Raw genomic sequence first — 111249 nt, 5'->3', positions numbered from 1 at the left:
ACGCCCGCCGCGCGCAGCCCTTCGACGGCCTGCTCGACGGGGACGCCCACGGCCACCGGCAGGTGGAAGAGGGAGCCCACGGAGGCCCGTACGGACTTGGGGTTGTAGAGGTCCACGGAGGCGTCGGTGAGGACCACCGCGTCCGCTCCGGCGGCGTCGGCGCAGCGCAGTACGGTGCCCGCGTTCCCGGGGTCGCGGACGTGCGCGAGGACGGCGACCAGCCTGGGACCCGCCTTGAGGACCTCTTCGAAGGAGGTGTCCAGGAAGTGGCAGACCCCGACCAGGCCCTGCGGGGTGACGGTCTGGGAGACCTCGGCGAGCGTCTCGTCGGAGGCGTAGTGCACGCGCGCCCCGGCGGCGAGCGCCGCCTCGACGATGTCGTCGTAGCGCTCGGCGGCCTCGACGGTCACGAACAGCTCGATCAGGGTCGCGCCCGCCGCGCCGCGGTGCTCGGCGGCCTCACGGACGGCCTGCGGGCCCTCGGCGATGAAGCGGCGCTCCTTGGTACGGAAGTTGCGGCGCGCCAGGCGCCGTGCGGCGGCCACCCGGGGGGATCGCGGGGAGATCAGCTCGGCGGGGGCGGGAGTACCCATGGCGGTCGGCTCACTTCCGTACGTACTGCGGGTCGAAACAGATCGAAACAGCTGGTCAACGCACCGGACCCGCAGGCACGTACGGCCTGCGGGTCCGGGCGGTAGCCAGTGAAGGCTGGGGAGCCGGTGAGGGCTCGTGAGGGTCGGACTGCTTAGGCAGCGACCTTCGGGGCGTTGACGTCGGCCGGAAGCGCCTTCTGGGCGACCTCGACCAGCGCGGCGAACGCGTTGGCGTCGTTGACGGCCAGCTCGGCGAGGATCTTGCGGTCCACCTCGATGTTGGCGGCGTTCAGACCCTGGATGAGGCGGTTGTACGTCATGCCGTTCTGGCGGGCAGCGGCGTTGATGCGCTGGATCCACAGCCGACGGAAGTCGCCCTTGCGCTTCTTGCGGTCGTTGAAGTTGTAGACCAGGGAGTGGGTGACCTGCTCCTTGGCCTTGCGGTACAGGCGCGAGCGCTGACCGCGGTAACCCTTGGCGGCCTCGAGGATCGCCCGGCGCTTCTTGTGAGCGTTTACTGCCCGCTTGACGCGTGCCACTGTGTACTCCTTGTAACAGGGCCGTGGTTGTCTTCACACGGCCCGAATTCGATGGGGTCCCGGTCCTGACGTCCCGCTCCCACGGACGGGGAGCGGGAGAACGTCACTTGCCGAGAAGCTTCTTGATCTTCGCGGCGTCGCCGGGGGCCATCTCCGCGGTGCCGGTGAGGCGGCGGGTGACACGGGACGACTTGTGCTCGAGCAGGTGACGCTTGCCGGCGCGCTCACGGAGCACCTTGCCGGTGCCGGTGATCTTGAAGCGCTTCTTGGAACCGCTGTGCGTCTTGTTCTTCGGCATAGCGCCGTTATCTCCTCGTCGGTGGCGCTCCCACCGGTCCGGCTGGCCGGGCTGGCGGGAGCGTCAATAGTGTCGGTTGAGTCCGGAGCGGGCTGCTCCGGACTCAGGCCTCGGCAGGAGCCTCGGTGGAGGCGGCCTTGGCAGGAGCCTCGGCGGGGGCCTCGGCTTCGGCGGCCTCGGCTTCGGCGGCCTCGGCTTCGGCGACCTCGGCTTCGGGGACCTCGTCGGCCGCGGTCTCGTCCGCGAGGAACTCGTCCTCGGAACCGTCGTCCGTGGCGGAAAGGCCCTGACGCTCGGCCTTGCGGGCGGCCTGCGCCTCACGGGCCTCGGCCATCGCCTCGGTCTTCTTCTTGTGCGGACCGAGAACCATGATCATGTTTCGGCCGTCCTGCTTCGGGTTCGACTCGATGAACCCGAGGTCCTCGACGTCCGAGGCCAGACGCTGCAGCAGTCGGTAGCCCAGTTCCGGGCGGGACTGCTCACGACCACGGAACATGATCGTGATCTTGACCTTGTCGCCCTGCTTGAGGAACCGGACGACGTGACCCTTCTTGGTGTCATAGTCGTGCGGGTCGATCTTCGGCCGGAGCTTCATCTCCTTGATGACCGTGTGCGCCTGGTTCTTGCGCGCCTCACGGGCCTTCATGGCCGACTCGTACTTGAACTTGCCGTAGTCCATGAGCTTGCAGACCGGCGGCCTGGCGGACGCCGCTACCTCGACCAGGTCGAGGTCGTACTCCTGTGCGAGTTCAAGCGCCTTCGCGAGCGGCACGATGCCGACCTGCTCGCCACTCGGACCGACAAGTCGTACCTCGGGAACGCGAATCCGGTCGTTGATGCGGGGCTCGGTGCTGATGGATCCTCCTCGGTTGCACCACCACACGGCCGCCTGGCAGACAGCCGCGTAACGTCTCTGACGTGAGACCAACCGAACCGGAACATGAAAAATGCCCCGGGACGGGACACAGGCGGGGCTCCATGGAAATACCGGAACACCACCGCATCACAACATCGCGGGGCGCAGCATCAGGCGAATTCCCATCGTCCGTACGGAACGATGGATACCGCCCTGACCGGTGACCTACCGTCCTGGGGGACGATCAGGTGGGAGTACGGAGCCTCCACTTGTGGGCCGGGCACATGCGTGCTCAGCCGGTCTGGTGACCCCAATATAGCAAGGGGTCTTCCCAGACGCTAACCCGGCCGGGAACACCCCGGGCGGGGGCCCGGTCCGTACCCCCTGCGGCCTCGGCTTATCGTGAAGGCATGACTGACGCGACGCCCCCCGAGACCACCGGAGCCGACCAGGCTCCCGACTACGACGCCATGACCCGCGACATCGCGGACGTGCCCGCGGTCGAGGTGATCACCACGGTGGCCGTGCACCTGCTCAGCGCCGCCGCGGTCAACCTGGGCCTGGACAAGCCGGACTCCGAGCACAAGGACCTCGACGAGGCCCGCAAGCTGATCACGGCCCTGGCCGGGCTGGTCACCGCCAGCGCCACCGAGATCAGCTCCTTCCACGCCGCCCCGCTGCGGGACGGCCTGAAGTCGCTCCAGCTCGCCTTCCGCGAGGCCTCGCTGGTCCCGGACGAGCCGGGCCAGGGGCCGGGCGAGAAGTTCACGGGTCCCGTCTTCGGCTGAGCCGCGCGGCACGAGGCCCCGGTGCCATCACCCCTGAGCGTTCAGGGGTGATGGCACCGGGGCCTTCTCGTTCTACCGGCGTACGAAGAGGGGCTCGCCCGGGGCCGGCGCGTCCGGCGGCAGCAGCGCCAGGTCCAGTCCGCGCACCAGCCGGGCCCGCAGGGTCTCGTCCGCCGCCAGGGCCTCGGCGAGGGCGCGCGCGCTCCGCGCCGGGTCCGCGCCCTCGGCCAGGACGACGGCCAGGGTGCCGTCCGCGTCGGCGCCGCCCGGGCCCAGGTAGGACCGCAGCACCGCCGGGGTCCCGGCCACCGCCGCCCGTACCGCCTCGGTGACCGAGGGGTCGGCGAGCGGACCCGCGTCGGTGCGGCCCTCGGCCGCCGCGAGCAGCGCCGAGCCGGTCAGCTGGTAGGTCACCGGGCCCGCCACGTCGAGCAGGAGCGTGTCGGCCTTCTCGTGCGCGAGCGCCGCGAGCGCCTGGTGCAGCGGTACGGCCACGGGCCGGGCCGTCGGGTCCCACCGGGCGAGGGCCGCGATCGAGGTGAAGGCGGGCAGCGCCCGCCGGTCCCCCGCCTTGAGGGTGGGGACGGCCATGTCGCTGGTCTTCTCGCGCTTCAGCCCGGTCTGCGGGTCGGTCTCCACCTCGCCGAGGACGGCGACGACGGGGACGAGGAGGCGGGCGCCCTTGAGGGCCGCCAGCACCTGCGGCTCCCGCGTTCTGTCCTCGGCCCACGCGGCGAGGGCCGCGCTCAGCCGGGGGTCGGCGGTGCCGTCGTCGTCGGAGAAACCGGGGTCTGGAATGTTCTTCTGGGCCACAGTTACCCGACCTTATATCCCGCCCGGGGCCTCGGCGTCCGGCGCCCGCCGGGGGCGGCGGCGCCGGAGCAGTACGCCGGACAGCACGAGCAGCAGCACCCCGGCCCCCGCCGCGGCGGGGGCGGCGTAGCGGGTGCGGCTCGTGGGGGGACGTACCGGCGCGGGACCGGGGCCGAAGTAGCGGCCGGCGGCCGGGACCGGGGTCGGCGCGGCCGGCTGCGCCCGCAGCGCGTCCGCCGCCTGGAGGGCCGCGACCGGGTCGACCAGCCCGTGCCCGCGCGCGTCGTCCCGGCCGCCGCGCGGGGCGTCCGAGGCGGTGTCCTCCAGCAGCTTCTTGATCTGGGCCGGGGACAGCGTGGGGTGCGCGGAGCGTACGAGCGCCACCACACCGGAGACGGAGGCCGCGGCGGCGCTGGTGCCCCAGCCCTCGTAGTAGCCGCGATCGGGGTCGGCGATGACGATGTCGACGCCGGGGGCGGCGACGGTGGCGTACCAGTTGCGGGTGGAGAAGGAGGCCTTGGCGCCCTTGCGGTCGACGGCGGTGACCGCGATCACGCCGGGGTAGGCCGCAGGGTACGAGGTGTGGTCGCCCTGCTCGCCGCCGTTGCCCGCCGAGGCGACCACGACGACGCCCTTGGCCAGCGCGTACTGGACGGCCTCGTCCTCGGCGGCCTCGTGGTGGGCGGACTGGCTGTCGTCGCCGAGGGACATGTTGATCACGTCGGCGCCGTGGTCGGCGGCCCAGCGGATGCCGTCGGCGAGGGCGCCGCCCTTGCTCTCGCGGGCCTTCGCCCGGCCGGGGTCGCCCTCCTCCAGGATCACCCGGACCGGCAGGATCCTGGCCTGTGGTGCGATGCCGAGGACGCCCTGTCCGCCGTTGGCGCCGTGGCCGTGCCCGGCGATCACCCCGGCCATGGCGGTGCCGTGGCGGGCCCAGGCCCGGTCGCCGCGTGAGGCGCCCATGCCGATGAGGTCGGTGCCCTCCAGGACCTGGCCCGCCAGGTCGGGGTGGGTGGCGTCGACCCCGGTGTCCAGGACGGCCACGGTGATCCCCGCGCCCCGGGTGGTGCCCCAGGCCTCCTCGGCGCGCAGCGCGGTCAGACCCCACTGGCGGTCGCGGATGGCGTCGGCGGCGGCGGGCGGGGCGGTGAGGGCGGCGCAGCCGAGGGCGAGGGCGAAGACGGCGGTGACCGAGGCCGCGCGGGCGGGCAGGGTCATCGGGGCGGCTCCGTGCGGGTGGCGGTGGCGAGGGCGGTGGGGGCGGGCCGCGGGGCGGCCAGGGCGCGGACGGCGCGCTCTATCCGGTCGGCGACGCCCTTCGCCTCGTGGCCGAGGCCCGCCCGGGCCACGGCGCCGGTGTCCTCCTTCTTGACCGCGTCCTCGGCGGGGCGCGGCTCGGGCACCGGGCGGCCGTCCGCGAAGGCGGAGACGGCGTAGAGGAGTACGGGCGCCTCGGGGAGGACGGACACCGTCCAGGCGGCGCGCTGCGCGTCGGCGAAGCCGTAGCCGGGCGGGACCGGTGGCCGCTCGCGCAGGGCCGCCATCGCGGTCGGGTCGGCGGGGGTGAAGACCATGCCGACGGTGATCAGGGAGCTGCGGGTGGCGTCGGTGTAGGTGGCGCGCAGCACGCGGGTGCAGCCGGTCGCGGCGAACCGGGCCTGCCAGTCGGGGGGCAGGGCGGCGGCGCAGGTGGCGTCGGGGGCGAGGGCGACGCGGGTCCACGTCCGGTCGGACCCGCCGGGTCCGGCGCCGCGGCCGTCGAGGGCGGGCGGCAGGAGGGTGTCGACCGGGGTCTCCCGCCAGAGGGAGCCGGCCGTGCGGTACGCCTCGGCGGGGGTCGGGGGGCGGGAGCGTTCCCGGTGCTCGGACCAGAGCCCGGAGGCGGCGCCCGCGATCAGGGCCAGCCCGGCGGCGGCGCAGAGCGCGGCGGTGACGCGGCGCGCGCATCCGTGACGGGCCGCGGGGAGTTCGGGTGCGAGAGGGTCCCAGCTCATCGCGCGCGGGTCGCCGGGGCCGCCCGGCTCCGAGGGCGGGGCGGTCTCGGTCTCTCGGTCGGACATGGTCATCCGGCGGCTCCGCCCCCGTTCCGTACCGTGCCGTGCCTGCGGGTGCCTGCCCGTACTCTACGGCGCCGCGACAGTGCCTCCTGCGGCCGACCGACCTCCCGGGGAGCGGGCGCCGGGATCGGTCGGCCGGGCCCGACCGGCCCCGTCAGGCGGGGGCGCCCCCGTGCGAGACGGAGGGGGCGGAGGTACTACCCACCGGTAAACGCCCGTGGCAAGCTGCGCCCATGACTTCCCCCGCCGCCGATCGGGCCCGTTACGACCGGGCCACCGCCCACCTCGACGCGCCGCTGGCCCTCGTGGATCTCGACGCGTTCGATGCCAACGCCGACGACCTCGTGCGCCGCGCGGGCGGGAAGCCGGTCCGGGTCGCGAGCAAGTCGGTACGGTGCCGGGCGCTGCTCGAACGGGTCCTGGCCCGGCCCGGGTTCGCCGGGATCATGTCCTACACGCTCGCCGAGTCGCTCTGGCTGGCCCGGTCCGGCTTCGAGGACGTACTCCTCGCCTACCCCAGCGCCGACCGCGCCGGGTTCGCCGAGCTGGCCGCCGATCCGAAGCTGGCCGCCACCGTCACCGTGATGGTCGACGACCCCGGGCAGCTCGACCTGATCGACCGCTCCCGCGACGGCGGGGCCGAGCAGATCCGGGTCTGCCTCGAACTGGACACCGCCCTGCACCTGTTGGGCGGCCGGATACGGGTCGGCGCGCGCCGCTCCCCGCTGCGCGAACCCGCCCAGCTGGCGGAGCTGGCCCGCACGGTGGCCGCGCGCCCCGGCTTCCGGGTGGTCGGCCTGATGGGGTACGAGGGCCATGTGGCCGGGGTCGGTGACGCCTTGGCGGGGCGCCCGCTGCGCTCGCGGGCGATCCGGTTGATGCAGGCCACGGCCCGCAAGGAGCTGGCGGTGCGCCGCGCGGCGGCGGTACGGGCGGTGCGCGCGGTCGTCGGTGAGCTGGAGTTCGTCAACGGCGGCGGCACGGGCAGTGTGCAGCAGACGGCCGCCGAGGACGCGGTGACGGAGATCGCCGCCGGGTCGGGTCTGTACGTACCGCGGCTGTTCGACAACTACACGTCGTTCCGGGGCCGTCCGGCGGCCCTGTTCGCCCAGCCGGTGGTGCGGCGGCCCGGAGTGGGCGTGATCACCGTACTGGGCGGCGGCTATCCGGCGTCGGGGGCGGCGGGCGCCGACCGGCTGCCGGAGCCGTACCTGCCGCAGGGTCTGCGCTACGACCCGCAGGAGGGCGCGGGCGAGGTGCAGACCCCGCTGCTCGGCGCCCCGGCGGACGACCTGCTGATCGGTGACCGGGTGTGGTTCCGGCACGCGAAGGCCGGGGAGCTGTGCGAGCGGTTCGAGGAGCTGCACCTCGTCGAGGGCGACCGGGTGACGGCCACCGTCCCGACGTACCGGGGCGAGGGCCGCACCTTCCTCTGATCCGGACCCGGTCAGTAGACGGAGTCCGTCTGGTCCGGGACGACGCTGGTGTCACCGCGGCGCACCGGGCCGGCCGTTCCGTCGTGCCCGGTGTAGCCGGTGGTGGAGCAGGGGTACTGGGTGGTCTTCTGCTTCTTGGGCTCGATGAACATCGGGTTGACGATCCAGCGGCCGTCGCTGTTGTCGTAGGCCCGGCACATGAGCTCGTTCTTGTTGCGGTTCAGGACCAGTCGCAGGGCGGTCGCGTCGCGCAGGAACGAGACGTCGGTGTCGGAGTCACCGGCGGCGAAGACCTGGCGGCGGGCCGCGGGCTGGACCTTCTCGGCCGCCGGGCCGCGCACGCCGAAGATCTCCTTGTTGATCCAGCAGCGCTTGCCGTCGACGTACGTGATCATCGAGTCGTCGCCGTCGCGCACGGAGCCGCAGCCCTGGAGGTGCGCGGTGAACTTCCCGTCGTACGTCGTGGTGTTGCGGATGCCGATGACGTGGTCGGCGGCGACGCCGACGCCCGCGGCCCAGGTCTCGACCACCGGCTGCGGTGAGGCCGAGCTGATCCAGACGTCGAATCCGGCCTTCCTGAGAGCGCTGATGAGGTCCTTCTGCTGGTCGTAGTAGCGCACCCAGCCGGTGGCGGTGGCGCTGCCGACGCGCTGGGTGGCGCCGATGGACGCGGCGAGGTTCTCGGTGCGCGCGGCGGCGGCGAAGGAGCGGACCTCGCGGGCGGTGTAGCCCTGGGTCAGCTGGGGCAGCCAGGCGTAGGCGGGCTCGATGGTGCGGCGGTCCCAGCCGGCGAAGGCGGCGGCTCCGGCCGTGGTGGTGGCGCTGCCGTAGACGGAGTTGATCTCGTCGGCGCAGCGGACGGCCCCGGGGGCGCCGGTGCCGGTGGGCAGCGGGGCGCCGGGGCGGGCGAGCGGGCCGCAGGCGGCGGCGAGCGCCGAGGCGGCGGCCGGGGTGAGGTAGCGGCTGGTGGTGCGCCAGTCGCCGCGGGCGGGCTGGCGGATCTTGCCGTGGCGCAGCAGCCAGAACATGGTCGCGTCGCCGACGTCGTTCTTGACGACGGTGTTGTCCCAGTCGAAGACGGCGACGGGCTTGTCGCGGCTGGGGCGGTACGGGTTGCAGGTGCCGTACTGGTCGATCAGCTGCTGGAGCCGGGCCTGGTTGTCCCCGTACCAGCCCGCGCCGATGGCGGGGGTGGTGCAGTGGGCGCCGGGCCGTGCGGCCTGGGCGGCGGGCGCGGCGGCGACGAGGGCGCCCGCGGCGATCGCGGCGGCGGCTCCGACGGCCTGGAGCCGTCGGGCGGTGAGGTGGGTCACTGAGGTGAACGCTCCTGTTTCTGACGAAGATCGTCGCGGCCGTTGGTGCTCGGCAGCGGGGGGTGGTGCGACGCCCGGCTGCCGGGGTGGTGCGGTCCAGGTGAACGCTCGGGGCGGACCCGGGGGGCCGCGCTCTACAGGGGGGTGACGTACGCGCCCGCGATGCCGCCGTCGACCAGGAAGTCGGTGGCGTTGACGAAGGAGGAGTCGTCGCTGGCGAGGAAGGCGACGGCGGCGGCGATCTCGGTGGGCTCGGCGAAGCGGCCGACCGGGATGTGCACGAGGCGGCGCGCGGCGCGCTCGGGGTCCTTGGCGAACAGTTCCTGGAGCAGCGGGGTGTTGACGGGTCCCGGGCACAGGGCGTTGACGCGGATGCCCTCGCGGGCGAACTGGACGCCCAGTTCGCGGGACATGGCCAGGACCCCGCCCTTGGAGGCGGTGTAGGAGATCTGGGAGGTGGCGGCGCCCATGATCGCGACGAAGGAGGCGGTGTTGATGATGGAGCCCCGGCCCTGGCGCTGCATGTAGGGCAGGGCGGCCTTGCAGCACAGGTAGACGGAGGTGAGGTTGACGTCCTGGACCCGCTTCCAGGCCTCCAGGCCGGTGGTGAGGATCGAGTCGTCGTCCGGGGGCGAGATGCCCGCGTTGTTGAAGGCGATGTCGACGGAGCCGTAGGTGTCGAAGGCGGTCTTGAAGAGGGCCTCGACCTGCTCGGGGCTGGTGACGTCGACCTTCACGAAGGTGCCGCCGACCTCTTCGGCGGCGGCCTTGCCCGCCGTTTCGTCGATGTCGCCGCAGACGACGTTGGCGCCTTCGGAGGCGAGGCGGCGGGCGGTGGCGAGGCCGATGCCGCTTCCGGCTCCGGTGATGACGGCGGTACGGCCGACCAGTCGGCGGCAGACGGACTCTTCGGTGTGCTGGGCGGTCATGTGGTTCAGGCCTCCGTGCTGATGAAGACGTTCTTGGTCTCGGTGAACGCGGTGAGGGCGTCGGGTCCCAGTTCCCGGCCGAGGCCGGACTGCTTGTATCCGCCGAAGGGGGTCCAGTAGCGCACGCTGCTGTGGGAGTTGACGGAGAGGTTGCCCGCGGCGACGGCGCGCGAGACGCGCAGCGCGCGGCCCACGTCGCGGGTCCACAGGGAGCCGGAGAGCCCGTACTCGGTGGCGTTGGCCAGCCGTACGGCGTCCTCCTCGTTTTCGAAGGGCAGGACGACGGCGACCGGGCCGAAGACCTCCTCGGCGGCGACGGGGGCGGTGGGACCGGCCCCGGTGACGAGGGTGGGCGGGTACCAGAACCCGGGGCCCTCGGGGGCGGAGCCGCGGACCGCGGTGAGGTCGTCGGTGACGTAGGACCGTACGCGTTCCAGCTGGGCGCGCGAGATCAGCGGGCCCATCTGGGTCTTCTCGTCGGCCGGGTCGCCGACGACCACGCCCTCGATCCCGGGGGTGATCAGGTCGAGGAAGCGGTCGTAGACGGAGCGCTGGACCAGGATCCGGGTGCGGGCACAGCAGTCCTGGCCGGTGTTGTCGAGGAAGGCCATCGGGGCGGCGGCCGCGGCGGCTTCGAGGTCGGCGTCGGCGAAGACGATGTTGGGGCTCTTGCCGCCGAGTTCGAGGGTGACGCGCTTCACCCGTTCGGCGCACTTGGCCATGATCTGCTTGCCGACTCCGGTGGAGCCGGTGAAGACGATCTTCGCGACTCCGGGGTGTTCGACGAGCGCGTCGCCCGCGACCGGGCCGCGTCCCGGCAGCACTTGGAAGAGGTGCTCGGGCAGGCCCGCCTCCAGGGCGATTTCGGCGAGCCGGAGCGCGGTGAGGGGGGTGGTCTCGGCGGGTTTGAGGATGACGGCGTTGCCCGCGGCGAGGGCGGGCGCCAGGCCCCAGGCGGCGATCGGCATGGGGAAGTTCCAGGGGGCGATCACGCCGATGACGCCGAGGGGTTCGAGGAAGGTGATGTCGATGCCGCCGGAGACGGGGATCTGGCGGCCGGAGAGCCGTTCCACTCCCCCGGCGGCGAATTCGAGCAGGTCGCGGACGTTGCCCGCCTCCCAGCGGGCGTTGCCGATGGTGTGGCCCGCCTCGCGGACCTCCAGCAGGGCGAGCTCCTCGCGGTGCCCGTCCACGGCGGCCGCGAAGCGGCGCAGCAGCCGGGCCCGGTCGGCGGGGGCGGCTGCGGCCCAGCCGCGCTGGGCCGCGGTGGCCCGTACGACGGCGGCGTCGACATCGTCCCGTGTGGCGGCCGGGACGGTGGCGACGATCTCCTCGGTGGCCGGATTCAGTACGTCCAGCGCATCGGATGACACGTGGTGCCCTCTCAGTGGTTCGCTCGGTTCCAACGGGACGGTGGGTGGGCGGGGTTACAGCCGTTCGAAGGAACGGCGCAGCTCCCAGTCGGTCACGGCGGAGTCGTAGGCGTCGAGTTCGACACGGGCCATGTTCCGGTAGTGGGCGACCACTTCGGGGCCGAAGGCGGCCTTGGCGATCTCGCTGTTCTCCCACAGCTCGGCGGCCTCGCGCAGGGTGGCGGGGACGTGCGCGTAGTCGGCGGTGTAGGCGTTGCCCGTACAGGACTCGGGCAGCTCCAGGCGGTTCTCGATGCCGTAGAGGCCGGCCGCGACCAGGCCCGCGACGGCCAGGTACGGGTTGACGTCACCGCCGGGGAGGCGGTTCTCGAAGCGCATCGAGCGGCCGTGGCCGACCACGCGCAGGGCGCAGGTGCGGTTGTCCACACCCCAGGCGACGGCGGTCGGCGCGAAGGATCCCGGGCGGAAACGCTTGTACGAGTTGATGTTCGGGGCGTAGAGAAGGGAGAAGTCCCGCAGCGCGGCCAGCTGGCCCGCCAGGAAGTGGCGCATCACCGGTGACATTCCGCCGGGAGCGTCGTCGCCCTCGGCCGCCATCGCGTTGCGTCCGTCGGCGTCGTTGAGCGAGAGGTGGATGTGGCAGGAGTTGCCCTCGCGCTCGTCGTACTTGGCCATGAAGGTGAGCGAGACGCCTTCCTGGGAGGCGATCTCCTTGGCGCCCGTCTTGTACACGGAGTGCTGGTCGCAGGTGACGACGGCCTCGTCGTAGCGGAAGGCGATCTCGTGCTGCCCGAGGTTGCACTCGCCCTTGGCCGACTCGACGATCAGGCCCGCGGCCTGCATCTCGTTGCGGATCCGGCGCAGCAGCGGTTCGATCCGGCCGGTGCCGAGGACGGAATAGTCGATGTTGTACTGGTTGGCCGGGGTCAGGCCGCGGTAGTTGGCGTCCCAGGCCTGCTCGTAGGTGTCCTGGAACACCATGAACTCCAGCTCGGTGCCGACCATCGCGGTGTAACCGTGCTCGGCGAGGCGCGCCAGCTGGCGCCGCAGGATCTGGCGGGGCGCGGCGACGACGGGCGAGCCGTCGTTCCAGGCGAGGTCGGCCATGACCAGTGCGCTGCCGGGGTTCCAGGGGATGGGGCGCAGGGTGGACAGGTCGGGGTGCATGGCGAAGTCGCCGTAGCCCCGGTCCCAGGAGGACATCTCGTAGCCGTCGACGGTGTTCATGTCGGTGTCGACGGCGAGCAGGTAGTTGCAGCCCTCGGTGCCGTGGGACATGACCTCGTCGAGGAAGAACTGTGCGGCGAACCGCTTGCCCTGGAGCCGCCCCTGCATGTCGGGGAAGGCCAGGACCACTGTGTCGATATCACCGGCGGCGACGAGGGCGCGGAGCTCCTCGGGCGCGAGCGGCGGCATGCGGTCTACCACGGGAATCTCTCCTTCGGTGAGCCGAGGGGGCCTAAGGTATTGAATAGAACCATTGCTTGGGAAGGGGAGGGGCCGACATGGCGAACAACGGGGCGAACACGGCGGGCGGTGACGGCGCGGTCGCGCGGCTGAATCCCGTGCTGCGTCAGGTGCGGGCGGGCAACGGTTTCGAGGAGGCGCTGGAGCAGATCCTCCAGGTGGTCCGGCTGGGCCTGGTGCCCGGCGGCGAACGGCTGCCGCCGGAGCGCGAGTTGGCCGAGCGGATGGGGATCAGCCGGGTCACCCTGCGCGAGGTGCTGAAGGTACTCCAGGACCAGGGCCTGGTGGAGGCACGGCGCGGGCGCTACGGCGGGACCTTCGTCCTCCCGCGCCCCGACACTCCGGCGGGCGGCGCCGAGGAGGAGCTGCGGCGACGGGTCGCGGGCGTGGACATCGAGGACGCGCTGCGCTTCCGCGAGGTGCTGGAGACCGGCGCGGCCGGACTGTGCGCCGCTCAGGGCCTGACCGGCGGCCAGGCGGACCGGCTGCGCGGGGCGCTCGCCGCGACCCACGACGCCCCGCTCGCCGACTACCGGCGCCAGGACACCCTCTTCCACCTGACCCTGTGCGAACTGGCGGGCTCGGCCACCCTGACGGCCCAGTACGCGGCCGTCCGGGCCACGGTCAACGACCTGCTGGACTGCATCCCGCTGCTGGTGCGCAACCTGGAGCACTCGCAGCACCAGCACACCGCGGTCGTGGAGTCGGTCCTGGAGGGGGACGCGGAGGCGGCGCGCGAGGTAATGCGGGAGCACTGCGGCGGGACGGCGGCGCTGCTGCGCGGGTTCCTGGCGTGAAGGCGCCCGCGCGGGCCCGGATCCCCGTCACCCGCCCGGGGAGGTCTTCGTAACCGGCGTTTAACGCAGGGGTCTTGCGCGCTCCACCTCCTTGCGGCAAAGGTACGCCCCACAACCATTGCCCTAGGCAGGAGCGCACATGGCCGACGACATCGAGGCACGGCTGTCAGCCGTGCCCGGACCCACCCCGTCCCCCGAAGGCGGAACCGCGGCCGGAGCGGCGGCCGGAGCCGGAACCGGGGACGACTACCTGGAACGCCGCACCCTGCGCCGCGGCAGCGCGGGCTGGCTGCTGCTGACCGGTCTCGGCGTCGCCTACGTCGTCTCCGGGGACTTCTCCGGCTGGAACGTCGGCCTGAGCAAGGGCGGCTTCGGCGGCCTCGCCATCGCCACCGTCCTGATGGGCGCGATGTACGCCTGCCTGGTCTTCTCGCTGGCCGAACTCTCCACCATCCTGCCCACCGCGGGCGGCGGCTACGGCTTCGCCCGGCGCGCGCTCGGCCCCTGGGGCGGCTTCCTCACCGGTACCGCCATCCTGATCGAGTACATCCTGGCCCCGGCCGCCATCGTCATCTTCATCGGCGACTACGTCGAGTCCCTCGGCCTCTTCGGCCTCACCTCCAGCTGGCCCGTCTACCTCGGCTGCTTCGTCGTCTTCATCGGCGTACACCTGTGGGGCGTGGGCGAGGCGCTGCGCTTCAGCCTCGTCGTCACCGCCATCGCCGTCGCCGCCCTGCTGATCTTCGCCGTCGGCGCGCTCACCGACTTCTCCGTCAGCGGCCTCGACGACATCGCCGTCGACGCGGGCGCGGCGGGGTCCAGCTCCTGGCTGCCGTACGGAGTCCTCGGCATCTGGGCGGCGTTCCCCTTCGGCATGTGGTTCTTCCTCGGTGTGGAAGGTGTGCCGCTGGCCGCCGAGGAGGCCAAGGACCCGGTCCGCTCGATGCCGAGGGCGCTCGCCATCTCCATGGGCGTCCTGGCGCTCCTCGCCCTGATCACCTTCGTCGCCGCGACCGGAGCGCAGGGCGCGGACGCGGTCAAGGACGCGGGCAACCCCCTCGTGGTGGCCCTGGAGGGCGCGGGCGAGCCGACCACGCTGAGCCGGTTCGTCAACTACGCGGGCCTGGCCGGTCTGGTGGCCTCCTTCTTCTCCCTCATCTACGCCGGTTCGCGCCAGCTCTTCGCCCTCTCCCGCGCGGGCTACCTGCCCCGCTTCCTGTCCCTGACCAGCAGCCGCAAGGCCCCCTACCTCGGGCTGGTCATCCCCGGCGCGATCGGCTTCGCGCTCGCCGCGGCCACCGGCGACGGGGCCCGGATGCTCAACATCGCCGTCTTCGGCGCGACCATCTCGTACGCCCTGATGGCCCTCTCGCACATCGTGCTGCGGCGCCGGGAGCCGAACCTGGAGCGGCCGTACCGCACTCCGGGCGGGGTGGTCACCTCGACGGTGGCGTTCGTACTCGCCCTGTCGGCCCTGGTCGCCACCTTCCTGGTGGACAAGGACGCGGCATTCATCGCACTGGCGGTGTACGCCGTCGCCCTCGCCTACTTCGCCTTCTACAGTCGGCACCACCTGGTGGCCTCGGCGCCCGAGGAGGAGTTCGCGGCTCTGGCGGCAGCCGAGGCGGAACTGACCCGGGACTGACAAGCTGCTCGCGCCCGCCGCTTTCCCGTTCGTCCCCGCTGGAGGTATGCACCGTGCCCAGGCCGCTCATCGGCATCACCACCTACGTGGAGGCGTCCACGCGCTACGGCGCGTGGGACCTCCCGACCGCCCTCGTCCCCTCGGGGTACTACGAGCTGGTCCAGGCCTCGGGCGGGGCGGCGGTGCTGCTGCCGCCGGACGAGCCGGAGCAGGCCGCCTCGGTACTGGGCCGACTGGACGGCCTGGTCGTGGCGGGCGGCCCGGATCTGGACCCGGTCCACTACGGCGCCCCCCGCGACTCCCGTACGGGCGCCCCCGCGACCGTGCGCGACGCCTGGGAGCTGGCCCTGATCGGGGCCGCGCTCGCGAACGGCACCCCGGTGCTGGGGATCTGCCGGGGCATGCAGGCCCTCAACGTGGCGCTGGGCGGCACCCTCGTCCAGCACATCGACGGGCACGCGGGGGTGCCGGGGCCGGTGGCCTGGCACCCGGTGCGGCCGGTCGCGGGCACCCTGTACGCGGCCCTCGTGCCGGAGGAGGCGCAGGTGCCGACGTACCACCACCAGTGCGTGGACCGGCTCGGGCACGGCCTGATCGCCTCGGCGCACGCGCTGGACGGGACGGTGGAGGCCGTCGAACTCCCGGCGGACGGTGCGAACTGGGCCCTGGGCGTCCAATGGCACCCCGAACGGGACAAGGACACCCGCGTGATGGACGCCCTCATCACGGCCACCGCCCGCATCCCGGCCACGGTCTCCTGACCCCCGGGCGGAGCGGGCCGAATCCAGCCCCGCCGGCGTTTGAGGCGCCCCCGGAGGGCACACCGGCCGCACGCGCACTCGCACCGCCGCGCGTACAACCGATCAGGCCGGACGGCCCCGCGTCAGGGCGAGGAGGTCGCGGGCCGGCCCGGCGGGCCGCGTCCCTCCGGGCCACACGGCCCGCAGCGACCGCCCCAGCCCCGCCCCCGCCACCGCGACCGCCACCAGCCGCCGCCCCGCCAACTCCTCCCGCAGCGCCAGCTCGGACAGCACGCACGGCCCCGCCCCGCTCACCGCCGCCGCCTTGACCGCCGTCGTGGACGCGAGTTCGAGCAGCGGCTCCGCCAGCCCCCCGCTCCCGGCCAGCGCGGCGTCCAGTACCTGCCGGGTCCCCGACCCCCGTTCCCGCAGGATCAGCGGGGTCGCGGCCAGTTCGGCGGCCGAGACCTCCCCCGACCGGCGCCGCGCCCACACGTGGCCCGGGGCCACCGCCACCACCAGCCGGTCCCGCGCGATGACCACCGCGTCCAGCCCCTCCGGCACCGTCAGCCCCTCCACGAACCCGAGGTCCGCCTCCCGCGCGAGCACCCGCTCCGCGACCAGCGCCGAGTTGTCCGCCTGGAGGGACACCGCCGTGCCCGGCCGGGCCGCGCGCAGCGCGATCAGCCACCCCGGCAGCAGGTACTCCGCGATGGTCATGCTGGCCGCCACCCGCAGCCGCGAGTCCCGCGCCCCCCGCAACGCCTGCGCCCCCGCGTCGAACGCCTCGGCGGCCTCCACCACCCGCCGCGCCCAGTCCGTGACCAGCGCGCCCTGCGCGGTCAGCGTGGAGCCGCGCGGCGTACGGTCCACCAGCGCCACCCCCAGCCGGGTCTCCATCGCCCGGATCCGGGCGCTCGCGGCGGGCTGGCTGATGCCGAGTTCCCGCGCGGCGGCGCCCAGGCTGCCGAGCCGCGCCACCGCGATCAGCAGCTCCATGGCCCCCAGCTCCGGCACCCGGTGCGACAGCGGGGCCGACACGGGGGCCGACCCCGGAGCGGTACGTTCCACAGCGGCGTCACTCATCACATCAGTTTATGACCCCATAGGCAGATGACCTCTGCCGTCCGGCCCTCCCCGGGCGCACGCTTTCCCCATGGCCACCATCGCGCACCCCCGCCAGACCCACGAGGTCCACCAGGCCGACCGGGCCCACCGGCCCGCCACCACCCCCCGGCGCTCCTTCCCGGCCCTGCGCCACCTCGGTCCGAACTGGTACGCCTCCGTCATGGGCACCGCGATCATCGCCAACGCCGGGGCCACCCTCCCCTACCAGCTCCCCGGCCAGCGCGTGGCCTGCCAGGCCTTCTGGGCCCTGTCCGCCGCGGCCCTGCTGGTCCTGCTCACCGCCCGGGCGGGCCACTGGCTGCACCACCGCGACCAGGCCCGCGCCCATCTCCTCGACCCCGCCGTGGCCCCCTTCTACGGCTGTCTGTCGATGGCCCTGCTCGCGGTCGGCGGCGGCACCCTGATCGTCGGCAAGGACCTCATCGGCCTCCGGGCGGCGATCGCCGCGGACACCGTGCTGTTCGCCGCCGGTACCGCGATCGGCCTGGCCATGGCGGTGGTCGTGCCCTACCTGATGGTGGTCCGGCACAAGGTGGAGCACGCCCAGGCCAGCCCCGTCTGGCTGCTCCCCCTGGTCGCCCCGATGGTGTCCGCCGCGCTCGGCCCGCTGCTGATCCCCCACCTGCCCGAGGGGCAGCCCCGCGAGGCGATGCTGCTGGCCTGCTACGCCATGTTCGGGGTGAGCCTGCTGGCCACCCTGCTGATGCTCCCGCTGATCTTCGGCCGACTGGTCCTGGGCGGCCCGCTGCCCCTCGCGCTCACCCCGACCCTGTTCCTGGTCCTCGGCCCCCTCGGGCAGTCCACCACCGCCGTGAACCAGCTCGCCGACATGGCACCCCGCTCCATCGGAGCGCCGTACGCCGACGGGCTCAGCGCCTTCGCCGTGGTCTACGGGGTACCGGTCATGGGGTTCGCGCTGCTCTGGCTCGCGCTCGCCGTGGCCATGCTGGTCCGGGCGGCCCGCCGCGGCATGGGCTTCGCGATGACCTGGTGGGCCCTGACCTTCCCCGTGGGCACCTGCGTCACCGGAGCCGCGGGCCTGGCCCGGCACACCGGTCTGGACGCCTTCGCCTGGCTGGCCGCCGCGCTGTTCGTGCTGCTGGTCGCGGCGTGGCTGACCGCCGCGTTCCACACCCTGCGCGGACTCGCCGCGGGCCGCCTGCTCGCCGCGCCCCGCTGAGGGCCGTCACTGCAGAGGGAGCTTCACGCCCCGCGCAGCGCTTCGGCCAGCAGCCGGGGCGCTTCGGCCAGGGAGGGCCCGTACCACGTCAGGTGGCGGCCGCTGACGAGCGCCGCGGGCAGCCCCGGAAAGGCCTCGGGGCCGTCCTCGACGGTGAACCGGTACGGCTCGTCCGGCAGCACCACCAGATCGCAGCCCGCCGCCCGCAGCTCCTCGGCGGGCACCCGCGGGTACCGCTCGGCATGGTCGGCGTACGCGTTCTCCACGCCCAGGCGCGCCAGCAGGTCCCCCGCGAAGGTGTCCCGGCCCAGCACCATCCAGGGCCGCCGCCACACCGGTACGAACGCTCGCCGCCGGTCCACCGGTTCCACCCGCGCCCACGCGGCCCCGGCGTCCGCCAGCCAGCCGGGGCGGGCCAGCCCGAGGGCGTCCACGAGAAGCAGTTCCAGCTCGCTCAGCGCCTGCGGAAGGTCCCGGATCACGGTGACGAGCACCTCCAGTCCGGCCGCGCGCAGGGCTTGGACGTCCGGGGCCCGGTTCTCCTCCTCGTTGGCGATGACGAGGTCCGGGCGCAGTGCCACGACGGCCGCCACGTCCGGGTTCTTCGTACCGCCGATCCGGGTCGCGCCGCGCAGGTCCGCCGGGTGCGTGCACCAGTCGGTGGCCCCGACGATCAGCCCGGGCGAGGACACCGCCACCGCCTCGGTCAGCGAGGGCACCAACGAGACGGCCCGCACCCCGGTCAGTGCTCCGGCGAGGGCGGCTCGGAGGTGGCGTGGATGTGGTCGCCGACCGCGACGACGAGAAGTCTGGTGTCCTCGGTCATGGCCCGCCAACGGTGGTGCACCCCGCCCGAGAGGAACAGCGCGTCGCCGCTCTCCAGCCGGTACGCCCGCCCCTCGGCCTCGACCTGGCAGGACCCCGAGACGACGTACATCATCTCGTCGTTGCGGTGCTGGTACTCGCGGCCCGCGTCCTGGTCCCCGGTGAACTCCATGGCGTGCAGCTGGTGGTGTCCGCGCACCAGGGGCCGTACGCCCGCGGCCGGTTCGAGACCGTCGGCGTCGGCGGCGCGCACGAGGTCCACGGTGCGCGCGGTGTCGGACGCGGCCAGCAGCTCGACGGCGGTGGTCTCCAGCGCGTCCGCGACCCGTTCCAGGGAGCGCATGCTGGGGCGGGCCCGTTCGTTCTCTATCTGGCTCAGAAAAGGCACCGAAAGACCGCTGCGCCCCGAGACCGCGGCGAGGGTGAGCCGCAGCGCGCGGCGCCGCTTGCGCACGGCCACGCCCACCCGGAGCGGTTCCTTGGTGTCTCTTTCCTTTTCCTTGTCGTCCATGGCGGGGCTGCCCTCCCCTTGTCCGTCGCACATAGGTGTGCTGTATGTACCTTACGCAGCATCGGCCCCCCGCACCGCTCGCACGGCCCGACCGTACCGAGCCGCCGCCGCATTCCGAGTGGAATTCGAGTGACCGGTGATCGCCGTCCGCTACCCCGGTGTGGCTGGAGGTGACCGCGATGCCGGGCGGTGTCAGTGGGGTACGGCATCATCGTCAAGGTGACCCGACGCCTGATGCTCCTCGACACCGCTTCCCTTTACTACCGCGCCTACTTCGGGGTGCCGGACTCGGTCCGGGCCCCCGACGGGACTCCGGTCAACGCCGTGCGCGGGCTGCTCGACTTCATCGGACGGCTGGTCCAGGACCACCGGCCGGACGATCTGGTGGCCTGCATGGACGCCGACTGGCGCCCGCACTGGCGGGTGGAGCTGATCCCCTCATACAAGGCACACCGCGTCGCGGTGGAGACGGAGACCGGGCCCGACGAGGAGGAGACCCCGGACACCCTGGCCCCGCAGGTCCCGATCATCGAGGCCGCGCTCGACGCGTTCGGGATCGCCCGGGTGGGCGTGGCGGGGTACGAGGCGGACGACGTGATCGGCACGCTCACCGCGCGGGCCACCGGCCCCGTGGACATCGTCACCGGCGACCGGGACCTCTACCAGCTGGTGGACGACGCCAAGGCGCGCCGCGTGCTCTACCCGCTCAAGGGCGTCGGCTCCCTCCAGGTCACCGACGAGGCGTGGCTGCGCGAGAAGTACGGGGTGGACGGGCCGGGGTACGCGGAACTGGCGCTGCTGCGCGGCGACCCGAGCGACGGCCTGCCGGGCGTGCCGGGGGTCGGCGAGAAGACGGCGGCGAAGTTGCTCGACGCGTACGGGAACCTGGCCGGGATCCTGGCCGCGGTGGACGACCCGAAGTCGAGACTGACGCCTACGCAGCGCAAGCGGCTGGACGAGGCCCGGCCCTACCTGGCGGTAGCCCCGAAGGTGGTCCAGGTGGCCCTTGACGTGCCACTTCCCGCGTTCGACCCGGCACTGCCGGCGGTGCCCGCGCACCAGGACGTGGTGGACGCGCTGGGTCACCGGTGGGGACTGGGCGGAGCGGTATCTCGCCTCACCAGCGCGCTTCGACCCTGAGGTGGTAACTTAGGTAATCCTAAGTTTCAGGGGAAGCAGCACGGGACACCGGGGAGACGCCGTGGCAGAAGGACGTGGCCGAAGGATCGCTACCGCTGAGGTGGTTCGGACCGAGCGACTGAGCGCCCACATGGTGCGCGTCGTGCTGGGCGGGGAGGGGCTCGCCGCCCGGTTCACGGTCGGCGAATTCACCGACCACTACGTGAAAGTGCTCTTCGCCCCCGAGGGCGCCGTCTACTCCGAACCCTGGGACCTGGAAGAGATCAGAGCCTCCCAGCCCCGCGAACTGTGGCCGCGACAGCGCGCCTACACGGTGCGGGCCTGGGACCCGGCGCACGAAGAGCTGACCATCGACTTCGTCGTCCACGGCGACGAGGGCGTCGCGGGCCCCTGGGCGATGCGCGCCCAGCCCGGCGAAACGGTCCGCTTCCTGGGCCCGGGCGGCGCCTATGGTCCCGACCCGGCGGCCGACTGGCACCTGCTCGTGGGTGACGAGAGCGCGCTTCCGGCGATCGGCACCACGATGGAGCAGATGCCGGTGGGGGCCGAGGTGATCGCCCTGGTGGAGGTCGCCGGCCCCGACGAGGAGCAGAAGATCGCCACTCCGGACGGGATCGTGCCGATCTGGATCCACCGCGGCGACCGCCCGGTCGGCGAGGCGCTGGTGCAGGCCGTGACCTCGCTGCAGTTCCCGGAGGGCGAGGTCCACGCCTTCGTCCACGGCGAGGCGGGCTTCGTGAAGGAACTCCGCCGCCACCTGCGCAACGAGCGCGGCATCCCGGCCAAGCGGCTGTCGATCTCGGGCTACTGGCGCCTGGGCGAGACGGACGAGGGCTGGCGCGCCATAAAGCGCGACTGGAACGCCCAGGTCGAAGCGGAGCAGGGCTGAGACCCGGGGGCCCCGCCCCCAACCCCCCGCGCCTCAACCGCCGGCGGAGCTGAAACGTTCAGCCCCGTCGGCGTCGAGGCGCCCAGCCCAGCCGGTGCGCAAGGCCGCCCCCTCCAGCCCCGCCGGCGTTTGAGGCGCCCCCGGAGGGCTCGCGACCGGCGCCCGCGACCCGCACCGGCCCCCGCCGCCCCGCGCGCGGCGAACCCCTCCCCGCGGGACAATGACCGCATGCGCAGCTCACGCACCCGCGCCCGAGCCCTCGGCGCCGCAGGGGCCGCCCTGCTCCTGGCGTCGGTCGCCACCGCCGCCCCGACGGCCACGGCCACGACCGGCCCCCCGCCACCGAAGCCCCGGCTCACCGACGCCCAGGTCGACAAGGCCGTCGCCCGCCTCGACTCGAACATCGCCGACGTGATGCGCCGCACCGGCGTCCCCGGCCTCTCCGTGGCCGTGGTCCACAACGACAAGGTGATCTACCTCAAGGGCTTCGGCGTCCGGAAGGTCGGCGAGCCCGCCAGGGTGGACCCGGACACCGTCTTCCAGGTCGCCTCGCTCTCCAAGCCGCTCTCCTCCACCGTGATCGCCGGTACCCTCGCCGACCCCGCCGACTGGGACCGTCACGTGGACCTGCCCGGCTTCGCCCTCAAGGACCCGTGGGTGACCGCCCACGTCAGTACCGCCGACCTCTTCTCGCACCGCAGCGGCCTGCCCGACCACTCCGGCGACCTCCTCGAAGACCTCGGCTACGACCAGTCGTACATCCTCGGCCACCTCCGCGAGGAACCCCTGTCCCCCTTCCGCGCGAGCTACGCCTACACCAACTACGGGCCGACCGCCGCCGGTGAGGCCGTCGCCCGGGCCAAGGGCGTCAGCTGGGAGAAGCTGAGCCAGGACACCCTCTTCAAGCCCGCCGGGATGACCCGCACCTCCACCACCTTCAAGGCCTTCGTGAACGCCCCGGACCACGCCGCCACCCACGTCAAGAACGCCGACGGCACCTGGAGCGCCCGCTTCGTCCGCGATCCCGACGCGCAGGCCCCGGCGGGCGGGGCCAGTTCCACCGCCCGTGACATGAGCCGGTGGATGCGGCTCCAGCTCTCCGGCGGCACCCTGGACGGCCACCGGATCATCCCCGAGGCCACCCTGGCCCGGACCCACCTGGCCGAGATCGTGTCCCAGGCCCCCACCACCCGCTACGGGCCCACCGGCTTCTACGGGCTGGGCTGGAACGTCTCCTACGACGACGCGGGCAGGCTGCGCCTGAGCCACTCCGGGGCCTTCGAACTCGGCGCCAACACCACCGTGACGATGCTGCCGCTCGAACAGCTGGCCATCGTCGTCCTGACCAACGGCGCACCGATCGGCCAGGCCGACGCCGTCTCCCTCGACTTCTTCGACACCGCCGAGCACGGCAAGCCCACCACCGACTGGCTGGACGTGGCCGAAGCGCTCTACGCGGCGCAGCTGGACCAGCCCGGCCGGTCCGGCACCGACTACGCCCACCCGCCCGCCGGGGCGAAGCCCGCCCGCGCGGACTCGACGTACACCGGCACCTACGACAGCCCGTACTTCGGCAAGCTCACCGTGACCGCCGACCCCGGCAAGCCCGCCGGTCAGGGCCTCGTCCTCGGCCTCGGCCCGAAGCCGGAGCGGTACGCGCTCACCCACTACGACGGCGGCACCTTCAGCTTCGAGACCAGGGGCGAGAACGCCGTCGGCCGCACCGGGGTCACCTTCACCGACGGCAAGGTCCGCATCGAGTACCTGGACACCGAGCACCTGGGCACCTTCAGCCGGAGCGGATGAGCACCGCCCGGCCGCATACCCTGGCCCCGATGAGACGCCGAGCCCCCGCACCCCCCTCGCCCCTGCCCCAGCTGGACGGCATCGACCCGGTGCGGCTGCGGCTGCCCGGGGACGGACCGTACGCCGACATCGGCGGCTTCCTCGACGCCCGTTACGCGGGCAGCTCCGGAGCGGAGCCGATGGCCCGCCTGCTGCGCGCGGGCCGCGTGTTCGGCGCCGACGGGCGGCCCCGGCGGGCGGCGGACCCCTACGAGCCGGGCGGGTTCCTGTGGTTCCACCGGGAGCTGCCGCCGGAGGCGTCCGTACCGTTCGCGCCGCGCGTCGTGTACCGGGACGCGCACCTGCTCGTGGCGGACAAGCCGCACTTCCTCGCCACCACCCCGCGCGGCAGCCACGTCACCCAGACCGCCCTCGCCCGGCTGCGCCACGCCCTGGACCTGCCCGAGCTGAGCCCCGCGCACCGGCTGGACCGGCTCACCGCGGGGCTGGTCCTGTTCACGGTCCGACCCGAGGACCGCGGGGCTTATCAACTGCTGTTCCAGAAAAGGCTGGTGAGCAAGGAGTACGAGGCCGTCGCGCCCTACGATCCGGCGCTCGCCCTGCCCCGCACGCTGCGCAGCCGGATCGAGAAGACCCGCGGGGTGATCGCCGCCGCCGAGATCCCGGGCGGGGTACCCAATGCCGAGACCCGGGTGGAACTCCTGGAGCGGCGGGGCGGGTTGGGGCGCTACCGGCTGACCCCGCACACCGGCCGCACCCATCAGCTGCGCGTCCACATGAACAGCCTCGGCGTGCCCCTGCTCGGGGACCCGGTGTACCCGGAGGTCGGCGATCCGGCCCCGGACGACTACCGGCGGCCGCTGCAACTCCTGGCCCGCGTGCTGTCGTTCACCGATCCGGTGACCGGCCTGGCCCACCGCTTCGAGAGCATCCGCACCCTCGGTGCCTGGACGGACTACGAGGCCTGGGCCGCCGGAACCCCGCCGGAGCCGGAACCCGAGCCGGATCCCGAGCCGGCGCCTGAACCGGAACCCGCACCCGAGCGCGGCCTCTGAGGGCTCTGCGGTACGCCCGCGATCCGCAGGGCCGCGTCCGCCGTGGCCGCCGCGAAGGCCTCCACGGGTCTGCCGGGATCCGAGCGGTGGATGAGCATCACGCCCTCTATCAGGCCGAAGACCAGGTCGTTGCGCAGGGCCAGTGCGGCCTGGTCACGCGCCAGTTCGGCACCGGCGGCGGTGGCGCGCAGCAACGTGCGGTAGGCGTCGCGCAGTTCGGCCCGCATCCGGCGGAACTGCGCGAACCGCTCACCGCCGACCTCGGGCAGCAGGTAGAGCGCTCCCAGGTTGTACGGTCCGCCGCACAGCTGCTTGACGTCGGAGCGGCACAGCTCCCACAGCCTGCGCTCGGCGCTGCGGCCGGGGGTGACCAGCAGCCGCCGCGCCAGGACCAGGGAGGGAGCCACGGTGGACTCCAGCAGTTCGGCGAGGAGTTCCTCCTTGCCGCCGAAGTAGTGGTACATCGTCGCCTGGCGCATACCGGCCAGTTCGGCCACCGCCCGGGTGGTGGTGGCCGCGTATCCGCGGACCGTGAAGAGTTCCGCCGCCGCGCAGAGGAGTTCCTCGCGCGGCGGCCGCCCACTGTCCGGTCTTCGCTGGTCGGCGCGTGGCCGCCCGACCCGTCTCGCTCCCTCGCCCGCTGGCCCAGTCATGGCCAGATCGTCCCACAGAGCACCCCTAAAGCTTCATGGCAAGAGATCAGATCGCGCCATCCCCACTGTAGGAGGAAGCCCCAAAAGCGGCTAGCCGACGGAGCTGTAGGCCACTACACCCCGCAACAGGGCGTCCACGGCCTTACGGGCATTTCGCGCCACCGTGCTGCCCCCGTCACCCGACGTGGACGGCGCGGCCGCCGCGACCTGGCCGAGCACGTCGATGACCTGCTTGCACCAGCGCACGAAGTCACCGGCGGGCATGCCCGCTTCGCGGAGCACCTCGTCGAGGCTCTTGTCGGAGGCCCATTGGTAGACCGCCCACGCGAAGCCGAGGTCCGGCTCGCGCTGGCCCACACCCTCCGCCTGGTTGATCCCGTGCGACTCCTCCAGCGCGTCGAGCCTGCCCCAGATACGGACCATCTCGCCCAGCGCGACCGTCGCCGCACCGGCGGGCACCTTGGGCGCCACCGCGTCGTCGGACTGGCGCGCCTCGAAGACCAACGCCGAGACACAGGACGCGAGTTCGGCGGGGCTGAGCCCCTCCCAGATCCTGGCCCGCAGGCATTCCGAGGCCAGCAGGTCCAGCTCGCCGTACAGCCGGGCCAGCCGCCTGCCGTGCTGGGTGACCTCGTCCTCGCGCAGGTAGTCCAGCTCGGTCAGCAGCGCGTGGATCCGGTCGAAGGTGCGGGCGATGGTGTTCGTCCGGCCCTCGATCCGGCGCTCCAGCTGCTGGGTGTCCCGCTTGAGCCGGTGGTAGCGCTCGGCCCAGCGCGCGTGGTCCTCGCGCTCGTCGCAGCCGTGGCACGGGTGCGCGCGCAGCGCGGCGCGCAGCCGGGCGATCTCCCGGTCGTCGGCGGCCTCGGCCCGGCCGCGCCTGCTGTGCTCGGGCGCGATGTGCCCGGCCTTGGTACGCAGTTGCGAGGCGAGGTCCCGGCGCGACTGCGGGGAGCGCGCGTTGAAGGACTTGGGGATGCGCATCCGCTCGATGGCCTCGACCGGGACCGGGAAGTCGATCGCGGCGAGCCGCTTGACCTGCCGCTCGGCGGTGAGCACCAGCGGGCGCGGGCCCTCGGTGTACTCCTGGCCGCGGTGCCCGTTGGAGCGTCCGGCGGGCATGCCCGGGTCCAGGACCAGCGCGAGCCCGGCGAACTTGCCGGTCGGCACGTGGATGATGTCGCCCGGCTTGAGCTTCTCCAGCGAGCCGGCCGCCTGCGCGCGGCGCTGGGCCGCGCCCTGCTTGGCCAGGTCCGTCTCGCGGTCCTTGAGGTCGCGGCGCAGCTGCGCGTACTCCTCGAAGTCCCCGAGGTGGCAGGTCATGCCCTCGGTGTAGCCCGACAGGCCCTCTTCGTTGCGCTGCACCTGCTTGGAGATGCCGACGACGGAGCGGTCCGCCTGGAACTGGGCGAAGGAGGTCTCCAGCAGTTCGCGCGAGCGGTGCCGCCCGAACATCTGGACCAGGTTGACGGCCATGTTGTACGAGGGCTTGAAGCTGGAGCGCAGCGGATACGTCCGGGTGCCGGCCAGGCCCGCGAGGGCCGCCGGGTCCATCGCGCGCTGCCACAGCACCACCGCGTGGCCCTCGACGTCGATGCCGCGGCGCCCGGCCCGGCCGGTGAGCTGCGTGTACTCGCCGGGGGTGATGTCGGCGTGCTGCTCGCCGTTCCACTTGACCAGCTTCTCCAGGATCACCGTGCGCGCGGGCATGTTGATGCCCAGCGCCAGGGTCTCGGTGGCGAAGACGGCCTTGACCAGGCCGCGTACGAAGAGTTCCTCGACGACCTCCTTGAAGGTCGGCAGCATTCCGGCGTGGTGCGCGGCGATGCCCCGCTCCAGGCCCTCCAGCCATTCGTAGTAGCCGAGGACGTGCAGGTCTTCGGTGGGGATCGAGGCGGTGCGCTCCTCGACGATCTCCCGGACCCGGGCCCGCTTGGCGTCGTCGTTGAGCCGCAGCCCGGCGTACAGGCACTGCTGGACGGCGGCCTCGCAGCCCGCGCGGCTGAAGATGAAGGTGATGGCCGGGAGCAGGCCCTCGTTGTCGAGGCGCTCGATGACCTCGGGGCGGCCCGGGGTCCAGATCCGGTTGCGGGAGCGCCGTTCGCGCTCGCGGTCGGCCTCGCGGACCATCTTGCCGCGCCGCCGGTCCTTCGGGATGTAGGTGCGGGTGTTCTCCTCCCGCGCCATGCGCAGCAGGTCGGGGTTGACCTCCCGGCGTCCGCTGCCGCGGCCGCCGTGGTCGGTCTCCTCCTCGAAGAGGTCGTAGATCCGGCGTCCGGCCATGACGTGCTGCCACAGCGGAACGGGCCGCTCCTCGGAGACGATCACATCGGTGTCGCCGCGGACGGTGTCCAGCCAGTCGCCGAACTCCTCCGCGTTGGACACGGTGGCCGAGAGGGAGACCAGGGTGACCGACTCGGGGAGGTGGATGATCACTTCCTCCCAGACGGCGCCGCGGAACCGGTCGGAGAGGTAGTGCACCTCGTCCATGACGACGTAGCCGAGACCGGTCAGCGCGGGGGACTTCGCGTACAGCATGTTGCGCAGTACCTCGGTGGTCATCACGACTACCGGAGCATCGGCGTTGACGCTGTTGTCACCCGTCAGAAGGCCGACCTTGGCCGCGCCGTAGCGCTTGACGAGGTCGGCGTACTTCTGGTTCGACAGGGCCTTGATCGGCGTGGTGTAGAAGCACTTGCGGCCCTGGAGCAGCGCCAGGTGCACGGCGAACTCGCCGACGATGGTCTTGCCCGAGCCCGTGGGGGCGGCGACGAGCACGCCCTTTCCGGCCTCCAGGGCCTTGCAGGCCTCGATCTGGAAGGGGTCCAGGCCGAATGCGTACATCTCCCGGAAGGGGTGCAGGGCCGTGGCTTCTTCGGCGGCGCGGCGGCGGAACGCGGCGTACGCGTCGGCGGGTGAGAGTTCCTCGGTCATCTTGTGGTCGAGCCTACCCGCCACCCCTGACAACAAGCGCGATCTTTACGACAGGACCCGCACGGCCGCGGGCACGCACAGGGCGGTGACGGGCAGCGGGCCCATCGGGCCGCCGTCCGCGCAGGCGGTGATCCCGGCGGCCTCCAGGGTGCCCTCACGGACGGCGGCGCGCAGCCGGGCCGGGGCGGCGTCGGCGCCGACGACCGTCCGGAGGGAGAAGCCTGCCCCGCGGAGCGCGGAAGCGGCCGGCTGCGCCGCGTGGGCGCCCCGGCCGCGTCCGGCGGTGGGACTGACGAAGAGGGTGATCTCCGCACTCACCCCCGGAATCTTCCGGAGGGCGCGTACCGGTCAGGTGGCGTCGTCGTAGCCGTTGATCCGCTGGCGTCCGCCGTCGTCCTGGCCGGGCAGCGCGGTGGGCGGGGTGACGGGCTCGATCGCCCCGACGGGCGCCGGGGTCAGGTCCAGCGCGGCGGCCTCGTCGTCGTCGAGGTCGGCGTCGGGGTTTTTGCGCTTGCGCCTGCGGTCGTTGAGGTAGCAGACGCCGAGGGCGATGAAATAGAGCCCGATGATCGGCGAGGCGAGCGACATCATGGTGAGCGGGTCACCGGTGGGCGTCGCGAACGCCGCGAAGACCGTGATGCCGAGGACCATGATCCGCCACCAGCTCGCCAGCCGCTTGGCGGTGAGCACCCCGGTGACGTTCAGCAGGATCAGCAGCAGCGGCAGCTCGAAGGCCAGGCCGAAGACGACCACCATGCGCGTGACCAGGTCGAGGTAGTCGTCGACGGGCAGCAGGTTGCGCGCGTTGTCGGGGGTGAATTCGAGCAGGATCTGCGCGGTCTGCGGCAGGATCTTGTACGCGAGGACCGCGCCGGTGCCGAACAGGGGGGCGCCGACCACGACGAACCCGACGGCGTAGCGCTTCTCGTGGTTGTGCAGGCCCGGGGCGATGAAGGCCCAGAGCTGGTACAGCCAGACCGGGGCGGAAAGCACCACGCCCGCGGTGAGCGACACCTTCAAAGCGATCGAGAAGGGCGCGATGAGGCCGTTCACGGTCATGTCGGCGCAGGGACGCCCGTTGCGCTGGGAGACCACGCCATTGGTACAGCCCACGGAATCCAGCATCGGCTTCAGCATGAAGTCGATGAGGTTCTTGTAGTAGAAGGCGGCCACGATGGTGATCACGAGGATCGCCACGACCGCCTTCAGCAGGCGGTTTCTCAGCTCACGCAGGTGCTCGATGAGAGGCATGCGCCCTTCGGCGTCCTTCTCCCGCTTCCCCTGCTTTCGGGCAGACTTGAGCAACCCAGGTCCCTTGGCTCGTTGCAGTTGACTGGCGCGACCGGTGGGGGTCAGGCCTGGGTGGTGCGGTTCGGCTCGTTGACCGGACGTGCGCTGGTGACGTCACCGGGCGCGGCCTGGATGGTGCGCGGAGCGGTCTGCGGGGCCTGGTCGGCGGGCGCGGGCGCGGCTGCGGCCGCGGCTGCGTCCTCCGCCTCGCCTTCCTTCTTCATCGCCTTGGCCTCGCTCTTGAGGATGCGGGCCGACTTGCCCAGCGAGCGCGCCATGTCCGGCAGCTTCTTCGCGCCGAACAGCAGGAAGATCACGGCGATGATCAGGAGGATCTCAAGAGGCTTCAGATTGCCCATAGTGTCTGACTTCCTTCTCACCGAAGCGGCTGGTCTTACGGACGCGGCAGCCCGGGCAGAAAACCGGAAACCGCTCTGACAAGGATCGTAACCCCCGGGGGTAAACGCCCGGCAATCCCCCGGCGCCCCCGTGATGACGCGCGTCTAGTGGACCACACGCCCCGCGCGGGCCAGATCGGTGGTCGCGCGCTCCAGTTCTCCGGACGCGTCGGCGATCTTGCGACTGGCCTCGGCGACCTGTCCGGAGAGCCTGCGCACCTCGACGAACACCCGCACGGCGAGCACGGCGAGGACGGCGACCCCGAGGAATCCCAGGGCAATTGCGAGCATCGGCCACAGCATGGGGCCGAGCCTAGCGCCTGCCCGGCCCCCGCGGCCGGGCGGGGCCGCGGGCGCCCGCCGGGCCCCCGCGGCCCTCCAGCGGGGGGGGCCAGGGGCTCTCAGACGCTGCGCAGGGTGCTGACGCCGCCGCCGGTCAGCAGCTCGATGATCCGCTCCCCGGCGTGCTTGCGCACCGCCGCCCCGCACGCGGGGCAGGTGAAGGAGTAGAAGGTGGTGCGGCGGCTGGCCCCGATGGCCAGGCGCAGGGCGTCCGCGGTCAGCTCGAAGCGGGCCTTGCAGTCGGGGCAGGCCGCCTTGAAGCTGACCGGGCCGCCGCCGTCCCGCGGACCGGCGGACGGCCCCGCCGACCCGGCGGCCGGAGTGGTGGAGGCGGTGGTGGAGGCGGTGGTGGAAGCGGTGGTGGGCGCGGTGGTACCGGGCCCCGGGGTGACTGACATCGTGCGGCGATCCCCCTCGGTCGCGGTCCTCAGAACTCTTCCCCGTACCCGGCCAGCGCCTCGCGCGCCGCCCGGCGCGCGCTGTCCGACAGTGCGGTGGGCGCCACGATCCGGCCGTCCCCGCCCAGCCGCAGGGCCAGCCTGCGCAGCGACGTCGGCTCGGGGGTGCGCAGGGTGATCCGCAGCCCTCCGTCCGCCAGCTCCTCGGCGCTGTCGTGGGGGTAGTACTCGGCGACCCAGCGGCCGCCCGGCCCCACCTCGATGATCACTTCCGGGTCCCCGGCGGCGGGCTGTACGAGGCCCACCGACAGGTCGCGCGGTTCGATCACCGGCGGCTCGGCCCGCTCGTCCAGCAGCCTGATCTCGGCGACCCGGTCGAGCCGGAAGGTGCGCCGGGCCTCGGAGAGGTGGCACCACCCCTCCATGTAGGTGTGTCCCACCGCGAACAGCCGGATCGGGTCCACGGTGCGCTCGGTCAGCTCGTCGCGGGCCGGGGAGTAGTAGCGCAGCCACACCCGGCGCCGTTCGGCGATCGCCCGGTCGACGTCCGCGAAGACCCCGCCCTCCGATTCGAAGGTCACCGACAGCCGGGAGCTGGCCCCGGCCGCCTCGCCCGCCGCGGCCTCCAGCTTGGCGGTGGCGCGCAGCAGCGCGTCCCGGTCGCTCGCCCGCAGCCCCGGCAGGGTGGCGACGGCCCGCGCGGCCACCAGCAGGGCGGTGGCCTCGTCGGCGGCGAGCCGCAGCGGTTCGGCGGTGGACTCCCCCGACGCGTCGGGGTTGCGCCACCAGATGCGCTCGCCGTCGGTGTCGATGTCGAGCAGGTCCCCGCCGCGGAAGCTCGTACCGCACATGGGCAGTACGTCGAGGTCCGAGATCAGCTCGTCCTCGGTGATCCCGAAGGCGCGGGCGACGTCGGCGACGTGCGCCCCGGGGCGCTCGCGCAGATAGGTCACCAGCGACAGCATCCGTCGGGTCTGGTCAATGGCGTTGGCAGCCATGCTGGTACGTGTCCCCCCTCAGCCCTTGGCCACGGCGCGCAGCCGGTCCACCACATCGGCCCGCAGATCCGCGGGTTCCACCACCACCACGTCCGGCCCGAACTCCACGAGCCAGGCGTCCAGTCCGTGCCCGTACGGGATCTCCAGCTCGTCCCAGCCATCCGCGCCCTCGCGCACGGCGGTCGCCCTGGCCCGCAGCGGGTAGCCCGCGCCCGCGCGCAGCCGGATCAGCGCCGAGCGGTCCGCGGTGTCCCCGGCCCAGCTCGCCACGGTCTCCCGCACGGTCACCACGTCCGGCACCGCGGCCGTGTACTGCCCGGCCCGCGAGCGCACCTTGCCGGTGATCCGGGACAGCCGGAACACCCGCTCCGCGCCGCGGTCCCGGTCGTAGCCCGCGAGGTACCAGTGGCCGCGCCAGCACTCCAGGGCCCAGGGCTCCACCTGACGGGAGGCCGGGCGCGCCGCGTTGGACTTGCGGTAGTCGAAGACCACCGGGCGCCGGTCCCGGCAGGCCAGCATCAGCGGCTCGAAGGCCGCCTCGTGGACCGGGATGCGCGGCTCGATGGCACTGTGCTGGCCGTCGTACGGGTCCCCCGCCTCCGGCATGCCCCCGGCGCGCAGCTTCTGCAGGGCGCCGCTGGCCGCGCCCGCGAGGCGGGCCTGCTGCCAGACCTTGGCGGCCAGGCCCAGCGCGGCGGCCTCCTCGGCGTCCAGGGACACGGCGGGAAGACGGTTGCTGTCGCGGCGGGCCAGGTAGCCGATGTCCCCGTCGAGGCTCTCCACGGTCTCGATGACCAGGCCCAGCTCGCGCAGATCGTCCTTGTCCCGCTCGAACATGCGGTTGAAGGACTCGTCGTTGCCCGCCTCCAGGTAGGCCTCGATGGAACCGCGCAACTCGCGCTTGCTGAGCGGCCGGCGCGTCCCCAGCAGACACAACGCCAGGTTCATCAGCCGCTCGGCCTTGGCAATCGCCATCGACGCCCCTCCCCCGATCTCCGTGCAACACCCTCGTGACCGCTGACCGTACCGTCCCGGTGGTCCGGGGCAAAAGCGAGGGCGGGCCCGGGACAAGAGCGAGGGGCCCCCGCCGTACGGCAGGGGCCCCTCGCTCCGGACAACCGGTGGATCAGGCCGCCATCAGGTCGCAGACGAAGATCAGCGTCTCGCCCGGGGCGATCGCGCGGCCCGCGCCGCGGTCGCCGTAGGCGAGGTGGGCGGGGATCGTCAGCTTGCGACGGCCGCCGACCTTCATGCCCTGGACGCCCTGGTCCCAGCCCTTGATGACCTGGCCGACACCGAGGGTGAACGGGAGCGGCTCATTGCGGGCCCACGAGGAGTCGAACTCCTCGCCGGTGGAGAACGCGACGCCCACGTAGTGGACCCGGATGTTGGAGCCCGCCTTGGCCTCGGCCCCGTCGCCCAGCCAGACGTCCTCGATCACGAGGTCGGTGGGGACGTCGCCTTCGGGGAAATCGATCTCGGGCTTCTCGAGCTTGTCGCTCACGGAACTGCTCCTCATACGTACGAACGAAAGGGGGTCCCTCCCGCCAGAGGCCGGAGGGGGCAACCGGAACAGTCTTACATCACGGTGAGGATGTCGAGGCTGAAGACCAGCGTCGAGTTCGCCGGGATGGTGCCCTGCTCCTTGTCACCGAAGCCGTCGGCGGGCGGGATCACCAGGAGGACGCGGCTGCCCGCCTTCTTCCCGACGATGCCTTCCTTGAGGCCCTTGACCGACAGCTGGGACAGCGGCCACGTCACCGTGGTGTCACTGGTGTACGTGGATTCGAACGTCTTGTCGTCCTTCCACGTCTTGCCGTTGAACTTGACCACGACGCTGTCGGTGTCCTTCACGACCGGGCCGTCGCCCTCCAGCACGTACTCCGAGACCAGCTTGGCCGGCGCGGCGGAGTCCTTGGGGACCGCGACCGACACCTCCTTGCCGTCCGTGTTGGTGCCGACCTTGGGCAGGTCCTTGTTCTCCTGCGGGATCTCCTTGCCCTTGGCCGAGGCCGGGACGGAGGTGCCCTTGACGATGTCGACGACGAAGACCAGCGTGGCGTTCGGCTTGATCTTGTCGCCCGAGCCCTGTGCGCCGTAGCCGAGGGCCGGGGGGATCACCAGCTCGACGCGGCTGCCGACCTTCTGGCCTTCGAGGCCCTGGTCCCAGCCCTTGATGACCGCACCCGCACCGAGGGTGAGGTCGAAGGGGGCGGGGCGGCCGAAGCTCTTGTCGAACGGCTCGGCGCCGTCCCAGACCTGACCCAGGTAGTTCACCTGAGCCACGTCACCCTTCTTCAGCGCCGGGCCCTTGCCCTCGCTGAGCACCTCCACCTTCAGCCCCTTGGGGGGCTCACCCTTCCCCTTCGCGAGGGTGGGGTCCTCCCCGAACTTGGCGCCCTTCGTGATCGCGGGCACCCCGTTCTTCATCTGGACGGAGTCGGAGCCCTTGTCGCTACCACCGCAGGCCGCTGTCGACAGCAGCAGAAGGGGGACGACAAGCAGGCCGGCAATTCGGCGCACGTGTTCCTCAGATCTCAGACGGCACATCGGTCGCCGCCAACTCTAAGGCGTGTGGCGGGCCCCGTACGAGAGACGTACGGGGCCCGTGAGATGTCACATACCAGCGATCAGCTTCTCCACCCGGTCGTCCACCGACCGGAAGGGGTCCTTGCACAGCACGGTGCGCTGCGCCTGGTCATTGAGCTTCAGGTGCACCCAGTCGACCGTGAAGTCCCGCCGCTGCTCCTGCGCCCGGCGGATGAAGTCGCCGCGCAGCCGCGCCCTGGTGGTCTGCGGGGGCACCGACTTGCCCTCGAAGATCTTGAGGTCGTTGCAGATCCGCGCCGCCTGCCCCTTGCGCTCCAGCAGGTAGTACAGACCGCGCCGCCGGTGGATGTCGTGGTAGGCGAGGTCTATCTGCGCCACCCGGGGGTTGGACATGGTCATGTTGTGCTTGGCCCGGTAGCGCTCGATCAGCTGGTACTTCATGACCCAGTCGATCTCGGTACCGATCCGGTCCAGGTCCTCCGCGTCGATCGCGTCGAGCGTACGGCCCCACAGCTCCAGGACCTGGTCGACGACCCCGGTGCGGATGCCCCGGCGCTCGGCGAAGTCCACGGCCTTGTCGTAGTACTCGCGCTGGATCTCCAGGGCGGAGGCCTCGCGGCCGCTCGCGAGGCGGACCTTGCGCTGACCCGTGATGTCGTGGCTGACCTCTCGGATCGCCCGGATCGGGTTCTCCAGGGTCAGGTCGCGCATCACCGTGCCCGCCTCGATCATGCGCAGCACCAGGTCGGTCGCGCCGACCTTGAGCAGCATGGTCGTCTCGGACATGTTCGAGTCGCCGACGATGACGTGCAGGCGCCGGTAGCGCTCGGCGTCCGCGTGCGGCTCGTCCCGGGTGTTGATGATGGGCCGGGAGCGGGTCGTGGCGGAGCTGACGCCCTCCCAGATGTGCTCGGCCCGCTGGCTCACGCAGTAGACCGCGCCCCGGGGGGTCTGCAGGACCTTGCCCGCGCCGCAGATCAGCTGACGCGTGACCAGGAACGGAATGAGGATGTCCGCCAGGCGGGAGAATTCTCCGTGCCGGGCCACGAGGTAGTTCTCGTGGCAGCCGTACGAATTGCCCGCCGAGTCGGTGTTGTTCTTGAAGAGGTAGACGTCGCCCGCGATTCCCTCCTCGTGCAGGCGGCGTTCGGCGTCGACGAGCAGACCTTCGAGAATGCGCTCGCCGGCCTTGTCGTGGGTGACCAGTTCGGTCAGGTTGTCGCATTCGGGAGTTGCATATTCCGGATGCGAACCCACATCGAGGTACAGACGGGCGCCGTTCCGCAGGAAGACATTGCTGCTGCGGCCCCATGACACAACACGGCGGAAGAGGTAGCGCGCCACTTCGTCAGGAGACAGTCGGCGCTGTCCCCTGAACGTGCACGTGACGCCGTACTCGTTCTCCAGCCCGAAAATGCGGCGGTCCATGACTGAACATTACGCCTTCTGCCCTGTTCTGAAACCGGGTTCGAGAGCGCCGTTGCGATCATTTTCCTCCGGGGCCGTACCGAAGGCCCCGTCAACGTGCTCTTCAGCGGCCCCGTCAGCGTCCGAGGAGCCGGAAACCGGTGCCGCCAGCACCCGCTGAGTGAGCATCAGCACCAGCAGCGCCGCCGCGCCCGCGACGCTCGCCACCGCGAAGCCGCTCGCCGTGGCGCCCAGCTCCACCGCCGGACCCGCCACCGCCGTACCGATCGCCGCACCCACTCCGAAGAAGGTGACCAGCCAGGAGAACGCCTCGGTGACCGTGCCCCTCGGCGCGTGCCGGTCGACCACGATGAACGCGCAGGCGATGGCGGGCGCGAGGAACACCCCGGCCAGCGCGGCGAGCGCGGTCATCGCCACCGGACCCGGGACCAGCATCAGCGGCAGGTAGCAGACCGCCAGCAGCGCCACCAGCACCCGCAGCCGCCGCTCGGGCGCGCCGGGCCAGTGCCGGGACCCGTAGGCCACGCCGCCGATCAGCGCGCCCAGCCCGAGCGCCGCCATCAGCCAGCCGTACACCGCCTGCCCGCCGTGGCCGTCGGCGTACGCGACCCCCGAGACCGTGATGGACCCGAGCGCGGTGCCCACGAAGAAGAAGGCGCCGAGCAGCGCCAGCAGCCCGCGCGAGCGCAGCGCGCCCAGCCAGTGCGCCTCGCGCGGCGCGGAGCGCCAGGCGCGGGAGGGCTCGGACAGGACGACGGACAGCGCGCCCAGCACCCCGATGCCGTTGATCACCAGCAGCGCGACCGCCGGGTCCCACAGCGCGACGAAGAGGGTCACCAGCAGCGGGCCGACCGTGAACATGACCTCCTGGGCCACCGCGTCCATGGCGTACGCGGCGTGCACCCGCTCCTCCTTGCCGCCCAGCACCCCCGGCCACAGGGCCCGCAGCCCGCCCTCCAGCGGCGGGGTGAAGAGCCCGGCGACCACCACGGCGGCGTAGGCGGCGAAGGCCGATCCGGTGCCCGCCAGCGCCAGCCACACCATGCCGAGCGCGGAGACCAGCGCGGCGGGCAGCTGGATCCGGGGCTGGCCGAAGAGGTCCACGGCCCGCCCCAGCAGCGGCTGGCCGACCGCGTTGGCCACGCCGTACACCGCCGCGAGGGCGCCCGCGAGGCTGTAGCTGCCGCCCTCGGCCCGGGTGAAGAGCACGATGGCGATCGGGGCGGTGCCGTTGGGCAGCCGGCCCACGAGCGTGCCCACGAGCAGCCTCGCCGCGTGCCGGGTCCTGAGCAGCTCCGCGTATCCCGCGGCCATGTCCGCCCCTTTCCGCCCGGATCCAGCCGGGGTAATACGTATAACCTGACGGGTAATACGTACCATGGCGACAGTCCGGGGGTCCACCCCGCGGACACCGGCCCACCCCGGCCACCCCCCGATCCCCGCACCGCAGGAGCCCCGTGTGACGAGACCCACCAGCCGCGACGTCGCCCACGCCGCCGGGGTCTCGCAGGCCACCGTCTCCCTCGTCCTCGGCGACAAGTGGCGCGGCCGGGTCTCCGAACGCACCGCCGGCCTCGTCCGCGAAGCCGCCGCGGGCCTCGGCTACCGACCCAACCTCGCCGCCCGCAACCTCCGCCTGGGCAGCACCCGCACCGCCCTCCTCGTCGTCCCCGCCCTCACCAACGAGTTCTTCGCCCGCGTCTACGCCGGAGCGGCCCGCGTCGCCGCCGAACACGGCTTCGGCGTGGTCCTCTACCCCTCCCCCGACGGCACCGGACCCGCCCGCGACCCCTTCGCCTCCGCCCGCGCCGCCCTCGACGGAGTCATCGCCTCCTCCATGGCCGCCCACGCCCTCGAAGCCATCGGCGGCGACGGCCTCCCCCTCGTCATGCTCGACAGCGACCCCGCCTCCGGCCGCGCCGCCGCCCACGTCAACCTCGACATGGCCGACGGCATGCGCCAGGTCACCGAACACCTCCTGGCCCTCGGCCACCGCCGCCTCCTGCACCTCGCCTCAGCCGTGGACTCCTGGACCTTCACCATCCGCGCCGAGGCCCTGAACGGCCTCCTGGGCCCCTCCGCCGAGCTGCGCACCGTACGGGCCGCCCTCAGCGTGGACGCCGCCCGGGCAGCCATGGAGAGCGCCCTGACGGCCCCCGGGGAGCGCCCCACCGCCGTCATCTGCGACGACGACATCCTCGCCGCGGGCGCCTGCAAGGCCGCGCGGCGCCTGGGCCTGCGCGTCCCCGACGACCTCTCGGTCACCGGCTTCGACGACCTGGCCCTCGCCACCGCCGTCGAACCCGAGCTGACGACCGTACGCCTGCCCGCCGAGCAGGTCGGCGAACGCGGCATGAGCGCCCTGCTCGCCGTCCTGGAGGGCACCGCCTGGAGCGCGCCCGACCTGCCCGTCGAGCTGGTCGTACGGGGCTCCACCGCACCCCCGCCCCCCGGCCGGACCACCGCCCCCTGAACGCGACGGCGCCCCGGCCCGCCTCCACAGAGGCCGACCGGGGCACCACACCCTCGGAACCGGAACTACTCCGAATCCTCCGGCTCCTCGTCGTTGGACACCGCATCGGCCTGTGCCGCCGCCGGAACGTCCGCTTCCAGCAGTCGCGCCAGCTGCCTGCCGCGGATCCGCTTGAACTTGCGCTGCTGCGCCCGGGTCCGGTCCAGGACCGCGACCTCCAGCCGGTCCGCCGGGATCTCCCGGTCGGTGCCGTTGGCCTGGCTGGACAGCGCCTGCACGGCCAGCTTGAGGGCCTCCGCCAGGGTCATCCCGTCCTGGTGGCGCTGGTCCAGGAAGGTGCTGATCTGCTCGGCGTTGCCGCCGACCGCGACCGAGCCGTGCTCGTCCACGATCGAACCGTCGTGCGGCAGCCGGTAGATCTGGTCGCCCGAGGCGGTCGCGCCGACCTCGGCGACCACCAGCTCCACCTCGTACGGCTTCTCACCGGCGCTGGAGAAGATGGTGCCCAGCGTCTGCGCGTAGACGTTGGCCAGCCCACGGGCCGTCACGTCCTCGCGGTCGTAGGTGTATCCGCGCAGATCCGCGTAGCGCACACCGCCGATCCGCAGGTTCTCGTACTCGTTGTACTTACCGGCGGCCGCGAAGCCGATGCGGTCGTAGATCTCGCTGAACTTGTGCAGCGCGCGGGACGGGTTCTCGCCGACGAACACAATGCCGTCGGCGTACTGCAGCACGACGAGGCTGCGACCGCGGGCGATGCCCTTGCGCGCGTATTCCGCGCGGTCCGCCATGGCCTGCTGGGGTGAGACGTAGAACGGAGTAGACACCGGCTGTCCGTCCCTTTCTTCTGGGCTGCTACAGGGCTAGGGGCGGATGGTCAGAGCAGCGAGGCGCGCGGCCCGTCGGGCTGCGTCAGGCGCTGCTCGGTGATCACGCGGGCCAGCTCGGCCGACTCGTCGTCGGTGAGCCTGCGGAAGCCCTCGTCGGTCATGACGGTGACGATCGGGAAGATCCGGCGGGCCATGTCCGGGCCACCGGTCGCCGAGTCGTCGTCGGCGGCGTCGTAGAGCGCCTGCACGACCAGGGTCGTGGCCTGGTGCTCCGTCAGGTCGTCGCGGTACAGCTTCTTCATGGAGCCCCGGGCGAAGATCGAGCCCGAGCCGGTGGCGGCGTAGCCGTGCTCCTCGGAGCGGCCGCCGGTCACGTCGTAGGAGAAGATCCGGCCCCGCTCCTTGGCCTCGTCCCAGCCCGCGAAGAGCGGGACGACGGCGAGGCCCTGCATGGCCATGCCGAGGTTGTTGCGGATCATGGTGGAGAGGCGGTTGGCCTTGCCCTCGAGGGAGAGGGTGGCGCCCTCGACCTTCTCGAAGTGCTCCAGCTCCAGCTGGAACAGCTTGACCATCTCGACCGCCAGACCCGCCGTGCCCGCGATGCCCACCGCGGAGTACTCGTCGGCCGGGAACACCTTCTCGATGTCCCGCTGGGCGATCATGTTCCCCATGGTCGCCCGCCGGTCACCGGCGAGCACGACCCCGCCGGGGAAGGTGGCGGCGACGATGGTCGTACCGTGCGGCGCCTGCACGGCCCCCTCCGGCAGCGTCCGGTTCCCGGGCAGCATCTCGGGCGAGTGCGCGCCCAGGAAGTCCATGAAGGAGGAGGACCCCGGCGTCAGGAAGGCTGCCGGTAGACGCCCTGTGCTACGAGTGTTGGGTTCCACAGGTTTCCTTCCACATATGCGGCTGCACGCCTTATGACGTCCGGCCGATCCTTGAACTGCCCCAGGGCTGCGTTACAGCTGAAGCACAGTACGCCTCGGACACTACCCGTCTGATGATCGTGATCAACATGCTCTGCCGGAGCCTTTCGGCAGAGCACGCAGACCCCGCCCTGGGCGGCGATCATCGCGTCCCGATCGGCCTCGGTGATCCCGTGGGCCCGCTTGAAATGGCCTGCCCGGCCCTCGACGGCACGGCAGGCCTCGCACCGAGTCGACAGTCCGTCAGAAGCGCTTGCGTTCTTGTGCCGTTCGGCGTGCGGCTTGACCTCACCGCACTGTCGGCAGAGCTTGCGGCCCGCCGGTACCTCCACGTGGTCCCTGACGGCCTTGCCGTCGGCTGCCTGGCGGCGCCGGTAGTGCCCGGCACCGTACGCCGCCACGCATGCGCGGCATCGGGGCCGCAGCCCGTCGCTACGATTCCGATCCGCAGCGAACCCGCTCAGTGGTATGTCGCGAGCACATCCGCGACACGCTTTCGTTCCATTGGACATGGAGCAAACACTGGCGGGTTCGCCTTAGATTCGAAGGCTATTCGCCGCCCTTTTGTACGAAACTCCGAACGAAATCCTCGGCGTTCTCCTCGAGTACATCGTCAATCTCGTCAAGTACCGAGTCGACATCGTCGGAGAGCTTTTCGTGCCGTTCCTGAACGTCCGAAGTCGCTTCGGCGGTCGTCTCCTCGACCTCCTCGGTCGAATGCGTCGCCTTCTGCTGTCCGCCGCCGGTGTCCTTGGTCGCCATGTCTACCTCACCCCGCTCGGTTCGCACGCCCATACAGGGGGACCCCGGGTCCGGGATCCCTCAAGATCAGACTCTATGTCGGACCCTACAAGGAGGGTCCGACATTCGTCCCCGCACTTTCATAACGTCCGGGTGTCTTCATGATTCCCGCGCCGGGACCATTTCAGCCCCGGCTCGGTGACCGGAATACGGCTCAGCGGCCGGAAAGGACCCGGACCAGGTCCTCCGCCGTGCGACAGCGGTCCAGGAGCTCCTTGACGTGGGCCCGGGTGCCGCGCAGCGGTTCCAGCGTCGGGACCCGCTGGAGCGAGTCGTGGCCGGGCAGGTCGAAGATCACCGAGTCCCAGGAGGCGGCGGCCACGTCGTCGGCGTACTGCTCCAGGCAGCGGCCCCGGAAGTAGGCCCGGGTGTCCTCCGGCGGCTTGGTCTCGGCGCGTTCCACGCCCGGCTCGTCCAGCAGCCGCTTGATCTTGCCGCGGGCCACCAGACGGTTGTACAGGCCCTTGTCGGGGCGTACGTCCGAGTACTGGAGGTCCACCAGCTGGAGGCGCGCCGCGTCCCACTCGAGTCCGTCGCGCCTGCGGTAGCCCTCCAGGATCTCTCGTTTGGCGATCCAGTCCAGCTCCCCGGCGAGGCTCATCGGGTCCGTCTCCAGACGGCCCAGGACGTCCTCCCAGCGGTTCAGTACGTCCTTGGTCTGCTCGTCCGCTTCCGAGCCGAATCGCTCGTCGACGTACTTGCGCGCCAGCTCGAAGTACTCCATCTGAAGCTGTACGGCGGTCAGCGTGCGGCCGCTGCGCAGGGTGATCAGCTGGCGCAGGTCCGGGTCGTGGGAGACCTGGTGCAGGGTGCGCACCGGCTGGTCCACGGCCAGGTCGACATTGATGAACCCGTCCTCGATCATGGACAGGACCAGGGCGGTGGTGCCCAGCTTCAGATAGGTGGAGATCTCCGAGAGGTTCGCGTCGCCGATGATCACGTGCAGCCGGCGGTACTTCTCGGCGTCCGAGTGCGGCTCGTCGCGGGTGTTGATGATGGGGCGCTTGAGCGTGGTCTCCAGGCCGACCTCGACCTCGAAGTAGTCCGCGCGCTGGCTGATCTGGAAGCCGTGCTCCCGGCCGTCCTGCCCGATGCCGACCCGGCCCGCGCCGGTGACGACCTGGCGGGAGACGAAGAAGGGCGTCAGGTGCCGCACGATGTCCGAGAAGGGGGTCTCCCGCTTCATCAGGTAGTTCTCGTGCGTGCCGTAGGACGCGCCCTTGTTGTCGGTGTTGTTCTTGTAGAGGTGGATCGGCTGGGCGCCGGGCAGCTGCGCCGCCCGCTCGGCCGCCTCGGCCATGATCCGTTCGCCCGCCTTGTCCCAGAGGACGGCGTCGAGCGGGTTGGTGATCTCCGGCGAGCTGTACTCGGGGTGCGCGTGGTCGACGTAGAGGCGTGCCCCGTTGGTGAGGATCACATTGGCGAGGCCGATGTCCTCGTCGGTGAGCTGGCTGTTGTCGGCGGCCTCGCGGGCGAGGTCGAAGCCGCGGGCGTCCCGCAGCGGGTTCTCCTCCTCGAAGTCCCAGCGGGCGCGTCGCGCCCGGTGCATCGCCGCCGCGTAGGCGTTGACGATCTGGGACGAGGTGAGCATGGCATTGGCGTTCGGGTGCCCGGGGACGGAGATCCCGTACTCCGTCTCGATCCCCATTACTCGCCGTACGGTCATGCGGCCCTCCTTGCCCGGCGGCGCTTCCGATCGGAAGCGGCGCTCAAGTACCGCTGGTGCTCCGGTGCGTGTGCGGTGCCCGTCCCCGCACTGCGGATGCGGCGGTACGGAAGAGCCTAGAGCGGCTCCGCTCTGGTGGGGAGATCATTTCAATCATTGCCTTTACCCCGCCGCGGCTGAAAAGCAGTCGGCTGCGGGTGCCCCGGTAAAGGGCACCCGCAGCCGCCCCGCTCAATCAGAGGTACTGACCGGTATTGGCCACCGTGTCGATGGAGCGTCCGGTGTCCGCGCCCTGCTTTCCGGTGACGAGCGTGCGGATGAATACGATCCGCTCGCCCTTCTTTCCGGAGATACGGGCCCAGTCGTCCGGGTTCGTGGTGTTGGGCAGGTCCTCGTTCTCCTTGAACTCGTCCACGCAAGCCTGGAGGAGGTGGGAGACCCGGAGGCCCTTCTGGTTGTGCTCGAGGAAGGCCTTGATCGCCATCTTCTTCGCACGGTCCACGATGTTCTGGATCATCGCGCCCGAGTTGAAGTCCTTGAAGTAGAGGACTTCCTTGTCGCCGTTGGCGTACGTGACCTCGAGGAAGCGGTTCTCCTCGGACTCGGCGTACATCTGCTCGACGACGGTCTGGATCATGCTGTGGACGGTGTCGGCCCGCGAGTCCTGGTGTTCGGACAGGTCGTCCGTGTGCAGGGGCAGCGTGGCCTTGAGGTACTTGGCGAAGATGTCCTTCGCGGCCTCGGCGCCCGGACGCTCGATCTTGATCTTCACATCGAGACGGCCGGGCCGCAGGATGGCCGGGTCGATCATGTCCTCGCGGTTGGAGGCGCCGATGACGATGACGTTCTCCAGGCCCTCCACACCGTCGATCTCGGCGAGCAGCTGCGGGACGATGGTGTTCTCCACGTCCGAGCTGACACCGGATCCGCGGGTGCGGAAGAGGGATTCCATCTCGTCGAAGAAGACGATGACGGGGGTGCCCTCGCTCGCCTTCTCCCGGGCACGCTGGAAGACGAGGCGGATGTGCCGCTCGGTCTCGCCGACGTACTTGTTGAGGAGCTCGGGGCCCTTGATGTTGAGGAAGTAGGACTTCCCCGCGGGCTGACCGGTCACCTCGGCGACCTTCTTGGCCAGGGAATTGGCGACCGCCTTCGCGATCAGCGTCTTTCCGCAGCCGGGCGGACCGTAGAGCAGGATGCCCTTCGGCGGGCGCAGTTCGTGTTCCTTGAAGAGGTCCGGGTGGAGGTAGGGGAGCTCGACCGCGTCGCGGATCAGCTCGATCTGGTCGCCCAGGCCGCCGATCTTGTCGTAGTCGATGTCCGGGACCTCTTCGAGGACGAGTTCCTCGACCTCGCTCTTGGGCACCACTTCGTAGACGTAGCCGGACCGGGGTTCGAGCAGGAGGGAATCGCCGGGGCGGATGATGATGTCCAGGAGCGGCTCGGCGAGCCTCACCACCCTTTCCTCGTCGGTGTGCCCGACCACCAGGGCGCGCTCGCCGTCCTCAAGGATCTCCTTGAGGGTGACGATGTCCCCGGCCCTTTCGAACTGCATGGCCTCGACCACGTTGAGGGCCTCGTTGAGCATGACCTCCTGGCCACGCCTGAGGTCCCCGGGTTCGACGCTGGGGCTGACGTTCACGCGGAGCTTGCGGCCCCCCGTGAAGATGTCGACCGTGCCGTCCTCGTTCGTCTGAAGGAAGACTCCGAAGCCGGCCGGCGGCTGCGCGAGCCGGTCGACTTCTTCCTTGAGGGCCACGATCTGGTCGCGGGCCTCACGGAGCGTATTGGCGAGCCGCTCGTTCTGCGCGGATACACCGGCGAGATTCGTCTGGAGCTCGACGATCCGCTCTTCGAGAATCCTCGAGTGCCGCGGAGAGTCGGCGAGCTTACGTCGCAGGACGGCGATTTCCTGCTCGAGATAGGCAACCTGACCGGCGGGGTCATCAGACCCTCGCCCCGGCCGGATGCCGCGGGTGATGTCATCGTCGTGGGCTGCCACGGTCCTCACCTCCTCCAAGGGGAGCTGGACGCTTCCTGACCCTACCTGGGCTGGTGGTGATTGAAACCCCTAGATCACAAAGACGGTAGGGGTGTGTCCGATCTTCACCCTTGCGTACTCCCTCACCCCAAGGAAATACCCACCCTTCAACATCGGAAAGCAGCCGGTTGTAAGCTCGAACTGTTCAACACCCGTCACCGCTCGCGCGACTTGCCGCGACGTGTGACCGCAGTGGATCACCGAAGACAGGGAACGGCAGGAGATATGACCGTGCAGCACGAGGCTCACACTGGCGGTGCCGGCGAGGGCGGGGAGCTGTTGGAGGTCTGGATCGACCAGGACCTCTGCACCGGCGACGGCATCTGCGTTCAGTACGCGCCCGAGGTCTTCGAGCTGGACATCGATGGTCTGGCGTACGTGAAGGGCGGCGACGACGAACTGCTCCAGAGTGCGGGGGCGACCACTCCGGTTCCTCTCCCGCTGTTGCTGGACGTGGTCGATTCGGCCAAGGAATGTCCGGGCGATTGCATCCACGTGCGTCGGGTTTCGGACAGGGTCGAGGTCTACGGTCCCGACGCGGAATAGCGGCCGCTCGCGGATCAAACTCGTTTCGCGGCCGAGTCCGTAAGCTCCTGGCTGAATTTTCCGCCGGTCCAGCGCCACTTGGAGCGCTGGTGCAGATCGGGTGCGGAGCGCGGGACGGCGGGCGAGGAATATCCGAGCAGGGTCGCGGTCACCGTGTGGTCACGGATCGCGAGATCGGTGACGGACTTGCGTAGTCCGCTTTCCAGCAGGGTGGCGACGACGCGGGGCGGTCCGCCCGGCGCCGGGTCCGCCGTCAGGACGTACACGGCGTGGGGCGGGGTCCCGGAGGCCGCGTCGCAGCGGACGGCGACGACCGTCTCGGGGCGTCCGTCGCCGTCCAGGTCGCCCTGGGCGGTGGCGGTGACGAGCTGACCCACTCCCGGGCACGTCAGCGGGAAGGCCACTCCGGCCGGGTCCGGCGCGGAGGCGGGAGCCGCGGGCGAGGGGGCCGCGGGCGCCGCGGGGGCGCCCATGGTCGGGGTACCGGAGGCGCGTTCCGGCTGGACGAGGGCCGCGGCGGTCACGACGGCGGCCAGCGCCACCGCGGTGGCCGCCCAGTGCACCGGCCGGGTGCGGGTGTGGGCCAGGTCCGGGGCGGCGGGGGTGTGCGGCACGCGGGGCGTCTCCTGAAGGGCGGCGCTGACGGGGAGCCAGCATCGTGCCACACCTCGCACCGGGGCGGAACGGGCGGGTCCGCCGAACCGGTCGGCGGGCGGGTATCGGGTATCGGGTACAACGAAACGGCGCCGGTGCGCAGTTCCCGTGAGGTACGGGGAACTGCACACCGGCGCCTGTGCGTTGCGCGCGTGGTCCGGCGGACCGGGTCAGCCCTGGTCGGCGGCGGAGCTGTCGCCGGAGGGGTCGGCGGAGGGGTCGGCGGAGGGGTCGGCGGAGCGGGCGGCGGAGCGCCCGCCGCTCTGGCTGCCCGGGCCGTCGTAGTCCTCGCCGTAGGCGCCCTTGGAGGGGCGGCGGCGGCGCAGCGGGGCCTCGACGCCGTCCGCGAGGCGGCGGGCGGTGACGAGGAAGCCGGTGTGGCCGATCATCCGGTGGTCCGGACGGACCGCGAGGCCTTCGACGTGCCAGTTGCGGATCATAGATTCCCACGGCTGCGGTTCGGCGTAGCAGCCGAACTCGCGGATGGATTCGACGGTGCGCGAGAGCTGGGTGGTGGTGGCGACGTAGCAGCAGAGGATGCCGCCGGGGACCAGCGCCTTGGAGACGGCCTCCAGGCACTCCCAGGGGGCGAGCATGTCGAGGATCACGCGGTCGACGTCCGTGTCGGACAGGTTGTCCTGGAGGTCGCCCACGGTGAGCTGCCACGCGGGGTGGGGGCCGCCGAAGTAGCGCTCCACGTTCGCGGTGGCGATCTCGGCGAAGTCCTGGCGTCGCTCGTAGCTGTGGAGCATGCCCTGGTCGCCGATCGCGCGGAGCAGGAAGCTGCTCAGCGATCCGGAGCCCACACCCGCTTCGACGACGCGTGCGCCGGGGAAGATGTCGGCGAAGGCCAGGATCTGGCCCGCGTCCTTGGGGTAGACCACGGCGGCGCCGCGGGGCATGGACAGGACGTAGTCGGGGAGCAGGGGGCGCAGCGCGAGGTACGCGACGTTCCCCGTGGTGCGGACAACACTGCCCTCGGGAGCACCGATCAGCTCGTCGTGCGGGAAGGAACCCTTGTGGGTGTGGAAATTCTTCCCGGCTTCGAGCGTGAACGTGTAGTGGCGGCCCTTGGGGTCGGTGAGCTGAACCTGGTCCCCGACCTTGAAGGGCCCGCGTCGGCGGGCGGCACCGGTCGGTTCGGACATGTGACCAGTGTATTGGACCTAGGACTGGGGCCGCGCCATGGCCTTCACGAAGGCCTTCTCCACGTCGAGGGTGGAGAGCACTCCGTAGATCTCGCCTCCGGGTTCGAGGACGAGGTACTCGCTGGCGGGGTGGGCGCGCAGCCGGTCGAGGAGTTCCTCGCCGGAGAGTTCCGCGGAAACCTTCATGCCGTCGGTGAGGTCCTGGGCGAGTCCGCTGACGGCGACCCAGGGGCGGCGGTGTTCGGGGACGGAGGCGATGGCGCTCTCGCGGACGACGGCGGTGGGGTCGCCCTGGCCGTCGACGACGACGAGGGCGCGGGCTCCGGCGTCGTTGGCGCGGCGCAGCGCTTCGGAGAGCGGGGTGGCGGATTCGACGGGGATGGCGCGGCGGGCGAGGGTGCGGGCGCGCAGTTCGGGGAGGTGTTCGCGCAGCCGGGCCATGCGCAGGCTGTTGCCCGCGCCGGTCCACATGATCGCGGCGAGGATCGCGGCGAGCAGGGCGTTCATGATGGTGTCCATGCCGCCGAGGTCCTGGGTGCCCGTTCCGGTGATGACCCCGGTTCCGGTGAGGAGCGGGAGGCCGAAGAGGACGGCGACGGCGATGGCGCGGCCGACCCAGGCGGCGGCGACGGTGCCGGTCATGGCGTTCTTGGTGATGCCCCAGATGACGGCGCGCAGCATCCGGCCGCCGTCGAGGGGGAGGCCGGGGAGCAGGTTGAAGGCGGCGACGAGGAGGTTGGAGATCATCAGTCCGGCGAGGAGCACGCCGGGGACGGTGGAGGGCTCGACGGCCTTCATGCCGAGGTAGAAGACGCCGGTGAGGACCAGCGAGAGGAGGGGGCCGACGAAGGCGAGGACGAATTCGCGGCCGGGGCTCTCGGATTCCTTCTCGATCTCGGAGACGCCGCCGAAGAACTGGAGCTGGATGCGGCGAACCGGGAGTTTGAAGCGGAGGGCGGCGACGGTGTGGGCGAGCTCGTGGACGAGTACGGAGGCGTAGAAGGCGACGGCGAAAAACAGCGCGACGAGGTAGCGGACCGGGCCGAGGTCGGGGAGTACGCGTTCGAGCTGGTTGCCGAAGATCCAGGTGATGAGGGCGGCGACCAGGAACCAGCTGGGCGAGACGTAGACGGGCACGCCGAAGGGGCGGCCCATGAGGATCCCGCCGCCCGGTCCGGGGCGGCGGCCCGTGGGCTCGCCGGTGTCGTCGGTGTCTGCCACGGCTGTCCTTCGGTCGGTCGATCGGGGCTGTCCGTGCCGTCCGGGCGGGGTCCGTGCGGTCCGGCCGGGTGGGTGGGGCCGCGCCCCGTCGCGCGGTGTGATGCTCCGATCATGCAGTGCGAGGGGGCTCGACGTCGATGGTATGCCCGTGCTGTCGGTGGCGGGTCGTAGGGTCTTGGTATGACGACGAGCCCCGGTACCGGTCCGGCCGAAGCAGCCCGGCCCACTTCGCTGTCCCCTTCGCGGGCGAGCGATTTCATGCGGTGCCCGCTGCTGTACCGCTTCCGGGTGATCGACAAGCTGCCGGAGAAGCCGAGTGCGGCGGCGACGCGGGGGACGCTGGTGCACGCGGTGCTGGAGCGGTTGTTCGACCACCCGGCCGAGGAGCGGACGGCGCCGCGGGCGAAGGCGCTGATCCCGGGGCAGTGGGACCGGCTGCTGGAGTCGAAGCCGGAGCTGACGGAGCTGTTCCCGGGGGATGACGGGGGCGCGCTGGCGGGCTGGCTGACGGAGGCGGAGTCGCTGGTGGACCGCTGGTTCACGCTGGAGGACCCGACGCGGCTGGAGCCGGTGGAGCGGGAGTTCTTCGTGGAGACGGAGCTGGATTCGGGGCTGCGGCTGCGCGGGATCATCGACCGGGTGGACGTGGCGCCGACGGGTGAGGTGCGGATCGTCGACTACAAGACGGGCAAGGCGCCGCGGCCGGAGTACGCGGAGGGCGCGCTGTTCCAGATGAAGTTCTACGCGCTGGTGGTGTGGCGGCTCAAGGGGGTGGTGCCGCGGCGGCTCCAGCTGGTGTACCTGGGCAGCGGTGACGTGATCACGTACGACCCGGTGATCGAGGACCTGGAGCGGATGGAGCGCAAGCTGCTGGCGCTGTGGGACGCGATCAAGGAGGCGACGGAGACGGGTGACTGGCGGCCGCGGCCGACGAAGCTGTGCGGCTGGTGCGACCACCAGGCGGTGTGTCCCGAGTTCGGTGGTACTCCCCCGGTGTATCCGCTGGTCATCACTCCTCGGATGGACGGGGAGCGCCCGGCCGACGTCTGATCGGCGGGCCAGGGCAGAATGGGCGGGGCCTTTCCCGCCGGGTCTGTCCGCCGGGCGTCCGAGTTTCACGCGATTACGAGGGAGACCCTGTGGCGATCCGCGTCCTGCTGGTCGACGACCAGCCACTGCTGCGCACCGGTTTCCGGATGATCCTGGAGGCCGAGGGGGACCTCGCCGTCGTGGGTGAGGCCGGGGACGGTCTCCAGGCGATCGACCAGGTCCGGGCGTTGCAGCCCGATGTGGTGCTGATGGACATCCGGATGCCGCGGATGGACGGGGTCGAGGCGACCCGGCAGATCACCGGTCCGGGGCGGGACGGTCCGGCGAAGGTGCTGGTGCTGACCACTTTCGACCTGGACGAGTACGTGGTGGAGGCGCTGCGCGCGGGGGCCAGCGGCTTCCTGCTGAAGGACGCGCCCGCGGTGGAGCTGGTGCAGGCGATCCGGGTGGTCGCGGCGGGTGAGGCGATGCTGGCGCCGAGCATCACCCGGCGGCTGCTGGACAAGTACGCGGGGCACCTGCCGTCCGGTGAGGCGTCCGCGCCGAACACGCTGGGCACGCTCACCGAGCGCGAGGTGGAGGTGCTGAAGCTGGTGTCGCGGGGGCTGTCGAACGCGGAGATCGCGGCGGACCTGTTCGTGAGCGAGACCACGGTCAAGACGCATGTGGGGCACGTGCTGACGAAGCTGGGCCTGCGCGACCGGGTCCAGGCCGCGGTGTGGGCGTACGAGAGCGGCGTGGTCCGGCCCGGGGCGCAGTAGCGGCCCCGGACCGGGCGGCCGGTCAGCCCTTGCTGATCTCCCAGAAGCGGAAGACCGTGGAGGCGTCCAGGGACCACTGGAGGCCGGTGATGTTGGGGCGGGCGGCCGCGTACTGCTTGCCCTGCCACAGCGGGATGACCGGCACCTCGTCGGCGACGATGTCCTGGAGGCGCGCGAAGTCGGCGGCGGCGGCGGTGCGGTCGGACTTCGCGGAGGTCGCCGGGATGATCGTCCCGGTGATCTCCTTGTTGTCGTAGTTGTTGGCGAGGACGCTGTCCGGGCCGAAGAACGGCTGGGTGAAGTTGTCGGCGTCCGGGTAGTCCGGTACCCAGCCCTTCACGTAGACGCCGTACTTGCCCGCCTGGATGTCCTTCTCGTACTGCCCGAACTCGACGGACTTGACCTCCGTGTCGAACAGCCCGCTGTCGTTGAGCTGCTTGGCGATCGCGTGGAACTCCTGGTCGGTGGTGGGCCCGTAGCGCGACGGGGTGGACCACAGGGTCAGCTTGATCTTGTCCTTGTAGCCGGCCGCCTTCAGGACGCCCCGGGCCTTGTCGGGCTGCGGGCTGCCGCCGTAGCGGTCGAAGAACGCCGTGTTGTGGGAGGCGATGCCCGCGGGGACGATCGAGTAGAGCGGGGTCACGGTGTCGTCGTAGACGTTCTTGGCCACGGTGTCGCGGTCCACGAGGTAGGCGATGGCCTTGCGGACCGGGAGCTTGCCGGCGACCGGGTCGTTCATGTTGAAGACGAGGTGCTCGACCTCGGCGCCGGCGCCTTCGACGACGGAGACCTTCTGGTTGCCGGTCTTGGCGGCCATACCGGCGATGTCCTTGGCGGCGAGGCCGCGGAAGGCGAAGTCGACGTCGCCCGCTTCGAGGGCCTGCTTGAGGGCGCCCTCGTCCTCGTGGAAGAACGTCATGGTGACGCCGGTGTTCTTCGCCTTGGCCTGGCCCGAGTAGGAGCCGTTCACGGAGAAGGAGGCGCTCTTGGTGGAGAAGGAGTCCAGCTTGTAGACGCCGGAGCCGATGGCCTTGCCGTCGGTGCGGAGCTTGTCGGCCGGGTACTCGCGGTGGTCGACGATGGACCCCGCGCCCGATGCGATCTTGCTCGGGAAGGTCGCGTCGGGTGCCTTGAGGTGGAAGACGACGGTCTTGTCGTCGGGGGTGTCGATGCGGGAGACCGACGACAGCATGACGGCGGGGCCGTTCGGGTCGTTGATCTTCAGCGTCCGCTCGAAGGAGTACTTGACGTCCTTGGCGGTGAGGCTGTCGCCGTTGCTGAACGTGAGCCCGCCGCGCAGGGTGCACTTGTACACCGTGCTGTCGCTGCCCTGGAAGCCGCAGGACTGTGCGGCGTCCGGCTCGGGGGACGTACCGCCCTTGGGGAAGGCCAGCAGGGACTGGAAGACGTTGTTGAAGAGGAGCCAGGAGCCCGGGTCGTAGCCCGCCGCCGGGTCCGTCGTGCGCACATCGGCGGATATGCCCATGACCACGCCCTTGGCGCCGCCCGCGGTGGCCCCGCCGTCCTGGGCACCGCAGCCGCTGAGCAGCGCGGCGGCGGCGGCCGCCCCGAGCGGGGCCACCAGCCACTGGTTACGTGTCATCACGCGAAAGTCCTTCACAGTCGACCTGCTTGGTCCATGCCCGGCCCGCGCCATCCGCTGCCGGTCGCCGTCGGTCTCAGCCGCGGTGGGTCTCAGCCGCTGACGCCGCGGCCGAGTTCCCAGAGCTGGAGGTCCGAGATGGAGTTGACGGCCCACTCCACACCGGTGATCCCGTCGCGCGCGGCGACGTACTGCTTGCCCTGCCACAGGGGCAGGACGGGGACGTCGTCGGCGACGATGTCCTGCATCTCCGCGATCGCGGGGGCGGCGACACTGCGGTCGACGGCGCGGCGCGATTCGGGGATGAGCTTGGAGCGCACCGTGTTGTTCGCGTACGGCGTGCCGAGGAAGTTGTCCTGGTCCAGGAACGGGGCGAGGAAGTTGTCGGCGTCCGGGTAGTCGGGGAACCAGCCGAGGCCGTAGGCGGCGAAGTCGCCCTTCTTCTGCGCGGGGCGGAAGTCGGCCCAGTCGCTGCCCTGGACGCTGACGTCGAAGAGCTGGGTCGCGTTGAGCTGGGCCTTGAGGGCCGCGAACTCGGCGGCCGTGCCGTCGCCGTAGTGGTCGTTGGTGTAGTTCAGCGTGAGCTTGACCGGGGTCTTGATCCCGGCGTCCTTCAGCAGGCTCGCGGCCTTGGCCGTGTTCGCCTCGCCGTACTTGTTGAAGAACGAGTTGACGTGGCCGTTCACCGTGGTGGGCACCAGCGAGTACAGGGGCTGCGCGGCCTTCCCGTACACCTTGGAGATGAGCGCGTTGCGGTCGACGGCGGCGGCGAGCGCCTGGCGCACGGCCTTGTCCTTGACGACCGGCGCCTCGGTGTTGAAGGCGAGGTAGCGGATTTCCAGGCCGGGCATCGGGACCAGTCGGACGCCCTTGGGCGCCTTGGCCGCGAAGCCCCGGATCTGCTCGGGCGACAGGGTGCGCGAGACCATCTGGACGGAGCCGTCGGTGAGGGCCTTGCCCATGGCGGCGGAGTCGGTGAAGGTGCGCAGCTCGACCTTGTCGTTCTGCGGCTTGATGTCGCCGATGTAGTTCGGGTTCTTCGTGAAGACGGCGCGGACCAGGTGGTTGTCCTTGACCTCGGCCTTCATCGTGTACGGACCGGAGCCGTCCACGGCGAAGCCCGGGCGGAGCTTCTTGGCGTCGTACGTCTTCTGGCTGACGATGCCCGCGGCGGGCGTCGACAGCTTGTACGGGAAGGTCGCGTCCGGGGTCTTCAGGTGGAAGACGACGGTGTCCGCGCCCTTGGCCTCGACCGTGTCGAGGGTGGAGAGCAGGGAGACCGGGCCGTTCTCGTCCTTGATGGTGAGGACGCGGTCGATGGAGAACTTGACGTCCTTGGCGGTGAGCGGGTCACCGTTGGCGAACTTCAGACCGGGGCGCAGGGTGCAGCGGTAGCTCTCGTTGCCCGCGTCGGTGAAGCGGCAGTCGGAGGCCGCTTCGGGGACGGGCTGGCCGCCGCCGCGCGGGGTGCGCATCAGGGTCTGGACGGTCTGGCGCAGTACGTTCCAGGTCCCGGCGTCGTAGGCGTAGGCCGGGTCGAACGGGGCGGGGACGAAGTCGGCGGCCTCGAACCGGTCGGTGGTACCGACGACGATCGCTCCTGTGCCCGCTCCGGTTCCGCTGGTGCTGCCGCATGCGGTCAGCGCGGGGGTGAGCAGGCCGGCCGCGGCCGTCAGCACCATGGTCTTGCGGTTCATCCTCGAAAAACTCCCTCAACCCGGCACTTGCTCACAGCGGTGAAAAGGGCACTGCGTGGCGGTCGCCCGTTCAGGGCGGAACGATCGGGCCGGTGGTGTGACGATCGGTCCACGCGACCCCGGCACAAGGGTGTGTGCACGGGGTTGCAGAGGTGCGGCGCAATGCCCGCGTCGACACTAGTGGCCCCGGACGGGATGGCTGGAACTGGCCGGACGGGGGGCGTCACCGCACCGTGATGGGAGGAGCACACCCGCGTACACCGGCGTCCGCGGGGATTCGGGCAGGAGCAGATGAATCGGGACACAAGGGAAGCCGCTGGGCCCTCGGGACATGCCGAGGGGCAGCCGCCCCGGTGACGAAGGTCACCCCTGGCAACTACCCCGGCAAGGATGGAATTTCGGCCTCCGGGGCGCCGTACCGGAGGGTCTGCGGCAGGACCGGGATCCCACCCCCATTCCGTTCGGCGTCCGGCCCGGCGTCCGTGGGGTGCGCGCTCGGCGCGCTCCGGCACCCTGAGTGCGCGGTCAGTTCATCGGAGTGATGAGGGACCGCAGGAATTCCAGGTCCACGTCCTCCAGCGAGCCGACGACGGTACGGCCCGGGGCCGCCGGGATCAGGCCGACGGAGGGCACGGCGACGACCCGGCAGCCCGCGGCCTCGGCGGACGCGACCCCGGTGGCGGTGTCCTCGATCACCGCGCACCGCGAGGGATGGGCGCCGAGGGCCCGGGCGGCGATCAGGTAGGGGTCGGGGTGGGGCTTCGTACGCGGTACTTCGTCACCGGCGACGCTGATCGCGAACCGCTCGGGGCCGAGCGAGCGCATGACGCGGTCGATGACGCGGCGGTGCGAGGCGGACACGAGGGCGGTGGGGACGTTGTGCCGGGCCAGCTCCGACAGCAGCCGCTCGGCGCCCGGCATCATGGGCACCGCGTCGGCGATCCGGGCCTCGAAGCGCTCGTTGAGGAGCACGCTCAGCTCGGCGATGCCGATGGCCGCGCCGGTCGACTCGATGAGGAAGCCCGCGCTGCGGCTCATGGGGCCGCCGACGACGACGTCCCGCCAGGATTCGTCCAGCCGGTGGCCCAGCTCGCCGAAGATGTCGACCTCGACGTCCCACCAGAAACCCTCGGTGTCGACGAGTGTGCCGTCCATGTCGAGCAGCACCGCCTGGAGGGCATGTCCGTCGGCCGTACGGGTGACGGGCGTGGGAACGGTGCTGGTCATCCGGCACACCTCTCTGAAGGGACGCGAAGGCCGGTCACCTCTTCCCCGCGGGGCATCCCCGGGGGAACAGGCGACCGGCCTGTATGGGACCGACAAGTGTACGTCGGTCCGCGTCAGCGTGCGTTGAAATACTTCGCTTCGGGGTGGTGGATGACGATCGCGTCGGTGGACTGCTCGGGGTGGAGCTGGAACTCCTCGGAGAGGTGGACCCCGATCCGTTCCGGCTGGAGCAGGTCGGCGATCTTCGCCCGGTCCTCCAGGTCGGGGCAGGCGCCGTAGCCCAGGGAGAAGCGCGCGCCGCGGTACTTGAGGTCGAACATGTCGTTCATGAATGTCGCGGTCTCGGCCTGGTCCGGGTCCTCTCCCGCGTAGCCGAGTTCGGCGCGGACCCGGGCGTGCCAGTACTCGGCCATGGCCTCGGCGAGCTGGACGGACAGGCCGTGGAGTTCGAGGTAGTCGCGGTAGGCGTCGGCCTTGAACAGCTTCGCGGTGGCCTCGCCGATCTTCGAGCCGACGGTGACGACCTGGAGTCCGATGACGTCGGTCTCCCCGGAGTCCTCGGGCCGGAAGAAGTCCGCCAGGCACAGGCGGCGGCCCCGGCGCTGGCGCGGGAAGGTGAACCGGGTCCGCTCGTTGCCCTGCTCGTCCAGGATGATCAGGTCGTCGCCCTTGGACACGCACGGGAAGTAGCCGTAGACCACCGCGGCTTCCAGGAGGTTCTCGGTGTGCAGCTTGTCCAGGAGCCCGCGCAGCCGCGGCCGGCCCTCGCTCTCCACCAGCTCCTCATACGTCGCCCCGCCCGCGCGGGCCTGCTTGAGCCCCCACTGCCCCTTGAACAGGGCGCCCTCGTCCAGCCAGGACGCGTAGTCCTTCAGCGGGATCCCCTTGATCACCCGCGTCCCCCAGAACGGCGGCGTCGGCACCGGATTGGTCACCGACACGTCGGAGCGGGCCGGACCGCTCTCCGTCTCCTCCTCCACGGCGACCGGGGTGTCGCGCTTGGCGACGCGGCGCTGCTTGAGTTCGGGAAGGGTGGCGCCCGGGACTCCGCGCTTCACCGCGATCAGGGCGTCCATCAGGCGCAGGCCTTCGAACGCGTCGCGGGCGTAGCGCACTTCGCCTTCGTAGATCTCGTGGAGGTCCTGCTCGACGTAGGCGCGGGTCAGGGCGGCTCCGCCGAGGATGACGGGATAATCGGCGGCCAGCTTGCGCTGGTTGAGCTCCTGGAGGTTCTCCTTCATGATCACCGTGGACTTCACCAGCAGCCCCGACATACCGATCACATCCGCGCGGTGCTCGACCGCCGCCTCCAAAATCGCGGAGACGGGCTGCTTGATCCCGATGTTCACCACGTTGTAGCCGTTGTTCGACAAAATGATGTCGACCAGGTTCTTCCCGATGTCATGGACATCCCCACGGACCGTGGCCAAGACGATGGTCCCCTTGCCATCCGCGTCCGTCTTCTCCATGTGCGGCTCCAGATAAGCCACCGCCGTCTTCATCACCTCCGCCGACTGCAGGACGAACGGCAACTGCATCTGACCCGACCCGAACAGCTCACCAACGACCTTCATCCCCTCCAACAGGGTGTCGTTGACGATCTCCAACGCCGGACGGGCCTCAAGAGCCTCATCCAGATCCCGTTCCAGACCGATCTTCTCGCCATCGATGATCCGGCGCTGCAGCCGCTCATCGAGGGGAAGCGCGAGGAGCTCCTCAGCGCGCCCGGCCTTCAACGACTTGGTGTTGACACCCTCGAACAACGCCATCAGCTTCTGCAGCGGGTCATAACCCTGCGCACGCCGGTCATAGATCAGATCCAGCGCCGTAGTGACCTGCTCCTCATTGAAGCGGGCGATCGGCAGGATCTTCGACGCGTGCACGATCGCCGAATCCAGACCCGCCTTCACACACTCGTCCAGGAACACCGAGTTCAACAGCACCCGGGCCGCCGGATTCAGCCCGAAGGAAATGTTCGAGAGACCCAGGGTGGTCTGGACATCGGGGTGGCGGCGCTTGAGCTCACGGATCGCCTCGATCGTCGCGATCCCGTCACCCCGCGACTCCTCCTGGCCCGTACAGATCGTGAACGTCAGGGTGTCGATGAGAATGTCCGACTCGCGGATCCCCCAGTTACCCGTCAGATCCGCGATCAGGCGCTGCGCGATCGCCACCTTGTGCTCGACCGTCCGCGCCTGACCCTGCTCATCGATCGTCAACGCGATCAACGCCGCACCATGCTCCTGCGCCAACCGGGTAACCTGCGCGAACCGCGACTCCGGACCGTCACCATCCTCGTAATTCACCGAGTTGATCACCGCCCGCCCACCCAGACGCTCCAGCCCCGCCCTGATCACGGGAACCTCAGTCGAGTCCAGAACGATCGGCAACGTCGAGGCCGTCGCGAACCGGCCGGCCAACTCGTCCATGTCCGCCACACCATCACGGCCGACATAATCCACACACAGATCCAGCATGTGCGCGCCCTCACGGATCTGATCCCGGACCAGCTCCACACAATCGTCCCAGCGCGCCTCCAGCATCGCGTCCCGGAACTTCCTCGACCCGTTCGCGTTCGTCCGCTCACCGATCGCCATGAACGCCAGATCCTGCCGGAACGGAACCGTCTGGTAGAGAGACGAAGCACCCGGCTCGGGGCGGGGCTCGCGGGCCACCGGGGCCAGCCCCCGCACCCGCTCCACCACCTGACGCAAATGCTCAGGGGTGGTACCGCAGCAACCACCCACCAGCGACAGCCCGTACTCCCGGACGAAAGTCTCCTGCGCGTCCGCCAGCTCACTCGCCGAGAGCGGATAGTGCGCGCCGTCCTTCGTCAGGACCGGCAGACCCGCGTTCGGCATGCAGGAGATCGGAATACGGGCATTGCGCGCGAGGTACCGCAGATGCTCGCTCATCTCCGCCGGACCCGTCGCGCAGTTCAGCCCGATCATGTCCACACCCAGCGGCTCCAGCGAGGTCAGCGCCGCCCCGATCTCGCTGCCCAGCAGCATCGTCCCCGTCGTCTCCACCGTCACCGAACAGATCAGCGGAACCGACACCCCCAACGCGTCCATCGCCCGCCGCGCACCGATGATCGACGACTTCGTCTGGAGCAGATCCTGCGTGGTCTCCACCAGCAGCGCGTCCGCACCACCCGTGATCAGACCCTCCGCATTGACCTGATACGCGTCCCGGATCGCCCCGTAACGGATGTGGCCCAGCGTCGGCAGCTTCGTACCCGGACCCATCGAGCCCAGCACCCAGCGCTGCTGACCCGTCGACGCCGTGTACTCATCAGCGACCTCCCGGGCGATCCTGGCACCGGACTCGGACAGCTCGAAATTACGGTCAGGAATGTCGTACTCGACGAGGGCCGAGAGGTTCGCACCAAAGGTGTTCGTCTCGACACAGTCCACACCCACCGAGAAATACGCCTCGTGCACCGAGCGCACGATGTCCGGGCGGGTCACGTTCAAGACCTCGTTGCAGCCCTCGAGGTTCTGGAAGTCTTCCAGGGTGGGGTCCTGGGCCTGGAGCATCGTTCCCATGGCTCCGTCGGCGACCACCACGCGGGTGGCCAGTGCCTGGCGGAGGGCGTCGGCCCTGTCCTGGGTGTCTGCGGGCGGGTTCGGCAACGAGGCCATGGCTGAGCTCCCTGGGATGCGACGGCTGTCGGCTTTACACCCCCTCTGTGTCAAGGGTGCACGCGGTCAGGGTAACCGCGTGGAAGCGGCCCCGGTGAGGGTGTCCCACGTGGCGGACTGCATTCTGTGCGCGGGGGTCTGCCGGGTCTGGCCGGTTCACCGTGGCTCGAACTCTTTCCCCACGATGCGCAAGGTCGACATCGACCGATACTGTTCAGCATTGTCGAACCACGTCAGCAGGAGGCAGTCCGATGGCACGGAACATCCAGTCGCTCGAGCGAGCCGCTGCGATGCTGCGACTCCTGGCGGGCGGTGAGCGCCGCTACGGCCTGTCGGACGTGGCCTCCTCGCTGGGGCTGGCCAAGGGCACGGCCCACGGCATCCTGCGCACCCTCCAGGCCGAGGGTTTCGTGGAGCAGGACCCGGCATCGGGCCGCTACCAGCTGGGCGCGGAGCTGCTGCGCCTGGGCAACAGCTATCTCGACGTCCACGAGCTGCGCGCCCGCGCGCTGGTCTGGACGGACGACCTGGCCCGGGCGAGCGGCGAGAGCGTGTACGTGGGGGTGCTCCACAAGAGCGGGGTGCTGATCATGCACCACGTCTTCCGCCCCGACGACAGCCGCCAGGTGCTGGAGGTGGGGGCCATGCAGCCGCTGCACTCCACGGCCCTGGGCAAGGTGCTGTCCGCGTACGACCCGGTGGCGCACAGCCAGGCGGTGGGGGCCGAGCGGGAGTCGTTCACGCCCCGTACGGTCACGGATCTGGCCGGCTTCGAAGAGGTGCTGGAGCTGGCGCGGGCGCGCGGCTGGGCCGCCGACGTCGAAGAGACCTGGGACGGCATCGCCTCGGTGGCCGCGCCCATCCACGACCGGCGCCGGATGCCGGTCGGCGCGGTGGCGGTCGCGGGCGCCGTGGAGCGGGTCTGCGCGGAGTCCGGGGAGCCCCGTCCGTCGCTGGTGGCGGCCGTGCGGGACTGTGCGCGCGCCGTTTCGCGCGACCTTGGCGCGGGCCGGTTCTGACCTTCCTTTCCCGGCCATGGGCCGTTTCCGGGCCGTTCCATGCCTATTTTCGCCAGTTCCTGACCATGGGATGGCTGGATTTGGGCGATCGCACCTAGTGGTAACGATCCGGCACTTTGCCTCGGCCAACCCTTGACGCGTTCTTCATCTGGGCGGAAAACTGCCGTTCACCGGTCGGCATTGTCGAACACCTAACGGCAATACACGTTAGGGTGAAGCAAGGCCAAGGACCGGTGCAGCACTCACCGAGTGCGTAGGACCACCGGAGGGACCCGGTGTTCCGCCCACCCCATGGACGTTTTGACAAAGGAGTCGCGGGTGTCCAGCTCCGACATCTTCATTGGCGAGACCATCGGTACCGCCCTGCTCACGCTGCTCGGCGGCGGCGTCTGCGCCGCCGTGACGCTCAAGAGCTCCAAGGCCCGCAACGCGGGCTGGCTGGCGATCACGTTCGGCTGGGGTTTCGCCGTCATGATCGCCGCGTACGTGTCCGCCCCGCTCTCGGGCGCTCACCTCAACCCGGCGGTCACCGTCGGCCTCGCGATCAAGAACAGTGACTGGAGCGACGTACCGGTCTACTTCGCCGGTCAGCTGCTCGGCGCGATGCTCGGCGCCGTCCTGATGTGGGCGACGTACTACGGCCAGTTCCGCGCCCACCTGGCCGACCCGGAGCACATACGCGACGCGAAGCTCGGCCCGGAGGACCCGCACCCGCACGACCAGGCGGGCCCGGTGCTCGGCATCTTCTCCACCGGCCCCGAGATCCGCAACATCGCGCAGAACCTCGTCACCGAGATCATCGGTACCGCCGTCCTGGTGGTGGCCATCCTGACCCAGGGCCTCCAGGACGACGGCAAGGGCCTCGGCGTCATAGGCGTCCTGATCACCTCGTTCGTGGTCGTCGGCATCGGTCTCTCGCTGGGCGGTCCGACCGGCTACGCCATCAACCCGGTGCGCGACCTCGGTCCGCGCATCGTCCACGCGCTGCTGCCGCTTCCCCACAAGGGCGGCTCGGACTGGTCATACTCCTGGATCCCGGTGGTCGGCCCGCTCGCCGGTGCCGCCCTCGCCGGAGGTCTGTACAACCTCGCGTTCGCCTGATCAGCACCGGCACGTTGCGCACCAACCGCACCGCCCCCTGATTCCGCCTACTCAGACCTGCCAGGAGCAGCCATCATGACCAGCAGCACCGGCCCCTTCATCGCCGCGATCGACCAGGGCACCACGTCCAGCCGCTGCATCGTCTTCGACCGCGACGGCCGCATCGTCGCCGTCGACCAGAAGGAACACGAGCAGATCTTCCCGAAGCCGGGCTGGGTCGAGCACGACGCCGCCGAGATCTGGACCAACGTCCAGGAGGTCGTCGCCGGGGCCATCACCAAGGCCGCCCAGGACATTCCGGGCTTCACCGCCGCCGACGTCAAGGCCGTCGGCATCACCAACCAGCGCGAGACGACCCTGCTGTGGGACCGCCACACCGGTCAGCCCGTGCACAACGCGCTGGTCTGGCAGGACACCCGCACCGACGGCCTGTGCCGGGAGCTCGGCCGCAACGTCGGCCAGGACCGCTTCCGCCGCGAGACCGGCCTGCCGCTGGCGAGCTACTTCGCCGGTCCCAAGGTCCGCTGGCTGCTCGACAACGTCGAGGGCCTGCGCGAGCGCGCCGAGGCCGGGGACATCCTCTTCGGCACCATGGACTCGTGGGTCATCTGGAACCTCACCGGTGGCACCCAGGGCGGTGTGCACGTCACCGACGTCACCAACGCCTCGCGCACCATGCTGATGAACCTGCACACCCTGGCCTGGGACGAGAAGATCGCGGAGTCGATGGGCGTCCCGCTCAACGTCCTCCCCGAGATCAAGTCCTCCGCCGAGGTCTACGGTCACGTCAAGGACGGCGTCCTCGCCGGTGTCCCGGTCGCCTCGGCGCTCGGTGACCAGCAGGCCGCCCTGTTCGGCCAGACCTGTTTCGCCGAGGGCGAGGCGAAGTCGACGTACGGCACCGGCACGTTCATGCTGATGAACACCGGCGACAAGATCATCAACTCCTACAGCGGCCTGCTGACCACGGTCGGCTACCAGATCGGCGACCAGAAGCCGGTCTACGCCCTGGAAGGCTCCATCGCCGTCACCGGCTCGCTCGTCCAGTGGATGCGCGACCAGATGGGCATGATCAAGACCGCGGCCGAGATCGAGACCCTCGCGTCCTCGGTCGAGGACAACGGCGGCGCGTACTTCGTCCCCGCCTTCTCCGGCCTGTTCGCCCCGTACTGGCGTTCCGACGCCCGCGGTGTGATCACCGGCCTCACCCGGTACGTCACCAAGGCGCACATCGCCCGTGCCGTCCTGGAGGCCACCGCCTGGCAGACCCGCGAGATCACCGACGCCATGACCAAGGACTCCGGCGTCGAGCTGGCGGCCCTCAAGGTCGACGGCGGCATGACCTCCAACAACCTGCTGATGCAGACCCTCTCCGACTTCGTGGACGCCCCCGTGGTGCGCCCGATGGTCGCCGAGACCACCTGCCTCGGCGCCGCCTACGCCGCCGGCCTGGCCGTCGGCTTCTGGCCCGACACCGACGCCCTGCGCGCCAACTGGCGCCGCGCGGCGGAGTGGACCCCGCGCATGCCCGCCGAACAGCGGGACCGCGAGTACAAGAGCTGGCTCAAGGCCGTGGAGCGGTCCATGGGCTGGGTCGACGACGAAGACGCCAGCTGACCGCACCAGCTGAGTCAATCGACGAGGAGCTAAGAGAGATATGAGCACCCTGCAGAGCGTTCCCTCGCTGGGATCGCACCCGACCGCCGGTTCGAACGCGAGCCGGGCCGAGACCCGCGAGCAGCTGGCCAAGGCCACGTACGACCTGCTCGTCATCGGCGGCGGAATCCTGGGCACCTCGGTGGCCTGGCACGCCGCGCAGTCGGGCCTGCGGGTCGCCATGGTGGACGCCGGCGACTTCGCCGGCGCCACCTCCTCGGCCTCCTCCAAGCTCGTCCACGGTGGCCTGCGCTACCTGCAGACCGGCGCGGTCAAGCTGGTCGCGGAGAACCACCACGAGCGCCGGGTGCTGGCCAAGGACGTGGCCCCGCACCTGGTCAACCCGCTCACCTTCTACCTCCCGGTGTACAAGGGCGGCCCGGTCGGCGCCGCGAAGCTGGGCGCGGGCGTCTTCGCGTACTCGGCGCTGTCCGCCTTCGGCGACGGCATCGGCAAGGTCATATCCCCCGCCCGCGCCGTCGCCGACAACCCGGGTCTGAAGACCGACAACCTCAAGGCCGTCGCGGTCTACTACGACCACCAGATGAACGACTCCCGGGTCGCCGTCATGACGGTCCGCGCGGCCGTCGAGTCGGGCGCGGTCGTCCTGAACCACGCCGAGGTCACCGGTCTGCGCATGACGCAGGGCCGGGTCTCCGGCGCCGACCTCAAGGACCGTCTCGACGGCACCGAGTTCGGGGTCGACGCGCGCGTCGTGCTCAACGCCACCGGCCCGTGGGTGGACCACCTGCGGCGCATGGAAGACAAGCACTCGATGCCGTCGATCCGCCTCTCCAAGGGCGCGCACATCGTGATGAAGCGCAAGTCGCCGTGGAAGGCCGCCATGGCCACCCCGATCGACAAGTACCGCATCACGTTCGCCCTGCCGTGGGAGGACCAGCTCCTCCTCGGTACGACCGACGAGGTCTACGAGGGCGACCCGGCGGACGTCCGCGCCACCGAGGCCGACATCCAGCAGATCCTCGACGAGGCGGCCTTCTCGGTGAAGGACGCCGACCTCGACCGCTCCCTGATGACGTACGCCTTCGCGGGCCTGCGGGTGCTGCCCGGCGGCCCCGGCGGGGTCGAGAAGGCCAAGCGCGAGACGGTGGTCTCCGAGGGCCGCGCGGGCATGCTGTCGGTGGCCGGCGGCAAGTGGACGACGTACCGGCACATCGGCCGCGTGGTCATGGACAAGCTGGCGAAGCTTCCGGGCAGCCCGCTGACCGACGACATGGAGCCGGTGAAGTCCCTGGTCCGCCGGGTGCCGCTGCCCGGTGTCGCCAACCCCAACGCGGTCGCGCACCGGCTGCTGATGGACCGCGACCCGGGCTCGCGGATGGACCCGCTCACCGCGCGCCACCTGGCCTCGCACTACGGTTCGCTGGCCTTCGACATCGCGCGCCTCGCGAACGAGGACCCGGCGCTCGCCGAGCGGATCCACGAGGACGGCCCGGAGATCTGGGCGCAGGTCGCCTACGCCCGTGACCACGAGTGGGCGGAGACGGTCGACGACGTCCTGCGCCGCCGGACGACGGTCACCGTCCGCGGTCTCGACAACGCCGAGGTCCGCGGCCGCGTCGAGGAGATGCTGAACCGCAAGGCATAGCTCCCACGCAGGTGGGGAAAAGGGGTGGTCCCGGGGGCCACCCCTTTTCCATGGGCTGTGGAAGGCATCCCCGCAAGGCTTAGGCTGGCCCCCGTACACAAGGGGAACTTCGGAAGGAGACCTGGGTGATCGAGCTTGAGGGCGTGCCCGAGCTGATCGACCCGGTCATGGTGGCCGCGTTCGAGGGCTGGAACGACGCGGGTGACGCCGCCTCCGGTGCGGTCACGCACCTGGACCGGGAGTGGAAGGGCGAGGTGTTCGCGGCGCTCGACGCCGAGGACTACTACGACTTCCAGGTCAACCGTCCGACGGTGTGGCTGGACAACGGGGTACGGAAGGTCACCTGGCCGACCACCCGGCTGTCCGTGGTCCGGGTGGGCGGCGCCAAGCCGCGCGACCTGGTCCTGGTCCGTGGCATCGAACCGTCCATGCGGTGGCGGTCGTTCTGCAACGAGATCCTCGGTTTCGCCCATGAGCTGGGCGTCGAGATGGTGGTCATCCTGGGCGCGCTGCTCGGGGACACCCCGCACACCCGGCCGGTGCCGGTGAGCGGGGTGACGTCCGATCCCGACCTGGCGCGGACGATGGACCTGGAGGAGACGCGGTACGAGGGGCCCACGGGCATCGTCGGGATCCTCCAGGAGGCGTGTACGCATGCCGGGGTGCCCGCGGTGTCGCTGTGGGCGGCGGTGCCGCACTACGTGTCGCAGCCGCCGAACCCGAAGGCGACGCTGGCGCTCCTGAACCGGCTGGAGGACCTGATCGACATCCGCATTCCGCTGGGTGAACTCCCGGAGGACGCGCGGGCGTGGCAGGTGGGTGTGGACCAACTGGCCGCCGAGGACAGCGAGGTGGCGGAGTACGTCCAGACGCTGGAGGAGGCGCGCGACACGGCGGACCTGCCGGAGGCCTCCGGTGAGGCCATCGCCCGGGAGTTCGAGCGGTACCTGCGGAGGCGCGACGGCGGCCCCGGTCCAGGATCCGCCGTAGCCGGTGACCCGGGGGACGGGTCGTACCTGTGGGACCCGTCGAGCGGGAAGCCGAGGCCGCCGCGGCGCAAGCCGGACGCCTCCGGCGAGGACCCGGCGGACCCCCCGGTGGACCCCCCGGCCGATCCCCGGGCGGAGGGCTCCCCGCCGGAGACCCCGGACACCCCGGAGCCGTAGCCCTCAAGCGCCGGGCGGGCTGGATCTGCCCTCAAGCGCCGGGCCGGCTGGGACTCCCCGGTCGGGCAGCGCATTCCAGCCCCGCCGGCGTTTGAGGCGCCCCCGGAGGGCAGGCCACGCCCGTACGACACGCACCGCGGCCCCCGCCCGGGAAGGGCGGGGGCCGCGGTCGTGAGGCCCGGGGGCCGGGGTCAGAGGGCTACGCCCAGCAGCGCGTCCACCGTGCGGGATACCAGGCCCGGGGCCGACTCGTCGGAGCCACCGGTGGCGATCTGCGCCTGCGCCCAGCGGTCGACGGCCGCCAACGCCGTCGGCGCGTCCAGGTCGTTGGCGAGCGCCTCCCGGACCTCCTCCACCAGCGCGTCGGCGGACAGCCCGTCCGGCCGGGACACGGCGGCACGCCACCGCTCCAGCCGGGCCACCGCGTCGGCGAGGACGCCGTCCGTCCACTCCCAGTCGGACCGGTAGTGGTGGGACAGCAGCGACAGCCGGATCGCCGCCGGGTCCACCCCGGACCGCCGCAGCGCCGATACGAAGACCAGGTTGCCCTTGGACTTCGACATCTTCTCGCCGTTCAGCCCGACCATGCCCGCGTGCACGTACGCCTTGGCCATCGGGAACTCGCCCGTCAGTGCCTGCGCGTGCGAGGCGCCCATCTCGTGGTGCGGGAAGGCGAGGTCGGACCCGCCGCCCTGGATGTCGAAGCCCATGCCCAGGTGGTCCAGGGCGATGGCGACGCACTCGATGTGCCAGCCGGGGCGGCCTTGCCCCAGCGAGGCGCCGTCCCAGCTCGGCTCGCCCGGGCGGGCGGCCATCCACAGCATCGGGTCGAGCGGGTTCTTCTTGCCCGGACGGTCCGGGTCGCCGCCGCGCTCGGCGGACAGCAGCCGCATCGCTTCGGCGTCGAGGTGCGAGACCCCGCCGAAGTGCGGGTCTGACTCGATCGAGAAGTAGGTGTCACCGTCGAGCTCGTACGCGGCGCCCGCGTCCCGGAGCCGCTCGACGAGCGGGACGATCCCGGGTATGGCCTCGACGGCGCCGATGTAGTGCTGCGGCGGGAGCATCCGCAGCGCGGTCATGTCCTCGCGGAACAGTGCGGTCTCGCGCTCGGCGAGTTCGGTCCAGTCGTGGCCGTCGCGCAGGGCCCGCTCCAGGAGCGGATCGTCCACGTCGGTCACGTTCTGGACGTAGTGCACCTGCCGCTTGGTGTCGAGCCACACGCGCTGTACGAGGTCGAACGCGTTGTAGGTCGCCGCGTGACCCATGTGGGTCGCGTCGTACGGGGTGATCCCGCAGACGTAGATACGGGCGACGGGACCGGGGGAAAGGGTGACCTTCCCCTGAGTCGAAGTGTCGTGGATCTGGAGGTCGCGGCCCTTGCCAGGCAGGGCGGGGACCTCAGAAGCGGGCCAGGCATGCATGCGTCGAGCCTAACCGGACGGGTGTTCATCAAACGAACCGGACCTGCGCTCTTGGCGTGATCGTCGCCCTTGCGATCCGCCCCGTTCTGTGCGTACGCCCGTACTCCCCCGGGGCCCGGTGTCAGACGGGCGGCCAGGGGATCGACGGCCACTCCCCGGACGGCCGGGGGTGCTCGCCGGAGCGCAGCAGGTCCGCCACCCGGCCCCGTACGGCGTCCAGCTCGACCGGTGTGATCAGTTCCGCCAGCCGGGTGGCGAGCGGCGCTCCCGCGGCCAGCAGCCCCGCCAGCCGGGTGAGGACCTCGCGGGCCTCGTCGGTCAGCGGCTCCCCCGCCCAGCCCCAGAGCAGGGTGCGCAGCTTGTCCTCGATGTGGAAGCTCACCCCGTGGTCGATGCCGTAGAGGCGGCCGTCCGGGGCGGGCAGCAGGTGGCCGCCCTTGCGGTCGCCATTGTTGATCACAGCGTCGAGGACGGCCATGCGGCGCAGCCGGGGGTCGTCGGCGTGCACGAGCAGGGCGGTGCGGCCCTCCCCGACCTCGGCCAGGGCGACGGCCTTCCAGCCCTCCCCCGCTTCCTCCCCGTCGACCAGGGCGAGCAGGCCGCCGTCGGGACCCTGGTCGTCGGCGGACTCGATCCAGTGCTGGACCATGCCCTCGCCGTAGGGCCCGTCGCGCAGCACGGTCGCCGGGATCAGGCCCCAGCCGGTGGCCTCGGAGACCAGGAACGCGGCGCGCTCGCGCTGGGCGAGGTTTCCGTCGGGGAAGTCCCACAGCGGCCGCTCGCCCTTCACGGGCTTGTAGACGCAGTCCACGCTCCGGCCGTCCCGGGTGACCGTGCACAGCAGTACGGCGTTGGAGGCCTCGCGGATCCGGCCCTGGACGGTCAGCTCACCCCGGGTGAGCACGTCGAGGAGACCCTCCGTGCGGTCGTCCCGCGTGCGGTCGTCGTCCCGTGTGCGGCTGTCCTCGCTGCGGCCGTCCTCCATCGCGCTCACGCCCCGCGCCGGTAGCCGTTCTGGCGCGGACAGACGTGCCCCTCGGGATCCAGTGGGAGGCTGCACAGCGGGCACGGCGGCCGCCCGGCGTTGACCACGTCCAGCGCCCGCTTGGCGAAGGCGCGGGCCTGCGCCCCGGACAGGCGCACCCGCAGCATCGGCGGGCCGTTCTCCTCGTCCTGGAGCAGCCGCTCCTCGGCGTCGGCGAGGTCCTCGTCCGACTCCGCCTCGAGTTCCACCAGCGCCTGCGCCTCGACGATCATGCGCTGTTCCTCGCCGTCCCAGGCCAGGGCCATGGTGCCGACACGGAACTCCTCGTCGACCGGGGCGTCGAGCGGCGCGGTGTCGGCGGCCTCGGCGGGGGCCACGGCGGGCACCGGGGCGTTGCCGCCGGTCCGCCGTACGACCTCGTCCAGCAGCTCGTCCATCCGCTCCGCGAGGGCCGCGACCTGGGTCTTCTCCAGGGAGACGCTGGTCACCCGGGGGCCCGAGGAAGCCTGGAGGAAGAAGGTGCGACGTCCGGGCAGGCCGACCGTACCGGCCACGAAGCGGTCCGGCGGGTCGTAGAGGAACACCTGACGGGGCACGTCCAGTCTCCAAGTCTCTGTGGCAGGGGGAAGTCCGCGCACGTGTGTCGTTCGCACGTGTGGCCGTGCTCTGGGCTGTGCTCTTTCAGTGGGCTGTGCTCTTTTATTTGGGCCAGTCCACCCTACTGCGCCGTTCGATCACGCGGTGCCCGCGCCGCCTCCCACGACGGCGTTCCCACCGTCTTCGGCGGCTTTGTCCGTGCCCGCCCCCGACTGATCGGCGGCCGGGCGGGGCGCGAGGCCCGCGAAGTCGCCCGTGTCGCCGAGCCGCAGCAGGAACGGCCGGGTCGGCGTGTAGCGGATCGCGGTGATCGAACAGGGGTCGACGTGGATGCGCTGGAAGAGGTCGAGGTGCATGCCGAGGGCGTCGGCGACGAGGGACTTGATGATGTCGCCGTGCGAGCACATCAGGTAGGCGGCGTCGGAGCCGTGCTCCTCGTCGACGCGCGCGTTCCAGTCGCGTACGGCCTCCACGGCGCGCGCCTGCATGGCCCGCATGGACTCCCCGCCGGGGAACGCGGCGGCCGACGGGTGCTGCTGGACGATCCGCATCAGGGGTTCTTCGGAGAGTTCGGAGAGTTTGCGGCCGGACCAGTCGCCGTAGTGGCACTCCCCGATCCGCTCGTCGGGGTGCAGCGGCAGCTCCGGCCGGGCCGCGAGCAAGGGCGCCAGGGTCTGGCGGCAGCGCTCCAGCGGGCTGGTGACGGCGGCGACGAGGGGCAGGCCCGCGAGGCGGCCGGGCAGCGCGGCGGCCTGTTCGGCGCCCCGCTCGTCCAGTTCGACCCCGGGGGTCCATCCGGCGAGCAGCCCTGCGGTGTTGGCGGTGGACCGCCCGTGTCGTACGAGGATCAGCGTGGCCATGCGGACAGGGTAAGCGGTCGGGCCCGGTGTGCGGCGGGGGCCCGGGCAGGGAAGAATGCCCCGGGTGATTGTCGACTGTGCGATTTACCGGGACGGCCGCCGTACCGAAGGACCCGATGACTTCTCGGATGCCCTGGCCGAGGCCCGGGCTTCGGGGGACGCCTTCTTGTGGGTGGGCATTCACGAGCCGTCGGAGCAGGAATTCGAGCACGTCAGCCGGGAGTTCGGGCTGCACGCGCTCGCCGTGGAGGACGCGCTCACCGCGCACCAGCGGCCGAAACTGGAGGTGTACGACGATTCGCTGTTCGTCGTGCTCAAGCCGGTGCTGTACGACGACGCCAACGACTCGGTGACCACGGGCGAGCTGATGGTGTTCGTCGGCGACTCGTTCGTGGTGACGGTGCGGCACGGCGAGGGGGCCGCGCTGGCCGCCGTACGCCACCGGCTGGAGCAGGAGCCGGACGTGCTCAAGCACGGGCCCACGGCGGTGCTGTACGCGGTGGCGGACGCCGTGGTGGACCACTACATCGACGTGGCGGCGGAACTCCAGGCGGACCTGGAGGAGCTGGAGGCGGAGGTGTTCGCGCCGGTTCCCTCGGACGCGAAGAACACCGCCGCCCGGATCTACGGGTTCAAGCGCCAGGTGCTGGAGTTCCGCCGGGCCACCAGTCCGCTGCTCCAGCCGATGGACCGGCTGGCCTCGGGGAACGTGCCCTTCGTCCACGACCACTCGCGGCCCTTCTTCCGGGACGTCTCCGACCACCTGACGAAGGCCAACGAGTACATCGAGGGACTGGACCGGCTGCTGTCGGACGCCCTCGCCGCGCACCTGGCGCAAATGGGCGTGCGGCAGAACGACGACATGCGGAAGATCTCCGCGTGGGCGGCCATGGCGGCCGTACCCACGATGGTCGCGGGGATCTACGGCATGAACTTCGAGCACATGCCGGAGCTGGGCCAGTGGTGGGGCTATCCGGGGGTGCTGGTCCTGATGGCCCTCGTGTGCGTGGGGCTGCACCGGCTGTTCAAGCGACGGGGCTGGCTGTAGCGACCGGCACTCCCGGACGGGTCCGGCCGGGGCCGCCGTGGTCCGTGGCCCCCGCGGCGAGGGCGTCGCGGCGCTCCGGCATCCGCAAGTCGGCCATGCGGTGCCAGCCCGCGAAGCGCTCGTACGCGTACACGGAGCGGATTCCGGCGGTGAGCGCGGCCGACTTGGGGGCGGGCCAGCGCAGCATCCTGCCCAGGTGGGCCGTCACGGCGAGGCTGACGTCCCGGTGGACGGCGATCTCGGCCAGCGCGCTCTGCCGCAGCACCCGCTGGATGGTGCGGCCGTGGCCCGCGCGGGCGAGGCGCAGCAGTTCCTCGTGGCAGTAGGCGAGGTGGTCGTCCTCGTCGGCGCTGATCACGCGGACGGCCTTGCCGACCCCGGGGTGGTCCCCGAAGTACCGTACGAGCAGACGCATCTGGTCGGCGGCGCGCTGTTCGGTGACCCGGCTGTGGGCGAGGTGGACGACGATATCCCGCTCGGTCAGCGGTTCGGCCCGGCGCAGTTTCTCGTGGGCGAGGCCGATGCCGAGCCGTTCCAGTTTCATCGTGTAGTCGGTGTCGGCCGGGACGGTGACGGGTGACAGGCCGCGGTGGCGCAGCAGGGCGTGGAAGATCCGTCCGTGCTTCTCCTCGTCGGCGCTGTGCCGGACGATCCTGGGCGCGAGGTCCTTCATGGTGTCGGGCACCAGGGCGGCGATCCGGGCGTTCTCCCAGCCGCCCTGGGACTCCCCGCTCGCGGCGACGGAGCAGAACAGCTGGAAGGACTCGTCGTGGTCGAGGATCTCCCGGAACAGGCTGCGGGCAGAGAGCATGGGGCGGGCACCTCCGGCGGGATCGGGACCTCACTCAAGTCCCGATCCCGCGGGCGGGCAACCGCAGGCGGTCCATCCGGAGCCCCGCCGCCCGAAGGGGTGGGATCCGGGGCGTAACCCGGAGGGCCCCCGGCGCGTTGTTCGCGGTGACGGCCGTGGCGGGGAAGACCCCCGAGCCCCCACCACGGCCGCAGGCTTGCCCGGACGGGCCGCCGGACAGGCCCTAGGAGTGTCCTGAAGATCTTGGAAACGCGCCCGGCTTGCACCAGGTTGCCCCGATCGACATTTACCGGTGAATCGGGGTGACTCGGGCGCCCCGAGCAAGATCTTCAGCAGTCTCCTAGGCCAGTCCGGCCCGTTCCAGGGCTTCGGTGCCGGTGCGCAGGGCGGTGATCCGCTCCTCCAGGGTGAATCCGGCGGGGGCGAGCGTCAGCGTGGTGACCCCGGCCTCGGCGTAGGCCGTCATCTTGTCGGCGATCCGCTCCACCGAGCCGAGCAGCGTGGTGGAGTCGATCAGCGAGTGCGGGATCGCGGCGGCCGCGCCCGTCTTGTCGCCCTCCAGGTACTTGTCCTGGATCTCGGCGGCTTCCTTCTCGTAGCCCATGCGCTGGGCGAGCTGGTTGTAGAAGTTCTGCTTCCGGCTGCCCATGCCGCCGACGTACAGGGCGGTGTAGGGGCGGAACGTGTCGGCGAGCGCGTTCACGTCGTCGCCCACGGCGAGCGGGACGGTCGGGCAGACGTCGAAGCCCTCCATCGTCAGCCCGGCCTTCTCGCGGCCCGCCCGGATGTGGGTGAGGGCGGTGGCCTCCAGGTGCTCTGCGGCCGGGAAGATCAGCAGCGCGCCGTCGGCGATCTCGCCGGTCTGCTCCAGGTTCTTGGGCCCGATGGCGGCGATGTAGAGCGGGATGTGCTCGCGCGTGGGGTGCACGGTGAGCTTGAGGGGCTTGCCGGGGCCGCCGGGCAGCGGCAGGGTCCAGTGCTCGCCGTCGTGCGAGAGGCGCTCGCGGCTCATGGCCTTGCGGACGATCTCGACGTACTCGCGGGTGCGGGCCAGCGGCTTGTCGAACTTGACGCCGTACCAGCCCTCGGAGACCTGCGGACCGGAGACGCCGAGGCCGAGGCGGAAGCGGCCGCCGGAGAGGGAGTCCAGGGTGGCCGCGGTCATCGCGGTCATCGCGGGCTGGCGGGCCGGGATCTGGAGGATCGCGGAGCCGATGTCGATGCGTTCGGTCTGCGCGGCGACCCAGGCGAGGACGGTCGGGGCATCCGAGCCGTAGGCCTCGGCGGCCCAGCACACGTCGTAACCGAGGCGGTCGGCCTCCTGGGCGACCGCCAGGTTGTCGGCGTCCATGCCGGCGCCCCAGTAGCCGAGATTGATGCCGAGCCGCATGTCGTCCCCTTTGAGCCGTAAGCCGGTACACGTGTGTACTGATGAGTAACGTCGCTGTTCCCGGGGACTCTAGCGCGCCGGGACACCATCCGTCAGTGCCCCGTGGGTACCGCAGTACGCTCAGCGCTCATGGAGCACAGGCATCTCGGCCGCACCGGCTTGCGCGTGTCCCGGATCGGCCTCGGCACCCTCACCTGGGGCCGGTCCGCGGGGGGACAGGGCGAGGAAGCCGCCGCCGAACAGCTGAAGGCCTTCTGGGAGGCGGGCGGCACGCTCGTCGACACGGCCGATGTGTACGGGGACGGTGAGGCGGAGTACCTGCTGGGGCGGCTGCTGGACGGGCTGGTGCCGCGCCGGGACCTGGTGATCGCCACCAAGGCGGGCGGGGTCCCCGACCCGGAGCGGCGCGCGGACTGCTCGCGCGGGCACCTGCTGGCGGCGCTGGACGACTCCCTGGCCCGCCTCGGCACGGACCACGTCGACCTCTGGCAGGTCCACGCCTTCGACGCGGGGACCCCGCTGGAGGAGACCCTGCACGCGCTGGACCTCGCGGTCGGCAGCGGGCGGGCCCGGTACGTGGGGGTGACCGGCTTCTCCGGCTGGCAGCTGGCCAAGGCGGCGACGTGGCAGCTGGCGGCGCCGGGCCCGCGCAACCGGCTGGCGTCCACCCAGATGGAGTACTCCCTGCTCCAGCGGGGCGTGGAGCGCGAGGTGCTGCCCGCCGCGCTGGACCTGGGCGTCGGGCTGCTGCCGTCGTCCCCGCTGGGGCGCGGGGTCCTCACCGGGAAATACCGCGAGGGCGTGCCGGCGGACTCCCGTGGAGCCTCGGAATCCCTGGCGGCGTTCGTGGAGCCCTACCTGGACGAGACGGCGAGCCGGATCGTGGACGCGGTCGCGACGGCGGCCCGCGGGCTGGCCGTGACCCCGCTCCAGGTGGCCCTCGCGTGGATCCGCGACCGCCCGGGGGTCGTCGCGCCGATCGTCGGGGCCCGTACGTCGGCCCAGCTCGGCGCGGCCCTGTCGGTGGAGGCCCTTAGTCTTCCCGAGGAGATCTGCCGCGCGCTGGACGACGTCTCGGCGCCCGTGCACCGCTACCCCGATCAGGACTGGAGCACGCTGTGAGTACGGACCGCACGGACCCGCCGCCCCCGGAGGCCGACGCCTCCGGCCCGGACGCCCCGGCCGAAGCCGCCGCGCCCGACCCCGGCACCCCGGGCGACACCCCCGCCACCGCGCCCGGCTCCCCGCCCGACGGGCCGCCCGACGGCGCGGGTGACGGCGCGGCTGACGCCTCGGACGCCGGTCCGGACTCTGCCGACGCCCCGGGCGACGGTCCGGGCGACGGTCCGGGCGACGGTGAGGCGGGCGCCTCGGACGGTGGTCCGGGCGACGACGCGGCCGAGGCCGACGATGGCGGCGGCGCGGAGGTGCCCGCGCAGGCCGGGGAGGCGGCGCCCGCCGTCAGCGAGGCGGCGGCCGAGCTGGCCGCGCAGAAGGTCGAGCGGGAGCGGATCGCCCGGCGCAAGGCGGAGCGGTCTGCTCCGGTCGAAGCGGGGGCCAAGCTCAGCGGCGCGGCGGCGGACCTGATGGCCGCCGTACGGGCCGTGGAGGGCGGGGAGAAGCCGCCGTCCCGCTACTTCGACGACGCCCCGGCAGCGCCCCGCCGGACTCCGGATCCGGCGCCCGTCCCCGTGGACCGGCCCCGCGCCGCACCGCGTCCCGTGGCGCCCGCCGAGGCCGTCGAAGCGGTACGGGCCCTGCTCGCCCGTACCGGCGGCCCCGAGGCCATCGCCGCCCAGGCCGCCGAGGCCCTCGGCGAGGACGCCGCCGGGCGGCTCACCGAGGACCCCTGGCAGCTGCTGGCCGTCCCCGGGGTCCGCCCCACCCAGGCCGACGGGTTCGCCCGCGCCCTGCTCGGCGCGGACTGCGGTCCCGGGGACGAGCGCCGGACGGCAGCCCTGGTGGCCTGGCTGCTGGCCCAGGCGGCCCTGAAGGGGCACACCGCGCTGGAGGCGGCCGTACTGTCCGCCGCCCTCGGCCAGTACGCCGTGCCCGACCCGGCCGAGGCCCTGGAGCAGGCCATCGGCGAAGGCACCGTCCTCGTCTTCCAGGAACCCGTCGGCGAGCCCGTGGCCGAGGGCGAGGAGCAGCCGGTCAAGGTCCTGGTGGGCCTGGAGGGCTGCGCCCTGGCCGAGGAGAGCCTCGCCGACGGCCTGGCCCGACTGGTCAACACCTTCGGCGCGGCCGCCGACCCGCAGGCGTGGGCGAAGGCCGCCCCGGGACCCGGCGCCGCCGAGCTGATCCGCGCCGTCGCGGGCCACGGCCTGGTCACCCACACCGGCGGCGAGGCGGCCCGCGCCGAGCCGCTGGCCCTGCTGGCCACCGCCCGCGCGCTCGGCCTGCGCGCCTGGCTGGCCACGCACGCGCCCGCCGCCCGGGACCTCGCGGGTGAGGGCGCCGCGACCGTCACGGGGCTGCTGGCCGGGACCGAGGGCCCCGGCCGGGACGGGGACGGCCAGCTCGCCCTGGACCTCCTGGTCGTCGCCGACGCCCCGCAGCTCGATGTGGAGAGCGCCGCCGCGCTCGTCGAATCCGTCCCCGACGGGGCCCGGCTGGTGCTGTCCGGTGACCCCGGGGTGCTCGGATCGGCGGGCGCGGGGCGGGTGTTCGCGGACGTACTGGCGGCCCGCGCCTGCCCGCAGATCGCCTCCCGCGTGCCCGATCCCGGCCCGCTCGGCGAGCTGGTCTCCGGGGTCGGCGCCGGTGAGCTGCTCGCGGTCGAGGCCCCGGGCAAGGAGGTCGTCATCGTCCCGGTGCGCGACGCCGGGGAGGCCGTGCACCGCACGGTGCAGCTGGTGGCCGAGTCCGTACCGCGCGCCTTCGGGATCCCGGCGGACGGGGTCCAGGTCATCACCCCGGGCCACGGCGGCTCGGCGGGTACCCGGGCGCTGAACACCGCGCTCAAGGAGCGGCTGAACCCCGGCCCCGGCCGGTTCGGCGGCTTCGACCCCGGCGACCGGGTCGTGTACGTGCCCTCGCCGGGCCGCGCGCTGCCGGGCCGGGTGGTCACCGCCGACGCCCAGGGGCTCCACCTGGACTGCCCCGGCGCGGGCGGCCCGGTCGTCGTGCCGAAGGAGCGGGTGGAGCAGCTGGTGCGGCACGGCTGGGCGGTCACGGCCCACCAGGCCGTCGGCTCCCGCTGGCCGGGCGTGGTCGTCGTCCTGCCCGGTGACGCGGCCGACGCGCTCTCCCGGGACTGGGTGTACACGGCCTTCGGCCGGGCCGAGCGCCACCTGTCCGTGGTGCACGGCGTGGACCAGGCGCTGCCGCGCGCGGTGGCGGAGGTCGCGGCGAAGCCGCGTACGACGCGGCTGACGGGCCTCCTGCGGGCCCTGACGGCCGCCGCCGCGGCCGGGGACCTGGCGGAGTGAGCGAGGGGCCCCGGTCCCCCGCGCCGTGGACCGGCGCGGGGGAACGGGGCCCGCGGACTCAGTGCTCGGCCTCCAGGGCGGCCGGTTCGAGGTCCGTGTGCTCGGCGTCGTCCTCGTCGAACTCGTCGTCGAAGACGGAGCTGACGTCGAAGCGGTGGAGCACGGACTGCGGATCGGCGTGGTCGAACGGCGAGTTGAGCCACTCCCCCGGTTCGGCGGCTTCCTCGGAGGCCGCGAGCCAGAGGGTCGAGTCGCCCTCCTCCAGGCCGAACTCCTTGTAGCGGGAGGCGATCTCGTCCGGCTCGTACTCACCGAACAGGACGCCGAGCGCGCCCCCCGTGCCGCCGTCGTGGACGCGTTCGGCGTCCCGGTCGTGCGCGGCGACCCGCCCGGCCTGGGCGATCAGCCGGTGCGGTTCGGCCACCACGTAGTCGCGGCGGATCAGCACGCTGAAGGCGGTGGGGTCGGCGGGGCCGGTGTACGGGACCCCGTCCTCGGTGGCGGGGATCTCGAAGGGTGTGACCTCGTCGTAGCGGTCGTAAAGGAGTTCGTCGTACTCCTCGGCGGCGGTGGCGAGTTCGTTGAACGCGGCGTAGACGGCCGGATCATCGTCTCCGGACCTGCCCTCGACCGCCGCGAGGTGACGGTCCAGCGCGGTCTTGACGGCCTCGGCGGCGGCGCGTACCTCGGCAACAGTGGGCAGAGCGGCATCAGACATAGAGCAGACGCTATCCGTAGCGGGGCTCCGTCTGCACAATAGATGCGATGCCGGAATACGAATTTGTCGACGTGTACGTGCCCCGGGGTGTGCCACGCAAGGAGGCGACCCGGCTGCTGACCGACCATGCCGAGTACGGGAACTGGGAACTTGACCGGCTCACACTGCACCGGGACGGAAGTCGCCGGGTGCGGTTGCGGCGCCGGATCATCCGACAGATACGCGCGACGTGGTGACGCGGGCCCCGGAAACGGGACCCGCGTCGTGAACCGGCCGCCGGACCGGTCGTCGAGCCGTCGTCAGGCGGCGTTGCGGGCGCGCCGGTAGAGCAGGGCGCCCGCCAGCAGCATCCCGCCCGCGAGCGGTACGGCCGCCCCGGCGAAGCCGTCGGAACCGGTGGCGGCCAGCTCCCCACCGGTTCCGCTCCCGCTCGGGGTTCCCGGGTAGCCGACCGGGGTCCCGGTGCCCGTACCGGGGGTGCCCGGCGTACCGGGGTTCCCGCCGGGCGTAGCGGAGTTGCCGCCCGGGGTACCGGAGTTGCCGCCGTGCCCGCCCGGGGTTCCGGGGTTCCCGCCGTGATCGCCGCCGTGGCCGCCCGGAGTACCCGGGTTCCCGCCGTGGCCGCCGTCGGAGTCGCGCGGCTCGTCCGGGTGGGTCTGGCCCTGGTGGCCGCTCGGGTGGCCCGAGGTGTTCCCGCAGTGGTTGCCGAAGGCGGGGTTCAGCGCCCCCACCACCGTCACGGTGTTCCCGCAGAGGTTCGCCGGGGCGTCCACGGGAGCCTGCAGGGCGTTCCCGGACAGCAGTCCCGGTGAGTCCGCAGCGTGCCCGGAGGCGCCCGCACCCGCACCGGCGTCGGCGTGGGCGTAGCCACCGCCCAGGGCGAGCATCCCGCCCGCCGCCGCCATGGTGATCAGCGTCTTCCTGCCGGTCTGCTGCCGTCGGATGTGTCGCATGTGTCCGTGTCCCCTACCCTGATCCGCGCGCGGATCTGTACGTTCGTTTCGAATCGACGTACTGGCCGTACGGGCTTCCCCGCCTCGTACGCCGAAGAAAGCAGTCCGGAAAACAGTCCGGAAAGACCTACGGCCCCGGAGCGCTGGGACGCGCTCCGGGGCCGGGACTTCAGAGCGTCAGCTGTTGACGCAGGTGTTGCCGAAAGCCGGGTTCAGCAGACCGATCACGGAGATCGTGTTGCCGCACACGTTCACGGGAACGTGGACGGGAACCTGGATGACGTTGCCCGAGGCAACACCGGGGGAACCGATGGCCGCACCCTGGGCACCGGCGTCGGCGACAGCCAGACCCGCACCAGCGAGTACGAGGCCACCAGTGGCAGCCGCAGCGGCGACAACCTTCTTGATCATTGTTCCTCCTAGTAGGCAATGCGGTACCAGCCGCGGACCGCACCACCTGTAACGAGGAGTTCCCACCGGGGCTACGAGCGTATGAGCGCATTCACTCTTCTCAGTGGAATCCGCACACGTTTCCGATTCCCGGGCGTCAGGACTCGTCGATGAACCGGTCGAGGACCCGCACGCCGAACTTCAGCCCCTCCAGCGGCACCCGCTCGTCCACCCCGTGGAACATTCCGGCGAAGTCCAGCTCCGGCGGCAGCTGGAGCGGCGCGAAGCCGAAGCAGCGGATCCCGAGGTCGTCGAAGGACTTGGCGTCCGTACCGCCGGAGAGCATGTACGGCACCGCGCGCGCGATCGGGTCGTGGGCCTTCAGCGCCGTCTGCATGGCGTCCACGAGCCGGCCGTCGAAGGACGTCTCCAGGGCCTTGTCCCCGTGCACGTCCTCCCGCTGGACGCGCGGGCCGAGGATCCGGTCGAGGTCGGCGAAGAACTCGTCCTCGTAACCGGGCAGGAAGCGCCCGTCGACGTGCGCGGTGGCCTGGCCGGGGATGACGTTGACCTTGTAGCCCGCGCCGAGCATGGTCGGGGCGGCCGAGTTGCGCAGGGTGGCGCCGACCATCTTGGCGATGCCGCCGAGCTTGGCGAGCGTCGCGTCCATGTCGTCGGGGTCCAGCGGGGTGCCGAGGGCGTCCGACAGCTCGTCCAGGAAGGACCGTACGGTCTTGGTGACCCTCACCGGCCACGTGTGGCGGCCGAGGCGGCCCACGGCCTCGCACAGCTCCGTGATGGCGTTGTCGTTGTTGGTCATCGAACCGTGGCCCGCGGTGCCGTCCACGGTGAGGCGCATCCAGTGCATGCCCTTCTGGGCGGTCTCCACCAGGTACAGCCGCAGGTTCTCGTTGACGGTGAACGAGAAGCCGCCGACCTCGCCGATCGCCTCGGTGACCCCCTCGAAGAGCCCGGGGTGCTTGTCGACGAGGTGACGCGCGCCGTAGATGCCGCCCGCCTCCTCGTCCGCGAGGAAGGCGAGCACGATGTCCCGGGGAGGCTTGCGGCCGCTGCGCATCCGGTCGCGCACGACCGCCAGGGTCATCGCGTCCATGTCCTTCATGTCGACCGCCCCGCGGCCCCACAGGCAGCCGTCGGCGATCTCGCCCGCGAAGGGGTCGTACGTCCAGTCCGCGGCGTTGGCCGGGACGACGTCGGTGTGGCCGTGGATCAGCAGGGCGGGCCGCGAGCGGTCCTCGCCCTCGATCCGGGCCACGGTGGAGGCCCGGCCCTTGTGCGACTCGAAGATCTGCGGCTCGAGTCCCACCTCGGCGAGCTGCTCGGCGACCCACTCGGCCGCCTTGCGCTCACCGGGACCGGAGTGGTCGCCGTAGTTGCTGGTGTCGATCCGGATGAGGTCCCGGCAGAGGTCGACGACCTCGTCCTCGCCGGAGACGGTCCTGCCCGCGCTCGACTCGCTCACGCTGCTTCCTCCCACTGATCAGTACCGAACTGCCCCCATCCTCCCGCTCCGGACGGCTCCGCCCAAGGGCGATCCCCGGTCACCGGGGGGTGTGATCGGGCACCCCGGAATGTTTGGTAATGTTTTCCACGTCGGAACGGCCCGCGAGGGACGCGAGACAGACACCTTGTCCGGGTGGCGGAATGGCAGACGCGCTAGCTTGAGGTGCTAGTGCCCTTTATCGGGCGTGGGGGTTCAAGTCCCCCCTCGGACACCAGCTGAGACCCCACTTCACGTGGGGTTTTCTGCTTTTCTGGGCTGTGGCGTGACCAACTACGTGACCAACGGCCCAGAGATTCCCCAGGTCAGACCAGGGATGACAGGCCGAGTCGGCCCGCTCCGGAGTCGGCGAGCTTCCGCGCTCCGTCCTTACGTGAGTGCCCGCACCGGGCCATCGTGTAGCCCGGCGAGTGGTGCCGGACGTTTGCTGAGACCTCTACGGGGTTCTCCCCGGCCTCCAGGTCGTTCGTGACCTTGCTGTGCCTCCAGTCATGGATTCGGAAGTCCTCCGGCAGGTGCAGGCGCGTCCGGAGGGTGCGCCACCGTGCCGAGACCTTCTCGGGGTCCTGGGCCCACCTGCCTCCCCTCGGTAGAGCTTGAAGCCGTCCCGGGCGAACACCAGGTCATGATCAACCCACGTGGTCCCTAGTCGTTTCCGCTCCTCGTCCTGGCGCCGCTTCTGCCACTTGAGGACGTTCATCCCGCTGTGGCTGACAACCCGTTCCGCGCTCTGCTCTGAACCACCGAACAAACCAAAGAGACCCCGGCCAATCGGCCGGGGTCTCTTTGGTTACTTCGACTATGCCAGGGCTACCGATCTAGGCTCGGTAGAGCGAAGGGCGCTCGGCTACCTGGTCAGGGCTGAGGCCGTCCACGGTCAGGTTGCCGGTCCACAGGTGGTCTCGGTGGGCGTAGGTCGCTTCGAAGCTGACGCGCTTCCCGCCGGGCTCCAGCTTCCAGCCCTGGTCCTGGAATTGGGCGATGCGGTCGCTGCCGCAGACGAACGAGCGGGTTGCCTGGATCAGAATCCACTGTGCAAGATCGGCGTCTTTGGCGGCGGGCCTGCCGCAGGTGCGGGCCATCTGCCAGAGCCGGGGCCATTCGACGCCGGGGCTCAGGGGGCCGATGACGGCCACCTCTCCGATCCGCCGGTCGTCAAGGTGGTGGGTGGCGTAGCCGCAGACTGCACCGAACATGGCGAACACCGTGACCCGACTGCTTCCGGTGAGGCCCTCGTCATTGCTGCTCATCTTTGGAACCCTTGGCTGTGGCCGTCCGGGCGCCTTAGCCACGCCCGGACCGCTTCCGTTCAGTGACAGTGGATCAGCAGCCGTCGCCGTCACCGCAGCACGCGGGCGGGTTGCAGTCCTGCGCCGCGCCCCACCGACGGTCATCGACGTGGAACCCGGCGGCCCTGACGCGATCCACCACGGAGCCGATCAGCGGCCGGGTACGGACAGTGGCCTTGGGCTCGTGTCCGAGGAAGAAGCCGAACTGTTCGTCGCACCACGCGGCGTATGCCTGGGTGTGAAGCACGAACGAGTGCCATCCGGGGTCCACGGCGTCGGACGGGGTCATGTCGAACGCGCGGGCGTCGCCCATGATCTTGAGGAAGGCAAGGGCCTGGTCCACGATCCGGCGGGCGGTGGACAGCTCGTGCCCGTACTCCTCCGCGCAGAACTCCGACACCTTCTCGAACAGCTCGGGACTGACGAGGTCCCGCCCGCGCCGTAAGGCGACGGAAGATTCCAGCATGGTCGTCACAGTGAGATTCCCTCTCTCTCGACGGTTGGGGAGTGGTTACGCGGCGGGCGGGGGCGGGAACTTCTCGCCGCCGTCCTTGTCGCCGGGGTCGGTCATCGCTGCACCTCCTTTCGGCCAGGCATCACCAGCGGATCCGCTGGGCGTCCCCTCCGTCGCAGTCAGGGGCACCTGCGGCGGCCGAGCTTGCACATGCGGCACTGCTCGAAGTCGAACCCGCAGCAGTAGTCACACCAGACCGTTCGACGCCCAATGCAGGTGCCGCAATAGGTCATCCCAGGGACCAGGTAGGTGCTGGTGTCTGCCCGGTCGGGTCCAGGCGTCACGGCCCGAGGTTGTCGAGGCCATCACGCCGCGCCTGCATCTCCATCAGGCGGCCACAGCACGAGCGCTGGGGCACTTGTTGTGCCGGTAGACGATGACGGGGGCGCCGGACGTGCGGTCCTCGACGCGTCGGCGTACGGGCTCCAAAGGCTTGACCTTGCGGGAGCACGCGGAGCACGTCCGTCCCGGGGCATAGGTCAGGTACTCCCACACGTCCCGGTCGAACTCCGGAACCTCTGCCTTCTTCGCCCTTGCCATGCCGTACCCCTTCGCTGCCGTTCCCGTCCATCGGCGCTAATGGTGTACGAGCGAAAGGCTTCGCTCTAGGCAGTTTCCTGTTCGCGCAAAAACCCGTCGCGGATCGACTCGACGAAGATACGCATAGCTTCACCGGAAAGCGCCATGCCGGCGAACCCATCGAATTTGGCAATGTACGGGGCAACGTCCCGGGGATCGGTTACCACAGTCTCTGCGTGAACCATTTCGATGGTTACTGTTCGATCATCCTTGATGGAGAACGAGTGCCCAGGAAAGTCGGTCTGCGCAGCGCCAAACGGAACAACCCGGATATCGACGCTGGGGAGCCGGGAGACGGACACGATGCGGTCGAGTTGGCCAACCATTACCAGTGGCGGGACAATCCGCCAGCGAAGCACGGATTCCGTGATGATGAAGCGGAACGTCTTTCCCTCAGTGTGAAGCACGGCTTGGCGAGCTAGCCTCGCACTGATGGTGCGCTCTAGCTGTACCTCTGTGACGTTCTTCCGGAGGAACACGGCCCGAATGTATTCCGGGGTTTGGAGCAGTCCCGGAACGAGGGAGGGCTGAAAGAGGCACAGAAGGTTCGTTTGGGCTTCTACAGCTTGCACCTGCTGCTGCTTACGGCTGTAGCCCAGGCGCCGGACGAGGCGCCATGCGGTCACCTCCGTGGCCTCCGCCCTCGCGGCTGCCATGTACTCGGCCTTGACATCCTCAGAGACACCTATGGCGGTGAGGATGCAATCGACGTCGGTGACGCTGGGCGACGTGTTGCCGTTTTCAATCTTGGAGAGCTTGGAGCGGGACATAGCAGCATTGCGGGCTACCGCTTTGGCCTCCATTCCGGAGGACTCCCGCAGTGCCCGCAACGCCGACCCGAGATTAGATCTGTTCACTCGCCGTACTGTGCCCACCATTCGGGAAACGGAACAGCCGCAGCCAGAGCCGCATCCCGATACGCCAGAAACTCTGATACCTGACCTTCCCCGACGAATTCCGTTCCCAGGTACTTACCCTCGCCGTCGTAGCTCATGGCGCCGACCATGTTCTGGTCGAACATCCAGAAGTCAGGCACGTCCGGGATAGGGTTTTCCTGCTCGGTGATGTCGAGGATGAAGAACTCTTCCCCAGCCGTCATATTGCGGAGATATCCCCACCCGAGTTCGAAGCGGAGATAGTCCGTAAGCGGCCGGGCGACGACGTGAACGCGGTACATGCGCTTACCGGCCCGAGTCGCATTGCTTACCGTGTTGATCCAGTCGGCCGTCTTAAATTCCTCAGGCTGAGGCTTTCCGGCAAGGAATTGGTGGTAGGCGTCGATTCCGCCAGATTTGCTGTAGTCGTCCAGCGTTTCGAGGCGGAACGCTTCCCGCTCGAAGTCCTTGAACCAGTCCCCCAGGGACTTAGATGAGGTTGTCACGGATGGCCTTTCGGATCAGCTCGATCGGGATCTCGACCATGGTTTCGTGGGCGGGGATGGTCCGGCCGTGGTCGGTGATCTCCTCGCCCTGAAACGCGAGGGTGCCCCGGTCGGTGGCGTAGATGGTGGGGCACTCGGCGTCTTCGCAGCCGCCGACCAGCCGTGTCAGTTCGGTTGCCACTGTTCCCCCTCGTCGCCGCTGGTGTCCGGTCCGATGCTGTCGGGCTGGTGAGGGTGGGGCAAGGGGTTCTGGTTTCCACTACTGGAAACCGTTGCAGTCGGCCGGATCATGTCGGCCAGGATGTTGGGGTTGGCCACGTGACCAACGCATGACCAACAGCGCCCCGAAACGGGCCGAAACACATGGGATGCATGACCAACCCCAGCCGTCAAGGAACGGCTCTACAGAGCATGTTTCCCCAGGTCAGGACGTAAGAAGGCTGGTGCCCGAGTGGAGATTTCAAGTCCCCCCTCGGACACCAGCTGAGACCCCACTTCCCGTGGGGTTTTTTGCTTTTCCGGGCTGTGGCGTGACCCACCACGTGACGAACAACCCAGTGAATCCCCAGGTCAGACCTGGGATGACAGGCCGAGTCGGCCCGCTCCGGAGTCGGCGAGCTTCCGCGCTCCGTCCTTACGTGAGTGCCCGCACCGGCAGGGTCTTTCGCGCGTTCGGCCCGGATGCGGGCGGTGGGGGTACCGGAAGGGCCCCGGTGCGGTGGTGACCGTACCGGGGCCCTTCGTGCGTGCGCGGGGCGCGGGGGCGTGTCAGTCCCGGCGCCCGGCGGCGAGGTCCGCGACCCGGCGGCGGACCAGGAACCAGCCGCCGACCAGGGCGGCGGCGATCACCGGGAGGAAGAGGATCGTGCGGCGTCCGACGCCCTCGTCGCTCCACATCAGGACCAGCACGGTGACCAGGAAGACCAGGGTCACGATCTGCGTGTACGGGGCCCAGGGCAGCCGGTAGGACGGGCGCTCCACGAGGCCCTGGCGGGCCCGGCGCCAGAAGTGCAGGGAGCAGAGCATGACCATCGCCCAGGTGCCCAGGATGCCGATGGAGGCGAAGTTCAGGACGATCTCGAAGGCGTCGTCGGGCATGAAGTAGTTCAGGCCCACGCCCATGACGCCGAAGGCGGCGGTGAACAGGACCCCGCCGTAGGGGACCTTGCCCCGGTTCATCTTGGCGGTGAACCTGGGGGCCGAGCCCGCCATGGCCATCGAGCGCAGGATGCGGCCGGTGGAGTAGAGGCCGGAGTTCAGGCTGGAGAGGGCGGCGGTCAGGACGACCAGGTTCATGATGCCCGCGGCGCCGGGGATGCCGAGCTTGTCGAAGACCGTGACGAAGGGGCTCTGGTCGGCGGAGTACTCGGTGTACGGGAGCAGCAGGGCCAGCAGGACCACGGAGCCGACGTAGAAGACGCCGACGCGCCACATGATCGAGTTGATCGCCTTCGGCATGATCTTCTCGGGGTTCTCGGTCTCACCGGCGGCGACTCCGCAGAGTTCGACGGAGGCGTAGGCGAAGACGACGCCCTGGACGACCAGGAGCATGGGGAGCATGCCGACCGGGAAGATGCCGCCGTTGTCGGTGATGGAGCCGAGGCCGGGGGTGTGGCCGTCGATCGGGTGGCTGGTGGCGACCAGGTAGATGCCGACCAGGAGGAAGGCGACGAGGGCGCCGACCTTGACGATCGAGAACCAGAACTCCATCTCGCCGAAGTACTTCACCGAGATCAGGTTCACGGCGAGGACCACGGAGAGCGCGATGAGGGCGAGGATCCAGGACGGGACGTCGCTGAACAGCGACCAGAAGTGGGCGTAGGTCGCGGCCGCGGTGATGTCGGCGACGGTGGTCGTGGACCAGTTGAGGAAGTACAGCCAGCCCGCCGTGTACGCGCCCTTCTCGCCCATGAACTCGCGCGCGTAGGAGACGAAGGCGCCCGAGGAGGGTCGGTAGAGGACCAGTTCGCCCAGGGCGCGGACGACGAAGAAGGCGAAGACGCCGCACACCGCGTACGCGATCGCGAGGGAGGGCCCGGCGCCCGCCAGGCGGCCGCCCGCGCCGAGGAACAGGCCGGTGCCTATCGCTCCGCCGATCGCGATCATGTTGATGTGGCGGGACTTCAGGTCCTTGCTGTAACCCTCGTCACCGGCGTCGACGTGGACGGCCGCCTTCGGTGCGGCAGGGGCCCGGGACGCGGCCTCTTTCAGGGTGCGGTCACTCATCTATGACTTCGCCTTCGTGGGGTGGACAGGCAGGTCCGGACCGTCACGCAGGAGAGCTGGGTGGTTTCGCCTGTGCCGCGGTCCGTTTTTGATCGCCCCAGGAGACCATGTGTGCCGTGCTCCGGCCAAAACCTGCTCTTTACCGGCAGAGGCCCCCGGCTCCCCCCGAAAGGGGTACCAGGGGCCTCTACCGCTCTTGTCGGGCGTACGGCGCTCAGGCCTGCGGGGTGACCTCGGCGGCCTGGTCCAGGCGGAAGGCCTCGTTGCCCAGGCCGATCCGGGCGTGCACCTCGGGGCGCCGGGAGCGCAGCAGCACTCCGTACAGCAGGCCGCCCACGACGGCCGCGCCGATGATGCCGGGCAGCGCCCAGCTGAGGGCGGAGCCCTTGTCGGCGCCGACCAGGACGGCGAAGTCCTTGACGGTGTAGACGGCGATGCCGAGCAGGGCGAGGCCCGCGGCGCCCGCCGCGACGAGGCGCCAGACCTGGGCGGAGGCGGTGCCGCGGCGGACGAAGAAGGCGATGACGGCGAAGGAGGCGGCGGCCATCAGGAGGGTGATGCCGAGGGCGCCGACGCTGCCCATCCAGGTGAACAGGTGCAGGACGGGGGCGGTGGGGTCGCCCACGGGGTTGTCGTCGGTGACGGCGAAGCCGAGGACGACGAGGGCCGAGACGCCGGTCTGGAGCAGCGAGCCGGTGCCGGGGGCGCCGGTGCCCGGGTTGGTCCGGCCGAAGGTGGCCGGGAGCAGGCCCTCACGGCCCATCGCGAAGGCGTAGCGGGCGACGACGTTGTGGAAGCTGAGCATGGCCGCGAACATGCCGGTGACGAAGAGCACGTGCAGGACGTCGGTGAAGGCGGCGCCCAGCCGGTCCTCGGTCAGCTGGAAGAGGAGTCCGGGGCCCGCGTCGGCGGCGCTCTTGACCACCTGGGAGGGGCCGGTGGCCACGGTCAGGGCCCAGGCGCTCAGCGCGAAGAACAGGGCCACGAAGCCGACGGCGAGGAACATGACGCGGGAGACCACGATGTGGGGCTTGCTGGTCTCCTCGGCGTAGACCGGGGACTGCTCGAATCCGACGAAGGCGGCGATGCAGAAGCACAGGGCGGTGCCGAGGCCGGGGCCGCTGAGGGTGGCCGGGTTGAAGGCGTGCAGCGAGAGGCCCTCCGCGGCGGGCTTGCCGAGGGCGGCGGCGTCGAAGACGACGACGAGGGCGCACTCGATGAGGATGAGGACGCCGATCACCTTGGCGTTGAGGTCGATCTTGAGCCAGCCGAGGGCGCCGGTGGCTGCGACCGCGACGAGGGCCGGTATCCACCAGGCCACCTGGAGTTCGAGGTAGGTGGCGCAGAGGCCGGATATCTCGAAGCCGAGGATGCCGTAGACGCCGACCTGCATGGCGCTGTAGGCGACGAGCGCGACCAGGGAGGCGCCCGCGCCCGCGGTGGGGCCGAGGCCGCGCGCGATGTAGGCGTAGAAGGCGCCTGCGTTGTGGACGTGCCTGCTCATCTCGGCGTAGCCGATGCTGAACAGGGCGAGGACGACGCCGAGGATGACGAACAGCAGCGGCTGGCCGACGATGCCCATCACGCCGAAGGTGGTCGGCATCACGCCGGCGACCACCATCAGGGGCGCGCTGGCCGCCAGTACGGAGAGCAGCAGGCCCGCGGTGCCGAGGCGGTCCGCGCGCAGGGCCCGGTCCTGCCCCTTGTACGTGCGGATCTCCGCCGCGGTGGTGCGCGGGGACGTGGTGGAACTGCCCGTCGCCATGGCGGGGGGTCCTTTCGGGAAGGGAAGTTCAAGCGGAGCCGAGCGCGGCACTGCGCGCGGCGAGGAAGGCCTTGTGCGGGTCGAGGTCGGGGTAGGACCAGGGGGCCCGGGTCGCATGGCTTCCGATGCGCTGGAAGAGTGCGGCGGCCTCGGCGGGGCGGCCCTCGCAGAGCTTGGCGTGGGCGAGGAAGTTCAGGTCCACGCGGTTGCGGGGGTGGTCCTCGCGTTCCCATTCGAGCCACCAGTCGAAGGCGGAGCGCAGGACTTGGCGGGCGCGGCGGCCAGACCAGTGTTCGGCGGCCGCGACGGGGCCGGGGGCGGCTCCGCCGTGGGCGGCGGCGAGGACCCGGTAGCGCTCGGCGTGGGCGATGACGGGGAGGACGGCGAGCGGGGAGTCGGCCGGGGACTCCTCGGCGGCCCAGGCGGCGAAGTCGTAGACCTCGTGGAGCGGGTCGTGGCCGTTGCCGGGGAGGCGTTCGGCGAGCCGGGCGACCATCACGTGGTGGGCGTGGTGGTGTTCCCGGTGCCGGGCGCGGACCTGGTCGAAGTGGCGGCTGAACTCCTCCTCGGTGCCGTAGGCGCGGGAGAGCAGCAGCAGGCCGAGCCAGGGGGTGGGGTCGGCGGGCAGCAGGGCGGCGGCGCGGCGGCAGGCCTCCTCGGCCGCTTCCGGACTGCCCTTGCGGCGCAGGGCGTTGAAGACGGCGGCGCAGGCGAGCAGGGTGGTGGCGTCGGCGCTCTCGGGCTCGGCGAGCAGCCATTCCCGGGCCCAGGCGGTGGCGGCCGGGGTTTCGGCGAGGACGACGACGCGGTGGCCGCGGCGGTCCCAGTCGTCGGCGGTCGCGGCGAGCAGGGACCGGGCGGTGGCCCAGCGGCCCTGGGTAAACTGGGCGCGTACGTCGACCAGTTCGATGTCGCACAGGGCCGCGTCGAAGAGCTGGGCGTCCCGCTTGCGGGCGCGGCCGAGGGGCGGCGGAGGCGGAGACATCCGCGGTTTCCCTCCAGAACGCGAGCGCGGGTCGACGAGCGGTGGATGATCACGCACAGCAAACCGGTAGGCACAGCTCCGAGTCAAGGTCCAGTCCACTGGGTGGCGGGTTTCAACTGGTCTTCGAAGTAGCGCAGTTGGGGTGGTTGCTCCGGTTCTGTGCGCCGGGGCGGGCGGGAGCTAGGCTGGCTGGATGACGATCATCGATGGGCTGCCGCCGTACCTGCTCGGTTTCCCGGGTCCCCTGCGCGACAGGCTGGTGGCGGCGGTGCTGAGCGGGGCGAAGACCACCACCACGGGGCTGTTGGCCGGGTACGAGGCCGAGGGCGAGCCCTTGCCCCGCCCCGGCGACCGCGCCGCGCTGCTCGACTCGGCGGAGCGGGCGGTGGCCGTGGTGGAGGTGCTGGAAGTACGGGTGCTGCGGCTGGGCGAGGTGGACCTGCGGCACGCCGTGGACGAGGGCGAGGGGGACGCCTCCGTGGCCGAATGGCGCTCCTCGCACGAGGAGTTCTGGCACAGCGCGGCCCTGCGGGAGGAGCTCGGCGACCCGGAGTTCACGGTGGACGAGGAGACGCTGGTGGTCGCCGAGCGGTTCCGGGTCGTCGAGCGGCTGGGCTGAGCGGGGGCGCGGGCCCCCCGCGCGGCGGCCCGGCGGCGGCCTCGGATCGCCGCCCGGGCACGCCGCCCCGGGCCGCCGCCTCAGCCCATCGCCTCAGCCCACCGCCTTCGCGGCCGCGCGGCCCGCTGCCCGGCCCGAGAAGATGCAGCCGCCGAGGAAGGTGCCCTCCAGGGCGCGGTAGCCGTGCACCCCGCCGCCGCCGAAGCCCGCGGCCTCGCCCGCCGCGTAGACGCCGGGCAGCGGCTCGCCGTCCGCGCCGAGCACCCGGGAGGAGAGGTCGGTCTCCAGGCCGCCCAGGGACTTGCGGGTCAGGATGGAGAGCCGGACGGCGACCAGGGGTCCCGCCTTGGGGTCGAGGATGCGGTGCGGGGCGGCGGTGCGGATCAGCTTGTCGCCGAGGTACTTGCGGGCCCCGTGGAGGGACATCACCTGGAGGTCCTTGGTGAAGGGGTTGGCGATCTCCCGGTCGCGGGCGGTGATCTCGCGGCGCAGTTCCTCCTCGTCGATCAGGCCCTCCTTGGTGATCGCGTTCATGCCGCGGACCAGGGCGCCCAGATCCCGCTCGACGACGAAGTCGGCGCCGTTGTCCATGAAGGCCTTGACCGGGCCGGGGACGTCCTGGCGGGCCCGGTTGATCACCTCGCGGACGGACTTCCCGGTGAGGTCGGGGTTCTGCTCGGAGCCGGAGAGCCCGAACTCCTTGCCGATGATCCGCTGGTTGAGGACGAACCAGGTGTGGTCGTGGCCGGTCTTCATGATGTGGTCGAGGGTGCCGAGCGTGTCGAAGCCGGGGAAGAGCGGTACGGGCAGCCGCTTGCCGGTGGCGTCCAGCCAGAGCGAGGACGGGCCGGGCAGGATCCGGATGCCGTGCCGGGACCAGATCGGGTTCCAGTTCTCGATGCCCTCGGTGTAGTGCCACATCCGGTCCTTGTTGATGTGGCTGGCGCCCGCCTCCTCCGCGATGCCCAGCATCAGGCCGTCCACATGGGCCGGCACCCCGGAGAGCAGCCGTTCGGGCGGGGTGCCGAGCCGGGCCGGCCATTGGGCGCGGACCAGGTCGTGATTGCCGCCGATGCCACCGGAGGTGACGATGACGGCCTGGGCGCGCAGGGAGAACGCGCCGGTGGCCTCGCGGCCGCTCGCGGCGCCCCGTACGGCGTCGGAGGGTTCCAGGACCTCCCCTGTGACGGTGTCCAGGGTTCCGGCGGTCCGCGAGAGCCCGGTGACCCGGTGGCGGAACCTCAGCTGGACCAGCCCGCGCGCGACCCCGGCCCGGACCCGCCGTTCGAAGGGTTCGACCAGCCCGGGGCCGGTGCCCCAGGTGATGTGGAAGCGGGGTACGGAGTTCCCGTGGCCGGTGGCGTCGTAGCCGCCTCGCTCGGCCCAGCCGACCACCGGGAAGAAGCGCACGCCCCGCCGGTGCAGCCAGGGGCGCTTCTCCCCCGCCGCGAAGTCGACGTACGCCTCGGCCCAGAGGCGCGGCCAGGCGTCCTCGTCGCGGTCGAAGCCCGCGGTGCCGAACCAGTCCTGGAGGGCCAGGGCGTGGCTGTCCTTGATGCGCATGCGGCGCTGCTCGGGGGAGTTCACGAAGAACAGGCCGCCGAAGGACCAGTGGGCCTGGCCGCCGATCGACTGCTCGGGCTCCTGGTCCAGCAGGATGACCTTGCGGCCCGCGTCGATCAGCTCGGCGGTGGCCACGAGGCCCGCCAGCCCGGCGCCGATCACGATGACGTCTGCGTCGTACCCCATGCGTTCCCGTCCTGACCTCGGTGGATGGGACAGATCCTGGCTACCTCGCGGTAACCAGTCAACAGTGATGAGGGGATGGGCTCCATGAATGCGATGAATCCGGTGGAGCGTCCGGAGGAGAATCCGGCCGACGAGGTACTGGACGTGGTCGACCGGCGGGACCGGGTGACCGGGCAGGCCCCGCGGGGCGAGGCGTACGCCCGCGGGCTGCTGCACCGCTGTGTGTTCGTGCAGGCCAGGGACCCGGAGGGGCGGATCTTCGTACACCGGCGGACCGCGTCGAAGCTGGTGTTCCCGTCCCGGTACGACATGTTCGTGGGCGGGGTGGTGGGCGCGGGCGAGAGCTACGCCGACGCGGCGCTGCGGGAGGCGGAGGAAGAGCTGGGGGTGACCGGCCTGGCCGCGCCGACGCCGTTGTTCACGTTCCTGTACGAGGGCGAGGGCGGGGCCTGGTGGTCCGCCGTGCACGAGGTTCGGTGCGCGTCCCCGGTACGGCCGCAGGCCTCGGAGGTGGACTGGTACGCCTTCGTGGACGAGGCGGAGCTGGCGCGGCGGGCCGGTGACGGGTCCTGGCCGTGGGTACCGGACGGGCTGGAGGCGTACCGGCGGCTGGCGGCGGACCGGCGGTCGGCGGACCGGCGCCAGTAGATTGGGCGGATGATCGACTTCGTCAGGGGGGTGCGCCTCTGGTTCGCGCCCCAGCGGCTCCGCGAGGAGGGCGACACCCCCGACTACCGGTTCTCCCTCGCCAACGAGCGGACCTTCCTCGCCTGGATCCGGACCGCGCTGGCCCTGGTGGGCGGCGGGTTCGCGGTGGACCAGTTCCTGCCGGACCTGCGGTGGGCGGTGCGGGTCGGGATGGCCCTCGCGCTGCTCGTGGTCGGGGCGGCCTGCGCGCTGCGGGCGGTGAACCACTGGGCGCGGTGCGAGCGGGCGATGCGGCGCGGGGAGGACCTGCCGCTGTCCCGGTTCCCGGTGGTGCTCAGCCTGGGGGTGGGGCTGGTCGCGGTGGCGATGGTGGTGGTCATGCTGATGGGCTGGACGACGGGCCGGTGACGGGGCCCGCCGCGCAGCGGTCCGCCAGGGACCCCGGGCTCCAGCCCGAACGCACCCGGATGGCCTGGCGGCGTACGACGCTGAGCGCCTCGGTGACCGCCGTGCTGGCGGTGCGCCAGGCGCTGCACGGGTCCGGGTCCGCGGTGGAGGTGTCCGCGACCGTGTTCATCGTGCTGGTGTGGCTGGCCTTCCTGGTGGTGGCGCACCGCCGGATGACGGCGCTGGCGGCCGGGGGGACGCCGGGGCCGGCTCCGCGCACGGCGCTCGCGACCGCCCTGTGCACCGTGGCCCTGGCGGTGTTCGCGATGGCGCTGATCGGGTGAGGCGCGCTGCGGCCTCCCGTCGGGGGGGGGAGCCGAACGGGGAGTCACGGCGGGGCCGCCGGTGTGATCATCCGGCTTTTCCGCGCCGTGCGGACACAACCGGCGATACGGGCCGGCCGCCACTAGCCTCGGCGCCATGACGACCCTGCACCACGAGCACCCCACGCACGAGCACTCCCACGGTCCCGGCTGCGGCCACACCGAGGTCGACCACGGCGACCACACCGACTACGCGCACGACGGCCACCTGCACCGGGAGCACTCCGGGCACTGGGACGAGTGCGAGCCCGCCGGGCACGTGGCCCACGAGGGCCACCCGCACGCGCACGGCGCCGGCTGCGGCCACGAGGCGGTCCCCCACGGCGACCACGTGGACTACGCACACGACGGCCACCGGCACGCCGAGCACGACGGGCACTACGACGACCACTGAGCCACACGTGCGGCCGTGACCCCGCCCTCCCCCGGGACCGCGGCGGCTGGCAGGATGCTGCCCGCCCGTCAACGCGACCCGGGGAGTGCGCAGATGACCGCAGAGAAGCCTTACCTCGTCCAGCCGGCGCCAGGTGTCTTCGCCTACATACAGCCGGACGGGGGCTGGTGCCTCAACAACGCCGGGTTCGTGACCGGCGGCGGCCGGAGCCTGCTCGTCGACACCGCCGCCACCGAACGCCGGGCGCTGGCCCTGCGGGACGCGGTCCTCTCGACCGGGGCGCCACTGCCGCGCACCGTGGTCAACACCCACCACCACGGGGACCACACCTACGGCAACGCCGTCTTCACCCCGGAGGCGCTCGTCCTCGGCCACGACCGGTGCCGCTCCGAACAGCTGGACGCGGGACGCCAGTTGGAGCTGATCTGGCCGGACACCGACTTCGGCGCCCTGCCGATCACCGCGCCCGACCTCACCTACAGCGAGCGGGCCACCCTGCACGTGGGCGACACCGTGGTGGAGGTCATCCACCCGGGTGTCGCGCACACCACCGGGGACTCGGTGGTGTGGCTGCCGGAGCAGCGGACCGTCTTCACCGGGGACCTGGTCTTCGCCGAGGGCACGCCCTTCCTGGCGATGGGCTCGCTGGCCGGTTCGCTGCGGGCCCTGGAGCTGCTGACCGCGCTGGACGCGGAGACCGTCGTACCGGGGCACGGGCCGCTGACCGACCCGTCGGCGTACGAGGCCACCACCCGCTACCTGCGCTACGTCGCCCACCTCGCCGAGGAGGGCCGGGAGCGGGGGGACAGCCCGCTGGAGACCGCGCGCCGGGCGGAGCTCGGGGAGTTCGCGGGCTGGCGGGAGAGCGAGCGGCTGGTGGCCAATGTGCACCGGGCGTACGCGGAACTCGACGGCGGCCCGCTCGGGGAGCCGCTGGACATCATGTCGGTGCTGCGGGACATGACGGTGATGAACGGCGGGGTACCGATCGCCTGTCACGCCTGAGCGGGCGCGCCCGCGGCGGTCCGCCGTCCGGAACCCGCGGGGCGGATTTCCGGGCCGCGCCCTGGACGGCATACCGACTGGTCGGCATGATGGCTCCCAGACATCCGATCGGCCCGCCCGTCGTCAACTCCTCGTGGAGGTGCGCACCATGACCACAGCCCCAGCCGAAGACCCCCGGGGCCTCGATCTGGAGCGGTTGCGCGGTCATCTCGACCACGCGCTGCCGGGGCTGGTGAGCGGCCCGCTGAGCGGCAGGCTGATCGAGGGCGGCCGCTCGAACCTGACCTACGAGATCACCGACGGCGCGTCCCGCTGGGTGGTGCGCAGGCCCCCGCTGGGGCACGTACTGGCCACCGCGCACGACATGCGGCGCGAACACCGGGTCATCGCGGCGCTGCGCGGCACGGCCGTCCCGGTGCCCGGGGCGCTGCTGCTCTGCGAGGACGAGGCCGTGCTCGGCGCCCCGTTCTACGTCATGGAGTACGTCGACGGGGTGCCGTACCGCACGGCGGGCCAGCTCGCCGCCCTGGGCCCCGACCGGACCCGGCGTGCGGTGCTCGCCCTGGTGGACACCCTGGTCGACCTGCACGCGGTGGACCCCGGGGCCGTGGGCCTGGGCGACTTCGGCCGCCCCGAGGGCTTCCTCGACCGGCAGCTGCGGCGCTGGGGCAAGCAGCTGGCGGCCTCCCGGGGCCGGGAGCTGGCCGGGATCGACGAGCTGCACGGGGCGCTGGGCCGGGCGCTGCCCGCCTCCCCCGCGCCCACCGTCGTGCACGGCGACTTCCGGCTCGACAACGTGCTGATCGGCGGGTCCCCGTCCGGCGACGACACCATCCGGGCGGTGCTGGACTGGGAGATGTCCACGCTGGGCGATCCGCTGACCGACCTCGGACTGCTGGTGATGTACAGCTCCGACCTGGGGCTGACCGAGTCCCCGGTGAGCACGACCAGCGGCGCGCCGGGCCATCCGTCGCCCGCCGAGCTGATCGAGCGGTACGCCGCCCGCTCGGGCCGGGACACGGGGGCGATCTCCTGGTACACGGCCTTCGCCTGGTTCAAGCTCGCGGTGATCCTCGAGGGCATCCACTACCGCTACACGCTCGGGCAGACCGTGGGCGCGGGCTTCGACCGGATCGGCGAGCTGGTCCCGGTCTTCATCGAACACGGTCTGACCACCCTCCAGGAAGGCTGAGGCACCCGCTGATGGACTTCGCATTCGACGCCCGGACCGAGGAACTCCGCGAGCGGCTGCTCGCGTTCATGCAGGAGTACGTCTACCCGGCGGAACCCGTCGCCGCCGAGCAGCGCGCGCGGCTGGCCTCGCCCTGGGACACCCCGGCCGTGTTCGGCGAACTGAAGGCCGAGGCGCGCCGCCAGGGCCTGTGGAACCTCTTCTTCGTGGACCAGCACGGCCCGTCGGACGCTCCGTACGGCGCCGGGCTGAGCAACCTCCAGTACGCGCCGCTCGCCGAGATCACCGGCCGCAGTCCGCACCTGGCACCGATGGCCACCAACTGCGCGGCCCCGGACACCGGGAACATGGAGCTGCTGGCCCAGTTCGCGGACGACGACCAGAAGAAACGGTGGCTGGAGCCGCTGCTGGCCGGGGAGATCCGGTCCGCCTTCGCGATGACCGAACCGGAGGTCGCCTCCTCGGACGCCACCAACATCGAGACGCGGATCGAACGCTCGGCCGACGGCGAGAGCTATGCCGTCACGGGCCGCAAGTGGTACATCTCCGGCGCCATGAACCCGGACTGCACGATCTTCATCGTGATGGGCAAGACCGACCCGGACCATGACGACCCCCGCCGCCAGCAGTCGATGATCCTGGTCCCGCGCGACACCCCGGGCGTCGAGGTCCGCCGGGCCATGAGCGTGTACGGGTACCAGGACCACGACCACGGCGGCCACGCCGAGGTGGTCTTCGACGGGGCGCGGGTCCCGGCCGCGAACCTGATCGGGGACGAGGGCAGCGGCTTCGCGATCGCCCAGGCGCGGCTCGGGCCGGGCCGGATCCATCACTGCATGCGGCTGATCGGCATGGCGGAGCGGGCCATCGAGCTGATGTGCCGCCGCGCTGTGGAACGTACCGCCTTCGGCAAGGAGCTGGCCGCGCAGGGGGTCGTGCAGAACTGGATCGCGGACGCGCGGGTGACCGTGGAGCAGTTGCGGCTGCTGGTGCTGAAGACGGCCTGGCTGATGGACACGGTGGGCAACCGGGGCGCGCACACCGAGATCCAGGCCATCAAGATCGCCACGCCGCGCGCGGTGGTGGGGATCCTGGACCAGGCGGTGCAGCTGCACGGCGCGGGCGGGGTCAGTCAGGACTTCCCGCTCGCGGAGCTGTGGGCGGCGGCGCGGACGCTGCGGCTGGCGGACGGCCCGGACGAGGTGCACCAGCGGTCACTGGCGCGGCGGGAGCTGAAGCGGTACCGCTGACTTCGGGGGGTGCCACGGGGGCCCTAGCTGTATTGCCGCGTCAGGCCACGTCCGCTCCCCAACGGGCAAACATTGCCTGACGCGGTTACCCAGTAGTGCAGTGCACCTCGAAGGCTGTCGGTGCGTGGCGCTGCGCTGCGGCGGCAACTGCTGCTTCGCCGTTGCACGGCGCGGGCCCGGTTGCCCAGGTCCAGGTTCCGGGGAACGTTCAACCCCTCGGTCACGGGTCCAGTGCGCACTTCGCGTCGACGCTCGCCGGAGGCGCCCACGGATCGACCGCCTCCCGCACCGTCCCTCAGCCCTCACGGCCCCGGGCTTGTCGCTGTCCCCGTGCGATGTGGCCGCCGTCACATCGGGTGGTGTCACATCTGGCGCCGCTGCGTTGTCCTCACTACGGAAGCGAGAGAAACGAGGGAAGGGATCGTCAGGATGAAGACCGTCATCGTGTGCGCCTCCGTGTCACACGGCAATACGCGTCGTGTCGCCGACACCATGGCCCGGGTACTGGGCGCGAAGGTTGTCTCCCCCGAGGAGGCCAGCCTGGCGGAGCTGGCCCGCGCCGACCTCCTGGGATTCGGCTCGGGCGTCTTCTACAGCAAGCTCCACCCCCGCCTGACCGACTTCGTCAAGACACTTCCCACCAGGCGGGGCCGGGCGTTCGTGTTCGCCACCAGCGGGCTCCCCGAGATACCGATTGCGCCCTTCACCCGCCCCCTGGTCCAGCTCCTCAAAGGCAAGGGCTTCGAGGTGGACGGGAGCTTCTCCTGCCGGGCGTTCGATACCTGGACGCCCTTCAAGCTCGTCGGCGGCATCAACAAACAGCGGCCGAACGCCGAGGACCTGACCGCCGCACGGGTGTTCGCCGAGCGGCTGCGGGACGGGACAGGGTGTGAGGTCCCTGATCCAGATCATTGAGGCGCGGAGGTGGAGGCCAGCGCGGTAGCTCTCGGGGGATGCCGAGCCGGGCGGTAAGCAGCCCCGACAACGTCGGGACGGGCTGGCACTGCCAGACGGTCCGGGTCCGGCTAGGGAGCGTATGTGGTTGTGATCGGTTTGCGGGATTGGCCCTCGTGGCTGGGCCTGATCCCGTAGATCGTGTTGTGTGACGCGGATGCAATTGACGGATGTGGAGTGGGAGTTCATCGGCCCGTACCTGCCGATCGGCGCGTACGGGCCGTACCCGGAGCGGCTGCGGCAGCGTGCTTGGGCTTTCGGCCGGTGCGGCGAGAGTGCGTGCCGGGCGTCGCGACGGGGCGAACGTTGCCTGACGCGGCACCAGCTCCCCCCTGACCACGGCGCCGGTGGCCTCCCCCACCACCGCGCCCGAGGCCGCGACGACCGCGACGACCGCGACGGGCAGGGGCGCCGACTCAGGGGCGCAGCGAGCGCAGCAGCAGGTCCGCGAGGTGATCGGCGACCTGCTGCGGGGTGAGCGGGCCGTCTTCGCGGTACCAGGTGGACAGGTGGTGGACGGACCCGAAGTGGTAGTCCACCACCAGGTCGGCCGGGGTGACGGAGGCGAAGACCCCGCTGCGCTGGCCCTCCTCGACCAGGGCCCGGAAGCGCTCGTGGTAGCGCCTGCGCTCCGCCCGTACCTGCTTGTACTTCTCCGGGCTCAGCTGGTGCATCGAGCGGAAGAAGATCATCGCGTCGTCGAGGTTCTCGATGGTGGTGACCACCACGTCGGCGGCGGCCGCGCGCAGCCGCTCCTCGACGGGGCCGCCCGAGTCGGCGATCGCGTCCAGCCGCTGCTGCTGGAGCCGCAGCATGCGCGCGTACACCTCGTGCAGCAGGTCGTCCTTGGACCCGAAGTAGTGGTAGAGCGCGCCCTTGGTGACCCCGGCCGCCTCGACGATCTCCTGGACCGAGGTGCGGTCGTAGCCGCGCTCGGCGAACAGCCGGGTCGCGACGGCCAGCAGCCGCTGCGGCACCGGTGTCTCCTGCGCCGCCGCGGGCTCCTTCGGCCGCGGCGCCACCCTCAGCCGGACGGGCTGCTGCGACCGTGCGGGCCCCTTGGATTCCATGGCCTTCGCCTTCCCTTCGGCTTCACCTTCGAACGCGACGCGCCCACCGCTGGTTTTCAGCCGCGCTCGCGCAGTTCCCGTCGCAGGATCTTGCCACTGCTGGTCTTGGGGAGAACAGGCAGGATCTCCACTTGGCGCGGGTATTTGTACGCGGCGATGCGCGCGGCGCAGTACGCGGACAGTTCGGCGGGCTCCACTGACATACCGGGGCGAAGGCTGACGTACGCCTTCACACTCTCCCCCCGATAAGGGTCCGGAACACCCACGACGGCGGCCTCGCGGACCGCCGGGTGCGTGTAGAGGAGGTCCTCGACCTCGCGCGGCCAGACCTTGAAACCGGACGCGTTGATCATGTCCTTCTTGCGGTCGACCACATAGAGCCAGCCATCGGCGTCCATGAAACCGATGTCCCCGGTGCGCAGCTCACCGTCCGGGAAGGCCTTCGCGGTGTCGGCGGGCAGCCGCCAGTAGCCCGGCACCACCTGCGGCCCGCGCACCGCGATCTCCCCGCTCTCACCGAGGGGCACCTCGGCGCCGCGCTCGTCGAGGATGCGTACGAGCGTCTCCGCGCCCGGGACCCCGACGGAGAGGGTGCCGGAGCCGGGGTCGACCGGCGCTTCGAGGTGCGGGGGCACGGAGGCGCAGGGGGCGGTGCACTCGGTGAGCCCGTAGCCGTTGCGGAGGTAGAAGCCGAAGGCGGCGCGCAGCTGCTCGACCAGGGCGGGCGGGAGGGGGGCCCCGCCCGAGGAGATCACCTGGAACGGGGCGAAGTGCGCGCGGGTGGCGCCGGGGTGGGCGGCCAGCGCCATGAAGGCGGTGGCCGGGCCGACGGTGTAGGCCGGGCGGTGTTCGAGGAAGGCGTCCAGGACCACCCCGGGCTCGAAGCGGTGGGCCAGGGCGAGGGTGCCCGCGTTGAGGAAACAGGCGGCCAGTTCGCAGACCAGGCCGGTGATGTGGAAGAGCGGGGCGAGCGCGAAGTAGGTGGCGCCCTCGGGGACGGGGTGGCCCGTCACCTGCCGGACCGCGTTGTAGGTGATCGCGCCGTGCGGGTTCAGGGCGCCCTTGGGGGCGCCGCTGGTGCCGGAGGTGTAGCTGATCAGCGCGGTGTCGGCGGGGCCGGCGTCAGGGACCTCGGGCGCGGGATGGCCGTGGCGGGCGACGGCCAGGAAGTCCTCGGCGTGCGGCTGTTCGTGGGCCGGGGGCTCGTCGGCCGGACTCCGGGGGGCCGTCCGCTCGGCGTCGGGGTCCAGGACGCGGGTGTCGCCGCGGGTCTGGAAGTCCAGGTCACTGGCGGTGAGGGCGGTGCGTACGGCCGCACCGGCCGCCGCCCGGCCCACGTACGCCGCCCAGGCCCGGCGCTCGCAGACCATCGCCGTGGCCCCGCAGTCGCGCAGGATGTGGGACACCTCGGCGGACTTGTACATGGGGTTGAGCGGGACGACGACCGCCCCCGCCTTCCAGGCGGCCAGGACGGCGAGCGCGAAGTGCGGGGTGTTCTGGAGCATGACCGCGACCCGGTCCCCGGGCCGCACCCCGCGCCCCGCGAGGAATCCGGCGACGGAGTCGGAGAGCGCGTCGGCCTCGGCGTAGCCGATCCGCCCGTCGAAGTAGGCGAGGGCGGTCCGGCCCGGGGCCCGGGCCGCGGCGTCGCGGAAGGCGTGCACCACGGTGGGCGGCGGGGTGACCGGGGCCCGCTGGGCCTCGGTGAGGCGGCCCAGCCAGGGGCGAGCGGCGTACGGGGAGCCGGGGTCGTGCGCGGGGCGCGCGGGCGGGGTCACTCGGTCTCCCACTTCTGCTGGAGGTGGTTCATCCCACTGAGCCAGCGGTCCGGATCGGCGGCGCGGGCGGTGTAGTACCCGGCGACCTCGGGGTGCGGGAGGATCAGGAACCGGTTCCGCGCCATCCCGTCGAAGAGCGCGTCCGCGACCGCCTCGGGCTCGATGGCGGTGGGCGCGAGCACCAGCTCACCGGCTGAACCGGCGGCGGTCAGCATGTCGGTGCGCACTCCCTGCGGGCAGATGGCGTGGACCTGGATCCCGCGGTGGCGGTAGGTCAGCGACAGCCATTCGGCGAAGGCGAGCGCGCCGTGCTTGGTGACACTGTACGGCGCCGCCCCGATCATGGTCAGCAGTCCGGCGGCGGAGACGGTGGACACGAACCGGCCGCTCCCCCGCTCCAGCCAGTGCGGGAGCAGCGCGCGGGCGGCGCGGACGTGGGCCATCACGTTGGTCTGCCAGGCGGCGTCCCAGACGGCCTCGTCGGCGAAGGCGTCACCGCCGGAGCCGAGTCCGGCGTTGGCGCAGTAGACGTCCACCGCGCCGCCGAGCGCCTCGCGGGCCCGGTCCACGACGGCCGAGGCGTCCCCGGGGAGCGCGACGGCGCGCGGGCCGATCTCCTCGGCGACGGCCGCGGCCTTGCCGGGGTCGAGGTCGTTGACGACGACGGTGGCGCCCTCGGCGGCGAACCGGCGGGCGAGGGCGGCGCCGATGCCGCCGCCCGCTCCGGTGACGACGACGCGGGCGCCGCGGAAGTCCGGGCCGTCCGGGTCGTCCCCACTGCTCCGCGTGGCTCGGCTGTCCTGGCTGTCCTGGTCCCTGCCCACTGGATCACCCTTCGTCGCCTGCTGACGGATCACACCCGACCGAGGGCAGACTAACCAGTCGGTATGTCCGGGCGGAAGGGTGTCGCGTCCTAGCGTGGACGGATGGACGTGTCGCGACGCGGGCTGCTGGGGATGGCCGGAGCCGTGGGGGCGGCCGGGGCGCTGGGCGTGCCGGGCGGCGGCGCGGCCGGGGCGGAGCCGGTGCTGACCGGACTGGCGCGGCTGATGGCGGACGGGTACGCGGAACTCGCCGGGCAGCGCGTCGGGGTGGTCACCAACCCCACCGGGATCACCGCCGACGCCCGCCACCTGGTCGACGTACTGCACGCGGACCAACGGGTGCGCCTGGTCGCGGTGTTCGGTCCGGAGCACGGGTTCCGCGGCACCGCTCAGGCGGGCGCGTCGGAGGCGGCTTCGCGCGATCCGGCGACCGGGCTGCCCGTGTACGACATCTACGGCAAGAGCGGCCGGGCCCTCGCGGACGTGCTCACGGCGGCCGGGGTGGACACCGTCCTCTTCGACGTCCAGGACGTGGGCGCGCGGTTCTACACCTACGTCTGGACCCTCTACGACTGCATGCGGGCCGCGGCGCTGGCGGACAAGGCGGTGGTGGTGCTGGACCGGCCGAACCCGGTGGGCGGGACGCGGGCCGCCGGGCCGGTGCTGGAACGGGCGTACGCGAGCGGGGTGGGCCTGGAGCCGGTCGCGCTCGCGCACGGGATGACGGCGGCCGAGCTGGCCCTGCTGTTCAACGGCGAGTTCCTGGTGGACGCCCCGGCGCGGCTGCGCACGGTACGGATGTCCGGCTGGCGGCGGGAGGCGCACTTCGGTGAGACCGGGCTGCCCTGGGTGCCGCCGAGCCCCAACATGCCGACCCCGGACACGGCGCTCGTGTATGCGGGGACCTGCCTGTTCGAGGGGACGAACCTGTCGGAGGGGCGGGGCACCACCACCCCCTTCCAGGTGCTGGGCGCGGAGGGGGTGGACCGGCGGTGGGCGCGGGCGGCCGAGGCGCTGGAGCTGCCCGGGGTGTGGTTCCGGGAGGCGTGGTTCACGCCGACCTTCGACAAGCACGCGGGGCGGCTGTGCGGCGGGGTGCGGCTGCTGGTGCACGACCGGGAGGCCTTCGACCCGGTACGGACCGGGATCGGGCTGCTGGTGAGCGCGCGCCGGGCCTGGAGCGGGTTCGCGTGGCGCCCGGACCACTGGATCGACCGGCTGACCGGCTCGGACCGGGTGCGGCGGATGGTGGACGCGGGGGCCGGGGTGGCGGAGATCGCGGCGGACTGGGAAGCGGGCCGGGCGCACTTCGCGCGGGTGCGGGAGCGGTACCTGCTCTATCCGTGAGGGGGAGGCCGTCCGGGGCGGCTCTCTCCGTGAGGGGGCCGCCCGGGCGCCCGGTGTGAGATCCGGGCGGTCGCGGGTAGGTGCGGTCGTGGGGCTGGCCGCAGGGCCGTGCCCGCAGGATGCTGTCCGGACCGACCGTGCCCGGCGGCACGGCGGCGCGACGCGGAGGGGGACGACGCCATGACGGATGCGGCGATTTCAGGTGCGGGTGCTGGTGCGGGCGCGGGTGCCGTTGCGGGTGCGGGTGCCGTTGCGGGTGCCGTTGCGGGTGCGGCGGTGGGGGTCGCGGGGATCGGCGTACGGCCGTACGTGGAGCTCACCTTCGACGCGGAGGGGGACGTGGACCCGGCCACCAGGGACGCGGTGGCCGCGCTGGACGTGACGGACCTGCTGGTCTTCGCGCACGGCTGGAACAGTGACCGGACGGCCGCGACCCAGCTCTACGACCACTTCTTCGCGCCGTTCCCCGGCCTGCTGGGGGCCGGGGTGCGCCCCGGGTACGTGGGGGTCGTCTGGCCCTCGATGCGGTTCTCCGACGAGCCGATACCGGACTTCGGCCACCAGGCGGTGGCGGGGGCCGTGGACGCCGCCGGGTACGGGGTGCCGCTGGACCCGGCGACACGGCGGGCGCTCGGGGAATTCTGGCCGGGCCGGGAGGCCGAGCTGGACCGCCTGGCGCAGCTGCTGGACGAGCAGCCGGAGTCGGCCGTGGCCTTCATCGAGTTCGGGGCGCTGGTCAGGGAGTTGAGCGGGACGGACGCGGCGGTGAGCGAGGCGGCGGCCGCACCCGGCAGCACCCCGCTCATGTTCACGGCGGACGTCCTGGAGGTGTGCCGGGCCTTCACGGACGCGCTGGTCGAGACCGGCGCGCCGCTGGTATCCGGGGCGCGGGGCCTGTCGGTCGGATCGGGGCTGCACAGTCTGTGGAACGGGGCCAAGGAGCTTCTGCGGCAGGCCACTTACTACCAGATGAAGAAGCGCGCCGGAGTCGTGGGCGAGCGCGGGCTCGGCCCGGTCCTGACGGGCCTGGCCCGGCCCGCGGGCGGCGGACCGGGCCCGCGGGTCCACCTGATCGGGCACAGCTTCGGGGCCCGGGTCGTCTCGTACGCGCTGCGCGGGGTACCGGCCGACGGGCAGCGGTTCGTCCGCTCCGCGACCCTGCTCCAAGGAGCCTTCTCGCACTACGCGTTCACCGGCAGGCTGCCCTTCGACACCGACAGCGCAGGGCCGCTGCACGGACTGGAGGACCGGGTGGCCGGACCGGTGGTGGCCTGCCACTCCGATTTCGACACGGCCCTGAAGGTGCTCTACCCGCTGGCCTCCCGGATGGCGGGGGACGCGACCGGCTTCGCCGGGTTCGACGCCCGCTGGGGCGCCGTCGGGCACGACGGGCTCCAGCTCCCGGGCACCCCGCGGCTGAGCCTGGACGCGGCCCTGCGCGGCGGGCTGCCGACGGCCGGGTGCGTCAGCGTGGACGCCGCGTCGGTGGTGCGCCGCGGCGGTCCGCCGTCGGGGGCGCACAGCGATGTCTGCCACCCGGAACTGGCCCGGCTGGTCACTCTGGCGGGGCGCATCGGGCGCTGACTTCCGGCCATGTGCCACCCGTACGCCTCGACCGCCCCCGCATGCGCCCAGGGCTGGGCGGGCATGTTGGGCACGACAAGGGTTTGTGACGCGGTCGACGCGGTACGGGAGCGGGTTGACGGCGCGGCGGAGGTGAAGGTGTGATGGCGGGTTTCCATAGTCTGGCGTGCCAGGTGCGCGACGCGGGCAACGACCGTGCCCTGAGGCGTCATTCACTGCGCCGCTGCCTGGAGCGGTTCGCCCCGTACGGGCACCGGGCGACCTGGTGGCACCTGTGCGACCGGCACGGCATCGCCCCCGAGGACCGGGGCGCGGACCCGCTCAGACTGGTCGCCGCGCTGGAGGAGCTGGAGGACGCGCGTGCGGTGTGGCTGGAGTACGAGCGCCACTTCGCCGAGCGCAGACGCCGCGAGAAGCACGACGGGCTGCGCAGGCCGGAGTGGGCGTGGGCCGGCGAGGCGGTGGTGCGGTGCGCCGACCCGGACGTACGGCCCGAGGGGGCGCTGGGCGAGGTGCTGCGCAGGCTGGTGAAGGCACTGGAGTCCGAGCCGGGGACGGGGTGTCCGGTGTGCGGGGACCAGGAGCTGCGCTGGCCCGCCCCGGCCGAGCGGGGGCACTGGGACGGGCCGGTGTGCGCGGGCTGCGGGATCGTGGTGCCCAGACCGGCGCTCTCGGAATCGGCGTGAGGGAGCGGGCGGCACGGAACGCGGATCGGAACCCGGATCGGAACGCGGAAGGCACCGAGACAGGCGCCCCGGAACGGAACGTGTGGGCGGAGCGGAACGACAGGGCGGAACAGGTCGCGCGGGCCGTACGCAAGGGGCGCGCGGCGGGAGCCGTGGTGCTGCAGGTGGCGTTGAACGGGGCGCGGACCGGCGCCGATGGGGCCGCGGTGCCGATGTCCCCACAGGCGCTGGTGGAGTCGGCGCGGCGGTCGGTGGCCGCGGGGGCGGGTGAGGTCCTGGTGCACCCGCGGACGCCGTGCGGGCGGGAGAGCCTGTCGCCGCGGGTGGTCGGGCCGCTGCTGGAGGCGCTGCGGGCGGGCGGCGCCGCGGGGCCGCTCGTGGTGTGCGCGAGCGTGGACGGGGGCTCGGGCGGGGGCGCGGGCTCCGGCGCGGGCGGGGGCTCCGGCGGCGAGGCGGATCCTGCGGGGCGGGTGGCGCGGGTGCGGGCCTGGGAGGTGCTGCCCGACCGGGCGGAGGTGCGGTTCGCGGAGCCGGGGGCGGCGGAGCTGGCGCGGGCCCTGGCGGAGCGGGGGGTGGCGGTGGACGCGGTGGTGTCGGGGCACGACGTGGAGGCGGGCGGCGCGGGGACCCGGGAGTTGCGGGGCTTCGCGGGGGCGGCCCGGGTGGTGGTGGAGCTGGGGGCGGGCCAGGTGCTCGCGAGCGCGGTCAGCGGGTGGGGCGGGGCGACGGAGGTACTGGTCCACGGCTGTGACGCCGCCGCCTGGGACGTTCTGCTCCGGGGCGCGGGAACGGGGCCGCGCCGGTTGGTGCGGATCGGGCTGGGCGACGTACTGCGTCTTCCCGAGGGGCGGCCCGCCCGGTCCAACGAGGAACTGGTGGCGGTGGCGCGCGCCCTGCTCGGGCAGGAGGCTACGAACTGGACTCGCGGGGCGTGACGTAGAGGCGGGAGCCGGTGATGCGGTCGCCGAAGACGTCGTCCGGGTTGGAGAGCACACAGGTCTCCAGCGAGAGACAGCCGCAGCCGATGCACTCGCTCAAATGGTCGCGCAGACGCCCGAGTTGCTTGATGCGCTGGTCGAGTTCGGTACGCCAGTTCTCGGAGAGCCGAGCCCAGTCCTCGTGGGTGGGCGTGCGCTCCTCGGGCAGCTGGGCGAGGGCCTCGCGGATGGTGACCAGCGGGATTCCGACACGCTGGGCGGCGCGGACGAAGGCGACCCGGCGCAGGGCGTCACGGGTGTACCGGCGCTGGTTTCCCGCGGTGCGGGTGCTGCTGATCAGGCCCTTGGTCTCGTAGAAATGGAGCGCGGAGACCGCCGCGCCGCTGCGCGCGGACAGCTGGCCGACGGTGAGTTCGTGGACTTTTTCGGGAATCTGCGGCACCGGGTCGAGGGTAGTCGGTGGCGGCGGGGATCCGTTGACAGACCCTTGAGGTCCCAGCATGCTGAGCACCCTGAGCAAGCGCTTGTTCGCTGCTGGAGCGGAGGTAGCTGCCGTAGTGGACTTGGCCGACGTAGTAGATGTAGCTGACGCGCTAGATGTAGCTGACGCAGTTGATGTAGTCGATGTAGCCGTTCGAGAGGCAGGGGCACAGGCATGGCCGAGCCGAGGATCTTCACGTCCGCCGAGGAACTGCGCGCCGGGGTCGGTGAGCCGCTCGGGCCGAGCGCGTGGCTGGAGATCGACCAGAAGCGGATCGACCTGTTCGCCGACGCCACCGGCGATCACCAGTGGATCCACGTGGACCCCGAACGGGCGGCCTCGGGACCCTTCGGGACCACCATCGCGCACGGGTACCTGACGCTCGCGCTGATGCCGAGCCTGGTGCCGCAGGTCATGCGGGTCGAGGGCATGCGGATGGGCATCAACTACGGGGTGGACAAGGTGCGTTTCCCCGCACCGGTGCCGGTCGGCTCGCTGCTGCGGGCCACCGCCGTCATCACCGCGGTCACGGAGGCGGGTGGCGGGGTGCAGGTCGCGGCGACCGTGACGATCGAGCGCGAGGGCGGCGAGAAGCCGGTGTGCGTGGCGGAGACGGTGTCCCGCTACTACTTCTGAGGGGCTTCCTGGCGGGCCCCGACCATGCGGAGCACGAGGTCGGCGTAGAGCGCGCCGACCTCGTCGGGCGCGCGCCGCCCCGACGCGCTGAACCAGCGGGCCACGTCGATGCACAGCGAGAGCACGGCGAGAGTGGTGCCCGGTACGTCCGGCACGTCGAACTCGCCCGTACGGACCCCGTCCGCCAGGATGCGGCGGACGGCCGCGTCGCTGCGGCGGCGCAGGGCCACGATGTCGGAGCGGTGCTCCGGAGCGAGAGCGTCGAGCTCGTACTGGACCACGCGCGCGGTGGTGTGGTGCGCGGCGTGCCACAGGACGAAGGACCGGACGGCGGCGTCGAGCCGCTCGGCGGCGGTGCCGGGTCCGTCCGCGGCCGTCTCCAGGATCTCCAGGGCCTTGTCGTGACCGATCCGGCTGATCCGGTGGAGCAGTTCTTCCTTGGTCTTGTAGTGGATGTAGAGCGCGGCGGGGCTCATTCCGGCCCGCCCCGCGATGTCACGCGTGGTGGTGGCGTGGTAGCCGCGCTCGGCGAAGGCCTCGACGGCGGCGACGAGCAGCCGCCGTGCGGCGTCGGGGGTGACCTCCGACCACGGCTGGTAGCCGCCGGTCGGCGCCTCGTCCGCGATGTCCATCGCCCGCTCACCCTCTTCGCCGTGTTCGCCATGCTCGTCCCGTGTGGAAGGAACACCTTACCGGAGGGTGAGCAAGCGCTTAGCGGTCTTGAGCGGGCTTCGGGAGCGGCCGGGGCGAGAAGGGGTCGTACTCCGTCATGATCTTCTCCATCCTGGCCTGGTCGACCCGGGTGACGATCTGGGTGACCTCCTGGCGGTCGCGCACCACCTTGGCGAGCGTGAAGGCGGAGGTGGTGAGGTAGAGCACCGCGATGCCGAGGAAGGCCCGCACCCAGGCGTTCGCGTCCAGGTTGTAGATCCCCAGGGAGACGGCGCCCATGGCGATGCCGAAGGAGGCGACGGCCTGGCCGTAGTACGCCCCCGTGTTCTGCTGCTTGACCGGTGTCTCGTTCATGGGTCCAGCATCGCGAGCGGCGGGCGCGGGGGTAATCCGTGCGCGTACTCAGATGCGTGCAGATGCGTACTCAGTGGCGGGCGCCGGGGCCCCGGCTCAGAAGGCGGAGACTCCGGTGCGCGCGCGGCCGATCAGCAGCTTCTGGATCTGGCTGGTGCCTTCGTAGAGGGTCATGACGCGGGCGTCGCGCAGCAGCTTGCCCGCAGGGTACTCGTCGATGTAGCCGTAACCACCGTGTACCTGGAGGGCGTTGCCCGCCGCGCGGACCGCCGCCTCCGAGGCGAAGAGCTTGGCGGTGGAGGACTCGGTGGCGAAGGGCAGCCCGCGGTCGATGAGATCGGCGACCCGCCAGGTGAGCAGCCGGGCGGCGTCCACGTCGACGGAGATGTCCGCGATCAGCTCCTGGACGAGCTGGTGACCGGCGATCGGCTTGCCGAACTGCTCGCGCTGGGTGGCGTACGCCAGCGACGCGTCCAGCGCCGCCTGGGCGATGCCGACACAGCCCGCGGCGACCGACATCCGGCCTTTGGCCAGCGCGGACATCGCCACCGAGAAGCCCTTGCCCTCGGGGCCGAGCATCGCGGAGGCGGGGACGCGGACGTCCTCGAAGGTGAGTTCGGCGGTGGCCTGGCCGCGCAGGCCGAGCTTGCCGTGGATCTCGCGGCGGGTCAGGCCGGGGGTACCGGTGGGGACGAGGAAGGCGGAGATCCCGCGGTGGCCGGGTTCGTCGTTGGTGCGGGCGAAGAGGAGGACCACGTCGGCCCAGGTGCCGTTGGTGATGAACGTCTTGGCGCCGTTGACGGTGTAGGTCCCGGTGGCCGGGTCGTGCGCGGCGCGGGTGGTGAGGTTCCCGGCGTCGGAGCCGGTCCCGGGCTCGGTGAGGCCGAAGCAGCCGAGGGCGTCGCCGGAGCACAGGCGCGGCAGCCAGGCGCGCTTCTGCTCCTCGCTCCCCCAGGCGGCGACGGTCTTGGCGACCAGGCCGAGGGATACGGAGACGATGCCGCGCACGGCGGAGTCGGCGCGGCCCAGCTCCTCGGTGACCAGGACGTAGGCGAGGTGGTCGCCGCCGGAGCCGCCGTACTCCTCCGGGACGGTGAGGCCGAGGAAGCCGAGCGCGCCGAGCTTCTTGACGATGGCCCGGTCCACGCTCTCGGCGCGGTCCCACTCGGCGGCGTACGGCGCGATCTCGCGGTCCGCGAAGTCGCGGGCGAGCTGTCGGACCGCGGTCTGCTCCTCGCTGAGTTCCAGGTTCATGGCCACCTCTCGAACGCGTGGGCCGACGCCTTAAATTAGCGCCGCTAGTTTATGGCGGGCAGGCTTTACTATGTGGCGCATGGCCAGACCGCGCAAGCCCCTCCTCAGCAGAGACCGCATCGTGTCGGCGGCGGGCGCGCTGGTGGACGCGGAGGGACTGGAGGCGGTCTCCACCCGGCGGCTGGCGGCGGCCCTGGGGGTCAGCGGGCCCTCGCTCTACAACCACTTCCGCACCAAGGACCAGATCCTGGAGGCGGTCGCGGACGCGGTGAGCGCGCGGGTGGACCTGACGATGTTCGAGGACCCGGACCCGCGGGACTGGCGCACCGCCCTGGCCGACTGGGCGCACTCCTACCGGGACGCGCTGGCCGACCACCCGCACATCGTGCCGGTGCTGGCGCGCGGGCCGGGGCGGCGCCCGGCCGGGCTGCGGGTGGCCGACGCGGTGTACGGGGGGATGACGGCGGCGGGGTGGCCGCCCGCCCAGGCGACCCGGATCGGCGCGCTGATGAGGTACTTCATCCTGGGCTCGGCGGTGGCCTCGTTCGCCCGGGGTTTCGTGGACGACGAGGCGGCGTACGACCCGGCGGACTACCCGCACCTGGGCCAGGCCCACCTGCTGGCGGAACGGCAGCGGGAGGTGGACGAGGGGGCCTTCGAGACGGGCCTGACAGCCCTGCTGGACGGCCTGGCCCTCCAGTACGAGGCCCTGCGGACCCGGTAGCGGGCAAGGACCGTGCGCCCCGGCGCGCGGGACCCGTACGCGCGCCGGGATGCGAACCGGCCAAACTGCCCGGTCCGGCGGCCGGCCCATCGGGCAGTTCGGCCTCGAAGATCGCCCTAGAAGATCACCAGGGAGCGGCCGCCCTTGCCCGCGAGCATCGCGTCGAAGGCGGCCGGGATGCCGTCGAGGCCGATGCGGTCGGTCACGAGGGCGCCGAGGTCGAGGCGGCCGGCCCGGACGTGGGCGGCGAGGACCGGCAGGTCCCGGGCCGGGTCGCTGTTGCCGTAGACACAGCCGGTGAGGCTGCGGGCGAAGTGGAAGATCTCCAGGGCGTGGAAGGTGACCTGCTGTTCCTTGCCGCCGATCCCGACGACCGTCGTACGCCCGCCGCGCCGGGTGGACTCCCAGGCGCCGCGGATGGTGTCGGCCCGGCCGACGCACTCGACGGCGACGTCCACACCCCGGCCGCCGGTGAGCGCGCGGATCTCCTTGGCGGTGGTGTCGGAGGCGAGGACGAACTCCGTGGCCCCGGCCGCGCGGGCCAGCTCCTCCTTGGCCGGGGAGATGTCCACGGCCACGATCGCGCCCGCCATCGCGATCCGCGCGGCCTGGAGGGCGGCGAGGCCCACGCCGCCGACACCGAAGACGGCGACGGACTCGCCGGGCCGGACCTGGGCGCTGTGGTGGACGGCGCCGTAGCCGGTGAGGACGGCGCAGCCCAACAGCGCGGCCTCGGCGAGGGGAACCCCGGCCGGTGCGGGCAGCACGCAGCGCGCCGCGACCACGGTCTCTTCGGCGAAGGCGGCCACATTGAGCCCGGGGTGCAGCTCGGTGCCGTGCGCGTCGTGCGCGTAGACGGCGCCGACGCCCGCGAGGGCGTTGACGCAGAGCCAGACCTCGCCGATGGAGCAGTGGTGGCACTGCCCGCAGGACGGGGCCCAGTTGAGGACCACGCCGTCGCCGGGGGCGACGTGGGTGACGCCCTCGCCGACGGCGAGAACGGTGCCGGACCCCTCGTGGCCCAGGACGGCCGGTACGGGGACCCGCATGGTGCCGTCGGTGAGGGAGAGGTCTGAGTGGCAGACCCCGGCGGCGGTGAGCTTGACCCGGACCTGCCCGGGTCCGGGGTCGGGCAGCACGATCTCCCTGATCTCCAGGGGTGCTCCGATGGCGGGCAGGATGGCGGCGCGGACCATGGTCGTCGTCTCCGTGTTTCCGGGGCTCAGAACTGCAGGGACTTGGTCTGGAGGTACTCGGCCAGGCCGTGCGGGCCCAGTTCGCGCCCGACGCCCGACTGCTTGTAGCCGCCGAAGGGCGCGAGCGGGTTGAACCGGCCGCCGTTGATGTCCACCTGGCCGGTGTCCATCCGGCGGGCGAAGGCGACGGCGCTCGCCTCGTCCGCCGCCCACACGGCGCCGCCGAGACCGTAGACGGTGCCGTTGGCGATGCGCAGGGCCTCGTCCTCGTCGGCGTAGGCCAGGATCGACAGGACGGGGCCGAAGATCTCCTCCTGGGCGATCGTCATGTCCGGGGTGACATCGGCGAAGACGGTGGGCGCCACGAAGTAGCCGCGCTCCGCGGGCGCGTCGGAGCCGCCGGCGACCAGGCGGGCGCCCTCCTCGACGCCCTTGGCGATGTAGCCGCGGACGCGTTCGTGCTGCTTGGCGTTGACGACCGGGCCGAGGCGGGTGGCGGGGTCGCGCGGGTCGCCGGTGGGGTACTTGGCCACCGCGGCGGCGGCGAGGGAGACGGCTTCCTCGTAGTCGTCGCGGTGGACGAGCATCCGGGTCAGGGCGTTGCAGCTCTGGCCCGCGTTGTTCATGACGTGGCCGACTCCGACCGAGACCGCCTTGGCGAGGTCGGCCCCGGGCAGGATGACATTGGCCGATTTGCCACCCAGTTCGAGCGCGACCCGCTTGATCGCGGCGCCCGCGGTGGCGCCGATCCGCTTGCCGACGGCGGTCGAGCCGGTGAAGGAGACGAGGTCCACCCCGGGGTGGGCGGCCAGCGCCTGTCCGGCGACCGGTCCGGTGCCGGTCACCAGGTTGAACACACCGGCGGGAATGCCCGCCTCGTGCACGGCTTCGGCGAAGAGCTGTGCGGTCAGCGGGGTGTCCTCGGCGGGCTTGAGGACGACGGTGCAGCCCGCGGTGAGAGCGGGTGCCACTTTGGCAACGACCTGGTGCAGGGGATAGTTCCAGGGGGTGATGGCTCCGACGACACCGACCGGCTCCAGCAGGACGGTGGAGTTGCCGATGCGCTCCTCGAAGGCGTACGTCGCCCCCAGCTCGGCGAAGGAGTGGGCCACGGCGATGGGAGCGCCGACGTGCACCGCCTCGGAGAAGCCCAACGGGGAGCCCAGCTCGGCGGTGATGGTCTGCGCGATCTCGCTCTTGCGGGCGACCAGGACGTCGCGCAGGGCGCCGATCCGCGCGGCCCGCTCGGCGGGCGGGGTGGCCGCCCAGCCGGGGAACGCGGCGCGGGCGGCCCGGACCGCCGCGTCCACGTCCTCCTCGGTCCCGGCCGGGACGTCGGCGATGACCTGCTCGTCCGCCGGGTTGACGACCTCGATCCGGTCCCGTCCGGCGGCGGGCCGCCACTCCCCGCCGATGTACATACCGTCGTGGGCCTTCATGGCATTCCTCCCGAGCACGAGCGCGTGAACGCGTGGACCGCGTGGACCTCGCGGCCACCCTACAAACTAGCGTCGGTAGTTTTCTGGTGCCAGGGTCGGACGACGGTCAGATGATGCCGAAAAGCATCCCCGCCGCCAGGACCACGAGGGAGGTCAGCACGGCCCACTTCACGGTGAAGCGGGTGTGGTCGCCGAACTCGACCTTCGCCATGCCGACGAGCACGTAGACGGCCGGAACCAACGGGCTGGACATGTGCAGGGCCTGACCGGCCAGGGAGGCGCGGGCGATCGAGAGCGGGGAGACCCCGTGGGCGGCGCCCGCCTCGGCGAGCACGGGCAGGACGCCGAAGTAGAAGCCGTCGTTGGACATGAAGTAGGTGAGCGGCAGGCTCAGCAGGCCGGTGACCAGGGCCATGTGCGGGCCCATCCCGTCGGGGATGGCGCCGACGAGCCAGTCGGCCATCTCCTTCACCATGCCGGTGCCGGTCAGGACGCCGGTGAAGACGGCGGCGGCGAAGACCATGCCCGCGACATTGAGGACGTTGTCGGCGTGCGCGGCGATCCGGGCCCTCTGGTCGGTCATCCTCGGGTAGTTGACGGTGAGCGCGAGGGCGGCGCCGAGCAGGAAGAGCACCGGGATGGGGAGCAACTCCATGATCATCGCGGTGAGCAGGGTGAGGGTGAGCCCGGCGTTGAACCAGTAGAGACGCGGTCGCAGGGTGTCCCGGTCGGGGTCCAGCCCCTGGAACCCGTCGCCGTCCGGGGCGGGGGCGGGGGTCCCGGCGGAGGCGGAGGCGGGGGCGGGGGTCCCGGCG

General features: G+C 71.6%; 107 protein-coding genes, 1 tRNA gene and 1 pseudogene (1 of these 109 only partly in view). 39 read left to right on the top strand and 70 right to left on the bottom strand.

The features are described 5' to 3' along the window. The 4 genes from QMF80_RS12605 to infC form a co-directional block, all read right to left on the bottom strand. A protein-coding gene (locus QMF80_RS12605) for a TrmH family RNA methyltransferase (protein ID WP_283452565.1) crosses the window boundary here: on the bottom strand, nt 1-593 show its 5' portion. Its footprint begins 271 nt before the window's first position; the window shows 593 of its 864 coding nt (coding positions 1-593); the start codon lies at nt 591-593; its stop codon lies off the left edge, out of view. A 152-nt stretch (nt 594-745) separates the two neighbouring features. Further along, nucleotides 746-1132 carry a 50S ribosomal protein L20 gene (gene rplT / locus QMF80_RS12600; RefSeq protein WP_214948116.1) on the bottom strand — a complete coding sequence of 129 codons (387 nt, stop codon included), beginning with the start codon at nt 1130-1132 and terminating at the stop codon, nt 746-748. 103 nt (nt 1133-1235) lie between these two features. Continuing rightward, nucleotides 1236-1430, bottom strand: a complete 195-nt coding sequence (gene rpmI, locus QMF80_RS12595; RefSeq protein ID WP_283452561.1) for a 50S ribosomal protein L35 — start codon at nt 1428-1430, stop codon at nt 1236-1238. Nucleotides 1431-1533: 103 nt separating this feature from the next. After that, nucleotides 1534-2286: a translation initiation factor IF-3 gene (infC, locus tag QMF80_RS12590; protein WP_283452658.1), complete on the bottom strand. Its 753-nt coding sequence runs from the start codon at nt 2284-2286 to the stop codon at nt 1534-1536. 410 nt (nt 2287-2696) lie between these two features. On the opposite strand from infC, the gene QMF80_RS12585 reads away from it, so the two are divergent. Further along, nucleotides 2697-3074 carry a DUF1844 domain-containing protein gene (locus tag QMF80_RS12585; protein WP_283452560.1) on the top strand — a complete coding sequence of 126 codons (378 nt, stop codon included), beginning with the start codon at nt 2697-2699 and terminating at the stop codon, nt 3072-3074. 72 nt (nt 3075-3146) lie between these two features. Here the strand turns inward: QMF80_RS12585 and QMF80_RS12580 are convergent, their stop codons facing one another. Genes QMF80_RS12580 through QMF80_RS12570 form a run of 3 tightly spaced genes read right to left on the bottom strand, consistent with a single transcriptional unit; the run spans nt 3147 to nt 5953 of the window. Then, the gene (locus QMF80_RS12580; protein ID WP_283452558.1) at nt 3147-3887 is read right to left on the bottom strand and encodes an SseB family protein; all 741 of its coding nucleotides are present in this window, start codon (nt 3885-3887) and stop codon (nt 3147-3149) included. Nucleotides 3888-3899: 12 nt separating this feature from the next. Continuing rightward, entirely contained in the window at nt 3900-5105 is a 1206-nt protein-coding gene (gene mycP, locus QMF80_RS12575; protein ID WP_283452556.1) for a type VII secretion-associated serine protease mycosin, read from the bottom strand. Further along, complete coding sequence (locus QMF80_RS12570) at nt 5102-5953, bottom strand: hypothetical protein (protein WP_283452554.1); 852 nt, start codon at nt 5951-5953, stop codon at nt 5102-5104. Before QMF80_RS12570 ends, mycP begins: the two co-directional genes overlap by 4 nt. Before the next feature lie 224 nt (nt 5954-6177). Between QMF80_RS12570 and QMF80_RS12565 the strand changes: the two genes are divergently transcribed. Then, a complete protein-coding gene (locus QMF80_RS12565) occupies nt 6178-7380 on the top strand; it encodes an amino acid deaminase/aldolase (RefSeq protein WP_283452552.1) in 1203 nt (400 codons plus the stop codon). A gap of 11 nt (nt 7381-7391) precedes the next feature. On the opposite strand, the gene QMF80_RS12560 is transcribed toward QMF80_RS12565, so the two are convergent. The 4 genes from QMF80_RS12560 to QMF80_RS12545 all read right to left on the bottom strand — a co-directional run bounded on the left by QMF80_RS12560 (nt 7392) and on the right by QMF80_RS12545 (nt 12423). Next, complete coding sequence (locus tag QMF80_RS12560; RefSeq protein WP_283452550.1) at nt 7392-8693, bottom strand: haloacid dehalogenase-like hydrolase; 1302 nt, start codon at nt 8691-8693, stop codon at nt 7392-7394. 134 nt (nt 8694-8827) lie between these two features. Then, nucleotides 8828-9622: a 3-oxoacyl-ACP reductase gene (locus QMF80_RS12555; protein WP_283452548.1), complete on the bottom strand. Its 795-nt coding sequence runs from the start codon at nt 9620-9622 to the stop codon at nt 8828-8830. Nucleotides 9623-9627: 5 nt separating this feature from the next. After that, nucleotides 9628-10995 carry an aldehyde dehydrogenase family protein gene (locus tag QMF80_RS12550; protein ID WP_283452547.1) on the bottom strand — a complete coding sequence of 456 codons (1368 nt, stop codon included), beginning with the start codon at nt 10993-10995 and terminating at the stop codon, nt 9628-9630. A gap of 54 nt (nt 10996-11049) precedes the next feature. Further along, nucleotides 11050-12423 (bottom strand): glutamine synthetase family protein, encoded by a 1374-nt coding sequence (locus QMF80_RS12545; RefSeq protein ID WP_283452545.1) that lies wholly within the window; start codon nt 12421-12423, stop codon nt 11050-11052. A gap of 77 nt (nt 12424-12500) precedes the next feature. Between QMF80_RS12545 and QMF80_RS12540 the strand changes: the two genes are divergently transcribed. The 3 genes from QMF80_RS12540 to QMF80_RS12530 all read left to right on the top strand — a co-directional run bounded on the left by QMF80_RS12540 (nt 12501) and on the right by QMF80_RS12530 (nt 15665). Further along, a complete protein-coding gene (locus QMF80_RS12540) occupies nt 12501-13259 on the top strand; it encodes a FadR/GntR family transcriptional regulator (protein ID WP_283452543.1) in 759 nt (252 codons plus the stop codon). 139 nt (nt 13260-13398) lie between these two features. Next, nucleotides 13399-14904, top strand: coding sequence for an ethanolamine permease (gene eat, locus QMF80_RS12535; protein WP_283452541.1), 1506 nt, complete (start codon nt 13399-13401; stop codon nt 14902-14904). Between the two features lie 53 nt (nt 14905-14957). Continuing rightward, nucleotides 14958-15665, top strand: coding sequence for a gamma-glutamyl-gamma-aminobutyrate hydrolase family protein (locus tag QMF80_RS12530; protein WP_283452540.1), 708 nt, complete (start codon nt 14958-14960; stop codon nt 15663-15665). Nucleotides 15666-15767: 102 nt separating this feature from the next. On the opposite strand, the gene QMF80_RS12525 is transcribed toward QMF80_RS12530, so the two are convergent. Then, nucleotides 15768-16730, bottom strand: a complete 963-nt coding sequence (locus QMF80_RS12525; RefSeq protein ID WP_283452538.1) for a LysR family transcriptional regulator — start codon at nt 16728-16730, stop codon at nt 15768-15770. Between the two features lie 70 nt (nt 16731-16800). Here QMF80_RS12525 and QMF80_RS12520 point away from each other — a divergent pair, with 70 nt between their 5' ends. Then, nucleotides 16801-17952 (top strand): TDT family transporter, encoded by a 1152-nt coding sequence (locus QMF80_RS12520; RefSeq protein ID WP_283452536.1) that lies wholly within the window; start codon nt 16801-16803, stop codon nt 17950-17952. Nucleotides 17953-17975: 23 nt separating this feature from the next. Here the strand turns inward: QMF80_RS12520 and QMF80_RS12515 are convergent, their stop codons facing one another. Together QMF80_RS12515 and QMF80_RS12510 are read right to left on the bottom strand one after the other, a co-directional pair. Further along, nucleotides 17976-18689, bottom strand: a complete 714-nt coding sequence (locus tag QMF80_RS12515) for a helical backbone metal receptor (RefSeq protein WP_283452535.1) — start codon at nt 18687-18689, stop codon at nt 17976-17978. A gap of 5 nt (nt 18690-18694) precedes the next feature. Beyond that, nucleotides 18695-19288 carry a helix-turn-helix domain-containing protein gene (locus QMF80_RS12510; RefSeq protein WP_283452534.1) on the bottom strand — a complete coding sequence of 198 codons (594 nt, stop codon included), beginning with the start codon at nt 19286-19288 and terminating at the stop codon, nt 18695-18697. Between the two features lie 234 nt (nt 19289-19522). Here QMF80_RS12510 and QMF80_RS12505 point away from each other — a divergent pair, with 234 nt between their 5' ends. The 4 genes from QMF80_RS12505 to QMF80_RS12490 all read left to right on the top strand — a co-directional run bounded on the left by QMF80_RS12505 (nt 19523) and on the right by QMF80_RS12490 (nt 24178). Further along, complete coding sequence (locus tag QMF80_RS12505) at nt 19523-20428, top strand: 5'-3' exonuclease (protein WP_283452656.1); 906 nt, start codon at nt 19523-19525, stop codon at nt 20426-20428. 100 nt (nt 20429-20528) lie between these two features. Further along, nucleotides 20529-21317: a siderophore-interacting protein gene (locus QMF80_RS12500; protein ID WP_283452533.1), complete on the top strand. Its 789-nt coding sequence runs from the start codon at nt 20529-20531 to the stop codon at nt 21315-21317. 228 nt (nt 21318-21545) lie between these two features. Continuing rightward, nucleotides 21546-23123: a serine hydrolase gene (locus QMF80_RS12495; protein WP_283452532.1), complete on the top strand. Its 1578-nt coding sequence runs from the start codon at nt 21546-21548 to the stop codon at nt 23121-23123. Nucleotides 23124-23152: 29 nt separating this feature from the next. Beyond that, a complete protein-coding gene (locus tag QMF80_RS12490) occupies nt 23153-24178 on the top strand; it encodes an RluA family pseudouridine synthase (protein WP_283452531.1) in 1026 nt (341 codons plus the stop codon). Here QMF80_RS12490 and QMF80_RS12485 read toward each other — a convergent pair. From QMF80_RS12485 to QMF80_RS12425, 13 genes and pseudogenes are all read right to left on the bottom strand, one after another. Beyond that, nucleotides 24079-24831, bottom strand: coding sequence for a TetR/AcrR family transcriptional regulator (locus tag QMF80_RS12485; RefSeq protein ID WP_283452530.1), 753 nt, complete (start codon nt 24829-24831; stop codon nt 24079-24081). The two genes, QMF80_RS12490 and QMF80_RS12485, sit on opposite strands and share 100 nt — an antisense overlap. 90 nt (nt 24832-24921) lie before the next feature. Next, entirely contained in the window at nt 24922-27762 is a 2841-nt protein-coding gene (locus QMF80_RS12480; protein ID WP_283452529.1) for a DEAD/DEAH box helicase, read from the bottom strand. Between the two features lie 147 nt (nt 27763-27909). Beyond that, nucleotides 27910-28080: pseudogene (locus QMF80_RS12475) on the bottom strand (sphingosine kinase); the annotation flags it as partial. Nucleotides 28081-28110: 30 nt separating this feature from the next. Beyond that, complete coding sequence (tatC, locus tag QMF80_RS12470) at nt 28111-29067, bottom strand: twin-arginine translocase subunit TatC (protein ID WP_283452528.1); 957 nt, start codon at nt 29065-29067, stop codon at nt 28111-28113. Nucleotides 29068-29114: 47 nt separating this feature from the next. Further along, a complete protein-coding gene (gene tatA / locus QMF80_RS12465; protein WP_283452527.1) occupies nt 29115-29411 on the bottom strand; it encodes a Sec-independent protein translocase subunit TatA in 297 nt (98 codons plus the stop codon). 144 nt (nt 29412-29555) lie between these two features. Then, a complete protein-coding gene (locus QMF80_RS12460) occupies nt 29556-29753 on the bottom strand; it encodes a hypothetical protein (protein WP_283452526.1) in 198 nt (65 codons plus the stop codon). A 98-nt stretch (nt 29754-29851) separates the two neighbouring features. Then, nucleotides 29852-30190, bottom strand: coding sequence for a CpXC domain-containing protein (locus QMF80_RS12455; RefSeq protein WP_283452525.1), 339 nt, complete (start codon nt 30188-30190; stop codon nt 29852-29854). Between the two features lie 29 nt (nt 30191-30219). Continuing rightward, the gene (locus tag QMF80_RS12450) at nt 30220-31188 is read right to left on the bottom strand and encodes a helix-turn-helix transcriptional regulator (protein ID WP_283452524.1); all 969 of its coding nucleotides are present in this window, start codon (nt 31186-31188) and stop codon (nt 30220-30222) included. A gap of 18 nt (nt 31189-31206) precedes the next feature. Continuing rightward, complete coding sequence (locus QMF80_RS12445) at nt 31207-32163, bottom strand: helix-turn-helix transcriptional regulator (RefSeq protein ID WP_283452523.1); 957 nt, start codon at nt 32161-32163, stop codon at nt 31207-31209. A gap of 151 nt (nt 32164-32314) precedes the next feature. Next, nucleotides 32315-32707 carry an FKBP-type peptidyl-prolyl cis-trans isomerase gene (locus QMF80_RS12440; RefSeq protein ID WP_283452522.1) on the bottom strand — a complete coding sequence of 131 codons (393 nt, stop codon included), beginning with the start codon at nt 32705-32707 and terminating at the stop codon, nt 32315-32317. Between the two features lie 59 nt (nt 32708-32766). Continuing rightward, complete coding sequence (locus QMF80_RS12435; RefSeq protein ID WP_283452521.1) at nt 32767-33711, bottom strand: FKBP-type peptidyl-prolyl cis-trans isomerase; 945 nt, start codon at nt 33709-33711, stop codon at nt 32767-32769. 93 nt (nt 33712-33804) lie between these two features. Further along, nucleotides 33805-35166: a Pup--protein ligase gene (pafA, locus tag QMF80_RS12430; RefSeq protein WP_030768414.1), complete on the bottom strand. Its 1362-nt coding sequence runs from the start codon at nt 35164-35166 to the stop codon at nt 33805-33807. Between the two features lie 9 nt (nt 35167-35175). Then, entirely contained in the window at nt 35176-36480 is a 1305-nt protein-coding gene (locus tag QMF80_RS12425) for an MFS transporter (RefSeq protein WP_283452520.1), read from the bottom strand. Between the two features lie 145 nt (nt 36481-36625). Between QMF80_RS12425 and QMF80_RS12420 the strand changes: the two genes are divergently transcribed. Then, complete coding sequence (locus QMF80_RS12420; RefSeq protein ID WP_502962827.1) at nt 36626-37639, top strand: LacI family DNA-binding transcriptional regulator; 1014 nt, start codon at nt 36626-36628, stop codon at nt 37637-37639. A gap of 65 nt (nt 37640-37704) precedes the next feature. On the opposite strand, the gene prcA is transcribed toward QMF80_RS12420, so the two are convergent. The 6 genes from prcA to arc all read right to left on the bottom strand — a co-directional run bounded on the left by prcA (nt 37705) and on the right by arc (nt 43864). Continuing rightward, complete coding sequence (prcA, locus tag QMF80_RS12415) at nt 37705-38466, bottom strand: proteasome subunit alpha (protein ID WP_283452519.1); 762 nt, start codon at nt 38464-38466, stop codon at nt 37705-37707. 50 nt (nt 38467-38516) lie between these two features. Continuing rightward, on the bottom strand, nt 38517-39356 hold the full coding sequence (gene prcB / locus QMF80_RS12410; RefSeq protein ID WP_283452518.1) for a proteasome subunit beta: 840 nt from the start codon (nt 39354-39356) through the stop codon (nt 38517-38519). After that, a complete protein-coding gene (locus tag QMF80_RS12405; RefSeq protein ID WP_283452517.1) occupies nt 39308-39907 on the bottom strand; it encodes an endonuclease VII domain-containing protein in 600 nt (199 codons plus the stop codon). The genes prcB and QMF80_RS12405 overlap by 49 nt, the downstream gene beginning before the upstream one ends. A 37-nt stretch (nt 39908-39944) precedes the next feature. Continuing rightward, a complete protein-coding gene (locus tag QMF80_RS12400; RefSeq protein WP_283452516.1) occupies nt 39945-40157 on the bottom strand; it encodes a ubiquitin-like protein Pup in 213 nt (70 codons plus the stop codon). A gap of 193 nt (nt 40158-40350) precedes the next feature. Then, a complete protein-coding gene (dop, locus tag QMF80_RS12395; protein WP_283452515.1) occupies nt 40351-41862 on the bottom strand; it encodes a depupylase/deamidase Dop in 1512 nt (503 codons plus the stop codon). A 235-nt stretch (nt 41863-42097) separates the two neighbouring features. Then, nucleotides 42098-43864 carry a proteasome ATPase gene (arc, locus tag QMF80_RS12390; RefSeq protein ID WP_283452514.1) on the bottom strand — a complete coding sequence of 589 codons (1767 nt, stop codon included), beginning with the start codon at nt 43862-43864 and terminating at the stop codon, nt 42098-42100. A gap of 264 nt (nt 43865-44128) precedes the next feature. On the opposite strand from arc, the gene QMF80_RS12385 reads away from it, so the two are divergent. After that, nucleotides 44129-44449, top strand: coding sequence for a ferredoxin (locus QMF80_RS12385; RefSeq protein WP_283452513.1), 321 nt, complete (start codon nt 44129-44131; stop codon nt 44447-44449). 14 nt (nt 44450-44463) lie between these two features. On the opposite strand, the gene QMF80_RS12380 is transcribed toward QMF80_RS12385, so the two are convergent. From QMF80_RS12380 to QMF80_RS12370, 3 genes are all read right to left on the bottom strand, one after another. Beyond that, nucleotides 44464-45063 carry a hypothetical protein gene (locus QMF80_RS12380; protein ID WP_283452512.1) on the bottom strand — a complete coding sequence of 200 codons (600 nt, stop codon included), beginning with the start codon at nt 45061-45063 and terminating at the stop codon, nt 44464-44466. 210 nt (nt 45064-45273) lie between these two features. Continuing rightward, the gene (locus tag QMF80_RS12375) at nt 45274-46251 is read right to left on the bottom strand and encodes a tRNA (adenine-N1)-methyltransferase (protein ID WP_283452511.1); all 978 of its coding nucleotides are present in this window, start codon (nt 46249-46251) and stop codon (nt 45274-45276) included. An 18-nt stretch (nt 46252-46269) separates the two neighbouring features. Then, nucleotides 46270-47472, bottom strand: coding sequence for a site-2 protease family protein (locus tag QMF80_RS12370; RefSeq protein WP_283452510.1), 1203 nt, complete (start codon nt 47470-47472; stop codon nt 46270-46272). Between the two features lie 180 nt (nt 47473-47652). On the opposite strand from QMF80_RS12370, the gene QMF80_RS12365 reads away from it, so the two are divergent. Beyond that, the gene (locus QMF80_RS12365) at nt 47653-48522 is read left to right on the top strand and encodes a RecB family exonuclease (protein ID WP_283452509.1); all 870 of its coding nucleotides are present in this window, start codon (nt 47653-47655) and stop codon (nt 48520-48522) included. An 89-nt stretch (nt 48523-48611) separates the two neighbouring features. Further along, complete coding sequence (locus QMF80_RS12360) at nt 48612-49283, top strand: response regulator (RefSeq protein ID WP_283452508.1); 672 nt, start codon at nt 48612-48614, stop codon at nt 49281-49283. A gap of 22 nt (nt 49284-49305) precedes the next feature. On the opposite strand, the gene QMF80_RS12355 is transcribed toward QMF80_RS12360, so the two are convergent. The 4 genes from QMF80_RS12355 to metH all read right to left on the bottom strand — a co-directional run bounded on the left by QMF80_RS12355 (nt 49306) and on the right by metH (nt 57454). After that, a complete protein-coding gene (locus tag QMF80_RS12355; RefSeq protein ID WP_502962826.1) occupies nt 49306-50889 on the bottom strand; it encodes an ABC transporter substrate-binding protein in 1584 nt (527 codons plus the stop codon). A gap of 89 nt (nt 50890-50978) precedes the next feature. Further along, the gene (locus tag QMF80_RS12350; RefSeq protein WP_283452506.1) at nt 50979-52583 is read right to left on the bottom strand and encodes an ABC transporter substrate-binding protein; all 1605 of its coding nucleotides are present in this window, start codon (nt 52581-52583) and stop codon (nt 50979-50981) included. Nucleotides 52584-53108: 525 nt separating this feature from the next. After that, nucleotides 53109-53810 (bottom strand): HAD family hydrolase, encoded by a 702-nt coding sequence (locus tag QMF80_RS12345; protein WP_283452505.1) that lies wholly within the window; start codon nt 53808-53810, stop codon nt 53109-53111. A 113-nt stretch (nt 53811-53923) separates the two neighbouring features. Further along, nucleotides 53924-57454 carry a methionine synthase gene (gene metH, locus QMF80_RS12340; protein WP_283452504.1) on the bottom strand — a complete coding sequence of 1177 codons (3531 nt, stop codon included), beginning with the start codon at nt 57452-57454 and terminating at the stop codon, nt 53924-53926. Nucleotides 57455-57705: 251 nt separating this feature from the next. Between metH and QMF80_RS12335 the strand changes: the two genes are divergently transcribed. From QMF80_RS12335 to QMF80_RS12315, 5 genes are all read left to right on the top strand, one after another. Next, a complete protein-coding gene (locus QMF80_RS12335) occupies nt 57706-58473 on the top strand; it encodes an IclR family transcriptional regulator (RefSeq protein WP_283452503.1) in 768 nt (255 codons plus the stop codon). 318 nt (nt 58474-58791) lie between these two features. Beyond that, nucleotides 58792-59574, top strand: a complete 783-nt coding sequence (locus QMF80_RS12330; protein WP_283452502.1) for an MIP/aquaporin family protein — start codon at nt 58792-58794, stop codon at nt 59572-59574. Nucleotides 59575-59649: 75 nt separating this feature from the next. Next, a complete protein-coding gene (gene glpK / locus QMF80_RS12325; RefSeq protein ID WP_283452501.1) occupies nt 59650-61191 on the top strand; it encodes a glycerol kinase GlpK in 1542 nt (513 codons plus the stop codon). A gap of 40 nt (nt 61192-61231) precedes the next feature. Further along, nucleotides 61232-62839 (top strand): glycerol-3-phosphate dehydrogenase/oxidase, encoded by a 1608-nt coding sequence (locus tag QMF80_RS12320; protein WP_283452500.1) that lies wholly within the window; start codon nt 61232-61234, stop codon nt 62837-62839. Between the two features lie 125 nt (nt 62840-62964). Then, nucleotides 62965-64005 carry a PAC2 family protein gene (locus QMF80_RS12315; RefSeq protein WP_283452499.1) on the top strand — a complete coding sequence of 347 codons (1041 nt, stop codon included), beginning with the start codon at nt 62965-62967 and terminating at the stop codon, nt 64003-64005. A gap of 191 nt (nt 64006-64196) precedes the next feature. On the opposite strand, the gene mshC is transcribed toward QMF80_RS12315, so the two are convergent. The 4 genes from mshC to QMF80_RS12295 form a co-directional block, all read right to left on the bottom strand. Then, nucleotides 64197-65426, bottom strand: a complete 1230-nt coding sequence (gene mshC / locus QMF80_RS12310) for a cysteine--1-D-myo-inosityl 2-amino-2-deoxy-alpha-D-glucopyranoside ligase (protein WP_283452498.1) — start codon at nt 65424-65426, stop codon at nt 64197-64199. Between the two features lie 121 nt (nt 65427-65547). Beyond that, complete coding sequence (locus QMF80_RS12305; RefSeq protein ID WP_283452652.1) at nt 65548-66411, bottom strand: SCO1664 family protein; 864 nt, start codon at nt 66409-66411, stop codon at nt 65548-65550. A gap of 5 nt (nt 66412-66416) precedes the next feature. Continuing rightward, entirely contained in the window at nt 66417-67007 is a 591-nt protein-coding gene (locus QMF80_RS12300; protein WP_283452497.1) for a DUF3090 domain-containing protein, read from the bottom strand. Nucleotides 67008-67145: 138 nt separating this feature from the next. Then, the gene (locus tag QMF80_RS12295) at nt 67146-67868 is read right to left on the bottom strand and encodes a histidine phosphatase family protein (protein WP_283452496.1); all 723 of its coding nucleotides are present in this window, start codon (nt 67866-67868) and stop codon (nt 67146-67148) included. 55 nt (nt 67869-67923) lie between these two features. On the opposite strand from QMF80_RS12295, the gene corA reads away from it, so the two are divergent. Next, nucleotides 67924-68916 carry a magnesium/cobalt transporter CorA gene (gene corA, locus QMF80_RS12290; protein ID WP_283452495.1) on the top strand — a complete coding sequence of 331 codons (993 nt, stop codon included), beginning with the start codon at nt 67924-67926 and terminating at the stop codon, nt 68914-68916. On the opposite strand, the gene QMF80_RS12285 is transcribed toward corA, so the two are convergent. Continuing rightward, on the bottom strand, nt 68894-69727 hold the full coding sequence (locus QMF80_RS12285) for a ferritin family protein (protein WP_283452494.1): 834 nt from the start codon (nt 69725-69727) through the stop codon (nt 68894-68896). The two genes, corA and QMF80_RS12285, sit on opposite strands and share 23 nt — an antisense overlap. A 340-nt stretch (nt 69728-70067) precedes the next feature. Then, a complete protein-coding gene (locus tag QMF80_RS12280; protein ID WP_283452493.1) occupies nt 70068-71117 on the bottom strand; it encodes an LLM class F420-dependent oxidoreductase in 1050 nt (349 codons plus the stop codon). Nucleotides 71118-71246: 129 nt separating this feature from the next. On the opposite strand from QMF80_RS12280, the gene QMF80_RS12275 reads away from it, so the two are divergent. Together QMF80_RS12275 and QMF80_RS12270 are read left to right on the top strand one after the other, a co-directional pair. After that, nucleotides 71247-72239, top strand: a complete 993-nt coding sequence (locus tag QMF80_RS12275) for an aldo/keto reductase (RefSeq protein ID WP_283452492.1) — start codon at nt 71247-71249, stop codon at nt 72237-72239. Continuing rightward, complete coding sequence (locus QMF80_RS12270) at nt 72236-74548, top strand: helix-hairpin-helix domain-containing protein (protein ID WP_502962825.1); 2313 nt, start codon at nt 72236-72238, stop codon at nt 74546-74548. The genes QMF80_RS12275 and QMF80_RS12270 overlap by 4 nt, the downstream gene beginning before the upstream one ends. A gap of 58 nt (nt 74549-74606) precedes the next feature. Here QMF80_RS12270 and QMF80_RS12265 read toward each other — a convergent pair whose 3' ends face one another. Next, nucleotides 74607-75266, bottom strand: coding sequence for a hypothetical protein (locus QMF80_RS12265; RefSeq protein WP_283452491.1), 660 nt, complete (start codon nt 75264-75266; stop codon nt 74607-74609). 47 nt (nt 75267-75313) lie between these two features. Between QMF80_RS12265 and QMF80_RS12260 the strand changes: the two genes are divergently transcribed. Next, nucleotides 75314-75502, top strand: a complete 189-nt coding sequence (locus QMF80_RS12260) for a DUF5703 family protein (RefSeq protein ID WP_283452490.1) — start codon at nt 75314-75316, stop codon at nt 75500-75502. A 63-nt stretch (nt 75503-75565) separates the two neighbouring features. Here the strand turns inward: QMF80_RS12260 and QMF80_RS12255 are convergent, their stop codons facing one another. The 3 genes from QMF80_RS12255 to QMF80_RS12245 all read right to left on the bottom strand — a co-directional run bounded on the left by QMF80_RS12255 (nt 75566) and on the right by QMF80_RS12245 (nt 78092). Then, nucleotides 75566-76219, bottom strand: coding sequence for a chaplin (locus QMF80_RS12255; protein ID WP_283452489.1), 654 nt, complete (start codon nt 76217-76219; stop codon nt 75566-75568). A 177-nt stretch (nt 76220-76396) separates the two neighbouring features. After that, a complete protein-coding gene (gene chpH / locus QMF80_RS12250; RefSeq protein WP_283452488.1) occupies nt 76397-76630 on the bottom strand; it encodes a chaplin ChpH in 234 nt (77 codons plus the stop codon). Between the two features lie 136 nt (nt 76631-76766). Next, complete coding sequence (locus QMF80_RS12245; RefSeq protein WP_283452487.1) at nt 76767-78092, bottom strand: M20/M25/M40 family metallo-hydrolase; 1326 nt, start codon at nt 78090-78092, stop codon at nt 76767-76769. Nucleotides 78093-78260: 168 nt separating this feature from the next. On the opposite strand from QMF80_RS12245, the gene QMF80_RS12240 reads away from it, so the two are divergent. Next, a tRNA-Leu gene (locus QMF80_RS12240) sits at nt 78261-78348 on the top strand. Between the two features lie 601 nt (nt 78349-78949). On the opposite strand, the gene QMF80_RS12235 is transcribed toward QMF80_RS12240, so the two are convergent. From QMF80_RS12235 to QMF80_RS12195, 9 genes are all read right to left on the bottom strand, one after another. Then, nucleotides 78950-79381, bottom strand: a complete 432-nt coding sequence (locus QMF80_RS12235) for a hypothetical protein (protein ID WP_283452486.1) — start codon at nt 79379-79381, stop codon at nt 78950-78952. 73 nt (nt 79382-79454) lie between these two features. Beyond that, nucleotides 79455-79886, bottom strand: coding sequence for a UCP032817 domain-containing protein (locus QMF80_RS12230; RefSeq protein WP_283452485.1), 432 nt, complete (start codon nt 79884-79886; stop codon nt 79455-79457). 375 nt (nt 79887-80261) lie between these two features. Beyond that, nucleotides 80262-80474, bottom strand: a complete 213-nt coding sequence (locus QMF80_RS12225; protein ID WP_283452484.1) for a hypothetical protein — start codon at nt 80472-80474, stop codon at nt 80262-80264. 65 nt (nt 80475-80539) lie between these two features. Beyond that, on the bottom strand, nt 80540-81370 hold the full coding sequence (locus QMF80_RS12220) for a helix-turn-helix domain-containing protein (protein WP_283452483.1): 831 nt from the start codon (nt 81368-81370) through the stop codon (nt 80540-80542). Beyond that, nucleotides 81367-81894 carry a DUF6879 family protein gene (locus QMF80_RS12215; RefSeq protein ID WP_283452482.1) on the bottom strand — a complete coding sequence of 176 codons (528 nt, stop codon included), beginning with the start codon at nt 81892-81894 and terminating at the stop codon, nt 81367-81369. The genes QMF80_RS12220 and QMF80_RS12215 overlap by 4 nt, the downstream gene beginning before the upstream one ends. Next, nucleotides 81878-82075, bottom strand: a complete 198-nt coding sequence (locus tag QMF80_RS12210) for a hypothetical protein (RefSeq protein WP_283452481.1) — start codon at nt 82073-82075, stop codon at nt 81878-81880. The genes QMF80_RS12215 and QMF80_RS12210 overlap by 17 nt, the downstream gene beginning before the upstream one ends. Nucleotides 82076-82662: 587 nt before the next feature. Next, nucleotides 82663-84120 carry an amino acid permease gene (locus tag QMF80_RS12205; RefSeq protein WP_283452480.1) on the bottom strand — a complete coding sequence of 486 codons (1458 nt, stop codon included), beginning with the start codon at nt 84118-84120 and terminating at the stop codon, nt 82663-82665. A 214-nt stretch (nt 84121-84334) separates the two neighbouring features. After that, the gene (locus QMF80_RS12200; RefSeq protein ID WP_283452479.1) at nt 84335-85885 is read right to left on the bottom strand and encodes an APC family permease; all 1551 of its coding nucleotides are present in this window, start codon (nt 85883-85885) and stop codon (nt 84335-84337) included. A 28-nt stretch (nt 85886-85913) separates the two neighbouring features. Further along, on the bottom strand, nt 85914-86870 hold the full coding sequence (locus QMF80_RS12195; protein WP_283452478.1) for a hypothetical protein: 957 nt from the start codon (nt 86868-86870) through the stop codon (nt 85914-85916). A 193-nt stretch (nt 86871-87063) separates the two neighbouring features. Between QMF80_RS12195 and QMF80_RS12190 the strand changes: the two genes are divergently transcribed. After that, nucleotides 87064-87489: an ASCH domain-containing protein gene (locus QMF80_RS12190; RefSeq protein ID WP_283452477.1), complete on the top strand. Its 426-nt coding sequence runs from the start codon at nt 87064-87066 to the stop codon at nt 87487-87489. 93 nt (nt 87490-87582) lie between these two features. Here QMF80_RS12190 and QMF80_RS12185 read toward each other — a convergent pair whose 3' ends face one another. Then, nucleotides 87583-89238, bottom strand: coding sequence for an FAD-binding dehydrogenase (locus QMF80_RS12185; protein WP_283452476.1), 1656 nt, complete (start codon nt 89236-89238; stop codon nt 87583-87585). An 84-nt stretch (nt 89239-89322) separates the two neighbouring features. Here QMF80_RS12185 and QMF80_RS12180 point away from each other — a divergent pair, with 84 nt between their 5' ends. From QMF80_RS12180 to QMF80_RS12145, 8 genes are all read left to right on the top strand, one after another. Continuing rightward, the gene (locus QMF80_RS12180; protein ID WP_283452475.1) at nt 89323-89886 is read left to right on the top strand and encodes an NUDIX hydrolase; all 564 of its coding nucleotides are present in this window, start codon (nt 89323-89325) and stop codon (nt 89884-89886) included. A 9-nt stretch (nt 89887-89895) separates the two neighbouring features. Further along, a complete protein-coding gene (locus QMF80_RS12175) occupies nt 89896-90294 on the top strand; it encodes a YidH family protein (protein WP_283452474.1) in 399 nt (132 codons plus the stop codon). Then, nucleotides 90291-90617, top strand: coding sequence for a DUF202 domain-containing protein (locus QMF80_RS12170; protein WP_283452473.1), 327 nt, complete (start codon nt 90291-90293; stop codon nt 90615-90617). Before QMF80_RS12175 ends, QMF80_RS12170 begins: the two co-directional genes overlap by 4 nt. Before the next feature lie 136 nt (nt 90618-90753). Then, nucleotides 90754-91050, top strand: a complete 297-nt coding sequence (locus tag QMF80_RS12165; protein WP_283452472.1) for a hypothetical protein — start codon at nt 90754-90756, stop codon at nt 91048-91050. A 93-nt stretch (nt 91051-91143) separates the two neighbouring features. Further along, nucleotides 91144-92055, top strand: coding sequence for an MBL fold metallo-hydrolase (locus tag QMF80_RS12160; RefSeq protein WP_283452471.1), 912 nt, complete (start codon nt 91144-91146; stop codon nt 92053-92055). A 148-nt stretch (nt 92056-92203) separates the two neighbouring features. Further along, nucleotides 92204-93247, top strand: coding sequence for a phosphotransferase family protein (locus QMF80_RS12155; protein WP_283452470.1), 1044 nt, complete (start codon nt 92204-92206; stop codon nt 93245-93247). A gap of 11 nt (nt 93248-93258) precedes the next feature. Next, complete coding sequence (locus tag QMF80_RS12150) at nt 93259-94497, top strand: acyl-CoA dehydrogenase family protein (protein ID WP_283452469.1); 1239 nt, start codon at nt 93259-93261, stop codon at nt 94495-94497. Nucleotides 94498-94926: 429 nt separating this feature from the next. Next, the gene (locus QMF80_RS12145) at nt 94927-95412 is read left to right on the top strand and encodes a flavodoxin family protein (protein WP_283452468.1); all 486 of its coding nucleotides are present in this window, start codon (nt 94927-94929) and stop codon (nt 95410-95412) included. 455 nt (nt 95413-95867) lie between these two features. Here QMF80_RS12145 and QMF80_RS12140 read toward each other — a convergent pair whose 3' ends face one another. Genes QMF80_RS12140 through QMF80_RS12130 form a run of 3 tightly spaced genes read right to left on the bottom strand, consistent with a single transcriptional unit; the run spans nt 95868 to nt 99123 of the window. Continuing rightward, nucleotides 95868-96521: a TetR/AcrR family transcriptional regulator gene (locus QMF80_RS12140; RefSeq protein ID WP_283452467.1), complete on the bottom strand. Its 654-nt coding sequence runs from the start codon at nt 96519-96521 to the stop codon at nt 95868-95870. Between the two features lie 56 nt (nt 96522-96577). Further along, on the bottom strand, nt 96578-98299 hold the full coding sequence (locus tag QMF80_RS12135) for a class I adenylate-forming enzyme family protein (RefSeq protein WP_283452466.1): 1722 nt from the start codon (nt 98297-98299) through the stop codon (nt 96578-96580). Further along, on the bottom strand, nt 98296-99123 hold the full coding sequence (locus QMF80_RS12130; protein ID WP_283452465.1) for an SDR family oxidoreductase: 828 nt from the start codon (nt 99121-99123) through the stop codon (nt 98296-98298). The genes QMF80_RS12135 and QMF80_RS12130 overlap by 4 nt, the downstream gene beginning before the upstream one ends. 102 nt (nt 99124-99225) lie before the next feature. On the opposite strand from QMF80_RS12130, the gene QMF80_RS12125 reads away from it, so the two are divergent. From QMF80_RS12125 to QMF80_RS12110, 4 genes are all read left to right on the top strand, one after another. Then, entirely contained in the window at nt 99226-100470 is a 1245-nt protein-coding gene (locus QMF80_RS12125; protein ID WP_283452464.1) for an exo-beta-N-acetylmuramidase NamZ family protein, read from the top strand. A 276-nt stretch (nt 100471-100746) separates the two neighbouring features. After that, nucleotides 100747-102054, top strand: a complete 1308-nt coding sequence (locus QMF80_RS12120) for a serine-threonine protein kinase (RefSeq protein ID WP_283452463.1) — start codon at nt 100747-100749, stop codon at nt 102052-102054. A gap of 143 nt (nt 102055-102197) precedes the next feature. Next, nucleotides 102198-102740 carry a hypothetical protein gene (locus QMF80_RS12115; protein ID WP_283452462.1) on the top strand — a complete coding sequence of 181 codons (543 nt, stop codon included), beginning with the start codon at nt 102198-102200 and terminating at the stop codon, nt 102738-102740. A gap of 80 nt (nt 102741-102820) precedes the next feature. Continuing rightward, nucleotides 102821-103675 (top strand): 3-keto-5-aminohexanoate cleavage protein, encoded by an 855-nt coding sequence (locus QMF80_RS12110; RefSeq protein ID WP_349372201.1) that lies wholly within the window; start codon nt 102821-102823, stop codon nt 103673-103675. Here QMF80_RS12110 and soxR read toward each other — a convergent pair. Next, nucleotides 103650-104120: a redox-sensitive transcriptional activator SoxR gene (soxR, locus tag QMF80_RS12105; protein ID WP_283452461.1), complete on the bottom strand. Its 471-nt coding sequence runs from the start codon at nt 104118-104120 to the stop codon at nt 103650-103652. The two genes, QMF80_RS12110 and soxR, sit on opposite strands and share 26 nt — an antisense overlap. Nucleotides 104121-104333: 213 nt before the next feature. Here soxR and QMF80_RS12100 point away from each other — a divergent pair, with 213 nt between their 5' ends. Beyond that, a complete protein-coding gene (locus QMF80_RS12100) occupies nt 104334-104795 on the top strand; it encodes a MaoC family dehydratase (protein WP_283452460.1) in 462 nt (153 codons plus the stop codon). Here the strand turns inward: QMF80_RS12100 and QMF80_RS12095 are convergent. From QMF80_RS12095 to QMF80_RS12085, 3 genes are all read right to left on the bottom strand, one after another. Further along, entirely contained in the window at nt 104786-105427 is a 642-nt protein-coding gene (locus QMF80_RS12095; RefSeq protein ID WP_283452459.1) for a TetR/AcrR family transcriptional regulator, read from the bottom strand. The two genes, QMF80_RS12100 and QMF80_RS12095, sit on opposite strands and share 10 nt — an antisense overlap. A 79-nt stretch (nt 105428-105506) precedes the next feature. After that, nucleotides 105507-105821 carry a YiaA/YiaB family inner membrane protein gene (locus QMF80_RS12090; RefSeq protein WP_283452458.1) on the bottom strand — a complete coding sequence of 105 codons (315 nt, stop codon included), beginning with the start codon at nt 105819-105821 and terminating at the stop codon, nt 105507-105509. Between the two features lie 96 nt (nt 105822-105917). Further along, on the bottom strand, nt 105918-107075 hold the full coding sequence (locus QMF80_RS12085) for an acyl-CoA dehydrogenase family protein (protein ID WP_283452457.1): 1158 nt from the start codon (nt 107073-107075) through the stop codon (nt 105918-105920). Nucleotides 107076-107154: 79 nt separating this feature from the next. On the opposite strand from QMF80_RS12085, the gene QMF80_RS12080 reads away from it, so the two are divergent. Next, nucleotides 107155-107799, top strand: coding sequence for a TetR/AcrR family transcriptional regulator (locus tag QMF80_RS12080; RefSeq protein ID WP_283452456.1), 645 nt, complete (start codon nt 107155-107157; stop codon nt 107797-107799). 116 nt (nt 107800-107915) lie between these two features. Here the strand turns inward: QMF80_RS12080 and QMF80_RS12075 are convergent, their stop codons facing one another. The 3 genes from QMF80_RS12075 to QMF80_RS12065 all read right to left on the bottom strand — a co-directional run. Next, a complete protein-coding gene (locus QMF80_RS12075) occupies nt 107916-108995 on the bottom strand; it encodes a Zn-dependent alcohol dehydrogenase (RefSeq protein ID WP_283452455.1) in 1080 nt (359 codons plus the stop codon). Nucleotides 108996-109021: 26 nt separating this feature from the next. After that, entirely contained in the window at nt 109022-110434 is a 1413-nt protein-coding gene (locus QMF80_RS12070) for an aldehyde dehydrogenase family protein (RefSeq protein ID WP_283452454.1), read from the bottom strand. A 106-nt stretch (nt 110435-110540) separates the two neighbouring features. Continuing rightward, nucleotides 110541-111249: SLC13 family permease (locus tag QMF80_RS12065; RefSeq protein ID WP_283452453.1), on the bottom strand; the 709-nt coding region annotated here is incomplete at its 5' end.

Source organism: Streptomyces sp. G-G2, assembly GCF_030063135.1.
Classification (GTDB): Bacteria; Actinomycetota; Actinomycetes; order Streptomycetales; family Streptomycetaceae; genus Streptomyces.
The sequence above is the reverse complement of the archived record's forward strand: the minus strand, read 5'-3'. Positions and strand labels throughout refer to the sequence as shown.

What these genes read in the sequence shown, in the direction of transcription:
- rpmI (WP_283452561.1), bottom strand. Translation starts at nt 1,430, where the DNA reads ATGCCGAAGAACAAGACGCACAGCGGTTCCAAGAAGCGCTTCAAGATC.
- QMF80_RS12585 (WP_283452560.1), top strand. Translation starts at nt 2,697, where the DNA reads ATGACTGACGCGACGCCCCCCGAGACCACCGGAGCCGACCAGGCTCCC.
- mycP (WP_283452556.1), bottom strand. Translation starts at nt 5,105, where the DNA reads ATGACCCTGCCCGCCCGCGCGGCCTCGGTCACCGCCGTCTTCGCCCTC.
- QMF80_RS12570 (WP_283452554.1), bottom strand. Translation starts at nt 5,953, where the DNA reads ATGACCATGTCCGACCGAGAGACCGAGACCGCCCCGCCCTCGGAGCCG.
- QMF80_RS12565 (WP_283452552.1), top strand. Translation starts at nt 6,178, where the DNA reads ATGACTTCCCCCGCCGCCGATCGGGCCCGTTACGACCGGGCCACCGCC.
- QMF80_RS12555 (WP_283452548.1), bottom strand. Translation starts at nt 9,622, where the DNA reads ATGACCGCCCAGCACACCGAAGAGTCCGTCTGCCGCCGACTGGTCGGC.
- QMF80_RS12540 (WP_283452543.1), top strand. Translation starts at nt 12,501, where the DNA reads ATGGCGAACAACGGGGCGAACACGGCGGGCGGTGACGGCGCGGTCGCG.
- eat (WP_283452541.1), top strand. Translation starts at nt 13,399, where the DNA reads ATGGCCGACGACATCGAGGCACGGCTGTCAGCCGTGCCCGGACCCACC.
- QMF80_RS12525 (WP_283452538.1), bottom strand. Translation starts at nt 16,730, where the DNA reads ATGAGTGACGCCGCTGTGGAACGTACCGCTCCGGGGTCGGCCCCCGTG.
- QMF80_RS12520 (WP_283452536.1), top strand. Translation starts at nt 16,801, where the DNA reads ATGGCCACCATCGCGCACCCCCGCCAGACCCACGAGGTCCACCAGGCC.
- QMF80_RS12510 (WP_283452534.1), bottom strand. Translation starts at nt 19,288, where the DNA reads ATGGACGACAAGGAAAAGGAAAGAGACACCAAGGAACCGCTCCGGGTG.
- QMF80_RS12505 (WP_283452656.1), top strand. Translation starts at nt 19,523, where the DNA reads ATGCTCCTCGACACCGCTTCCCTTTACTACCGCGCCTACTTCGGGGTG.
- QMF80_RS12495 (WP_283452532.1), top strand. Translation starts at nt 21,546, where the DNA reads ATGCGCAGCTCACGCACCCGCGCCCGAGCCCTCGGCGCCGCAGGGGCC.
- QMF80_RS12490 (WP_283452531.1), top strand. Translation starts at nt 23,153, where the DNA reads ATGAGACGCCGAGCCCCCGCACCCCCCTCGCCCCTGCCCCAGCTGGAC.
- QMF80_RS12485 (WP_283452530.1), bottom strand. Translation starts at nt 24,831, where the DNA reads ATGACTGGGCCAGCGGGCGAGGGAGCGAGACGGGTCGGGCGGCCACGC.
- QMF80_RS12480 (WP_283452529.1), bottom strand. Translation starts at nt 27,762, where the DNA reads ATGACCGAGGAACTCTCACCCGCCGACGCGTACGCCGCGTTCCGCCGC.
- tatA (WP_283452527.1), bottom strand. Translation starts at nt 29,411, where the DNA reads ATGGGCAATCTGAAGCCTCTTGAGATCCTCCTGATCATCGCCGTGATC.
- QMF80_RS12460 (WP_283452526.1), bottom strand. Translation starts at nt 29,753, where the DNA reads ATGCTGTGGCCGATGCTCGCAATTGCCCTGGGATTCCTCGGGGTCGCC.
- QMF80_RS12455 (WP_283452525.1), bottom strand. Translation starts at nt 30,190, where the DNA reads ATGTCAGTCACCCCGGGGCCCGGTACCACCGCGCCCACCACCGCTTCC.
- QMF80_RS12450 (WP_283452524.1), bottom strand. Translation starts at nt 31,188, where the DNA reads ATGGCTGCCAACGCCATTGACCAGACCCGACGGATGCTGTCGCTGGTG.
- QMF80_RS12445 (WP_283452523.1), bottom strand. Translation starts at nt 32,163, where the DNA reads ATGGCGATTGCCAAGGCCGAGCGGCTGATGAACCTGGCGTTGTGTCTG.
- QMF80_RS12440 (WP_283452522.1), bottom strand. Translation starts at nt 32,707, where the DNA reads ATGAGGAGCAGTTCCGTGAGCGACAAGCTCGAGAAGCCCGAGATCGAT.
- pafA (WP_030768414.1), bottom strand. Translation starts at nt 35,166, where the DNA reads ATGGACCGCCGCATTTTCGGGCTGGAGAACGAGTACGGCGTCACGTGC.
- QMF80_RS12425 (WP_283452520.1), bottom strand. Translation starts at nt 36,480, where the DNA reads ATGGCCGCGGGATACGCGGAGCTGCTCAGGACCCGGCACGCGGCGAGG.
- QMF80_RS12405 (WP_283452517.1), bottom strand. Translation starts at nt 39,907, where the DNA reads ATGTCCAATGGAACGAAAGCGTGTCGCGGATGTGCTCGCGACATACCA.
- QMF80_RS12400 (WP_283452516.1), bottom strand. Translation starts at nt 40,157, where the DNA reads ATGGCGACCAAGGACACCGGCGGCGGACAGCAGAAGGCGACGCATTCG.
- dop (WP_283452515.1), bottom strand. Translation starts at nt 41,862, where the DNA reads ATGACCGTACGGCGAGTAATGGGGATCGAGACGGAGTACGGGATCTCC.
- QMF80_RS12385 (WP_283452513.1), top strand. Translation starts at nt 44,129, where the DNA reads ATGACCGTGCAGCACGAGGCTCACACTGGCGGTGCCGGCGAGGGCGGG.
- QMF80_RS12375 (WP_283452511.1), bottom strand. Translation starts at nt 46,251, where the DNA reads ATGTCCGAACCGACCGGTGCCGCCCGCCGACGCGGGCCCTTCAAGGTC.
- QMF80_RS12365 (WP_283452509.1), top strand. Translation starts at nt 47,653, where the DNA reads ATGACGACGAGCCCCGGTACCGGTCCGGCCGAAGCAGCCCGGCCCACT.
- QMF80_RS12350 (WP_283452506.1), bottom strand. Translation starts at nt 52,583, where the DNA reads ATGAACCGCAAGACCATGGTGCTGACGGCCGCGGCCGGCCTGCTCACC.
- QMF80_RS12345 (WP_283452505.1), bottom strand. Translation starts at nt 53,810, where the DNA reads ATGACCAGCACCGTTCCCACGCCCGTCACCCGTACGGCCGACGGACAT.
- metH (WP_283452504.1), bottom strand. Translation starts at nt 57,454, where the DNA reads ATGGCCTCGTTGCCGAACCCGCCCGCAGACACCCAGGACAGGGCCGAC.
- QMF80_RS12335 (WP_283452503.1), top strand. Translation starts at nt 57,706, where the DNA reads ATGGCACGGAACATCCAGTCGCTCGAGCGAGCCGCTGCGATGCTGCGA.
- glpK (WP_283452501.1), top strand. Translation starts at nt 59,650, where the DNA reads ATGACCAGCAGCACCGGCCCCTTCATCGCCGCGATCGACCAGGGCACC.
- QMF80_RS12320 (WP_283452500.1), top strand. Translation starts at nt 61,232, where the DNA reads ATGAGCACCCTGCAGAGCGTTCCCTCGCTGGGATCGCACCCGACCGCC.
- mshC (WP_283452498.1), bottom strand. Translation starts at nt 65,426, where the DNA reads ATGCATGCCTGGCCCGCTTCTGAGGTCCCCGCCCTGCCTGGCAAGGGC.
- QMF80_RS12305 (WP_283452652.1), bottom strand. Translation starts at nt 66,411, where the DNA reads ATGGAGGACGGCCGCAGCGAGGACAGCCGCACACGGGACGACGACCGC.
- QMF80_RS12295 (WP_283452496.1), bottom strand. Translation starts at nt 67,868, where the DNA reads ATGGCCACGCTGATCCTCGTACGACACGGGCGGTCCACCGCCAACACC.
- corA (WP_283452495.1), top strand. Translation starts at nt 67,924, where the DNA reads ATGCCCCGGGTGATTGTCGACTGTGCGATTTACCGGGACGGCCGCCGT.
- QMF80_RS12285 (WP_283452494.1), bottom strand. Translation starts at nt 69,727, where the DNA reads ATGCTCTCTGCCCGCAGCCTGTTCCGGGAGATCCTCGACCACGACGAG.
- QMF80_RS12280 (WP_283452493.1), bottom strand. Translation starts at nt 71,117, where the DNA reads ATGCGGCTCGGCATCAATCTCGGCTACTGGGGCGCCGGCATGGACGCC.
- QMF80_RS12275 (WP_283452492.1), top strand. Translation starts at nt 71,247, where the DNA reads ATGGAGCACAGGCATCTCGGCCGCACCGGCTTGCGCGTGTCCCGGATC.
- QMF80_RS12265 (WP_283452491.1), bottom strand. Translation starts at nt 75,266, where the DNA reads ATGTCTGATGCCGCTCTGCCCACTGTTGCCGAGGTACGCGCCGCCGCC.
- QMF80_RS12260 (WP_283452490.1), top strand. Translation starts at nt 75,314, where the DNA reads ATGCCGGAATACGAATTTGTCGACGTGTACGTGCCCCGGGGTGTGCCA.
- QMF80_RS12255 (WP_283452489.1), bottom strand. Translation starts at nt 76,219, where the DNA reads ATGCGACACATCCGACGGCAGCAGACCGGCAGGAAGACGCTGATCACC.
- chpH (WP_283452488.1), bottom strand. Translation starts at nt 76,630, where the DNA reads ATGATCAAGAAGGTTGTCGCCGCTGCGGCTGCCACTGGTGGCCTCGTA.
- QMF80_RS12235 (WP_283452486.1), bottom strand. Translation starts at nt 79,381, where the DNA reads ATGAGCAGCAATGACGAGGGCCTCACCGGAAGCAGTCGGGTCACGGTG.
- QMF80_RS12230 (WP_283452485.1), bottom strand. Translation starts at nt 79,886, where the DNA reads ATGCTGGAATCTTCCGTCGCCTTACGGCGCGGGCGGGACCTCGTCAGT.
- QMF80_RS12225 (WP_283452484.1), bottom strand. Translation starts at nt 80,474, where the DNA reads ATGGCAAGGGCGAAGAAGGCAGAGGTTCCGGAGTTCGACCGGGACGTG.
- QMF80_RS12205 (WP_283452480.1), bottom strand. Translation starts at nt 84,120, where the DNA reads ATGAGTGACCGCACCCTGAAAGAGGCCGCGTCCCGGGCCCCTGCCGCA.
- QMF80_RS12200 (WP_283452479.1), bottom strand. Translation starts at nt 85,885, where the DNA reads ATGGCGACGGGCAGTTCCACCACGTCCCCGCGCACCACCGCGGCGGAG.
- QMF80_RS12195 (WP_283452478.1), bottom strand. Translation starts at nt 86,870, where the DNA reads ATGTCTCCGCCTCCGCCGCCCCTCGGCCGCGCCCGCAAGCGGGACGCC.
- QMF80_RS12190 (WP_283452477.1), top strand. Translation starts at nt 87,064, where the DNA reads ATGACGATCATCGATGGGCTGCCGCCGTACCTGCTCGGTTTCCCGGGT.
- QMF80_RS12185 (WP_283452476.1), bottom strand. Translation starts at nt 89,238, where the DNA reads ATGGGGTACGACGCAGACGTCATCGTGATCGGCGCCGGGCTGGCGGGC.
- QMF80_RS12180 (WP_283452475.1), top strand. Translation starts at nt 89,323, where the DNA reads ATGAATGCGATGAATCCGGTGGAGCGTCCGGAGGAGAATCCGGCCGAC.
- QMF80_RS12175 (WP_283452474.1), top strand. Translation starts at nt 89,896, where the DNA reads ATGATCGACTTCGTCAGGGGGGTGCGCCTCTGGTTCGCGCCCCAGCGG.
- QMF80_RS12165 (WP_283452472.1), top strand. Translation starts at nt 90,754, where the DNA reads ATGACGACCCTGCACCACGAGCACCCCACGCACGAGCACTCCCACGGT.
- QMF80_RS12160 (WP_283452471.1), top strand. Translation starts at nt 91,144, where the DNA reads ATGACCGCAGAGAAGCCTTACCTCGTCCAGCCGGCGCCAGGTGTCTTC.
- QMF80_RS12155 (WP_283452470.1), top strand. Translation starts at nt 92,204, where the DNA reads ATGACCACAGCCCCAGCCGAAGACCCCCGGGGCCTCGATCTGGAGCGG.
- QMF80_RS12150 (WP_283452469.1), top strand. Translation starts at nt 93,259, where the DNA reads ATGGACTTCGCATTCGACGCCCGGACCGAGGAACTCCGCGAGCGGCTG.
- QMF80_RS12145 (WP_283452468.1), top strand. Translation starts at nt 94,927, where the DNA reads ATGAAGACCGTCATCGTGTGCGCCTCCGTGTCACACGGCAATACGCGT.
- QMF80_RS12140 (WP_283452467.1), bottom strand. Translation starts at nt 96,521, where the DNA reads ATGGAATCCAAGGGGCCCGCACGGTCGCAGCAGCCCGTCCGGCTGAGG.
- QMF80_RS12125 (WP_283452464.1), top strand. Translation starts at nt 99,226, where the DNA reads ATGGACGTGTCGCGACGCGGGCTGCTGGGGATGGCCGGAGCCGTGGGG.
- QMF80_RS12115 (WP_283452462.1), top strand. Translation starts at nt 102,198, where the DNA reads ATGGCGGGTTTCCATAGTCTGGCGTGCCAGGTGCGCGACGCGGGCAAC.
- QMF80_RS12100 (WP_283452460.1), top strand. Translation starts at nt 104,334, where the DNA reads ATGGCCGAGCCGAGGATCTTCACGTCCGCCGAGGAACTGCGCGCCGGG.
- QMF80_RS12095 (WP_283452459.1), bottom strand. Translation starts at nt 105,427, where the DNA reads ATGGACATCGCGGACGAGGCGCCGACCGGCGGCTACCAGCCGTGGTCG.
- QMF80_RS12090 (WP_283452458.1), bottom strand. Translation starts at nt 105,821, where the DNA reads ATGAACGAGACACCGGTCAAGCAGCAGAACACGGGGGCGTACTACGGC.
- QMF80_RS12085 (WP_283452457.1), bottom strand. Translation starts at nt 107,075, where the DNA reads ATGAACCTGGAACTCAGCGAGGAGCAGACCGCGGTCCGACAGCTCGCC.
- QMF80_RS12080 (WP_283452456.1), top strand. Translation starts at nt 107,155, where the DNA reads ATGGCCAGACCGCGCAAGCCCCTCCTCAGCAGAGACCGCATCGTGTCG.
- QMF80_RS12075 (WP_283452455.1), bottom strand. Translation starts at nt 108,995, where the DNA reads ATGGTCCGCGCCGCCATCCTGCCCGCCATCGGAGCACCCCTGGAGATC.
- QMF80_RS12070 (WP_283452454.1), bottom strand. Translation starts at nt 110,434, where the DNA reads ATGAAGGCCCACGACGGTATGTACATCGGCGGGGAGTGGCGGCCCGCC.